This is a genomic window from Halorussus caseinilyticus, assembly GCF_029338395.1.
Lineage (GTDB): Archaea > Halobacteriota > Halobacteria > Halobacteriales > Haladaptataceae > Halorussus > Halorussus caseinilyticus.
In genome coordinates this window covers 1,057,484-1,171,304 of record NZ_CP119809.1, presented here as the reverse complement: position 1 = coordinate 1,171,304, position 113,821 = coordinate 1,057,484, and the positions used below count along the sequence as shown (strand labels likewise).

Here is a 113,821-nt window from a genome sequence, read left to right as displayed (position 1 = left end):
GCAAGTGTCCCGGAGGGTCTGGCGAACTTGGTCGGCCGAGAGCGTGGCGTCGGCACCCAACACGAGCGACCCGACGCTGGCGGCGCAGGGCGCGGCGAAACTCGTCCCGGTACTCGTGCCGTATCCGCCACCGGAGGTCGTGCTGTAGACGTTCACGCCGGGTGCGAGGAAGTCGAGTTCCGGGCCGTACGCCGACCCGTCTTCGGTGTCGTTGCGGTCCGAGCGACCCACCGCGATGGTGTCAGGGTGGGAACACACTTCGTCGGAGGCCACCGGGAAGTTCCCGTTGCTGACCGCCCAGAAGATGGGCGTCCCCTGCCCGCTTCGACCGTCGTTCTGCGCGAACTCGATGGCGGTTTCGAGGACCGACTGGAGTTGCCAGTTGGCCCCGTTCGGGCCGAGGCTACACGAAATTACGTCCGCGCCGTCGGCGCTGGTCAGACCGGCCGCGACCCCCTTCGACTCCGTGGTCGGGTCGGCCGCGAACGCGACGGCCCGCGCCAAGGTGGTTTGGCTCCCGACTTGGTCGGGAAGCGCCGCGACCGGCATGAACTCGGCGACGTGGGCACCGCCACAGCCACCTTGCCCGTTGTCGGCCCGTGCGAGCGCCATCCCCGCGCAGAAGGTGCCGTGACTGCTGTCGGGGTAGTTCGACGTGCCGACGACGAGTTCGGCCCCGGACGAGGTGTTCTCGAAGTAGGCCGCGCCGCCGCCCACCGCCGGATTCAAATCGGGGTGGTTCAAGTCGAAGCCGTTGTCGATGACCGAGACTCGGACGCCGCTCCCGCGCTCGTGGTCCCACGCCGGTTCCGCTTCAACGTCAGCGCCAGCAGTCCCGCCGCCGGACCCGTCGTTGTGCCACTGCCACTGCTGGGAGTAGTTGGGGTCCGAGGGCTGGTATCGCTGGGGGACGTGTTCGATGAGTTCCGGTTCGGCGAACACGAAGTCGTCGTTCTCCTGCAAGTCCACGGACACGTCGAACTGGTTGCGGTCTGCGGGGGCGCGGACCTCGTAGAGGTTCGGCCCGAACCCGAGGCGACGAACTATCGTCAGACCCTCCTCTTCCAATGCGGCCTCGGCCTCGTCCTGACTCAGGTCCGACTGCAACTGGACCGTCAGTCGGTCGGTGCCGACGACCACTCGGTCGTCCGAGCGTCGATACACTTTCCCGACCGACGTGGCTCCCTCGGGTACTTCGTCTTCCTCGACCGACCGAGACATCGACTCGGAAGGCCGGACGAAGAGCCATCCGGCGCTGGCGAACGCGTCCCGCTCGTCGTCGGAAATCGGCACGTCCGGGTCTTCGGCCCGAGACGCGTCGGTCGCCAGTTCGCCGAAGTCCGCGGCGGCCGACTCGGGTTCCTCCGGGGGCGACTCCAACTGGACGCCTAGAACGTCTTCGAGTTCTTCGGCCGTGCGCTTCTCACCTCTGACGTAGTACTCCCGTTCCATAGTTACAACCGCGACGGTCTCGTGAATAGGGATTCCTACCGTTCACACTAATTATGCGTTCGATTCCAGACGATAGGTCCGAGTTACTATGTTTTTAACGAAGAAACGGATTAATTCGAGTCACCTATCGGTAGTCCGGCCGCGGTCACACCCGCGGCGAGGGAATCCGGACCGCCGATGGAGCGCCGCCGTCGCCGTAATTTCCGTTACCGCCGGGCGCGTCTCGGGTAAGGGAGAATATCGTCGCCGCGACTGCGAACGGCGAGCGACCGCGACGAGTCGCGGTCGCTCGCCACCACGCCCAGAGTCGTACCGAGGCGCTTTTGCCGCCGCCACGCGAACCCCCACCTGTGCTATCGGTCGAGTTACACGCCCACTCGTCGCTCTCGTACGACGGCCGCGACTCGGTTGACCTGCTCTTGGAGCAGGCGGCGGCGGTCGGTCTCGACGCGCTGGCAATCACCGACCACGACGAAATCGACGCGAGTCTCGCGGCCGCAGAGCAGGCAAGCGAGTACGGACTGGTCGGCGTCCCCGGCATGGAGATTAGTTCCGCGGCGGGTCACGTCCTCGGACTCGGCATCACCGAGCGTGTCCCCGCCGGACTCTCGTTCGGCGAGACCCTCGACCGGATTCACGAACTGGGCGGCGTGGCGGTCGTTCCCCACCCCTACCAGAAGTCCCGAAGCGGCGTGATGGCGAACATCGGCGAGGACGAACTCGCGGAGGCCGACGCCATCGAGGTGTACAACTCCAGACTGCTGACCGGCCGGGGCAACCGGAAGGCCAAGCGGTTCGCCGAGCGCCGGGGGCTTCCGCAGACCGCGGGGAGCGACGCCCACATCAGCGAGATGGTCGGACAGGCAGTCACCCGAATCGGGGCCGACGAACCGAGTACGGAGGCGATTCTCGACGCCATCGTCGCCGGGCGGACGAGTGTAGAAGGCAAGCGCACACCGTGGCACGTCAGTTTCCGACAGGCCGCGGGCGGTGCCAAGCGCCGAGTGAAAAACCGCCTCGGCGAGTTGCTCGAATGACGGCCGAAGATTCGATGCGGGGCACGTCGCCCGAGACCGTCGCGCGCGCGGTCCGGGAACGAGAGTCGCTCTCCGGAACCGCTGGCTTCGCCGGGCGACTGCCGGACGGCCGACTCGTCCGGGACGTGCTGGGCCGCCAGCCGATTTTCGTGGAGGCGAGCGTCCGGAAAGGAAGCGACCGAGGCGCGAGCGACTGGTCCTTCTCGCCCGCCGACCTCGCCGACCCCGAACCCCTCCCGGCGGGCCACGTGCTAGACCTCGGGTCGGGCGACCCCGGCGGAAGGTCCCCCGAGCGCGTCTTCTCGCTCCCCGACCCGACGCCCGCGGGCGGCGACCGTGAAGCGGTCGCCGCCCTCCAGCGTTCGCTCGAAGAATCGCTGAGCGCGGTCGATTCGGCGGGGCTGGCAGTCGCGTTCTCGGGCGGGGTGGACTCCGCGGTGGTCGCCAGCGCCTTCGACGCGCCGCTCTACGTCGTCGGCTTTCCCGGGAGCCACGACGTGGCGGCGGCCCGGCTCGCGGCCGAACTGATGGACCGGGAGGCGGACCTCCGAGTCGTGGAACTCGACGTATCGGACGTAGAGCGCGCGGTGCCGGAGGTGGCCCGCGCGACCGGACGGACGAACGCGATGGACGTGCAAATCGCGCTTCCGCTATACCTTGCCGGAGAGCAAGCGTCGGCCGACGGCTTCGACCGTCTCGCGGTCGGACAGGGCGCGGACGAACTGTTCGGTGGCTACGCCAAGGTCGCGCGCGCGCCCGAGGACCCCCGCGTCGAGGCCGAGACGGTCCGCGGTGCGGCACGCGAAGTCGTGGCGACTTTTCCCGACCAACTGGAGCGAGACCTGCTAGCGTTGCGCGAGGCGGGCGTCGAACCAGTCGCGCCGCTTTTGGACGACCGGGTGGTCCGGACTGCGCTCGGACTGCCGGGCGACCTGCTGGTCGATTCCCGCGGCGAGCGCAAGAAGGCGCTCAGACTCGCGGCCCGCGAGTTCGTCCCCGACCGGGTGGCGTTCCGCGAGAAGAAGGCGGTCCAGTACGGGAGTCTGGTCGCCCGCGAGTTGGACCGACTCGCCCGCCAAGAGGGGTTCAAGCGCCGGATGGACGACCACGTCTCGAAGTACGTCGCCTCGCGGGTCGATTAGAACGTCTCGGCGAGTCGGGCGAGTTCCTCGCCCGCGTCTTCGTCCACCGAGAAGCCGAGTCGCTGGCGCTCGTTGTCGATGACGAGGGTGACTGTCGCGCGGTCGGTCTCGTTGCCCATCGCGCTCCCCGCGACGAGTAACACGACCGAGAGGACGACCAGTCCCGCGCCGTTGCCGAAGTCGCGGGACGCGACCAGCAGGCCGACGAGCAGACAGAGACCCCCGCACGCGACGAACGCGACCGACAGGTCGAGTTCGCCGCCCGCGGCGTCCACCTTCACGGCCCGGACGTGATTGTAGCCGATAGAGGTGATGGCGTCCTCGGTCTCGAAGAGGACGCGCCGGTCGGTCGCGGCGAACGCGGTCGGCGTCTCGGGGTCGATACCCCACTGGTTCGCCCAGTGGACCCCCGAGGCGGTCCACGAGAGGCGGACCTCCTCGTCGGGTTCGAGTTCGGCTTCGAACCTCGTCGCGGAGTCGTCCGGCGCGTTCTCGACGCCGACCTCGCCGACGCTCATGTAAGCGAGTCATTCAGAACCGAGGTTAATTAACCTTCTCAAGCAGTAAAATAGTTAGCTTATTTGAAAATCTGGGTCTGGCCTACGCTGACCGGGACTCGACTCTCTCGATGGCCTCCAAGCCGATTTCGACCACTTCGGTCGACAACTCGTCGTCCGTCCGGAGGTCTTCGGGGGTGAACCACTCCCACTCGTCGGCGTCGGCCTCGTCGTGGCCCTCGGGAGCGATGTCGCGGTCCGACGCTTCGGCGAAGTACACGTGGTCTACGTGCTGGTGGCCGACCTCGCCGTCGGGGTACACGTCGATGTCGAACAGCATGACGTGTTCGGCGGGCGCGAGTTCCCGGCCCGCATCGACGGGGACGCTCGTCTCGGGTTCCAGCAGGTCCACGTCGAGACCTGTCTCCTCGCGGACTTCGCGGCGGGCGGCCTCCCGCGGGAGTTCGTCGCGGTCCAAGTGGCCGCCGGGCGAGAGCCACATGTCGAGTCGGTCGTGGTGGTGCAGTGCGACTGCGCCGTCGTTGACGACGTAGACGGTCGCGGTGAAGTGTCGAGTCGTCTCCATGCCCGGACGGACGAAGACGCGGGGTTTGCGCGTTACGGTCCCGTGCGGAGGTCGGCCGTCCCGTGCGGAGGTCGGCCGGTCGCTCCCGGTTGTTTGGTCGGCGAGCTATCGCCCCGGTGTCGGAAGACTGCCCCATCCCCGAGTTATAAAGCCCTACTTCGTCTTCGGTGAGGTATGGACCGCGTAGCGATTATCGGGGCGTCGATGACCCAGTTCGGCGAGCGCGACGCGTGGCTCCGGGACCTGCTCGCGCAGGCCGGGCGCGAGTGCCTCGCCGACGCCGAAGTCGCCCCCGACGACGTAGACCACCTGTACGTCTCGAACATGGCCAGCGGGGAGTTCGAGGGCCAGACCGGTGCGCCCAACGCCCTCGCACACGACCTCGGGGCGATGCCCGCCTACACACAGCGCGTAGACCAGACCTCCGCCTCCGGCGGCGCGGGCATCTACGCCGCGTGGCAGTCGGTCGCCTCGGGCGCGAGCGACATGACGCTCCTCGTGGGTGGCGAGAAGATGACCCACAAGACGACGGCCGAAGCGACCGACGTAATCGCCTCGCTCACGCATCCCGTGGAGTACAAGCACGGCGTGACGCTCCCGAGTTTCGCCGGACTGACGGCGCGTCGCTACCTCCACGAGTACGACGCGCCCCGCGAGAGTCTGGCGAAGGTCGCGGTGAAGAACCACAGAAACGGATTGGACAACCCCCACGCCCAGTTCCGCAAGGAGGTCGATTTGGAGACCGTGATGGAGTCGCCAATCGTGGCCGACCCCCTGCGCCTCTACGACTTCTGCCCGATTACCGACGGGAGCGCTGGCCTGCTGTTCTGCCCCGAGTCGGTGGCCAAGGAATACGTCCCCGAAGACGAGTACACCGTCGTCTCGGGCGTCGGCGGCGCGACCGACACCCACGTCGTCCACGAACGCGACGACCCGACCGTGATGGGCGGCGCAGTCGAGAGTTCCGAGACGGCCTACGAGATGGCCGGACTCGGGCCGGAGGACGTGGACGTGGCGGAACTCCACGACATGTTCACCATCCTCGAATTCCTCCAGAGCGAGGCCGTCGGCTTCTTCGAACAGGGCGAAGGCTGGAAGGCCGTCGAGGAGGGGGTCACCGACCGCGACGGCGAGTTGCCGGTCAACACCTCGGGCGGTCTCAAATCGAAGGGCCACCCGCTCGGCGCGAGCGGCGTCGCACAGGTCTACGAACTCCACCGCCAACTGCTCGGCGAGGCGGGCGACCGGCAGGTCGATTGCGAGGTCGGTCTGGCCTGCAACGTCGGCGGATTCGGCAACTGCGTGACCACCACGATTCTGGAGGAACCCCAATGACGCTGAACGCCTACCGATGCCCGAACGGGCACGCGACCTATCCGGGCCACGAACTCTGTCCCGAGTGCGGCGAGGAACAGACCGAGGCAATCGACCTGAGCGACCGGACCGCGGAGGTGGTGACGTGGACGACGAACACCGCGACCCCGCCGGGCGTCCGGCAACCCAACTCGCTGGCCATCGTGGAGTTCGAAGTCGAGGGCGAGTCGGTCCGAGCGATTGGCCAACTGGCAGAGGACGCGGAGGTCGAAATCGGCGACGAGGTGCGCCCGGTGTACGCCGAGGAACTGCGCGACCCCGACGCCGGAATCCGTGAGAAGGCGAGTCAGGAGTGGGACGGGTATCGGTTCGAGTCGGTCTGAGCGAACCGCGACGAACCGCCTCCCGACGCTGATTCTACCGGAGTGAGAATCGGCGAACGAGCATTTATCTCCCGCTGTCGAATCCGTACGTATGAGCGACACGTCTCTCCCACGCTGGCAGGTAGCCTCAACCGTAGCGATGCTCGGTCTCTCGGTCCTCGCAACGCTCGTCGGTCTCCTCCGTCCGGGTCACTACCGGGACGCGGCGGTGACGCTCCCGCAGGTGTACGGCCAAGACGTGGTGACGCTCGGGGTCGGCGTCCCACTGCTGGCGGTGGGTCTCTGGTACGCGGCGCGCGGGTCGCTCCGGGGGTACGTGGTCTGGCTCGGAGGGTTGGCGTACATGCTCTACACGTGGGCCTCCTACGCGCTGATGCTCTACTTCAACGAATTGTTCCTCGTCTACGTGGCGCTGTTCGGCCTGTCGCTGTTCACGTTCGTCGGCGGCGTCCTGCGCGCGGACCCCGGCGCGGTGCGCGACCGGTTGGACGGTCGGCTTCCGGTCCGGGCGACGAGCGGCTATCTCGCGGCAATCGCGCTGTTCTTCGCGGCGGGGTGGCTGGCAGAAATCGTGCCCGCCACGCTCCGGGGGACCGCCCCCGAGGGCGTCCGACTCGCGGACGTTCCGGCGAACGTGATTCACGTTCTCGACCTCTCGGTCCTGCTCCCGGCCGCACTCCTGACGGCGGCGTGGCTCTGGCGACGGCGCGACTGGGGGTACGTCCTCGCGGGCGTCCTGCTGGTCAAGTTCACGACGCTCGGACTCGCCGTCCTCGCCATGGCCGGGTGGATGCGCCGGACGGGACAGGGCGGCGAACTCGGCGAAATCGCGCTCTTCGGCGTCGTCTCGGCGGTCAGTCTCGCGCTCGGCGCGACCTACCTCCGGGCGATGCGTCCGCCGTCGCAGACGGCGGACGCGGGCGACGGGGAGGGTGCTTCACCGGAGTAGCGCGGCGGGTCGGACCGACGCCGACGGGGACGCTTATCCCCTCCGGCGAAGTACGTGAGGAAAATGACGCCACCTTCGGAGGGCGACACCCGGACCTTCCAGCGCACCTTCACGCCCGAGGACGTTCGGCAGTTCGGCGAAGTCTCCGGCGACGAGCAACCCCGCCACCTCGAACCCGACGACGAGGGCCGCCTGCTGGTCCACGGCCTGCTCACGGCCACGATGCCGACCAAAATCGGCGGCGACTTGGAGGTCCTCGGTCGCTCGATGGCGTTCGACTTCCGCAAGCCCGTCTACACCGGCGAGACGCTGACCTGCGAGATGACCATCGAGGAAGTCACGGAGCGGGCGGACCGCTACGACCTCTCGGCGGCCGTCACCTGCGAGAACGAGGACGGCGAGACGGTGATGACCGGCACCGTCGAGGGACTGGTGTGGAAGCAGGTCTGACGAATATTTTCCTTCATCAAAGAACGGATTTCCTATTCTTGAGAAAGGTAAGTAGTTCTAAGAGCCGTTCAGACGTTTATCGTCGCGCTTTCGTCGTCGTCGCGCCGAGCGCGACGACGACGCCCGACAGCGTGTGCGGCGGCCAACACCTTATCAACCGATAGATTAACATTGAATCCGTGGCCGATTCAGGGTATGTTTCCGCCGGGCCACTACGGGATGGCGCTCGCGCTCTACGCGGTGGTCGGGTACGCCCTGCTCTCGCGGGGGTACGTCCGTGACGCGCTCTCGGGCGGCGGAATCGTCCTCTCGTACACCCTCTTCCCGGACGTGGACGGCCAGTTCGAGTTTCTGGTCCACCGCGGCGTGACTCACACCCTCTGGTTCGCGCTCGCGGTCGGAGTCTTCTGCGTGCTGGTCGTGGCGTCGGCACTCCCGAATCGACCCCGCCGCGAGGCGGTTCGCGGCGCGCTCTGGTCGTTCTTCCTCGGCAGTTTCGCGGTGGTCGCCCACCTCCTCGCGGACGTACTGAACCCGTGGGGCGTGATGCCGATTTACCCCGTCTCGCCCGCGCTCTACTCGCTGGACCTCGTTCGCGCGACCAACGACGCCGCCAACTACGCCATGTTCGCGGGCGGCGTCGCCGTGGCGACGGCGGCGTGGTTCGCTGGCCGACGCGCCGACCGTCGGTCGTCGCTCGCCCGCCGACTCTACCGCCGACTCCGCGGCCGTGAGTCGGTGGCCGAGTAGCTATTCGGCGTCCGCGTCGTCCTCGCTCGATTCAGCGCCGCCGTCAGCGTCACCGTCGCCATCGTCCGACTCAGCGTCCGCTCGGGCGTCCTCGTCCGCTTCGTCTTCCGCATCCGCTTTGCCCACCTCCGGACCGCGCTCGTCGCGCCCTTCGAGTTCGTCCTTGATGGACCGAAGTTCGGCCTCCACGTCGACCTCCGCGCGCTCTTCGGCCGATTCGTCGTCAGCACTCTCGCCGTCCGCGTCGCTCTCGTCGGTCAGTTCGATTGTCGTCCCGCCGTCGAGTCCGGCGTCGGGGGAGTCGGACGAAGACCGCTCGCGGTCGATGTCCCGCTTGCGCTCGCGGGTCTCGTCCGCCTCACGGCGCTCGCTCTCCACCCGGTCGCGTATCTCGCGGTTGATGCGCCGGGCGTCGTCGAGGATGCTCCGGGCCTCGTCCTCGCGGGGCAGGTCGCCCTCCCGAATCGTCGTCTCCACGTCTTCGAGCGCCGACTCCAGTCGGTCGAGGGTGAGTCTGCTCGCGTCGGCGGCCCGCGACTGGAGTCGGTCGCGCTCCTCGCTCACGACGCTCCGCTCGGGGTCGAGCAGTCGGATGACCTGCTGGAGCGCCTTCAGCGCCCGGACGTTGGCCTCCAGCATGGCGATAGCGGTCGGGATGGCGTACTCGCCGGTAAACGACAGCACCTCGCGCGGGGTCGGCGGACGCGGCAGACCCAGCGGTCCCTCGGGCGGTCGGCCGAGTTCGTCGCGGAGTTCGCGCACTCGGGTTTCGAGTTCCTCGACTCGCTCGTCCAGTTTTTCGGGATTGCGCCGGCCGTCTTCGCCGTCTCGGTCGTCGCGGTCGTCTCTCATGGCCGAGGGTACGTGTCGCGCCGTAAAGAGTTTGGCCGCTTCTCGGGAGGGCGTGGAGTTCGTGGAAGTTAGAGTCGGGGGAGGAGAGGTCGGTGTTCGAGGGTCGGACGAAGGGGAACGAGAGATGGAGACAAAAAGTCGCTAGCTTCAGGCTTGAGCCAACGAAGACCGCCCGCACCGCAACCGCACCGCCACCGCGGGCCACGCCCTCCCCAACCGACTCCTTCGCTCCCTCCGGTCGCTCAGTCGTCCACCGTCGGAAACGAGTTCCGACGAGCCTTCGGTCGCTACGCTCCCGAAGACCTCGCGCGGATGGGCGCGGCCACGGAGGGTCGCGCGCGCGTCGAGACCTCTATAAATAGAGCTCCCTCGAACCCCAGACCCCGCGCCTCAGAACGTCTCGCGGAGGAACACCTCTCGCTCGGGGAACATCGCGACGAGGGCGTCTCGCGTCCCCGAATCCCGGACTTCGATGTCGGCGAACGTCTCGGCGTCCGCGACCGAGTGATAGCCGACGTAGACCTGCGAGAGCGCGCCGACCCCGGCGGTCGCGTCCGGGCGGTCCTCGTCCGCGGGTTCGCAGGTCGCCCGACCGTCCGCGACGGCGACCCGGAAGGTCCCGTCGTTCCACGCCGCGAGGGGGTCGGCGACCGAAATCGAAAACTCGGCGTCGAGGTCGGTCGGGTACTCCAACGCCTCGAACGCGGCCGGAACGTCCACGAGTCGGACCATCGGCCCGGCGCTAATCTCGCAGTCGATGGCCTCTGGGTCGGCGGCGGCGTCGAGTAGGGTCGTCTCCGGCGGTCCGTAGATGCTCACCTGCTCGACCTGCGAGTCGTGGTTTGCGAGCAGTCGCAGGCAGTTCAGGCGCGCCTCGCGGTCCGCCGCGGCGAGTTCCTCGACGTGGAGGCGCTTGCCCTCGTTCGCGTCGAGGACGCGGTAGACGACGTAGCCCCGGATGTCGCCGTCGCGCTCCCACCCGTAGACGTAGGCGTCCCCGCGCCAGTCGCTGAAGACGCGCTTTCGCCACCACTCTTCGGTTCGCTGGACGGTGAGTTCGTACCCCTCGTCCGCGGCCGTGAGAACCGGGGCGAGGCGGTCGTACTCGTCTCGGTCCACCGGTCGGAACTCGCCGCCAGCGAGCGGGGAGTCTCTGGCGAACGACAGCGCCTCGGGCGCGCACTCGTACCGGCCGCACTTGTTCGCTATCCCCCACCCTTGTCGCTCGTAGAAGGGATGCTCGAACGCCCACAGCGCCGTCAGGAAGTCGCCGCGCTCGCGGTACTCCGCCAGCGACTCCGCGAGCAACCGGGCGACGTTGCCCTGCCGACGGTGTTCGGGCGGGGACGCCACCGCCGACAGGCCGGGCATCTCGAACTCCCGCCCCCGGAGCGAGGTCCGGAACCAGTTGTGACTGCAGACGCAGAGCATCCGGTCGCCGTCGAACAGCGCGCGCGGTTCGTCCGGTTGGTCGTCGGGGTCCCAGTCGTAGTCGTCCTGCGGCCCCTCTTCGAGGCTGAAGGCGTACTCGACGTACTCCTGAAACTGCTCCTTCCGATCGTCCGGGAGCGCGCGATAGTTCATGTCGGAGAGGCGTCCGAGGCGACCAAATAGGTTGCTCCGGTGTGGTACTGTGTGCCAATACTCGCGCTACTGGACCGCGCGCCGGTACTGAATCGGCCACTCTACCTCGTCCTCAACGCCCAGTTTCTCGGCGGCGTGGAGCGCGAAGTAGGGGTCTCGGAGATGTTCCCGGCCGACGATGGCGAGGTCCGCCCGGTCGTTGCGAATCAAGGCGTCGGCTTGTTCGGCCTCGGAGATGCCCCCGACAGCGCCGACGAGCGCATCCGTGGACTCGCCCACTCGCTCGGCGTAGCGCACCTGATAGTTCGGTCCCATCTGTGGAATCTGCTGGTCGGGGTGGAGTCCGCCCGCGCTCACGTCCACGAGGTCCGCGCCCGCCTCGGCGAGAAGCGGCGCGAGTCTGGCGGTGTCCTCGACGGTCCACGACTCGCGGTCGGGAAGCCAGTCGGTCGCCGAGACCCGGACGAACACCGGCTTGTCGTCGGGCCAGACTTCGCGGACTTCTTCGACGATTTCGCGGACGAGGCGGGTCCGGCCCTCGAAGTCGCCGCCGTACTCGTCGTCGCGGCGGTTCGTGACGGGCGAGAGGAACTCGTGGAGCAGGTAGCCGTGGGCGGCGTGGACCTCCGCGATTTCGAAGCCAGCGTCGAGGGCGCGCTCTGCGGCGGCCACGAAGTCGTCTCGGAGTCCTTCGATGTCGTCGAGGTCCATCCGCGCGGTCCGTGGCGGTTCGCCTTCCTCGAAGGGGTAGGGGACCGCGCTCGGCGCGAGGGTCTCCCATCCGCCCTCGTCGGGTTGGAGCGGTTCGCTACCGTCCCACGGCCGGGTCTTGCTGGCCTTTCGGCCCGCGTGGGCCAACTGGATTGCCGGAGTCGCGCCGCGTTCGGAGACGAACGCGGCGACCGGCGCGAGGGCGTCTGCGTGGTCGTCGCTCCAGATGCCGAGGTCGTGTGGCGAGATGCGACCCCGCGGTTCCACCGCGGTCGCTTCGGTCATCACGATGCCAGCGCCGCCGGTGGCGCGACTCCCGAGGTGAACCTCGTGCCAGTCGGTGGCGAAACCGTCGCGGTCGCACGAGTACTGACACATCGGCGACACCATCACGCGGTTTCGGACCGTGGTCCCGCGAATCGACAGCGGACTGAACAGGTGGTCACTCATCGGGTCCCCCTCGGCGCTCCGCGCCCGAAAGGTCTCGGCTCACCCACGTTTCTTGCCGAAGAGTCTGGACTGGCGTTTCAACTGTCCGAAACACTTATTGTAGACATAGCCGTTATTGGTGAATCAATGTGTGGGGAGGAACGAAGGGGGAGTCCGGAAGCGACAGCCCGATTTCGACATCGGCTTGCGAGTCTCAAACGAAGCGGGTGCAACATCTTACTCGTCGGTACCGACGCCTTGGACGCGGCCTGCGAGCGGCTTTTGGGGGAGTCGAGCGCAGGCCCTCGGTACCGGTTGTTCGTGACGACGGACGCGACACCGGCGGTAGCACACTCGAAGCTCACGTCCGCCCAGTCGGGACCGTACCGCGACGAGGCCGCAGTCGTGGACTGGCAGGCCGACGTTCGGGGCGGGTGTGCGACCGGCGTCCGCGGCGAGACGCCGACCGACGGTTCGGGCCGTTCCGGGGAGGACGGGCCGAGCGTCCGCGATTCGACGGGTCCGTCGTTCCGGTCCGTGACGGTCGATAGCGACGCTCTCGGGGACCTCGGGACGAGCATCGAGGAGACCATCGAACAACTCGGTTCGGGCGTCGGGAGTCTCTCGCCCGCAGAGCTTCGGCTCTGCTTCGAGTCGATTACGCCGATAGTCGCCGACTACGACGACCGGGACGTACGCCGGTTCCTGCTCGGCGTGACCGAGACCGTCGAACGATTCGACGGCATGGCTCACTACCACCTTCCGGCCGAATACGACTCGGAGACGGTCGATTCCATCGAAGCCCTGTTCGACGCAGTGGTCGAAGTCCAGTACGGAAGCGGCGGGATAGAGCAACGCTGGCACCTCGCGGACCCCGACATCACGACGGACTGGCTTGCGCTGTAGGTCGGTCGCGACCGTAGTACCACGAGTATCGTTCGAGAATCTGCTTCCAGACGCGCGCGTCCGAACCGGGTGACTCCCGGTTTATATCCCGAATCCGTCGTAAGTCGCGCTCTCCCAGTCGTTCGAAGTGGGGCTTCCCGAGGAGTTCCTCGATTCCTCTGGAGTCTTCGGTACCCTTGATGCGCTGTTTCCGGCGCTCGCGGTCCTCGGCGACGAGTTCGCCGGGACTGAGACTGTGATAGTACGACTCCACGGTCGGGTACCATCCGCCGCTTATCGCTCGGTCGGTGCAAGCCAGCAGAATCGTACGAACGCGGCCGGGACCGGGTTTCCCCTCCGAGCGTTCGGCCCGTTCGACGGCGCTCTCGACTAGCGCGTCGTGGGCCGAGAACACCGCGTGGAGTTCGTCAACTCGGTCGCTGAGTCGCTCTGCCGTCTGAACACGGAAGAGTTGCTCGGCGTTCTCGTCGTGTTTCAGGTACTTGCCCTTCGAGTCATCCTCGTACGCACGGGCCGCGACGTAACTCTCGTTGAGTCCGACGAGCGTCTTCAGATACCTCCGCTTGGCTTCGTCGGTAGCGAACGGCAGTCGGACGACTTTCTGTCCCGCCACAGATAACGCTTCCAGAAATCGTTCCCCGTTGTATCTGAGGTGGTCGTGTCGCCCGTCGTTCACTTCGACGAGGTACTTCGACCCCGTAAAGAATGCTTTCGACACCATCGACGCTACTTTGTTGGGAGCGACCCCCCGATATTAAATTTCTCGTACATTATCAGAAACGAGAATCGAATACGGTCGTCAAGCTCTCGGACGGACGCGCCGAGCGTTTCCGGACCGTCACCCCCACAACGTCAGCGAGTCGTGGCCGAGAAAGCCGTCGATGGCGTGGGCGCGCGATTCGAGGTCGACCAGTTGGTTCCGCAGGAGGGTGCCGGTGGCGTGGTCGCCGAGACTCTCGGCGAGTTCGATGTGGCTACTGACGCTCTCGATGAGGTCGCCGTAGGCTTCGAGGTCGTTTTCGAGCGAAGTCCGCACGTCGTACACGTCCTCGCCCTCGAACGGGACGGGACTGTGGCGCTCGAACGCCGCCGGACCGCTCACGGGGACGCCGCCGATTGCGCCGATTCGACGCGCTAGCGCGTCGGCGTGGCGTTGGGCGTCGGCGGCCGCCTCGCCGAGGAACCGCCGGAGTTCGCCCGACTGCGCCCCCGCGACGTTCCAGTGGTGCTTCCGAAGTTGGTGATAGAGGACGTAGGTCGCCGAGAGGTCGGCGTTCAGCGCCTCGACCACCTGCTCGGCTTTCTCGGCGTCGAAGCGCACGGCGTTGCCCTCGACGGTGCCCGCCTGCTGGAGTACCTGCCGCTGTTGGCTCACGTTGTGTTCCCCCTGACCGGGTACCACCGGCGGCCGCTTAAGGTTGTTCGCAGGTCGGGGCGGGGCGACGATTCGCGTGAGAGAGTCGCGTTTTATTTTAATCTTTTCCGGCGCGCGCGGGCGCGGCGCTCGTGCGCCGCGCCCACCGCGCGAGGTCTTCCGGAGCGAAGCGACGGAAGGCTCGTCGGAACTCGCTTCCGACGGTGGATGAGCATCGGAGCGACCGGAGGGAGCGAGACGCGCAATCGGTTGGGGAGGGCGTGGCCCGCGGTGGCGGTGCGGTCGCGGTGTTGTGCGGTTTGATTGGCTCAAGCCTGAAGCTAGCGTCTCACCACCTCACCGTCGTCTCACCTCTTCACCGTCGCCCTCTCCCGCTCGAAAAGCGACGACCTCACACAACCATACATACTCCTAGCAAATACAGAAGATTCTCAAACAAATAAATTTCATTTCCTGTCCTCGAACACCGGGACGAACTCCCGGCACTCAGCCAGTACCGCGGGGTCCAAGTCGGCCACCAAATCGCGCTCGGCGCGGTTCAACCCGGCCTGCACGCTCCCGTCCGGTCGGACGACACGCGAGCGCCCGGCGTACTCCGTAGGGTCGCCGACCGTCTTCTCGCCCGTGCGACCGGCACCGACGACCCAGCGAACCCCGTCGAGGGCGCGGGCGCGCAGGAGGAGTTTCCAGTTCTGGCTGTGGGCCGCGGGCCACGCGCCGACGACGAAGAGGGCATCCACCTCCGGCCGGGCGAACGCCGCGCTCTCGCCGACGAAGTTGAGGTCGTAGCACGTCAGGAGACCCGTCGTGCCCGCGGGCGTCTCGACGGTGACGCGTTCACGGCCGGGGAGGAGGACTTCGCGCTCGCCCGCCCAAAGGTGGCGCTTGCGGTAGACCGTGGTCCCGCCGTCAGGGTGAAGGTACGCGACGGCGTTGTAGTAGGCCGGTTCCGGCGGTGCGGCGCGGGAGGTCGGTTCGGAGGGCGCGGCACTGGGGGACGGTTCGGCCGTCGAAACGACGCTGGCGTCCGGGATAGCGTCGTCGTCGCCCACTACCTCGACGAATCCGACGAGGAGGGCGCAGTCGGTTGTGACCGCGAGGTCGCTCAGACGGGCGAGTTCGTCCGCGTCGCGCGACCGGGCGGCGGCGTAGGCGCGTTCGTCCGCGACGAACCCCGTCAGGGCGTACTCGGGGAACAGCGCCACGTCCACGTCCGGGGGAAGGTCGCTCACGCGCTCGCAAATCGACTCTACGTTCGCCGCTACGTCGAGGTCGGCCACCGACATCTGGCAGGCCGCGACGGTCGGCGCGTCGGCGGGAGGTCCGGCGTCGGTCACGTCCGTCAGGTCGAAGCCCCGAGCGAAAAGCGATTCGGTACCGAAATCGGCATTAATCCAATCGTGAGTAAATATTTTACCCACGGAGCGCAAAGAGGGGTGTATGTCCCAACAACCACTCCAGCGTCGGGAGCGCCTGTACATCGATGGCGAATGGCTCGACGCCGACGACGTACTCGAAGTCACCGACCTCGCGGACGGCGGGTCGTTCGCACAGGTAGCCGCCGCGAGTCCCGAACAGGCCGACGACGCGCTCGCCGCCGCGCAACGCGCCCAGTCCGCGATGCGCGAGACCACCATCCCTCAGCGCGCCGAGTGGATGGACGAGATTGCCGACGGCCTGCTCGAACGCAAGGAGGAACTCGCGGAGGTCATCGTCCGCGAGGCGGGCAAGCCCATCTCGTCGGCCCGCGGCGAAGTCGAGTCCGCCGCCGAGCGGTTCCGGCGCGCCAAAGAGGAGATTCGCTCGCTGAAAGGCGAGTTCCGCGAGGGGACCACCGCCGGACACGAAGGCTGGGACGCCATCGTCAAGCACGAACCGATGGGGACCGTGCTGGCTATCACGCCGTACAACTACCCGGTCTCGACCACCGCGCTGTCGGTCGCGCCCGCGATGGCCTCGGGCAACTGCGTCATCCTCAAGCCCGCGAGCGACACGCCGGTCAGCGCCGCGATTCTGGCCGACGTAGTGTCGGAACTCGACCTTCCCGACGGCGCGTTCAACTTCGTTTCGGGCCGCGGGAGCGTCATCGGCGACGTGCTCTCGGGGGACGACCGCATCAACGTCGTGTCGATGACCGGCTCCAGCGGAGCGGGCAAGCACGTCGCCAAGGAGAGCGGCATGGTCAACCTCCACATGGAACTCGGCGGGAACGCGCCCGCCGTCGTCTTCCCCGACGCCGACCTGTCGGACGTGGCGGGCCAGTGCGCCAAGGGGTCGTTCAAGTACGCGGGCCAGCGATGCTCGGCGGTCAGCAGGGTGCTGGCCCACGAGGAAGCTCACGACGAAATCGTGGACCTGCTGGAGGCCGAAGTCGATAGCTGGCAACCCGGCGACCTCTTCGAGGAGGACACCACGATGGGACCGCTCATCAACGAGGGGCAGGCCGAGTGGGTCGAGGAACTGGTCGAAGACGCCGTGGAGAAGGGCGCTGACCTCGTGCGCGGCGGCGAACGCGACGGCGCTCACTTCGAACCCACCCTGCTGGCGAACGTTCCCCACGACGCCCGCATCGTCCACGAAGAGCAGTTCGGACCGGTCGCCGTCGTGACGACCTTCGAGGACGAGGAGGAGGCCGTCGAGATTGCGAACCACGGGGACCTCGCGCTCGACGCCGCGGTGTTCACCAGCGACTACGACCGCGCGATGCAGATGGCCGACGAACTCGACGCTGGCGCGGTCCGCATCAACGGTGCCCCGAGTCACGGTCTGGGCGACGTTCCCTTCGGCGGAAACAAGGCCTCCGGCATCGGTCGGCAGGGTCTCCACACCACCATCGAGGAGATGGTCCGCAAGAAGAGCATCATCCTCTGAACGTCACCACTCGGCGTTTCGACTCTCGACAAACCCCTGAGAACGCGACCTTTTCCAACCACCCGGATGCGCCGCGCCTGCGCTCGCGCACGCGGTTCTGCGCGAGCGCAGGCGAACGCGGGGAGGTTCGGGGCGCGGTGCTGGTGCGGTGGCGGTGTTGTGCGGTGGCGGTGCGGTCTGATTGGCTCAAGCGATAGCTAGCTACGTTCTCTCGTCTACGTTCTCTCGTCTACGTTCTCTCGTCTACGTTCTCTCGTCTACGTTCTCTCGTCTACGTTCTCTCGTCTCTCAGAACTTCCAGCACCAGTCGCTCGAACTCCACAGCGGTAGCTACCTCCTCCGATTCGTCACTCGTCGTCGGATTTCAACCCGAGCGTCCGTCTGATTCGCTCCGCCAGCGACTCCCGGAGTTCTCGGAAGGTCGCGGGGCCGTCGGCCTCCGACCGGGGTTCGGTCGCGGAGCGTGCTTCCGCCTCCGAGCGAGTTTCGGCCGCGGAGAAGGCGGCGTCGTTCACGTCGTCCGCACCGGTCGCGTCGCTCGAATCGGGAACCACCTCGGCCACCGCGTCCGGATACGGAAATCGGTGTGCGCTCCACGACGAGGGGAACGCGTGTCGGCCGGTCAGGTCGAGTTGTCGGTCCGCGACTATCTCGGCGTCGAGTCGGGAGTAGACCGCGCCGTCCTCGTGGAACAGGCCGTTGACGCGTCCCTTCTGCCGCGGTTCGCGGAGGTACGCCGGGCGGAGCATCAGACTCCAGAAGAAGTCGCCGTCGATGGTTCCCTCCTCGCGGAGTCGCCGCATCGTCGGCGCGAGACTGGCGAGGTTCGGCGCGAATCGCGAAGGCGGTTCTTCGAGGGTGCGTTGCCACTCGGTACACCAGAGGGGTTTGCGGGCGGGTCCGTCGCGTTCCGCCACCTCCTCGGCGATTTCGTCGGCGAGCGCGCGCTGTTCGGTCGCGTACCGGCGAGCGTCGTCCGGCGTCCGCGGGAGGTTCATGTGAAACTGGTAGGCGTCGAGTCCGGCGAGACCGTCGAGGCGGGTGCTGTCGTCGTAGAACCGAGCGAAGCGCACGTCCTTGGTGCCCATCGTGAGCGTGGCGTCCGGGGCTTCGGACCGGACCGCTCGGAGCGCGTCGATTACGAAGTCCCGGCGTGGTCGGACCTTGCCGGGTTCGTTCATGATTTCGGTAGCGAGCAAGCGGTCGTCCTCGGCGTACTCCCGTGCCCACCGCCGGGCGAAGTGGGCGGGCGACCGGTCGTACCCCTTCCAGTTTCGGGGTTGGAGGACTTCGGGACGCGACGGCGAGTGGACGCCGAAGGCGTTCTCGGGGTCGGTCGCGTGGAGGTTGGCCTCGGTGGGCGGAGACTTCGGCGGGGCCTCGAACAGGACAACGAGCGGGCGGATGTCGCGGGCGTGACAGGCCGACAGGAAATGCTCGACGTGCGCGAAGAACGTCGGGCCGTCCTCGCGCCAGTACTCGTAGGACGCGAAGACGCGGACGCTGTTCAGGCCGAGTTCGGCGGCGTATCCGAGGTCCCGCTCTACGACGGAGTTCTCGTAGTCGGCCCACGTCTGATAGGCGTTCCAGTCCTTCTGCGGGATGTACACCGCGCCGCGGGCGTTTCGGAGGGGGTCGCCGTCGCGGGAAGGGTTTCCGTCGTCGCCGTCGCGGGAAGGGTTTCCGTCGTCGCGGGCGTCTCGGGCGTTGCGGCCGTCTCGGTTGTCAAGACCGTCTCGGTCATCGAGAGGGACTCCACGGGATACATCGTCGTCGTCCACGGACGGGTGGAGCAAACGCCGAGGTAAAAATATTCGGGTACATTTTGAAGAATCTTCTCGACACGGCCAGTCATGGTACGGCGAACCACCATTTCCGCTGTTTCGTCTGTTTGGGTTAGTTTATAAACACACCCACCCCATCGTTCCGCTGAATCGTTCGCGGACGGTGGGGTGGGCGGTTTCTCTCGTGAGCTATCGACGTTCTTTCCACATCTAGATAGACGAAAAAGACTACTCTGACTAGTTTGCGGCTACTGTTTCGAGGACTAGAACAAGAAAGTTTCCTTTTCTAGAGGCCTCCGGAGGGCTACCCCCTCCTCCCCATTTCTCACGATATTCAGCGGAACGATGGGGTGGGGGTGTTTCTTAAATAATCGGTTCAGATGAATCAGAGGAATCAGCGGAACGGGTGGTTTCGACACCTTCATGAACCCGACCCAACTCGTTCACAGATAACATGGGTTCTTTCGACTTCGTTCGAGAATACTCCCCGTACACCAACCGCGAGGCGTTACTGGACGACTACACGCCCGATACGTTGGTCGGGCGCGACGACGAGTTGGACGAGTACCACGGCGCGCTTCAACCTGCAATCTACGGCGAGCAACCGGACAACATCTTCCTCTACGGGAAAGCGGGAGTCGGTAAGACCGCGGCCACGCGCTTCCTGCTGAACAAACTCGAAGACAACGCCGAGGAGTACGACGACTTGGACGTGCGCACCGAAATCATCAACTGCGACGGTCTCAACTCGTCGTACCGAGTCGCCAGCAACCTCGTCAACACGATGCGCGCGCCCTCGAACCACATCAGCGAGACGGGGTACTCGCGCTCGCAGGTCTACGACCTGATGTGGGAGGAACTCGACGACTACGGCGGCATCATCCTCATCGTGCTGGACGAAATCGACCACCTCAAGGACGACTCCATCCTCTATCAACTCTCCCGCGCCCGCGAGAACGAGAACCTGACCGAGGCCCGCATCGGTCTCATCGGCATCAGCAACGACCTCACCTTCCGTGACTCCCTCTCGCCGAAAGTCCGCTCGTCGCTCTGTGAGCGCGCCATCTCCTTCTCGACCTACGACGCCAACGAACTCCGCGCGGTCCTCGAACAGCGCAAGGAAGTCGCATTCAAAGACGACGTGCTGACCGACGACGTGGTGCCGCTCTGCGCCGCGTTCGGTGCCCAAGAGTCCGGGGACGCCCGAAAAGCCCTCGACCTCCTCCTGAAGGCCGGGGACCTCGCCCGCGAGGAGAACGACGAGGAAGTCGCCGAACAGCACGTCCGCCGAGGGCGGGAACTGCTCGAACGCGAACAGGTCGCCCGCGGTATCGCGGACCTCAACGACCACGAGCGACTGGTCGTCTACGCCCTCGCCACGCTGGAGGCCGAGGGCGACACGCCCGCCCGCTCGCGGGAAATCTACACCCGCTACAAGTCGCTGGCCGACGCCGCCGGGAAGAACTCGCTCACGGCACGATGGCTCCGCGAGCATCTGGACGACCTCGCCATGCTCGGCATCCTCAACGTCACCGAAATCAACGAGGGGTCGGCGGGCGGCAAGTACCGGGAGTACGACCTCCAGCAGGACCTCGCGGTCGTACTCGACGCCCTTGAAGAGACGTTCGCGTCGATGGGCGTCCACGCGAGCGTGAAGGGCTACCTGTAGAACCACCTTTTTTCTTCGTCGGGTGGTCTCGGGCGCGCGGCGCATCGCGCCGAGCGCCCTTCGGCCACCACTCCTCGAAAAATCTGCGCCGTCAGAGCGAACTCTGACGAGCCTTCGTTCGCTTCGCTCCCGAAGAGACCAAAAAAGCCCGCTCGCTCGGTCGCTCCGGCGTCGGCGCTCCGCGCCGACGCCTCGCGCTCCCTCGCTCGCGGTCGGACGCGCTAGCCCGGACCGCAACCGCCACCGCAACCGTCACAGCACCGCAACCGTCACAGCACCGCAACCGTCACAGCACCGCAACCGTCACAGCACCGCAACCGTCACAGCACCGCAACCGTCACAGCACCGCCACTGTGCCACTCCCACCGCGCTCCGACACTTACTCGGTCCTCGAACGACCACCGGGAGAAACACGCATGGCCGAACTCGGCGAACACTACCGACCGACGGACGACGCCCGCGACGCCGACGGCGAACGTCTCGTTCCCGGCGTCTACCGCGTCGTCGGCTCTGGCGACGACGTAGCCCTGCTCCGGGTAGCCGACGCGAGGGGTCGGCGCGCCCACACCGGCGAACTCCGGCACGTCGCTCCCGCCACGCTCTCGGAGGCGTTCGAGCGCGCGGCCGACCCCGGCGAAGCTTCGCCGCTCGCGGCCGTCCGAAACGCTCTCTCCGGTCTCTACTGGAGCGTCCGGCAGTCGTTCTAATCTCGACCGTGTGCGCTAAGCAAGGTATAGATATACTATAGGGTTATATAGGAATACTAGACATATAATAATATGCTTGAAGTGAAGGAATACAATTCCCTCTCGGGAGCGAAGGTTTCGGTTCTCGCTCCCTCGCGGTCGCTCCTTCGCTACGCCGTTCGGCCTCGGACCGAGGCGTTGAGCGGGTTCGGTAACGTCCGTACGACCGGCAACTGGCCTTCGTTCTCGACCGTCTCCACGACTTCGCCGTCGAGGAGTACTCTGACTGTCGTCGCGTTCTCGTTCAGATTGCCCGACGCGCGTACGTGCGTCCCGACGGCGCAGTTTGCCGAGTCGATGGAGACGTTTTCGGCCGTCTCGTCGTCCGACCGATTGCTCGTGCGTAGTCGGACCTCGTACACGCCGTCTCCGACCGCTTTCGACGCGACCGTCACCGTCCGTCCCCGGTCGTGTGCGACCGTCACGTTGAGTTTGACCGCGGGCACGCCCTCGTTTGGCACGAGTTCCACCCGCCCGCCGTCGCGCTTGACGGCGTCGTCGAGACACGTCGGTCCGCTGGAACCGATTACGAGTCCCACTTCGGAGTCGGACTCCGTAGTCGAATCCGCACCTGACGGTCCCGCGCCCTGATTCAGTATCGCGGCCCCCGCGACGATAGCGAAGATAAGCGTTACTCCGACTGCGGCATCTCGCTTCTCGACCATTAATCTCTAAGTTATCCTTGACAATTTTACCACTTTTGTTCGGATAGCGGAACGTTCCGGAAATAGTGTGGTTCGCTTCGATTTCGTTTCTCTACCGAGGGAGTAGCAGTTAGATGTAGTCCCCGCAGTGTCCAACGTCGGCGACGATAGTGTTGCCGTCGTATCGGGTGTTCCCGTTGGCGAACTTAAACTTCACCGACGAGTGTTGCTCGATTTTGTGGTAACAGTTTCCGACCGTGAAGCTGATTGCGCCTTCTTCGTACGCCAGCGACGGCGAACTCGTGCTGGTGAAGGTGTCCTGGAGAACCGCGGAGTCGGTGGTCTTCGTGTATTGGTATCCCGGCGGGATGCTAATCGAGAGGCTGGAGAGACTCTCCACGAACGCCGTCACCTCTACCTTGATGGTAATCTCCTCAACTTCTAGCGGGTCGTCCACCCAGTAGGCGTCACCCCACCAGACCGGAGCGCAACTTCCGCTGACCGACGCGTCGCCGTTGTCGGCCTGTGCCCAGAACTCCGAGTCGATTTGATAGTCGTAGTCGGGGTTGTTGAACCACGTCCCCGTCGTGGTCGCGCTTCCGGAGTCGCTGTGAGTCGCGGTAGAGACATCGCCGTCGGTCAACTGGTCGAAGACCAACTCTTCGCGCTTGTCCATCAGGAAGTCGTAGTCCGACTTCGATTTGGCACCGACTATCATATGACTCGTCGGTGATTTTTCGAGAATCCGCCCGTGTTCGTCGGCGTAAATTACCCGTGCCCCGGCGCGAGGGTTCGACTGGTTCTGCATACGTTCGTCGTCGGCGGCCACTACAGAAGACCCGAGAGCCATGCTCGTAGTAGCGACACCCATCGACTTGAGGAATTTTCTTCGTTCCATCTCTGCAACTAAGACGTAGAAGTAGTAGTATTTAATATTTTTTGCTGTTATGCAATAATTGGATAATAATAGAAATCCACTAGGTAGTTTCTTAAATATTTTATAACGTAAGAGCGTTTCAAACCCGCTTTTTGTATCACTACTGTCGAGTGCGACGACCTAGCCGACGAGATGCCACTCGTCGGCTACCCTCGGCTTCGGCTACCCGCGGCTATTTCCTGCTCGGCGTGCTACTCTGTGCATACTCCGCCGCGGACGGAAACCGGGAGAAATCGGGGGAAACAGCGTGGCACTCGACTATCAGCGCGTCATCGACTGGCTGGACGACCGCATCGTGAACCGGCCGGGCCGAATCGTCGCCGTCTTCCTCGTCGTGACGGCCGTCTTCGCCGTCGGCGCGACACAGGTGTCCACCGAATCGGGCACCGAAAGCTTCGCCGAGGACGTGCCCGAACAGGACGCCCTCGACGCGGTGAACAGCGAGTTCGAACCCCCGTTCGGGCCGGGGACGACTTCGACCCAACTCATCCACACCGGCGAAAACGTCCTCTCGAAACAGGGCCTGACGCGGATGCTGACACTCCAGTACCGCCTCGAACGCCGCGAGGACCTCCGAATCGTCGGGACGACCGGTCCCGCGGGCATCGTCGCGCGCACGCTCGACCCCGACGCGGCCACCGCCGAGGAACAACTCCGGGCGGTCGAACGCGCCTCACCGAACCGAATCGACATCGCGGTCCGGGCCGCCGCCCGCGACAACCCCGCGTTCCGGAACCTCCTGAGCAAGGACTTCAACCCCGAGTCGGCCCGCGCCACGTCGTCCGTCACCGTGGTCGAACACGCGATTCCCGAACTCGCGCCCGACGAGCAAGCCGCCGGGTCGAACCCGCTGACGCCCATCCAGCGCGAGATGCAGTCGGTCTCCGCCTCGGTCGGCGGCGACATCCGGGTGTTCGGGTCCGGAATCATCGACGCCGAGTTCGGGACCGTCATCGGCGACACCCTGCTCATCGTCGTGCCCGCCGCCGCGGTCCTCATCGTCCTCTTCCTCGTCGTGGCCTACCGGGACCTCGCGGACCTCCTGCTCGGCGTCGTCGCGCTCGTGATGGCAATCGTCTGGACGTTCGGCTTCATGGGGCTGGTCGGCATCCCGTTCAACCAGATTCTCATCGCGGTCCCGCCGCTCCTGCTCGCGGTCGGCATCGACTTCGGCATCCACGCGGTCAACCGCTACCGCGAGGAGCGCGTCCAAGGCTACGGGGTCGCCGACTCGATGCGGACCGCGACCGACCAACTGCTCGTCGCGTTCTTCATCGTCACGACCACCTCGGTCATCGGGTTCGCCTCGAACCTCACCAGCCAGTTGCTCCCCATCCGGGACTTCGGCGTCGTCGCCAGCGTCGGCATCGTCTTCACCGCGCTCATCTTCGGCGTGTTCCTCCCGGCCGCGAAGGTCCTGCTGGACTACGCCCGCCAGCGCTATCCCGTCCCGACGTTCAGTCAGACGCCGCTCGGGTCCGAGGACTCCTCGCTCGGGCGCGTCCTGACCGGCGGCGTCGGCATCGCCCGCCGCGCGCCGCTCGTCTTCCTCCTGCTCACCGCCGCGTTCACCGCCGGAGCGACGGGCTACGCGACCGGCGTGGACACCTCCTTCAGCCAAGAGCAGTTCCTCCCGCCCGAGGAGACGCCCGACTACCTCCGCGCGCTCCCGGAACCGTTCCGGCCCAACGAGTACACCGTCACGCGGGACATCAACTTCCTCGAAGACAACTTCGAGACCGGCGAGGACGAACAGGTCATAATCTACGTCGAAGGGCCGATGGAGCGGGACATCGCGCTCGAATCCATCCACCGGGCGGGCGCAGACCCGCCGGACACCTTCGTCGTGGAGGACCGGCGCGCGAGCGAGCAGAGCATCGTCACCGTCGTCCGGTCGCTCGCGGCGACCGACCCCGAGTTCGCCCGACTCGTCGCCCGCAACGACCGGGACGCCAACGGCGTCCCGGACCGAAATCTCGACGTAATCTACGACGCGCTCTTCGACTCGGAGTACGCCGCGCTCGCGGGTCAGTACCTCACCGACGAGCGCCGGAGCGCCCGCGTGGTCTATTCGGTCGAGGCCGACGCGGACTCGGCGGAAGTCACCGCAGACGCCCGGACTGTCGCCGACCGCTACCGCTACGAGGCCACCGCCACGGGCAACATCGTCGTATTTCAGGCCATCTCGGACCTCATCTTCGAGTCGGCCATCGTCAGCCTCGCCGTCGCGCTCGCGGGCACCGCCGTCTTCCTCGTCCTCGTCTACGGCGTCCTCACCGGCCGACCCTCGCTCGGACTCGCCAATCTCGTCCCCATCGTCGTCACCGTCGCGACAGTCGCGGCCACGATGCGGTTGGTCGGCATCTCGCTCAACGCCTTCACCGCGACGGTGCTGGCCATCACCATCGGTCTCGGCATCGACTACTCCGTCCACGTCGTCCACCGGTTCACCGACGAGGTAGAAGAACAGGACGACCCCATCGTCGCACTCGAACGCACAGTCACCGGGACCGGCGGTGCGCTGACCGGGAGCGTACTCACCACCGTCTTCGGCATCGGCGTTCTCGTGCTGGCGGTGTTCCCGGCCATCGGACAGTTCGGCCTGCTCACTGCGCTGAGCGTCGTCTACTCCTATCTCGCGTCGATTCTGATACTCCCGTCGGTGCTGGTCGTCTGGGAGCGATTCTCCGGCGCGGGGTCGCGCGCCGACGCGTCCGACGCACCCGCCGCTTCCGGGGAAGCGGAGTGACCGAAAAAACTTCGTCCGGAAAATCCGGGCTCCGGAACGTTACGCCGGAACGGTCGGAACTGCCGGGGCGACCATCGACGAGTTGTTCGCAGTCGCATCCGGCAGGTCGCCGGGTTCGACTTCCTCGCCGTTGAGGACGAACGTCGCGTTACCGAGGTCCCCTTCGGCGGAGATGTCGGTGATTCGCCCGACGAACTCGTAGGCGTCGCTCTCGTCGCCGTCACCGACTTGGCCGGTGACGGTTCCGTCCTGCACCTCGTCGGTCCCCTCGGTTTGGTCGCTGACCGCTTCGACATCCCCTGCGAACGAGAGGGTGTAGTTCAGCGGCGTCCCTTCGCTCTGGATTTCGAGGGTGTTTCCGGCCTGCGCTTGCTCGGTCTGATTACCCGCGGCGGCAGTCGTCTCCTCGCCTACGTCGGTCTCGTTTTGTCCCGCCGCGGTGGTCTCATTTCCCTCTTCGGTCGTCGTAGTCTCGTTTTCTCCTGTTTCGGTCGTTTCGGGTTGTTCGGTGGTCGTCGTCTCGTCCTGTTGCTCGCCGTCCTGCTGGCCCGCACCCTCCTCGACGACCTCGAACTGCACGATGTCGGTGTTGTCGCCGTCGTCCACTTCGAGGGTGTAGGTGCCGGGTTCGATGCCTTCGGTACTCAGGTTGACCGACCAGATGCCGTTACGACTCCACTCGTCGGTCGCGGCCGAGTCGAAGTCGGCGGCGCTCGGGCCGTCGATGACTTCCACCGTGATGGTGTTGTCGTCGGGTCGCCGGTTGGTCACGCCGCGCACGACCATCGTCTCGCCGACTTCCACGGGTCGGGTCTCCGTCTGGAGACCGGGCGTCACCGGCTGGTCGGCCTGTCCCTGCGGCAGGATGGCAGTGACCGAGGTCGCCGCGTCCGCGTAGCGGAACGTCTGTTGGAGTATCAGGTCGTCGCTACCTGCTTCGTCGATGGTCTCGTCGGTGATGCGCTCGTTGACCTGTTCCTGCGTGAGACCTGCGCCGAAGCTCGTAATCCACGTCTCGAGCGAGGCTAGGTCCGCGTCATCCACGCCGGGGAGAACCCCGTCGCCGACGACGGTGTCACGGCCGAGACCGATGACCATGCCTCTGATTTGGCCCTCGTTGAGTTCCCGGCCTTCTCTGGTGATGAGTTCGATGTCGTCCTCCTCGAACACGTCGTTGTCGTCCACGCTGACCGTCTCGGTGACGGTCCGTCCGCGCGAGTCAATCATCACGACGAGAACCTCGTCGAGACCGGGCGCGACGCCCGTGACCTCGACGGTACCGTCCTCGACCGCGATTTGGCTGTTGTAGGTGCGGAAGACCCACGTCGAGTCCTCGGTGGTGTCAGTCTGCTGTCCGTCTTCCTGCGTCGTGTTGTTCTGGTTCTGCATCGCCATCGGCGACCCTCCGAGCGGCGCTATCATCGAGGAGTTACCGCCGCCGAGCGTCGGTTCGGTGACTATTATCGATGTCTGCTCGCTGGTCGCACTGCTGAACTCCGAGGTGGTGAGCGTGTCGGCGATTGTCCCGTTCTGAGTCACGTCCACCGCTTCCACGACGCCGATGCGGTAGCGGCCGGGGATGCTCAGGATGTCGTTCGCCTGCGAGAGGGTCACGTCGCGCTCTTCCCACTCGCCGTCGGCGTCGACGCTGATGAGGTCCTGCTGGGTGAACTCGCCGTCCTCGTTGACGTCCACGAGTTCCCAGTCACCTTGGTCGCGCACGTAGAGTGCCACGTCGTCCACGCCCTGCGCGGCCGTCCCGCGCACGTCCTCTTCCTGTCCGGCGATGTAGGTCCCCGCCGGACTGTCGATGCTGAGTTCACCCTCGGAAACGTCGAGAGACAGGTCGTCCTCGGTGCTACCCACGTTCTCGGCGATGTCCGAGAGGTTCTGGTCGGCCTCGTAAAGGTTCACGTCCACGCTCGTGTCGTCGAGGTACGTGGTGTCGATTTGCCCGACGCCGATGCCGGTGTCGTCATCGACTTCGATTTGCGCCCACGCGAGGTCCGCTTGGCCGTCCCCGTTGGTGTCGAGGCTCCCGCGGTCAACGGTGTCTTCAACGTCGCGGAAGACGCGCTCGTCAACCTGATTGTTCCGGAAGTCGGTGTCCTCGATGGCGACGTAGTGGGTCGCGCCCGCGGTCGAACCCCGGACCGTGTACCGGATGTTCTGGCCGCGAGTCGCTTCGTCGTTCTCGAGGTCGAGGACGACGTTCTCGTCACCCGTCACCGAGACGACGGTCGAACGGGTCGCCGACCCGGTGTCGAGGTTGTCCCAGCCTTCCACCGTGATGGTGTAGTCGCCAGCGTCCTGGTCGCTCAGGTCGATGGCCCAGTAAGCGGCTTCGAGGCTCTGAGTCTGGTTGAGTTCGGACTCGTTGAACTGACCTAGACCCTGCAGGTACTCGATGCCGGTTTCGGTGCCGCGCTGACCGGGGTTATCGACTTTCTCGGGGTTCTGCGCGTACGGGCCGGTGAGCTGTTCACGCTGGGACTGAGAGAGGTCCTCGACCCGCGTGAGTACGTCGCCCGTAATCTCGTTGCCGTTCTCGTCGGTGACTTCGAGCGAGAGGTCCTCGGCGTTCTGGAAGTTCCACTCGGCGCTGATGAGCAGAGTTTCGTCCTCCTGAACGGTCGAGCCTTCAACGTCGACCCCGCGCTCGTTGAACACTTCGAGGTCGGTCACTCGCGGCCGTTGGACGGTCACGCCGATGTTCGCGGCCCGGCCGTCGATGGCGTACTGACCGAGTTCTTGGTCCTCGGGGACGGGCGATTCGAGCGGGATGCCCTCCGCGTTACCCGAGACACCGATGAGGTTCGACGGGTCGATGTCTTGCCCGTTTGCCCCAACGAAGTCGATGTCGTCCTCACCTTGGAAGACGACCGGCTTTCCTTCGGAAACGACGACGTCGTTCGGTCCGCCGACGCCCGGACTGAACGTCGGTTGGTCTCCGCCGCGTCGTACGTCTGCACCCAGTACCGCCCCCGACATCGCTACCGTCGAAAGCACCAGCAGTGCTGTGAGTACGAGTGCGCTCGCTTTCTTTCTCGATGGTATTTTCTTTATCATTTTTGTCATATCTGTCTGATACGGGATTTGTTCGGTCCCCTATCAGTGTTCTACAACCGGTTCCCCCCATCCTGTCGTCGTCGTTCGTCAAATCGTCCTCTCGGCGTCCTGATTGCTCGCGGGTTTCACCTCGGGAAACTGCGACGCCGGATTAGTTGATAAAAAGCGCAGACCGTTTTCGGGTGGGGTGCTTAAGTATTTCTTAATACCGGGAGTCCACGACCGACTGAAGTTACGACAACCGATGTTACTCACATAGGACGAGAACATCGACCGACAGTACCGAGGATAGGCCGAGGGTAGTATCGGGATTCGGTCACTCTGCGCGGACAACGGTCTCGGCGCTTCACCGCGGTGTGTCAGCGAGAGACCGAGTAGAACGCCGTATTACGTCTCTCTTCGCTGGTGATGAACGCGGCGAAGCTGTCGCCATCGAAACTATACGCTCGGAATCATGTTAGGGAAACCCAACTGATATGTACTGATTCGGAAGTGGTCGCGCTTCGATGGAGTCCGGCAGTCGCTCACTCCCGCTTATATACGATTATCCGTCGATTGTCTCCCGTTCTCCCGACCGACCGGGAGTCAGTCGGTGACTAACGGCGGTAACTGCACCCCACTGCGCCGTCTATCGCTCGTTACGCTGGCCGTCGGACGCGACTACGTTCGTCTCCAACCACCTCCGACTCCCACCTCAGCAGTTTCGTTAGCGCCTCTCGGACGGATTTCGAAACGAACCGTCTCGGCGTCGTCGCCGTCCTCGGCCTCGACGCGGTACGTGCCGGGTTCGGCGTCGTCGGGCACCTCGATGGCGACCGACCACGCGCCGTCGGTGCCCCACGTCTGGGTCGCCGCGAGGTCGAACGCCGCGGCGCTCGGTCCCCCGACAACCTCGACGAAGACGGTGCTGTCGTCCGGCCGCCGGTTGGTGAGTCCGGCAACGACCATCGTGTCGCCGACGCGAATCGGTTCGGGCGCGGTCCGATTCGCCCGCGACCGGGCGGTCCGATTCGCCTGCGACTGGGGGACGACTCGCTCGATAGTGGTCCGACCGTCTGTGTAGACGAACTCCTCGGCCAGCAGAAGGTCGTCGCTCCCCGAATCCTCGATTGTCTGGTCGTAGTAGAGTTCGACCAGTTGCTGTTGGGTCCGCGTGACGCGCCCGTCGGCGGCACCCCGACCTGCCGCGTCAAGGAACTCCTCTTCGAAATCCGCGAGGTCGGCGCGAGCGACCCCCGAAACCTCGCCGTCGCCGACGACCCCATCACGGCCGGGCGACAGCACCGTCGCCACGACGCGACCCTCGGCGAGCGGCGTCCCGTCGTCGGTGACGAGTTCGAGGTCCTCCTCCTCGAACACGTCGCTGTCGTTGACCGAGAGGAGTTCCGTGACGACTCGCCCTCGCCGGTCGAACAGCACGACCAACACGCTGTCGGTGCCGGTGGCGGTCCCTCGGACGGGCACTACGCCGTCCTCGGTGGCGACCTGTCCCGCGATGTCCTTGAAAACGGTCGCGTCGAACGCTGGTCCCGACTCGGTGGTGGTCTGCTGGCGGGGCGCAGGGAGGTGTGGGGCCGACGAGACCCGAACGGGCGGGTCCGTTTCGGACCCGCCCGCCGGGTCGCCGACGGGGTACGTGAGTGCCGTCGCCGACAGCGAAACCGCTACGAGAAGCGCGAGTCCGACCGCGAGTACCGACCGCGCTCGGCGTCGGTTCGAGTCCCCCATCCCGTCCCCGCTATCGACGCGGGCCGACAAGAAAGTTCGCGGGGGCGGTTAGGGCAGTGTTCGGAGTCGCCGACGTTCACTCGAAGGCGAAGGTTCGTGACCGATTTTGGCGGTGCGTGACGGAAACGTGCAGGTCTCTTCGGGGTGCGTACTCCCGGACTCGTATATAAGTGGTGTGCTAAATACATATAAACTTTAAGTATCTTGCAGAAGAGAACCTTTACTATGGGGGGTAAAGCGAATACAGACTCGGTTAGTAGAGCGAAAATAAGCCTCGATATACCCGCTCAAGACGCGAATATCTTCAAGAGTCGGGCAGTCCACGAGGTACTCTCGTTTTTATCCCGTTACCACACCGGCACGTTTTCCATTACGGAACTCGCCGACGCCGTGGACTACTCCCAATCGACCGTCTCGAAGGCCGTCGTACACAATTCCTAGAGCAACCAAATTAATTCTTAAACAAAGAAAAAAGAGTCTTAGAGATAGCTATAATTATCTCCCGTCGCGTCCGGGTCGGCGGCGAGTCCCTCGCCGCCGACCCTCGACTCAGGGGAGGAGTCGGGCGATGGCGTCGTGTTTCCACCAGACGAGGACGGTGACGGCCACCAGCAACGCGCCGAGGGCGACCAGCACGGGCGACACCGCGCCGGTCGGAAGCGGCAGACCCCGGCGCTGGCGCTCGCTCACCTCGACCGGGACCCGGTAGGTGTCCGAGAGAACGGTGTCGCCCCGTTCGTTCTCGTAGGTGAAATCGACCGAGACCGGGTAGACCTTCGGAATCGCGCCGCCCGCGGCGGCGACCCGAAACTCCATCGTCGCGGACTCGCCCGCGTCGAGTCGCGCGACGAACGCCTCGTCGTTGTCGCTCGACAGGGGGTCGCTGGCGAACAGTTTGGCCTCCACGTCCCGGAGCGTCTGGTTCGCAGTGTTCGTGACCCGGAACTCGACTACCTCCGACGACCCGGAGGGGACCGTCGCGTTGACCGCTTCGACCCGGAATTCGTCTCGCTCCTCGGCCACCTCGACGCGGGCATCCATCGTGTCGCTCAGTCGCAGGTCGTCGTTCTGGTTGCGGTAGCGCACGCGGAACGACACCTGCCGGGGACCCGGTTCGGCGTCGCCGTTCACGTCCACGGTGAACTCGAAGGGGGCCGACTCGCCGGGCGCGAGGCGACCCAGCGCGTACTCGGTTTCGCGGGCGTCGAGGTTCGGGTTGTTCGTCTGCATCACCACCACCGCGTTCGAGACGGGACGCTCGCCCGTGTTGACTACCTGCCCCGTCACGTCGCCGGTCTCGCCGACCCGGAGCGTGCTATCGACGTTCTCGACCCCGAACGTCTGTTCGTCGCCGACTTCGACCTGCGCGTCCAACCCGTCGCTGACCTGCAAGTCGCCGTTCCGGTTGCGATAGCGCACGAGAAGCGACACCTGCCGAGGGCCGGGGTCGGAGGTGTTGGGCACGTCCACGGTGAACTCGAACCGGGCCGCTTCGCCCGGTTCGAGGTCCCCGACCGCCACCTCCCGTTCCCGCGGGACGAGGTTCGGGGTCCCGCCGAAGACGACCACGGCGTTCGAGACCGGAACGTCGGCCGTGTTGACGACCGACCCCGACACCGTGCCCGAGTCGCCCACCTGCAAGTCGGCGGCCACGTTCCGGACGGCGAACGTTCGCTCGCCCGCCACCGACACCGCCACGTCGAACGAGTCGGAGTACAGAATCTCGTTCTCAGGGTTGCGGTACCGGACCCGGAACGACACCGGTCGGACGCCCGGATTCGACTCGTTGGGCACGGCCACCTCGAAGTCGAAGGTGGCCGACTCGCCGGACGCGAGGTCCCCGAGCGCGTACTCGCGCTCCAAGGGTCGGAGACCCGACCCCTCCGTCTGGAGGACGACCACGGCGTCCGAGACGTTGGTCTCCGCGGTGTTGGTCACGACGCCGGAAACCGTCCCGCGGTCCCCGGCTATCAGACCGGTGGCGGTCGCACCCACCTCGAAGGTCTGTTCGCTGGCGACGGCGACTTGGATGTCTATCGGTTCGCTGGTTCGCTGGTCGCCGTCGGCGTTCCGGTACTGGACCCGGACGGTGGTCCGGCGAGGTCCGGGTTCGGTCCCGTTCGCGGTGTCCACCCGGAACGAGAAGTTGGCCGACTCGCCGGACGCGAGGTCCCCGACCACGTACTCGGTCTCGCGGGCCTGCAAGTTCTGATTCTCACCGGTCGTCACGACGACTGCCTCCGTGACGTTGCTCGTGCCGGTGTTGACCAGTCGCCCGCTGACGACTCCGGTGTCGCCGACCCTGAGAGTGCTGTGAACGTCTCTGACCGCGAACGTCTGTTCGCCGCCGACCGACACGCCGAACGTCAGGGGCTTCGAACGCTCTTGGACGCCGTTGGCGTTCGTGTACGAGACGAACGCGTCGGCGAGGTACGTCCCCGGCGCAGTGTTGCGGTCCGCGCCGACCGTGACGGTGAACGTCTTGGTCTCGCCGGGCGCGACACTCCGGAAGAAGACGCTGGTCCGCTGTTGGGGGTTGTCCGGTCCGCCGAAGAAGATTGAGGTGTTGGCGACCGACAACTGGACGCGCGCGTCGGTCGCGGGCGACGTTCCGGAGTTGGTGACGTTGATTCGGTAGGTCGCGGTGTCACCGGCAGGGACGCGCGTGAGGTTCTGCGTCCGGATGTCGAACTGCGGGCGGTCCTCGACGACGACGGTGAAGTAGGCGGTCTGGGTTCGCTGACTGTCGCCGTACTCGGGGGCCTGATTCGGGCCGTAGCGCACGAAGTTGGTGTAGTCGTAGGTGACTTCGACCGGAATCTCGTAAGTCCCCGGAGCGACCGACTCCGAGATTTCGACGTTGAACGCGAACGGCCCGGAGGCACCCTCGGGGACCGACCCGGCGAATATCTCGCTGGTCTCGACCTGCAACCCCTCCGCGAGTGCCGGGGGCAGGCGGTCGTCTTGAATTTCGAGTCTGACGTTCCGGGCGGTCGTGACCCGCTCTTCGAGTTCCGAGGGACCGCCGCGGTCGATGTCGCCGTTGTTCGAGACGAACACCTCGAATATCGCCCGCTCGCCCGGCCCGAATCGGTTTTCGGTCGCCGAGAGTTCCAGATTGGGTCGGCCGACGACCGTTCCTTCGTCTTGGGCGAGCGCAGGGACCGCGGGAGTCGCGCCCGCCGCGACGACCGTCGCCACGACGAACGCGAGTGCGGTGAGTCTCATGGCTCAGAGTGCGTCCCCGAGCCAAATAACGCCCGCCGCGGTCACAACCGATTGAAATCCGGAAATCGCTCGTTGGCGCTTATCCGGCGGTCGTTTCTCCGCCGCTCCCGCCCCGCCGCGAGAAGAGAAACAGCGCGAACAGAATCGGCGAGACGAACGCGAGCGCGAGTCCGGCGACGAGGACGAGCGCCCCGAACGGGACGCCGAGACCGCCGCCGCCCTCGACTTCGCCGGTGACTTCGAGGTCCGCGACCATCGTCGTCGGGTGAATCGTACAGATGTACTGGGTCATCTGCGGGGTCGCGGTGAACGTCACCGAGGCGGTCGCGCCCTGACTGGAGACGAGTTCGCTCTGGGCGATGGCGTTGCTGTCGGCGTCCTGTATCGTGATGTTGTGGGGCGCGCCGTCGATGTTCTCGAACCAGAATTCGTACTCGTTGCCTGCCCGCAACTCGATGGTCGGGTTCGACTGCCCCGAGATGGCCGACGGTTCCCGGCCCCGCCACGCCGCCACTTCGCCGCCGAAGCGGTAGGTCTGGGTCTGGGCCGCCGCCTCATCCGCACCGACTGCGGCGACCGTTCCCGCCGCGGCGGTCGCACCCGCCGACCGGACGAACCCCCGGCGCGTCATACCTCCGGCCGCGCTTCCGTCGGTGTTTTTACCGTCGCCGGTCGCTCGTTCGCTCCCTCTCGCCGGTCGTGCCCCGCTCCCGTCGGGCGTCGAATCCCCGCTCTCGGCGGTTGTCGCGTCCCCCATCATCTCTTTTCCCCCTCTGACTTGGCCGTGAGTCCGTAAGAAACCACGGGCCACGCCGACCGCGAGTTTCGAGCGTCCCGACCAGACCACCGGCGACGATGGTTGGCAGACACGCATGTGACGCTCGGCCGACCAACCGCCGGAAGCGCGACGACCCACCGACCGCCGGTCTGGGTGGACTGAAACGGGCCGCCCGCTATCCGACAACGACTAACTGCTCGGCGGGCGTGATGCCGGTATGGACGCCACTACTGGGTTCGTCACCCAACTCGGGATGAACCACGAGACGGCCTTCGACGCCGCCGCGGAGTGCGACTTCGACTACGTGGAACTGCTGATGGACGGCGACTACGAGCGTCGGGAGTTCGACCCCGCGGCCGTCCGCGAAGCGGCCGCCGACCGGGACCTCGACCTGATGGTTCACCTCCCGTTCGCGCTCGACGTGGGGTCTACCTACGAACACGTCCGCGAGGGCGCGATTCGGGAACTCGTCGCGGCGGTGGAGACGGCGACCGAGATGGGGGCCGAGAAAGGGGTCGCCCACGCCGACTCGAAGGCGTGGCGACCGGCGTGGGACGACCGGGACCTCCGCGAGACTGTCCTCGAATCGGTCCGCGAGGTGCAAGCGAGGACGCCCGACGGCTTCGAGGTGTGCTTCGAGAACATCCCGCGCGGCGTCTTCTCGACGCGGAACTTCCCCGACCTGTTCGAGACCACCGACGCCGCGATGACCCTCGACACGGGCCACGCCCGCGTGGACGGTCTCAACTCCGTGGAGATGTCGAGCTTCGTCGGCAAGCACGCCGACCGAATCTCGCACTTCCACCTCAACGACACCCGCAAGCCACAGGACGAACACCTGCCGTTCGGGTCGGGGACGCTCGACTTCCGGCGAATTCTGGGCGCGCTACCCGACGACTGGTCGGGGACGCTCTCGCTGGAGGTGTTCACACTGGATTACGGCTACATCGGCGTGAGCAAGGAGTATCTGGACGACGTGCTGGCGAACGTGGACTGAGGTCCTGCGTGAGCCGCTCAGAACTGCACAGCACCGCCGACCGCAACCCCACCGCCACCGCGCCCCCGTTCCTCCCCGCGCGCGTCTGCGCTCGCGGGGGACCGCGAGCGCGAGCGCAGACGCGGCGCATCCCGTGGTCGGTGTCGCCGGGCGCGTTTCCGGTGGTGGGTGAAAACTCGCGCGCCGTGGTCGGCGGCGGTTCACTCCGCCACGTCCGCGACTTCAGCTCCCGACAGTTCCCGAAGTTTCTCCGGCGCGATGGGGAAGACCGCCTCCGGAGTGCCCGCGGCGGCCCACACCGTCTCGAACTCGGTCAGCGTCCGGTCCAGATACACCGGCACGTCGGCGTCGTGGCAGAAGGGCGGCACTCCGCCGATGGACCACCCGAGCGCGGCCTTGATTTCGCCCGCGTCGGCCATCTCCACGTCCTCCTCGGCGAGTTCGAGTAGCCCCGCGAGTTTCGCTTCGCTGACGCGGTTCGCACCGCTGGTCACGACCACGACGAGGCGGTCGTCGGCCCGCATAGCGATACTGCTCGCAATCTGTGCCACGTCGCAACCGACGGCTTCGGCGGCGTCCGCGGCGGTCTTCGTCCCCTCGGGGAACTCCTCGACGGCGACCTCGAAACCGTACTCGCGGCGCGCGCGGTCGGCGAACTCCTCGGCTCGCTCGTGCATGCCCGTGGGTTGTGTCGCCATGGCTCAAATAGGTCGGGGGTCGGAACCGAGGCTTGTTCGGAGACGTTCGAGCTATCCGCCGATTCCGGTGTCGTCCGTTCTGGGGTCAGATTCGACGCCCGCAACCGCGGCGTACACGCCGCCGAGGAGCGCGCCGTAGACGAGGTGCGCCACGCCGAAGACGACCGGAAACACGAACTCGCCGACGACGGCCGGAATCGGCAGGAGCGGCACCGGTAACTCGGTCGCACCGACCGCGCGCAAGCCGACTGGGAACAGGAACCCGCCCGCGAACACGCCGAGCGCCGCGCCGTAACCGACGCCGAGACCGACGAGTTCGGCCGGGAGCGACGTGTAATCGCTCAAGAGCGGCCGGGAGACCACCGCGACGACCCCGAGCGCGAAGACCACGCTGTGGAACAGGTGCGCGACCCACCCCGCGAGGAGCGTCGGTTGTCCGTACAGTGCGCCGACGAGCGCCATCGTGCCCGCGCCGAACTGGACGACGAGACCCATACTGACCCCGGCCACGAGTCCCGCGACGCCGCCGCCCCACGTTCTGACCCACGTCGGTCGCTGTGACGGCGATTCCGTCGTTCGTGCTGTCATCGTCCCCACCGACTCCGGTATCGACGTGTTACCTGTTAGCTACTCACAAACTTCTCGGAGTTCCGTCGAATCGACTCGCCGGGAAAATCGACCGGTCGAGTCCGTCTCACTCGGCGCTCTCGTCCCGAAGACTGGCCACGGTCTCGAAGATGTCGTCCATCCACGCGTCCAAGTCGTAGGCGGTCACGAGTTGGCGCATCTGGCGCATCCGCCTGCGGCGCTCGTCGGGCGAGTCAGTGATGGTGCGGTAGATAGTGTCGGCAAACTTCTCGGTCGCGTAGGGGTTGATAGTGTAGGCGTAGTCGCCCAGCGTCTCGTCCACCCCGGCGAAGTCCGAGAGAACTAGCGCGCCCGCGTCGTCCAACTGCGCCGCGACGTACTCCTCGGCGACGAGGTTCATTCCGTCCCGGACGGAACTGACCAGTGCGAGGTCCGCGTACCGATAGAGACCGTACAGCGCCCGCACCGAGAGTCTCTCCGTGATGGAGACCACGGGTCGCCAATCGTCGGTTCCGAAGCGGTCGTTGACGCGCTCGACGGTCTCGGAAACTTCTCGCTGGAGTTCCTGATACGCCGGAATCTCGCTCCGACTCTCGCTGGCCTTCTGGACGTAGACGAACTCCCCGCGGTACTCGGGATGCTCGTCGAGGAAGTACTCGATGGCCCGAACGCGCTCGGGAATTCCCTTCGTGTAGTCGAGGCGGTCCACACCGACCGCGACGACGGCGTCGTCGGCGATGCCCTGCTCCTCACAGAAGTCCCGCCAGAACCGGTCGGCCTCGTCGCTCCCGGCGAGTCGCGCGATGCGCTCGGCGTCCACGCCCATCGGAAACGGTTTGACGAGCGTCGGCGACCCGTCGTGGTAGACCACGCCCGAGTCCCAGTCCACCACCGCGTCGCCGAAGCAGGCTTGGACGCCTTCGAGGAACTGCGCGCAGAACCGCCCGACGTGGAAGCCCAGCAGGTCGTTCGCCAGCAGGCCCTCCAGCAACTGCTCGCTCTGGGGACAGACCCGGAAGTCGTCCCACGTCGGCCACGGGATGTGCCAGAAGTGCGCCAGCATCGCGTCGTCGCCGAGTTCTTGGCGAACCATCTTCGGCGCGAGTCCGAAGTGGTAATCCTGAAACCAAATCAGCGACCCCGGTTCGACCTCGTTGACGGCGGCCTCGGCGAACCGCCGGTTGACCTCGCGGTAGCGCTCCCAAAAGCGCGGTTCGTAGGTAATCTTCCCCCGGTCGCTGTGGCAGAGCGGCCACAGGACCTGATTGCTGTAGCCGTAGTAGTACTCGTCTATCTCGTCGTCGTCGAGCCAGATGCGCTTGAGTGTGTAGGCTGGGTCCTCGGGAGGCACCCGAACCCTGTCCTCGTCGTCCACGACTTCGCGGTCGGCCTCGCCGTCGCCCCACGCGACCCACGTTCCGGCCGCGCGTTGCATCACCGGGTCGAGTCCGGCGGTCAGGCCGCCGACCGGTCGGTCGACCACGATTTCGTCGCCGTCGTAGGAGTGGCTGTACGGTTCCCGGTTCGAGACGACGACCAGTCCCTCGGTCGGGGCCGAGCCGTGGTCCGTCGGTTCCTCCCCCGTCATGGCGAGCGTGTACGGCCGTTTCGGTCAGGCTTCGAGGTCGATAGAACTGGAGTCGAGAGATGCATCGTTTTCTGGTAACGTCGTACAGCATCATCTGGTTTTGGGTGCCGGGACTCGAAGTTCGCCCGCTTTCGTCGAGAACTTCCTTACTTCCGGAACTTCCGGGCCGCCCCGCTCCCGAAGCGTTCTGACCCTCACTGGCGGAACTGCCGGACCTCCTCGCGGGTCGGCAACGCCGTCATCGCGCCCGGCGCAGTCGTCGTGACCGCCGCCACCGCGTTGGCGAACCCGAGGAGGTCCGAGAGCGAGCGGTCGGTCGGGTCCGTGGTCGCTCCACCCTCGCGGTCCGTGCCGGTAGCGAAGGCGGCCAGCGCCCCGGCAGTAAAGGCGTCTCCTGCACCGGTCGTGTCCGCAACCGACTCGACTTCGTAGCCGCCGTGGGAGGCCGCGCCCGACCCCCACGGAGCCGCGTCGGTCGAGCGCGCGAACGCACCCGACCCGCCGAGCGTGAGCAGGACGGTGTGCGGCCCGGACTCGACGACTGACGCGGCGAGGTTCTCGGGCGACTCGCTCTCGTCTTCCGCGTCCTCGCTCCCGAACCCGGCGGCGGCGAGGTCTTCCGGCGTGGCCTTCACCACGTCGGCGTAGGCCAGCATCTCGTGGACTGCTGTGGCGAACTCCTCGTCGGAATCCCACAGCTCCGGGCGTGCGTTGGGGTCGAAGACCACGGTGCAGTCGCGCTCGCTAGCGCGTTCGGCGAGGTCCAGCGTGGCCGTCCGGCCGGGGTCGGCCGCGAGCATCACGCCGCCGACGTAGACCCACGACACCGAATCGAGGATTTCGTCGGGGACCCCGCCGGGTTCGACGCGCGTGTCGGCGGTCCCGTCGCGGTAGAAGGTAAAGGCGCGGTCGGCGTCCGCGTCGTGACTGACGAACGCCAGCGCGGTCTTGGCCGCGGGGTCGCGCTCGACGAACCGGTCGGGGACACCGAACGACGCGAGCGTCTCCGCGAGATGGTCGCCGAAGGGGTCCTCGCCCACGCGAGTCCAGAACCACGGTACGGCGTCGAGACGCGCCAGCGCGACCGCGACGTTGGCGGGCGCGCCGCCCGCGCGCCGCGAGAAGTTCTCGACGCCCGAAAGCGGGCCGGGGCCGTCGGGCAAGAAGTCTATCAGGGCTTCGCCAGCGACGAGGATGTCGGGGTTGGTGTCGGTCATCGGCCGTATCGTCGGCAGGACGCCGGAAAAGGGTTTACCGACGGGACAGAGACGGGCGAAAAAGCCGACGCGCGAGACGCCGCGGAGACGAGACGCGGGACTGCAACGGACCACGGAACCGAGAACCGCGACAGACCACGAGACCCCGCTCGGCCACATCGACCACGGGACGTGCCCGACGCCACCCACCACCGGAAACGCGCCCGGCGACACCGACCACGGGATGCGCCGCGTCTGCGCTCGCGCTCGCGGTCCCCCGCGAGCGCAGACGCACGCGGGGAGGAACGGGGGCGCGGTGGCGGTGGGGTTGCGGTCGGCGGTGGCGGTCGGCGGTGCTGTGCAGTTCTGAGCGGCTCACGCAGGAGCTAGCGTCCCCCGACTTTCTCCGTGGTCTCGACTCTTCCCTCGACTTTCTCCGTCTCCGAGTCACCGCCGACGGCACGCACTACGCTCGTCCCGCTATTCGAATCCTTGATTTCCCGCGCGTCCGAACCGCCGGACATGAGCTTCCTCGAAACCGCTCTCACGACCGTCGTAGACGCCGCACTCGGAATCTGGCTCGGGAGCATCGTCTTCTTCTCGTTCGTCGGCGCGCCGACGACGTTCGACGTGTTGGGCGACGACGCGGGGCGGGTCGTCAACGCCATCTTCCCGAAGTACTACTCGTTCGGCGCGGCGCTCGGGGTCGTCGCGGTCGCCGCCGCGCTGGTCGTCGGCGTCGGTCCCTACGGCGGGGGTCTCCTCGCCGCGCTCGCGCTAGTCGGGGTCGCTCTCGACCTCTACGCCCGGCAGGTCCTCATCCCGAAGATGGAGGCGGCGGGCGACGATGCCTTCGCGCAGTACCACAAGCAGTCGGTCGCGCTCAACGGCGTGACGATGCTCGCCGTCGCCGTCGGACTGGTCGTCTCCAACGTTTGAGAAATTCAAATATATTCCAAAGGAAGAAATACGATGCCAAAAGGAACCTATACATTGCTAGTGGAACTCGAAGGCGGCGCGACTGTCGAGTTCGGCGCGGCGGGCGAGCGTGACCTGTCGGCCGGGTGGTACGCCTACACCGGGAGCGCGTTCGGAACCGGCGGGTTCGCGCGCGTCGAGCGTCACCGCGAACTCGCCGCCGGGGAGCGAGACGCCCGCCACTGGCACGTCGATTACCTGCTGGGCCACCCCGAGAGTCGAGTCGCGGCGGTGGTGAAGACGGGGGGCGCGGACGTGGAGTGCGAAGTCAGTCGGAACGTCGGGCGAGCGGCCGAGTCCGTCGCCGGTCTCGGCGCGTCGGACTGCGACTGCGACTCCCACCTGCAGTTCGCTCCGGCGCGCGAGGCGCTGGAACGCGACGTTCGGCGGGCACACGAGTCGGCGAGCGAGTGAGTTCCGGTCTCGAATCTCGGTGACGAACGCTTCGAAAGCCCCGCCCGCTCGCGGTTCCGCGAGCGGGCGGGGCTTCGTCCATCTAGACTGTCGGTCGGGCGCGTCCCGTCGGTCGGGCAGGTGCATCTCGGTGGTCTGTCGCACCGAGCGCACCCCGTCAGGCCGACCCCGCCGTCGCGTCCGGCGTAGAACTAACTGGCTTCGGCCCTCAGGTCCGGGTATGGCACTCCAACGGAACGTCGGCGGGACCGACCGCATCGCTCGCGCAGTCGTCGGAATCGCGCTGGTCGCAGTCGCAGTCGGCGCGTTTCTCACCGCGCGCCGGGGTATCGGCGTCGCCGCGGCGCTGGCGGGCGCGGGACTGCTGTTCAACGCCGTCACGCGGTTCTGCGGCGTGAACGCACTGCTCGGTATCGACACCTGTTCGCGGGAGTGAGCGCGCAGAAAGGGAGCGAAGAGAACCGACCGGTCAGTACACCGCGTCCCGAATCTCGTCGTCCAAGTCCTCGAAGGTGTCGAGGTGGGTCCGGCGTTCGGTCCGGAGTTTCGCCAGTTTCTCGTCCAGATTCTCGACGTTCTCGGCCACGTCGAACGCCGAGATGTCCATGCCGGGCACCTCGCTCGGCACCGTCAGACCGGTCGCGGCGTCGTCGCGCCAACTGACCGTCCCGCGGGCGATTTCGCGCAGAATCGTCACCGACTCCTCGACGCCGATGTCCTTCTGGTCGGCCCCGAGGTGGCCCGTGTTGATGACGAAGCAGTCCACGTCGAGGTCGGCCACGAGGTTCCGGAAGCGGTTGCCCTCCTCGCCTTTCGACCCGACGATGAACGGGTTGGTACCGACCACGCGGATGGACTCCCCGGCCTTCGAGAGGTCGCCCGCGCTGGTCTGGATGGACTCGCCGAGCATGAACGCGACGGCGGCCTCCTCGGGCGAGAGTTTCGCCACCGGCGGCATCACCGGGTTTCGGGTGATGAAGAACACTTGGTCCACGCTGTCGAGGTCGATGTCCTCGCCCGCCGACGAGAGTTGCTCGCGTTCGATGACCGCCCGGCCGTTCGAGGTGTGTCGGTCGCTGTCGAAGTCCACGGTGCCGTCGTCGGACACGTCCACGTTTTCGAGGACGGCCGACTCGTCGGTCACGGCGGCGTGCATCGCGGGTTGCTCGTCGGCGTCGAGTCCGATGGTCTTGACGTAGAGACCGTTGCCCTCGCTCCCGGCAATCGTCCCGTCGGGGAGCAGGGCGCACACGTCGTCCTGAAGCATCGTCGCCTCTTCGCCCGACTCCTCGTCCAACCAGAGACCGTGCGCGGTCAGGGTGGACTTGCCGGTGGCCGACAGGCCGAGGAACGCCTGTCCGACCTCTTGAAGGTCGCCGGAGTCGTCGGCCAGTCGGACCCGTTTGCTCCCGGCGTGGAGACCGAGACCGCCCTGCTTTTTGGCGTAGTACATGAACAACCGGAGGAACGACTTTTTGGCCTCGCCGGTGTAGTCGCTCCCGAGGACGGCCGTGACGCCCTCGTCGGGTAGGATGCGGATGGCCGTCTCTTCGAAGTCGGGCACCTGCACCGTCACGAAGTCCGGGTCCGGTCGGGAGTCGCCTTCGTCCTCCACCGGCTCGAAGAGTTTCGCCCACGCCAGCGCGATGCGACCGTACTCCTTGGGGACGTAGAGGCGACAGACGTACGAGTGGTCGTCGTAGCGTCCCATCCGGCGGTCCACGCACACCATCTCTCGCTCGCGGGCCGCCTCGAACGCCTCTTCGACGCGGGCGTAGTCGCTCGCGCCGAACTCCGAATCGACCGCGTTCTTCGTCTTGTCGGCGTTGCGCGACCGCTCGTCGCTGACGTACGACGGCGAACCGAACTCCGTGGTGGTTTCGAGATGCTCGGAGAACTCGCGCAGTCGGTCCAGCGACGGGTCGTATATTACGTCGTCCGCTTCGGCCGGGTCTGGAAGCGCTGTCTCCAGCGATTGAACTGACTTCCCGGATTCTGACATCGAGTGAAGAAAGAGTACCCGGACGTATAATTATGCACCATTTACGCGAGTCTCGCGGCTCCTTCTCCGGATTTTTGATTTCACATCCGAGTAAATAATCGGGGTTTTGCGGCGGTTGGCCGCGGTTGTGTTCGGGTAGGGTCAAGTTGTTACAACTGGCGGACCGAGCGTCGTTTTCGGACTATCGGCGACGACGGCGAGGACTCGCCGACGCGCCCGATTCCCACCGTCCTGAAACGGGACATCACTTTTAAGCGCGAATCCGGCGAACCTCCGAGCGTGGACGAGAACACAGGAGGGTTGTCGGGACTGTTCGCGCCAGAGCGAGTCGCCGTAATCGGCGCGACCGAGAGCGACGGGTCAATCGGTCGCGCGATTACGGAGAACCTGCGGGCGGACTTCGCGGGCGAGACGGTTCCGGTGAACCCCAACTACGACGACGTGCTGGGGCTGAAGTGCTACCCCGACATCGCGGACGTGCCGGGCGAACTGAACCTCGCGGTAGTCGTCGTGCCGCCGAAAATCGCGGTCGAGGCGGTCCGACAGTGCGGCGAGTCCGGCGTCGAGAACGTCGTGGTCATCACCGCCGGGTTCGGCGAGACCGGGAGCGAGGGCGCGAGTCGGGAGCGCGAACTGACCGAGGTGGCCGAGGAGTACGACCTCAACGTGGTCGGGCCGAACAGCCTCGGCGTGATGAGTACGCCCACCGGCCTCAACGCCACGTTCGGCCCCGAGAACGCACTTTCCGGGTCCATCTCCTTCATGAGTCAGTCGGGGGCGTTCATCACTGCGGTCCTCGACTGGGCCAACGACGAGGGCATCGGCTTCAAGGACGTGGTGTCGCTGGGGAACAAGGCCGTCCTCGACGAGACCGACTTCGTGGAGGCGTGGGGCGACGACCCCGACACCGACGTAATCTTGGGGTATCTCGAAGGCGTCGAACACGGCGGCGAGTTCATCGACGCCGCCCGCGACGTGACCGACGACACCCCCATCGTGATGGTCAAGTCGGGCCGGACCGAGGCCGGTGCGCAGGCGGTCTCCTCGCACACCGGCACCCTCGCCGGGAGCGAACAGGCCTACGAGGCCGGACTCGAACAGGCGGGCGTCCTGCGCGTCGAGAACGTCCAAGAGCTGTTCGACTTCGCCCAGATTCTGTCGGGCCAACCGATTCCCGAGTCCGACGACGTTGCCATCGTGACCAACGCGGGCGGTCCGGGCGTGATGACCACCGACGCGGTGGGCGACTCGAACCTCTCGCTGGCGTCGTTCTCCGAGGAGACCCTCTCGGAACTCTCGGAGGCGATGCCCGACGAGGCAAACATCTACAACCCCATCGACGCCATCGGGGACGCCGACATCGACCGGTTCGAGAAAGCTCTCGACATCGCGCTGGCCGACGAGAACGTCGGGTGTGCTGTGGTCCTCTCCGCTCCCACGGCGGTCCTCGACTACGACCAACTCGCCGAAGTCGTCACCGAGTTGCAGGCCGAACACGGAAAGCCGACCGCCGCGGTGTTGATGGGCGGCGAGCGAACCGAGTCGGCCAAGGAGGTCCTGCGCGAGGCGGGCATCCCTAATTATTTTGACCCCGCGCGCGCGGTGCGGAGCCTCGACGCCCTCTCGCGCTATCGGACGATTAGCCAGCGCGAGTACGAGGACCCCGAGACGTTCGACGTGGACCGCGAGCGCGCCCGGGAGATTCTGGAGCGCGCGACCGACCGCGGCGACAACCGACTCGGGGTCGAGGCGATGGGTCTGTTAGACGCCTACGGCATTCCGACGCCCGAGGGTACCATCGCCGAGAAACCCGAGGAAGCCGTCGCCGCGGCCCAAGACATCGAGGGCGAAGTCGTGATGAAAATCGTCTCGCCCGACATCCTCCACAAGTCCGACATCGGCGGCGTGAAGGTCGGCGTCCCGAACGAGGAGGTGTACGACGCCTACGAGGACCTCGTGACTCGCGCCCGCAACTACCAACCCGACGCCGACATCCTCGGGGTCCAAGTCCAAGAGATGGTGGACCTCGATTCCGGAACCGAGACCATCATCGGGATGAACCGGGACCCGCAGTTCGGTCCCCTTCTGCTGTTCGGACTCGGCGGCATCTTCGTGGAAGTGCTGGAGGACACCGAGACGCGGGTCGCGCCCGTGAGCGCACGCGAGGCGACCGAGATGGTCGAGGGGATTCGGTCCGCGCCGCTCCTGCGAGGGGCGCGCGGCCGGGACCCCGCGGACAGAGAGGCCATCGTAGAGAGCCTCCAGCGACTCTCGCAACTCGTGACCGACTTCCCCGCAATCTTGGAACTCGACGTGAACCCCCTCGTGGCCGGACCAGACGGGGTACAGGCCGTGGACGTGCGACTGACCGTAGACACCGACGAACTGGAACGACAATGAAAACGATACTCGTAACCGCGACCGAAGAGAGTACAGGCAAGACCGCAGTCGCGCTCGCGCTGGCAAAGTTGGCCGCCGAGCGCGGCCTGTCGGTCGGCTACATGAAACCGAAGGGCACCCGACTCCAGAGCAACGTCGGCAAGACGCTGGACGAGGACCCGATGCTCGCGCGGGAACTGCTCGACTTGGACGCAGAGATGCACAACCTCGAACCGGTGGTCTACTCGCCGACGTTCGTCGAGCAGGCGATTCGGGGCCGCGAGGACCCCGACGAACTCCGCGAGCAGGTCCGCGAGAGCTTCGACAGTCTCGCGGAAGGAAAGGACCTCATGGTCGTCGAGGGCGGCGGGAAACTCACCACCGGCGGCATCGTGGGTCTGACCGACCCCGACGTGGCCGAACTCCTCGACGCCGAGGTCCTGCTCCTCTCGAAGTACGAGCAGAGCGGCGACGTGGACGACCTGCTGGCCGCCGCCGACGACGTGCGGGCAGGCGGTGAGGACCGACTCCTCGGCGTGCTGTTCAACGCGGTCCAAGAGGGCAACTTCGACGGACTGGAGACCGAGGTGGTCCCGTTCCTCGAAAACCGCGGCGTCCCGGTACTCGGGGTCGTCCCGCGCGAACAGGAGTTGGCGGGCGTGACCGTCGCGGACCTCGCCGAGGAACTCTCGGCCGAACAGTTGAACAGCGCGCCCGGTGACGCCTTCGTGGAGCGGTTCCTCGTCGGCGCGATGTCGGGCGACTCGGCGCTTCGGCACCTCCGCCGGACGAAGGACGCGGCGCTCATCACCGGCGGCGACCGGCCGGACCTCCAGCGAGTCGCGCTGGAAGCGCCGGGCGTCAAGTGCCTGATTCTGACCGGCGGGTTCCGGCCGCCGGGGGCCGTCGTCGGTAAAGCCGAGGAGAAAGGCGTCCCCGTCCTGTTGGTCCAGTCGGACACGCTGACGACGATAGAGCGCGCCGAAGACGTGGTTCGGAGCGGTCGGACCCGAGACGCCGAGACGGTCGAGACGATGCGGGACCTGCTTCACGACCACGCCGACGTGGAGGCAATCATCGGCGACTCGGCGTCCGCTCCCGGCGACGGGACCGAATCCGAGGGCGACGAAGCGTAGCCATTTTACCTGTCTCTATCCCGTAAAATATGGATAAAATATAAGTCAGTAGTATGGTAATTGTTGCTCAGAGGCAGTCGCTCCGTGAGCAGTAATATCAGCGAGACTCCCACCGAAACCGACCTCGAAGAAGACGAGAGCAGTGAAGATGCGCTCCCGAGGTACGGGCCGTGGGTCTCGTTCTACGGGTTCTTTCACCGGCTCGTCGGCCGCCGGTTCGTCCTGTTCGGCGGGTCGGCCGCGGTCGGACTGCTCGTCTTGGTTCGGCAGTTCTACGCGTTCGTCTTCGAACCCAGCGAGTGGGCCGGACTCCCGCCGTGGAGCGTCCTGAGCGGCGTCTTCCTGTTCGGATTCGGCGTCGGCTACTACGCCGTCCGGGACGACACGGCGTGTAACGAGTGCGACACCCCGTTCTCGAAGGAGCGAGTCTCGAAGCGACCGATTCGGCGCGACTCCGAGAAGTCGAGTCGGGTGTACATCCGCGAGACCCTCGAATGCCAGTCGTGTGGCAACCACACGACGGAAGTCTACCAGCAACCGGAGAAGAACCCGCCGCGATTCTGAGGTCTCAGTCGCCGAGCGTCACCATCCCCTTCACGGTTTCCGGGTCCATCGCGCGCCGGAAGGCGTCGTCCACCTCGTCGAGGGGAGCTTCGAAGTCCACGATGCCCGCCGCGTCCACCGCGCCGTCCGCGAGCAGTTCGATTGCGGTCGGGTAGGTGTTACGGTAGCGAAACGACCCGCGAACGTCGAGTTCGTCGTCCACGATGTCGAGTACGTCGAGTGGGACTTCGGCCTCGTCCGCGAGTCCGACGAAGACCACGGTGCCGCCGCGCCGAACCGCGTCGAGCGACCCCGTGATGGCCGACTCCGCGCCCGAGGCTTCGAGTACCACGTCAGCGCCCGCGCCGTCGGTCAGGTCGGCGACTGCGCTCCCGAGGTTCTCCTCGCGGGGGTCGATGGTCGCGTCCGCGCCCCGGTCGGCGGCCCGGCGGAGTTTGGTGTCCACCACGTCCGAGACGTAGATTTCGGTCGCTCCCGCGGCGCGCGCGGCCTCCATCGCCAGCAGGCCGATTGGTCCCGCTCCGGTGATTAGCACGGAGTCGCCGACGCCGACCTCACCGCGACGCGCGACGTGGATGCCGACGCTGAGGGGTTCACAGAGCGCGCCCTCGCGGGTCGAGACCGACTCGGAGAGGCGGTAGGCGAAGTCGGCGGGCCACGCGACGTACTCGGCGAACGCGCCGTCGTCGGGCGGAGTCGCCATGAAGGTCACGTCCGGGCAGAGGTTGTACTCGCCGCGCTTGCAGTGGTCGCACCGGCGACAGGGGACGCCGGGTTCGAGCGCCACCCTGTCGCCGGGTTCGAGGTCGGCCACCGCCTCGCCGACTTCGACCACCTCGCCCGCGCTCTCGTGACCCAGAATCAGGGGGTCTTCGACCACGTAGTCGCCGATTCGACCGTGTTCGTAGTAGTGAACGTCGGACCCGCAGATGCCGACTTCGCCGACGGCGACCAGCACCTCGTCGGGCGCGGGGTCGGGCCGGGGCCGGTCCTCGACTGCGAGTCGGCCGGGTTCGCTCAGGACTGCCGTGCGCATATCGGGGTGTTCGTCGCGGAGGCGTAAAGCGATTCGTGCGCGAGATAAACGAGTCCGTGCGCGAGAGACGACTGTTCGGGTTCCTGCGCCACGGAACTCACCGACCCGGCGCGCGCTGGCGCGGCCCGCAAGTGGCCGCGCCAACGTCGTGCGAGGGATGACTGAGCGACCGGAGGGAGCGAAGGAATCGGTTGGGGAGGCGTGTGGTCCGCGGTCGCGGTGCGGTGCGGTTGCGGTATGATTGGTTCAAGCCTGAAGCTAGCTCTCTCGCGAACTCACGCCCCCGACGACGATACTCTCACACCAGAACGACAACCGGTACCAAACCACCCGATTCTTTATCGGCGTCGTCGGAGTACCCTCACCCATGCCCGGCGCAGTGTTCCTCCGGGGCGACGACGTGACACTCCGGACCATCGAAGAGGACGACCTCGACTTCCTCCGAGACGCCATCAACGACCCCGACGTGCGCGAGGGTCTGACGACCGCGTACCCCATCAACGCCGAACAGGAGCGCGAGTACTTCGAGGAACGCATCTCGGCCGAGGACGACGTGCATCTCGCCATCTACGCCGACGGGGAGATAACCGGCACCGTCGGTCTCCACGACGTGGACCAGCGGTCGGGCCACTGCGAAGTCGGTATCTGGCTCGCTACCGAGTACCACGGTCGGGGCTACGGTACCGAAGCGTCCCGACTCGTGACCGACTACGCCTTCCGCGAACTCCGGATGCACCGGGTTCAGGCCCGCGTTCTGGCCACCAACGAGGCGTCGGCGCGCATCTGGGAGAAGTTGGGCTTCGAAGAGGAGGGCATCCACCGCGACGAGGCGTTTACCGGCGGCGAGTACGTCGATATGCGGTACTTCGGCGTGCTGGAGAGCGAGTGGGAGGGGTAGGCGACCGCCAGCGCGGGCGACTTCGCGCGTCGAACACGGGCCGAGTCCGTCGAACACGGGCCGAGTCCGTCGCCCGCAACTGCGGGCGACGGATTCGGCATGGAGACACCTACTGACGCCCCAGAAAAACGTAAAACAGTCCAAGGAAAATTTCTAGATTGCTTAAAGTATGAAAATTATTGCTTAGAGGCTAGCGAAGCGTTCCCAGTCGTCGCCGGAAATGCCCGCCGCCTCGCGTGCGGGTGCGACCGCCTCGCGTGCGAGCGCGACGGTGACTCGCCCGCCGTCAGCGGTCGATGAACACCGTTCGGAATCAACGCCGGGTTATTTACTCCGGGAGCGAAAATTCCGGGCCGAATGTCACTCGAACGCATACTGTCGCTGGCGACCACACTCGTCCTCGCGGGGACGCTTCCGGTCGCGGTCATCGCGGCCCGCGGGTTTCGGGACGCGCCGTTCGGTTCGGTCCTGCGTCCGGTACCCGTAGTCTTGCTCGCGTACGTCGCACTCAACGCGAACGTCGTCATCGGCGTCTCCGTGCCGCCGGTCTACGACATCGTGGCGTCGGCGGTGGCGACTATCGGTGCGCTCGTCTCGGCCGCGCACGTTCTCGTCTTGCTGACCGAGCGGAGGAAAGTATGACTCCGATGAGCGACCTCCTCTCGTTCGTCTTCATCGCACAGACGACGATGCTGGTCATCACGAGTGCGCTACTGGTCTACCCGGTCGTCGCGTACGCCCGCAACGTCGCGCACACGCGGGGCCTGCTCTTGCTCGCCGGTGCGTTCCTCACGCTGACGGTTTCCTACGTCGCGTCCGTCCCGTTCGGCATGACGCTGGTCTCGTCGGCGCTGGACCTCGCGGCCGCGCTTCTGGCCGCGGCGGGCGTCTGGCAGTTCGCCCGGCCGTTCGTCCGACTCGACGGTGGCGACGTGGAGACGACTGGAGTCGCCGACACCGCCGGAGGGTTCGAGAGTGCCGGGGACGACTGACGGCCGCGGCTTCTCCCTCACGCCCGGCGAACAGGCGCTGGTGTCGGTGCCGTCGATGGGGTCGCCCCTGTCGGTTCTGCCAGACGACGCGTTCGAGAACCTGCTAGTGCTGTCGGCGACCGCCTCGCCGGAGAAGGTCGAGTCGCTGGTCGAACGTCGCGGCGGCGACCCCGAGAAGGTCGGGGTCGTCCCCGTCACGGGGTCGCCGACCGAGTACGACGGTCCGCTCTGGACGACCGACCCGGTGGACCCCAGCGACCTGACGGGCATCAGCATCCGCCTCTCGAAGGCGATGCAGTACGTCATGCCCGGCGGGTGGGTCGTCGTGGACAACGTGAACGTCCTGTTGATGTACGGTCGCGAGGAGAAGGTCTTTCGACTCTTCGACTCGGTGGTGTCGAACGCCCGCGAGAAAGACGCCTGCGGCGCGTACTGCACGGTTCGGGATGCAGTCACCGACGAGACGTACTCCCGGCTCCGGGGCTTTTGCGACCGGGAGATTTCGGTCGAATAGTTCGGACCGCGCGCTCGCTGATTTTCCGGAATCTGTATGCGAAAGAACTGATGATAAAATTAATAGCTCGTGGTTTGCTATAGGTGGGCATAGATGAAACGTCGAACGTTCCTGACGAGCAGTGCGGTCTCCCTCTCGGCAGTCGCCGGATGCCTCGGCGGAGGCGGAAGCGACCTCGCCGTGACGCCGACCGACGGCGACGTGGACGGCTATCCGCCGGAGTTCGGCGAAGTTCCGGAGAAGCGCACCGTCGATACCTCGTCGTTCGGCACGGTCACGGAGAACGGCGTGAAAGTCCCCCTCGCGCCCATCGACGTGGTTCACTACTGGTACAAGCGCGGCGAGGCTCGCATCGCCGACGCTCGCGGCGAGCGCTCGTACAAGGCCTCGCACGTCTACGGCGCGGTCCTGAGTCAGGCCGCCCCGGACCGACGCTCGTCGGCCGACCCCGTGATGGACTGGCCGAAGGACGACCGCATCGTCTGTTACTGCGGGTGTCCTCACCACCTCTCGTCAATCCGCGCGTCCCAACTCATCAACGAGGGCTACCAGAACGTCTACGTCATCGACGAGGGCTTCTGGGAGTGGCACAAGCGGGGCTACCCGATGCGGGGCAACGACGTGAGCAACAAGCCGAAAAATTGGGTCGTCAGCGGGGAGACCGACGCCGCCCTCGCCGGACGGAACGCGTGGGCGCGCCACCGGCCGTCCGAACAGGTCGAATCGACCGACATCACCGACGACGGAAGCTACGAACTTCACCTCAAGTTCCACGAGGTGGGTCCCGACTCGACCATCGAAGTCGAGACGCCGAGTTACACCGTCGAAGGCAAACTGAAGGACTTGGCGACCGGCACCGTTCAGGGCTGACGGGCCTGTTCACGACCGGGCGTCGGGAAACTCGTTTCGGTCGAAGGGGTCTTCGAGTTCGCCCATCATCGCTTCGAACGTGTCGGTGGACGTGACCATCCCGACGACTTCGCCGTCACGGACGACCAGCGCGAGTTCTTGGCCTTCCGCCTGAAATCGGTCGATGGCCTCGCTCACCGGGAGGTCGGCATCGACCGTCACGGGGTCGGCCGCTACCCCTTCCCACGTCAGCGACCCGTCGGCGAGTTCGTCCTCGCGGCCGACCAGCGGCGGCGTGTAGACGATGCCGAGGAAGTCGTCCAGCGTCTCGCCCACCAGCGGAAACCTGACGTGCGGGCGCTCCTGCATCTTCCGGAGGTTCGCCTCGAAGTCGTCTTCGGTCGAGAGCGCGACGATTTCTTCGCGCGGGACCATGATGTCGTGGACCGCAATCGTCCCGATGTCGAGGGCCGCCAGCACCTCCTCTTCGCGTTCCTCTTCGAGTCCGACCCGACTGAGGATGTCGCCCATCTCGCGCCGGGCGTCGCCGCGACTCGACACCTCGCGCGCGCCGCCCTCCTCGGTTTCGGCCTCGGTCCACGAACGGGTGATTTCGACGCCGAACAGCGAGAGCAACCACTTGGCGGTCTTGTCCGCGAGGACGATGACCGGCGACATGACTTTGGTCCAGTAGTAGAGCGGGGCGGACCCGTATTTGGCGACGAACTTGGTTCGCTCGATGCCGAGATAGGTGGGTGCCTGCTCGCCGACCACGACGTGCAGGAGGTTGATGATTGCGAGCGCGACGATAGCGGCCAGCGCGTGGGAACCCACGCCGGTCAGTTCGACGACGGGCGTCAGCAGGCGCGCGAGGGCGGGTTCGGCCACGACGCCCAGTCCCACGCTACAAATCGTTATCCCGAGTTGACACCCCGAGAGGTAGATTTCGAGTCTGTCGGTCATCTCCCACGCGCGTTCGAGACCGAGCGACCCCTCGAACTCGCCTTCGGTGAACTGCCGGACGCGAGTCATGGCGAACTCGATAGTCACGAAGTAGGCGTTCCCGAACAGGAGACCGAGTCCGCCGACGACCCGAGCGAGCGTCGTGAGTTCCACCATCGAATAAGCATGGCGATGAAATCCGGAAAAGCCTGTCGCCGACGGCTCGGGTCGCGCGACCATTTTATTCGTGTAGTTTCTATTAGCATATAAGGTAATATTTATATAAACATTCGGTAATGCAAGCCAATACCAAAGATGTTATAAGGTAACAACCATTGTAAAACTCTTATGGCCGGTTACAACCGACGGTCGTTCCTCAAGCTCAGTGGCACAGCACTCGGCGGCATCGCGGTCGGCAGTACGGTGACGGCGGCGGCGTCCAGCGAGCGATTCCTCGTGGACAGCAAGCAGACCTCGAAGTCCGACGCGGAGGCGGCGGGTCTCGACGTGGCTCACGACCTGCCCGAAATCGACATGCTGGTCGTGGAAGGTGCCGAGTCCGACGTGCAGTCGCTCGGTGCCGACTTCGCCGCGGACAGTCGATACTCACTCGACCTGCCTCTCGAAACGGAGGCACCCATCACGTCCAACGAGTCGTCAGACGAGCCGTTCTACCCGATTCAGTGGGACAAGCAGTCCCAGAACATCCCCGAGGCGCACGAAATCACCCGCGGTGAGGGTACCCGCGTGGCGGTCATCGACACGGGCGTCGCGGCGGGCCACCCCGACCTCCAGCACGCGGTGAACACCGACCTCTCGCGGGACTTCACTGGCGACGGCTACGGCGCTGGCGCTCCCTACGGCGGGTACCACGGTACGCACGTCGCGGGCATCGTCGCGGCCGACGACCAGAACGACTTCGGTACCGTCGGCTCTGCGCCCGGCACGGAAGTCGTGGACTGCCGCGTCTTCTCGCCGAGCGAACTCGCGTCGTTCGCCGACATCGTGGCCGCGATGGTCTACAGCGCACGCGTCGACTGTGACGCCGCGAACCTCAGCCTCGGTGCCTACCCGGTCACGCGGAAGGCTCAGGGCGAGTTCTACGGCAAGGTCCTCAACCGGACGACGAGTTACGTCCGCAGACAGGGCACGGTTCTCGTCATCGCGGCGGGCAACGACGCCGCGGACCTCCAGCACGACGGCAACGTCGTCAGTCTCCCGAACGAGGCGTCCAACGTGGTTTCGGTCTCCGCGACCGGACCCGTCGGCTTCAACCACGGCGGCGACGGTCTGGAGTCCCCGACCGGCACACCCGCGAAGTACACCAACTACGGCACGAACGCCATCGACGTGGCCGCTCCCGGTGGCAACTACGACGCCAACTTCCCGGCCGGCTGGTACTACGACATGGTGTTCAACACGCTCGCCGAACCCCAGTTCGACGCCGACGGGAACTACCTCGGCGCGAACTACACCTACTCGTGGCTCGCGGGCACCTCGATGGCCGCGCCGCAGGTCGCAGGCGCAGTCGCACTCGTCCGGAGTCAGAACCCCGGTCTCAACGCGAACGAGGTCCGCCAGAAGCTCAAAAACACCGCGAACGTGCCCGAAGGCTTCGACAAGAAGTACTACGGCGCGGGCGTGCTGAACCCCTACGCGGCACTGGAGTAAGCGTCACTCGACGTTCGATTTCTTTTTTGCCGAACGGCGTAGCGACTGCGCTCGCGTGAGTTAGGAGTCTCGCTCGGCGTCGTCCGCCGGTCGGACGACGACATTCCCCGTCCCAACGACGGTCACCTCGTACCCGCTGTAGGTGAACGAGATTCGAAGTCCGTTCTCCGCGGAGGCCACCGTCGAACCGAACAGTTCGTCCAGCGCGTTCGGGTCGATAGCGCGATACAGTGGCGGCGTCAGTTCGGTCGGAGCGACCCCCTCGGCGTCCGCCACCGCGTCTACGACTGCAGTGCTGACGCTCCGGTCGTCGCTGAGAGCGGTCCGCGAAGTTGGCATACACTGTTTGTGACGACGCGACCGGCTAAAAAGTGTCGCAGGCCAATGATTCGGCCGAACGGCGGCGCTTCGCGGTTCGGTTTCCCGCCGAGCGACTGATTTCCGGATTCCGTCCGCGGAATCAACTCAGGCGTCGTCGGTGAACTGTTCGCCGAAGTGCGCGAACGGGCGGGACAACTCCCGGGTGAGGAACTCGGTCCGCACGACATCGACGCCGCAGTCGGTCAGTCGGTCGATTCGTCGCTCGGTCTCGTTTTGGGAGGTACTCACCAGTTCCACGAGGAGGTTTTCCTCGTCGGTTTGTAGTCGGTGACGACGCCCGCAGTTTCGAGGTCCCGTATCCGGGTCGCCACGGTGCTGGCGGCCACCCCGACTTTCTCTCCGATTTCCTCGGTGGCCGTACTCCGGGCGTCTCGCTGAAGCAAGTAGAGGATACCCGTGTCGGTCCGGTCGAGACTGTCGTCGTTCATGGAGACGACTTCGATACGGCGTCGGTTCTGATAGTCTTCCCGGCGAATCCGTCACGGCAGGTGTTCCGACCCCCGGAACGGGACATGATAACCCATTCCTAAGACTGATTTTCATTGCTTTGAGAAATATTTCTATTCCCCTCCCCCATCGCCACCGCCGTCGGCGAGACGGCGACTTCCGACCGAATATCCGCCGCTCGTGGCCGTAATACGGCCGCGAGCGGCGGATACGGGTCTCACGGCGCTGGTCCGGGCGGCGTTTGTCACGCGCCCAGACGCGACTCGCCGGTCCCCGGAAAACTGTCGCTGTGCCAATCTCTCTGCGTCGTGAACCCGTTGCCGTCCCGCGATTACCCGACGAAATTCGGATGTGTTCGAATCCACGGGGTTTATGCGCGTGCTGTTAGTACCTTTCTAACAACACCGTCGAACACATGTTCAGAGAACTAGTCCCGCGGAGGGTCGTCCCGTGAACGGAAGCGACCTCTTCGCGGCCGTCACGGAGTACAGTCGTCCAATCATCGCGGTACTGCTCGTCCTGACTGTGTTGGTCGGGGCGGGCGCGCCGATGGTCGAACAGTCGTCGTCGCTCGACCAGTTCCAGAGCGACAGCACCGCCGACCGGAAGTTGGACTACATCGAGACCAACTTCGCGACCGGCCAGCAGAACACCACGACGGTCCAACTCATCGTCAGGGACGGTAACGTCCTCTCGAAGGACGCGCTCGTCGAGACGCTGAAGCTCCAACAGGACCTGCGGAACAACCGGACCATAAACGGCACGCTGGCGAACGACACGCCGACCGGCGGCGTCGCCAACATCGTCGCTTCCGCGGCGCTCCGACAGGAGCAAGCGAGCGGACTCCGGAAGTCGGCGGCCGAACTCCAACAGCGCCGCCAGTCGCTCAACGAGTCGCGCGCCGAACTCCGACAGCGCGGCCAGACCCTGAACGCGACGGCGGCGACCCTCCGCGAGTCACTGAACCGGACGCGCGGGCTTCAGACCGAGTATGAACGACTTAACGCCTCCCACCGCCGCGGCGAGGTCAACGACTCGACCTACCGCCAGCGGTCGGCGGGCATCGAGACCCGACTCCGGGAGGTCCGGACCTCCACGACGGCGAACCTGACGGCCAACCAGTCGGCGACGTTCGAACGGGCGTTCGGTCAGGTTCGGGCGCTACAGCTTCAACTCGACCGACTCAACGCCTCGCTCCAACAGGGCGAAATCAACCAATCGACGTACCGCGAGCGCGCCACCGAGATTCGCTCGCAGTTCCAGCAGGCGTACAGACTCGGCACCCGCGGCGTGTTGGCCGACCAGTACCAACAACTCCAACAGCGCACGGCGGAACTCCGCGAGCGCGGCCAGCAACTCAAGCAGGACGCCGCGAAACTCCAGCAACAGCGCCAGCAGTTGCAGAACGCTTCCCGACCGACCCTCGACGAGCAAATCGAGCAACTCGAGTCGATGAACCGGTCGGAAGTCGAATCGACCGTCGAGTCGGTGCTGAGCGAGGGCGGCGACGGCCCGTCGAGTCAGGCGTTCGCGTTCATGCCGACCTCCTACGAACCCGGTAGCACCGAGGCCAACGCGACGATGCTCGTCGTGTTCCAGCAACAGCGGGGCCAGACCGTGCAGGGCATGGCAAGTACGTCCATCGTGGAGTCCCAGACTGCCATCCAGCAGGTCTCCAAACAGTCGATGGACCGAGAAGTCCTCGTCTTCGGGTCGGGCATCATCAGCGAGGAGACCGACCAGTCGATGGCCGACAGCATCTCCATCGTCGGCCCGATGGCGCTCATCTTCGTCGTCTTGACGCTGGTCATCGCCTACCGCGACCTGCTGGACATCCTGCTCGGAGTGTTCGGTATCGTCGCGGTCCTCGTCTGGACGTTCGGCTTCATGGGTTGGGCGGGCATCACCTTCAACCAAATCTTCATCTCGGTGCCGGTCCTGCTCATCGGTCTCTCCATCGACTACGCGATTCACGTCTTCATGCGCCACCGCGAGGAGCGTGAGGAACACGACGGGGAGAGCGTCCGCGAGGGGATGTCGGTCGCACTGGCGGGCGTCGGAGTCGCTCTCGTCTGGGTGACTGCGACGACGGTCATCGGTTTCCTCTCGAACCTCGTCAGTCCCCTGCCGCCGATTCAGGACTTCGGTATCGTGAGTTCGGTGGGCATCGTGGCCGCGCTAATCGTCTTCGGCGGCCTGATTCCCGCCCTCAAGGTCGAAATCGACACCTTCCTCGAATCGAAGGGCTTCGACCGCCAGAAGCGAGCGTTCGGTACCGGCGGCGGTGCGCTCGGGTCGATGCTTTCGGTGGGTTCGACCGCCGCCCGGAAAGCCCCGTTCGTCGTCATCGCCCTGACGCTCGTGCTGTCGGCCGGTGGCGCGTACGGCGCGACGCAGGTAGACACTAGCTTCGAGCAGACCGACTTCCTCGCCGAGGACCCGGCGGGGTGGATGAAAGACCTGCCCGAACCGTTCGCGCCCGGCGACTACTCCGCGAAAGCGAACCTCGAATACGTCAACCAGAACTTCTTGCGACAGGACTCGCAGGCCCAGATTCTGGTCGAGGGCGACGTAGCTACCGCGGGAACCCTCGAAAAGCTCCAGCAGGCCAACGACGCCGCGCGGGAGAAACGCGACGTGGTGGTCGTCCTCTCGAATGGCGAACCCCAGATTCGGAGTCCCATCTCCGTGATGGAACAGGTCGCCGCGCAGAACGAGTCGTTCAACGCGACGCTCGCCGCGGCCGACACCGACGGCGACGGCGTGCCCGACCGGAACGTCGAGCAAGTGTACGACGAACTGTTCGCAGTCGCCCCGCAGGACGCGAAAGGCGTCATCCACCGCGAGGACGGCGAGTACCGAGCGGTCCGGATGGTCGTCTCGGTCAAGGGTGGGGCCTCGTCCTCGACGGTCACCGAGGAGATGCGCGCCGTGGCCGACGACGTAGACGGCGACGGCCTGACCGCCACCGCGACCGGTCAACCAATCGTCTTCGAAATCGTCCAGAACCAACTGCTGGACACGGTCATCCAGAGCCTCGTCATCACGCTCGGCGCGACGTTCGCGTTCCTGATGCTGGCCTACCGACTCGCCCACGGGAGCGCCACGCTCGGAGCCATCACCCTGCTCCCGGTGGCGTTCAGCGTCTCGTGGATTCTCGGAACGATGTACCTGCTGGGGATGCCGTTCAACGTCCTGACGGGGATGATTACCAGCCTCACGGTGGGTCTCGGGGTGGCCTACAGTATCCACCTCAGCGAGCGCTACACGATGGAACTCGGGCGGCGCGACACCATCTGGCAGGCCATGAACGAGAGCGTCACCGGCACCGGCGGCGCGCTTCTCGGGAGCGCCGCGACCACCGTCGGCGGGTTCGGCGTCCTCGGGTTCGCCATCCTGCCCGCGCTCCAGCAGTTCGGCATCATCACGGGTCTGACAATCATCTACGCGTTCCTCGCCAGCGTCCTCGTCCTGCCGAGTCTGCTGGTGCTGTGGACGCGCTACCTCGGACCCGGCGAGGCCAGCGCCGCCGACCCGAGCGCCGCAGTCGCAAACGGAGGCGAGGTGAGCGAGGACTGATGGACGAAGACGACGCTATCGAGGCCCTCGAACACCTCGGTCTCTCGAACTACGAGGCGAAGGTGTTCACCGCGCTCCAGCGGTTGGGTACCGGCACCGCCCGCGACGTGCATCGGGCGACCGACGTGCCCCGGTCGCAGGTGTACGGCGCGGCCGAGTCGCTTCAGGACCGTGGTCTCGTAGAGGTCCAGCAGTCCAAGCCCATCCAGTACCGGCCCGTCAGCCTCGAAGCCGCCCGGTCGCACCTCCGCGGCGAGTTCGAGCGCACCCAAGAGCGCGCCTTCGACTATCTCGAAGACGCTCGCCAACAGCGCGGCGAGGGCGACGAGCGCCGCGAGGACATCTGGACGGTCCACGGCCGGACCAGCATCGACGGCCGGGCCGAGCAACTGCTGAAAGAGGCCGAGCGACGAATAGTCTTCGCGGTGGGCCGGGACGCTCGCGGCCTGACGAACGAACTCGCCGAACTACTGCGGAAGAAGGCCGAGTCGGGTGTCGAGGTAATCGTAGTCGGTGATACGACCCTCGAAGAACACTTCGCCGACACCGGCATCGAAATCGCCGACCCCCCGACCGACCCTCCGAAGGGCGACGACCCGGTGGGCCGGGTCCTCGTGGTAGACGGCGAGACGGTCCTGCTGAGCGTCCGCGACGGCGGTGACGACCCCGAACTGGACGACGAGACCGCACTCTGGTCGTCCCGGACGGGCATCGCGGCGGTCCTCGTCCAACTCATCGACGGCGGACTCGGCGACTCGGTGTCGGTCTGAGGTCCGACGACCCGACCTGTAACCCGATTTTCTCGAAACCCCGACAGTTTTCTCGGTCGGCCTCGTATCTCGGCCCATGCCGTGGTACGCCGTGGAGGACCTCGATGACGCGTTGGACGCTACCAAATCCTTACTGACGCCGTTCGACGCCCGCCAGTGGCTCAAACTCGCGCTCGTGGTCTTCTTCCTCGGGAACGCGAGTAGCGGGTCGTCGTGGACGGCCGGGAGTTCGACCGACGCGCCCCCGGACGCGCCGCCCGGCCCGGCCGGTCCGACCGGCGTCGAGGTGGACCTCCCGTTCGCGTTCGGGGAGGTTCTGCCCGTCGTCCTCGGAATCGTCGCCGTCGCGTTGGTCGTCGGACTGGTGTACAGTCTGGTCGGGTCGGTGATGGAGTTCGTCTTCGTGGAGTCGCTCCGTCGCCAGCGCGTCCGGATTCGGCCCTACGCCGACCAACACTTCGGGCAGGCCCTCCGCCTGTTCGCGTTCCGGGTCGCGCTTGGTCTGTTGGTGGTCGTCCCCGTCCTCGGGATACTCGCGTCGGTGGTCTCGTTCGCGGGCGGGCAACCGGGGTTCTCGGTCGGCCTGCTCGCGGTGTTCGTACCACTGCTGATTTTCCTCGGCATCGCCGTCGCCGTGGTAGACGGCTTCACGACCAACTTCGTCGTGCCGGTGATGATTCTCAAGAACGTCGGCATTCTCGACGGGTGGCGGCGGTTCTGGCCCGCGCTGACCGGCCAGTGGGAGCAGTACGGCGTCTACGTTCTCGTCCGGTTCGGTCTCGCGCTGGCGGTCGGCCTGTTGGCGTCGGTGGTCGGGGGCATCGTCGGCGCGCTACTCGCGGCCCCCCTCGCGGTGGTCGGCGTGCTGGCGGTGCCCGCGTTCGGCGGTCCGGCGGCGCTTCTCTCGAACCCGGTCGCCGTCGCCGTCGCCGTCGCGCTCCTACTCGGGTATCTGGCTCTCCTGACGGCGGCGCTCTCGCTGGTGTTCGTGCCGGTGCAGACGTACCTCCGGTATCACGCGCTCCTCGTCCTCGGCGACACCGAGTCGGACTTCGACCTGATTCCCGAACTCCGTCGGGACGTGCGCGAGACCGGTTGACATCCTCCCCGGCCTAAAGGGCGAGGATTCCCGAGCGTTGGGATATTACGGTTCGCAACCAACCTGTTCCCTCGGGTGGAACGACCCGGAGGTTTGGTTGAACAGGTAGGCTACTGGCCGTGCCAAACGACCGTTACTCATATCCTCGGTGGGAAGATTCTGAGTTATCTTTCTGCGAATATTCACTGCACCGTTCACGTCTGCGTTCATCGTCGTTTCGCACGACGAACAGACGTACAAGCCACATTCCACGCGGTTGGCATCACGCTTCCGACCACAACACGAACACGTCTTTGACGTGTCTCGCTCGCTTGTGCGGTCTACGAGGATGCCGTGTTCTTCGGCCTTGTATTCAAGCAACGTGGTGAACCGTTCGAACTCCCAGCCGTGGAGTTTCTTGTTCCCACTCCGACCCCAATTCCGCGAGTCACCGTTCTCGTCTTCACGAATCTCGCTCAAGTCACCGATAGCGATGCGACCAACCTCGTGGTCGATGCACCGGCCAACGACATGCTTGGCGAGTGTGTGGAGGAAGTGGTCTTTCCGACGCGAGAGTTTCTTCCGAGAGCGAAGCGCACGGCGCGATGGGCCGTTCTCACCCTCGGTGTCGTACTCGTCGCGGGTGAAATAGTGCTTGTCCTGTTTCAACACGTTCCCCGGATACAACTCGGCGTCCCCGTCGTCGTAGGCGATGGCGAGGTAATTCTTGATGCCGAGGTCGATGCCCGCCGTGTTGTCGCCGGGCGCGTCCTCAACGGGGATTTCGACCTTGCAGACAAGGTGAAGTTCCCAATGGTCGCCGTTCCACACGGCTCGCACCTGCTGGATGTTCTCCACCTGTACGTCCGGTCGCGTCTCGTACTCACAGAGGATGAAGTCTGAACGGTGATTCTTCAGGTTAAACCCCTTGCTCAGACGGAGTTTGTTGTGTTTGGAATCGTGCTTGATGCCTTTCTGTTTCCACGTCACGGTGGAGCGTGGATGGTTGTCGCCGTGTTTGCGGTAGCCGGGTGGGTTGGCGTCGTCTCCGCGTTGGCGTGCTTTGTACCAACTGGTGAACGACTCAGCAAGCTCTTCGAGAACTCGCTGACTTGACTGAGAATGGAGGTCACTGTATCGTTCGTGTTCCTTGAGTTCGGATTTGAGTTCGCCATCGTCGGGGATTTCCCCGTCTTCGTCCCACCGGCCTTGCGTGTAGTATCGGGCGACGTTCCACAGTTTCGACGCAGAGAACCCACAGTCATCGAGGTCGTCACTCACTTGGGAGTGGTTGACGATTTTCGCTCGATAGGTGCGGGTTGTCTCCAACATCTGACTGTATTCATAACTAGTTATGAGATATTATATATTAAAAGTGACGACCGGAGCGTGGAATATCCGGCGATGCTATCGAGCGTGAGTAGTGGAGGAGTTGTCGGCTGTATCCCCGCCCTGAAGGGCGGGATTTTAGCCTTGCGATTTCCATAAGGAGAGACGCCGGGTCCTCAGAGCTTCGACCGGAGTTGCAGGGAGACGGTCCCGTCGTCGAGGAGTTCCCCGCCGCGCCGGACGTGGACGACCGGCGCGTCGTCCATCCGGAGCCACTCATCGTCGTCCTCGCCCGAGAGCGTGACCGACCGCGAGGAGCGTCCGAGACTCTCGGACGCGCCGGAGAACGTGAGCGGGTCGGCGGTCTTCTCGGCCGCGACGACGGGGATGGATTCGAGGTGCGGGTCCACCTCCCGCAGGAGGTCCCGGTACTCGCAGACGAGTTCGACGGCCGTCTCGACGGCGGACGCGGACGGGAACGACGCCCCGCGGACCGGGACCGGGCGCTTGCCCGAACGCGGGCAGACGACGGCGAACTCGCCTTCGGGGTGGGTCAGGTCGTCGATTCGTCGGTGCAGGGCTTCGAGGCGGTCGGGCATGACGGTCGAATGCGAGAGGGCACACCAACCGCTAAGAGGTTTCGGAATCGCCATCGGCCGAAAAGCTGACACTCAGACTCGCGCACAGAGGTGTCGGCGGACCGCGCGCTGGGAGTCGTCGAGCAGGTCGGCCACCCGCGCTACGTCGGCCAGCATCGGATGGTCGTCCTCGAAGTCGGCGTAGAGGTGGTCGAGCAGTTCTCGCTCGCGGATTCCGGTCAGGCCGTCGCGCCGGGTGCCGCGGATGGTCGCCTGTCGCTGGCGGGCGAGTCGGTCACAGGTCTCGCGGAAGTCCGCCAGTCGGTCGTGGCGCTCGCGGAGTTCCTCGAAGCCGAGCTGAAGCAGTGGCGTCTCGTCGGCCTCCGAGAGCCAGTCGATGATGCGGTCGAGTTCGTCGCCGACTTCTCGGAGTCGGTCGCGCTCGGTCCCGACGGCGTCGGCGAGCAGTGCGCACTCCTCGCTTCGGGTCTCGGCGCGCGAGACCAACTGGTCGGCGAGACCGGGGGTGAACCCGCCCGCCGCGGGCGAGAGCGCGGCGGCGAGTTCGGGCGAGAGTTCGTCGGCCATCGCCTCGGGCGGCGAGTCGGCGTCGGCGTAGGGAAACACCGTCTCGCAGAACGCCTCGCGGACGGTCGCGGCGTCACCGGACGGCCCGGACGAGGACGCGCCGACCGCCAGCGTATCGCCGACGGGCCGACCCGCGGGCGAGTGCGCGGACGCGCGGACCTGCTTGCCCGCGTTCGCCTGTCCGCTCGCGCCTGTCCGCCCGCCGACGTTCGCCGAGCGCGTCTGTCGGACGCGCTCGGCGAACGTCTCGAAGGCCTCGACTTTCCCCTCGATTCGCTCGCGCTCGGCGTCGGCACGTTCGACGGCGGCGGTCGTCCGGAGTTCGGCGGTCGTCCGGAGTTCGGCGGTCATAGCTTCGAGTCGAGTTGGCGCTCGATGGCGTCGTCGGGGAGCGGTTCGCCGTCTTGCCGGACGTGGACCAGCGGCGCGTTGTCCATCCGGAGCCACTCGCGTTCGCCGTCGCCCGAGACCACGACGGACCGCGAGGTCCGGGGCAGGCCGTTCTCTCGCTGGCCCGCGGTACGCTCGCGGGTCGAGACGAACGTCAGCGGGCCGCCGGAGCGCTCGTAGACCGCGAGGCGGTGGTGAGGGAGGTCGGGGTCGGACTCGCGGAGGGTCGCGCGGTACTCACGCGCGAGGTCCGCGGCTTCGTCGGCGGCCGCTTCGGTGGGGAAGCGCCGACCGGTCAGCGGCGCGGGGCAGTCGTCCGTTTCGGCGCACGCGACGTAGAAATCGCCGTCTTCGCTGGCTAAGTCACCGATTTTCTGGCGGATGGCGTCGAGGGAATCGACCATGATTTAGGCTGGCCTAATCTATGTTAGGTCGGCCTAAAATGGCTTTCGGATGGGTGGCGCGCCCGTCGCCGAAGGAGAGACACAGACATAATTCTAAGAGAATTATAGGAATTTCCGAAAGCAACTAAAATATTGCCGAAGAGACGGATTAGATGGGTTTCAGAACTGCGTGTACTCCTCTACGAGTTCGACCAACTCGTCTTTCTCGACGCGCCCCCGGACGCGCTCTTGGCGTTCGCCGTCGGCGAAAAGGTCGAACGTCGGCGTCCCCCCGATACCCTGCTCTAAGGCCAACTTCTGGTGATGCACGACGTTTACCTTCGCCACCGCCGCGAACGTCTCGCGCGCGACCGACTCCACGATGGGGTGGAGTCGCTGGCCCGCGCCGCCGTCGGCGTAGTAGTGGACCAAGACGACTTCGTGGGCCGCCACGGACTGTTCGAAGTTCTTCGAGCCATCGACGTAGACTGGCGAGGAGGGCGCGCCGAGGCCGTTCTCCTGCATGAGCGCACGCTTCTTGCGCTCCCGTACCTCTGCGAGGTCCTCGTCGTTCATGTTAGATGGGGGTAGCGAATCGGACAACTTAATTTTACGCCTCTTTTCTCACTTCTGATAATTCTGCTCGGAGTCGGCTACCGACCGTCGTAGACGCCGGATTGTCGGGACGACTGCTTCGGAAGCGTCCGCCCCGTCGGTTGACACGCCGAGCGCGTCCCGTCGGTTGGTCGGTCGTCGCGCTACCGGCGGACGGTTCATCGTCGCGCTACTGGCGGTTGTCTCGCCGGGCGCGGCCCGGTCGGGCCGCGCCCGGCAAGCTCGGGGATTTCGGAGGTTCTACCCCGCTACGTCGTCCGTCTCGGCGTCGGTCAGTTCCTCCAGCAGAAACCGGGCCTGTTCCTTGTCCAGCGGGTCGTTCGCGTTCCCGCAGTGGGGCGACTGGACGCACGCCGGACACCCGCCCGCCGAGTCGCAGTCGCAGGACCCAATCATCTCGGCGGTGTTGGCCATCAGGTCTTCGACCGTCTCGTAGCCCTCGCGGACCAGTCCGACGCCGCCGGGGTAGCCGTCGTAGACGAAGATGGTACTCCGGCCGGTGTGGGGGTGCATCGGCGTCGAGAGACCGCCGATGTCGCCCCGGTCGCAGAGCAGTTCGAGCGGGAACAGCGAAATCATCCCGTGTTCGGCGGCGTGGATGCCGCCGTTGAAGTCGCCCGCGGCGCGCATCGCGTCCTCCACGTCTCGGGGCACCGTGAAGTACAGCGCCTTCGTCCGCAGGGAGACCTCAGGCAGGTCCAGCGACTCCCGACCCAGCGTCTCGCCGGTCGGGTCCCGGCGCTCGAAGCCGGTTATCCGCTTGCGCATCGTCACGTCGGCGAACCGGACCGGCACGTCCTCGCGGGTCGAGAGGTGTTTCTCCCGCAGGTCCTCCTCGACGGTAATCTCCTTCTCGTGGAGGACCTTGGTGTGGTAGTCGGCCCACGTCGGCGAGAGTTCCGCGACTTGCTTCCCCAAGTCGAGGTCCACCACTTCGTAGGACTGGCCCTGATGATGGTAGATAGCGCCCGGATGAGCGTCGTTCAGCGCGTCCTCGAACGGGAGGCTGGCAATCGTGTCGCCGTTGCGCCGGTCGAGCAACTCCACTTCCCGGTCGTCGATTGACCGGAGGTTCATCTCGTGCTGTGGGCTTTCCTCGCCGTCGTAGGTCCAGCGTACGCCCTCGTCGGTCGTCCGGCGCTCCAGTAGTCCCCCTGCTTCGAGGTCGGCCACGAGGTCCGGGAATCCCTCGCCGAAGTAGTCGCCGTCCTCGGGCGAGAGCCACGTCTCGCGGGCGGCCGACAGTACGTGGTCGGGCAGGAGTTGGTCGTTGTCGGGGTTGACGACCGCACGCTCGGGGTCGCCCGCGAAGAAGTCCTCGGGGTTCGCCACGAGGTACTGGTCCAACTGGTCTTCGCCCGCGACGAGGGCGACGAGACTCGGGTCGTCGCCGCGACCCGCGCGCCCGGCCTGCTGGAACGCCGCTATCCGCGTGCCGGGGTAGCCGTCGAGCAGAACCGCGTCCAGACCGCCGATGTCCACGCCGAGTTCGAGCGCGTTGGTACTCCAGACGCCCCTGACTTCCCCGTCGTTCAGTCCCTCCTCTATCTCCTTGCGACGGTCGTTCTTGAGCGCGGCCTGATACGCCGTCACGTCGGGCGCGAGGTCGCCTCGTCCGCGTTCTCGGAGTTCCTTCGCGCTCTCCATCGCCCACTGCTCGGCGGCCTGCCGCGCGCGGGTGAACGTCAGCGTCTGGTGGCCCTTCGACACGAGGTCGGCGAACAGGCGCTTGGTCTCGGCGTGGTTCGACTTCCGGCGGCCAGTGGACCCTGCCTCCGGGTTTTCGTACTCCGGCGGGTTCCAGAGAAGCCAGTGGGTCGGTCCGGTGTCGCTCACGTCCTCGTCCACCAGTCGGAACGAGTCCGCGGGCGTCCCCGTGACGTTCGCGGCGTGTTCGACCGGATTCCCGATGGTCGCCGAACAGCAGACGAACTGGGGGTCGGCGTCGAATCGGTCGCAGAGTCGGCGAAGTCGCCGGAGAACCAGCGCGACGTGGCTCCCGAACACGCCGCGGTACTCGTGAACCTCGTCCAGCACGACCGTCTCTAACCCTCTGAAGAACCAGTCCCAGAGCCGGTGGGCGTGAGGCAGGAGCGCGTAGTGGAGCATGTCGGGGTTCGAGAGGACGACGGTCGGTCGCCGGTCCCTGACCGCGCGCTTCTCACTCCTGCTGAGTCGGCCGGTGTACTGTTCGACCGAGACGCGACTGCCGAACCCGAGGTCACGCGCGAGGTCCGAGAGCGTCTCGTCTTGGTCGTTGATGAGCGCGTTCTGCGGAGCGAGATAGAGCGTGCGCCCGCCGTGGTCCATCGCGCGCTCGAACGCGGGCACCGTGTACGCGAGACTCTTTCCGCTGGCGGTCGGCGTGGCGACGACGACGTTCTCGCCCTTGCGGACCGCTTCGATGGCGTCGGCCTGATGGCGATAGAGGTTCTCGATGCCTCGCTGAGCGAGCGCACTCTCCAGTCGCGGTTCGAGGTCTACCTCGCAGAAGTCGCCGTCGCGTCCGGGGAGGGTCCGATGGGTCTCGACCTGTGCGTCGTAGTAGGGCCGACCCCGAAGCCAGTCGATAGTCTCGTCCACGAGTCGGCGATAGGGTCGGGGTACCTAACCGCTTTCGCCGCGGAGCGGAAGTGAAAGAGAGAGAAAGCAACCGCTGGCGCGAATAGTTCGGGTGGCGCAAATGGCGAACAGACGGCACGGACGGCCCGGATTGGATACCCGGTCGGCTCGCGGGGAGAAGTGCCGTGCTATCGCTGACCTCCCCGCGGCGATTTTCAGGTCACGGGACGAGTTGGTTCCGCCTTCGTATTTGAAATCTCGCACACGGCGGTCGAACCCTTCCCGGTGATGTCATAAAACTTATTCCGATAATCGTTGAACGTTGGTCCCGATGACAAAACGCCGGAACCGACGTGCCCTCCTCCGGACCGTCGCACTCACGGGTCTCACCGGTTGCGTCGGCAATCTCCGCGACGGTGACGACGAACCGCCCGAGACGACTCCCCGGCGTCCCCGCGAGACGACTGCCGAAGACGGACCTCGGCCTACGAGAGAGTCCCCGACCGCCGACGTTCCGGTGGTCGATTTCGTGCCCGTCGGAGTTCAGTCGTCGTTTTTCTACCTCACGACTCCGGATTCGATGGATGTGGAAGCGGTCGAGGGGACCCAGTTCGCGTTCGTGGAGGTCCGCCCGCGTACCGACTCGCCGCCGCCGAGCGATTTCTCGCTGGTCGTCGATGACCGACACTTCTGGGGAACGCTCGCGCCCGGCGAGATGGGCGGTCCCCACCGTCTCCACGAGTTAGGACCGGGGTACCGCGCCGACAAGAACCGGTCCGGATGGGTCGCCTTCGAGGTACCCGACCCACTCGACGCCGAAACCGTCGAGTTGACCTATCGCGGGCGAGACCGGCCAGTTGACGAGGAAGTCGTCGCGGACCTCCGGTCACCGCCCGCCGACTTCGAACTCGTCTCGTTCGACGTGCCCGAACAGGTCGCCCACGACGAGTCGTTCGACGCGTCGCTGGTGGTCGAGAACGTCGGCGAGGGCGACGGCATCTTTCGGGCGAGTCTGAATCAGGCCGGACCGACGTACAGTCCCAACCGGGCGAAGATGCGGGTTCCTGCGGGCGCGCGCCGCGAACGAACGTGGACTTTCGGCGAGTACGTCACGTCGGGCACCGAGCGAGTGCGGTTGCACCTCCGGTCTGCCGTCGCCGACCGTGAGACGACCGTCGAGGTACTCGGGAAGGCGACGATGCCCCGATGACTCTCGCGGGGAACGTCGGACCCGCGCGTTCCTCGCCCCTCGGTTTTCCCAATCACGAACCGGTGTTTCTAATCTGGGAAGAATAGTTAAGGGTTTGAAAGTCGTCACGGTTCGTGGGGGAGACAGAATGTCAGACGAGAAGAAGCACGGTTCCGGGAGCGTCGAGACGGGAGATACGAGTCAGCGAGTCGGCATGGAGTCGATTCGGGAGCGCGGACTCGACCCCGAGGAACTCCGCGAGAAACTGATAGACGCCGTCGGCGCGGAGTTCACGACGTACTACTACTACACCAACCTGCGGATGCACATGGCGGGCCACGAGGACTACAAGGAGATTACCGAGGACGCGCGACTGGAGGACCGCGCCCACTTCGAACTCGTGATGCCCCGAATCTACGAACTCGGCGGGTCGCTCCCGAACGACATTCGGGACTTCGCCGACCGGGCGTCGTGTCCGGACGCCAAGTTGCCGAACCCGCAGTCCGGCGAGGAACCCGACCCGCAGGACCTCAGCACCGAGGAGATGCTCGAAATCCTGTTGGAGGCCGAGCGATGCGCCATCCGGACGTGGAGCGAGGTGTGCGACATGACCGAGGGCGCGGACCCGCGGACCTACGACATGGCCCAGCGCATCCTTCAGGAGGAAGTCGAACACGAAGCGTGGTTCATCGAACTCCTGAGCATGGAGCGAGACGGCGAAATCAACCCGGCGGGCCACTTCATCCGGGGCGAACCGGGTGACGCGCCCTACTCGACCAACCGGCGCATCAACGACTCGGCGTAGCCGTCACGTTCATCCCGATTTGCCCGCTAGCAGACGCCGTGAGTAGCTACACCGTCGCTATCGAGGTGCCGGACGACTGCGACGTAGCGCAGGCCGGAGAGACCGTCGAAATCGAGGTTCCCGACACCGAATACGTCCTCTCGGCCGCCCGGAGCGCGGGAGTCTGGCTACCGGCGGACTGTCAACAGGGGTGGTGTACCACCTGCGCCGCGGAGTTGCTGGAGGGCGAGGTAGACCAGTCCGACGCCCGGCGCTACTACGAGGAAGACGAGGACGCCGACATGATTCTGCCCTGCACGGCCAAACCGCGGTCGGACCTCCGGATTCGGGCCTGCCAGTACGAAGAAATGCTGGACCACCGCGCGGACCACGACAAGCCGCCGGGCCGGTCGAAGCGATAGTTAGGAATTCTCCGAACACGTTAAACAAAGAATTACATTTCTCTCGCAAATATTTATGAATCCTTCGCGGATGCAGTCGGGCAACCGACTTTTATCGCCAGCGGCCCAACTGACGCCCATGAGCGACTACCACGCAGTCCTCGTGTACGACGGCGACTGTCCGTTCTGCTCGGCGGCGGCGTCGGCGCTCCGCCGGGTCGAAGGCGTCGGCGCAATCGCGTGGGAGGACGACCCCGCCCAGTCGTTCCTCGAAGCCCAGTTCGGCGAGACGCCCTTCGCGCTGGCGTTCGCCGACGGTCGGGAAGGTCGGGTCTACGTCGGCCGCGAGGCGGCCCGCGAACTCTGTGACCGGGCCGGGATACCCGTCCTCGTCGGTGACATCGTGGGCGACAACTACGAGTCGCTGGCCGACGCGATTCGGACCGTGACCGGCGTCGATGGGAGACCGGACCCCTACCACGGCGCGTATCCGATGTCCGAGGCGGCGAAATCGGCGTTCGGGGAGTTGGGGAGGAACGCGTGGCACACCGCCAAAATACGTCGGTAAGTCGGCCGTCTCCGGGACGGAGCGTCACCCAGTCGGTCGAGTTCGGTAGTTCGGCAACGTCAGTAGGGTCGCTGGCTACTGGTTCTACAGCGACGGAATCGCTAGCTACTGCTCGAACCAATCACGACCGCACGGCACCGCCCCGTACCGCGAGAACCTCACGCCTCCCCACCCTCGCGACCGCCTCGGGCGGCCGCTCCCTCGCGCGCCGGACCGAAAAGCCAAGCCAGCGCGTGCTGGACCGAAAAGTCGAGTCCGAGCGAATGGAACGCTACCGGTCCCGCGTAACAGTCTCTCCCGGTTTCGTCCTCGCGCCCGCAGAGAGCGTGACGCCCGCGTTCAGACTCGTGTTGATGCCGGTCTTGGCGTCGTCGCCGACGACGACGCCGAACTTCCGGCGGCCGGTCGAAACCCGTTCGCCTTTCACGGTGAGTTTCACGGGCTCGTCGTCGTGGCGGAGGTTGGCGACGTTCGTTCCCGCGCCGAAGTTCACGTCTCGGCCGAGAACGCTGTCGCCGACGTAACTCAGGTGCGCGACGTGGGTCCCGCGGCCGACGACGCTGTTTTTGACTTCGACGCCGTGGCCGACTTTAGCGTCCTCGCCGAGAAGGGTCGCGCCACGGACGTACGCGTTCGGGCCGACGCTCGCGCCCGCCCGGACGAGCGCGGGACCCTCGATAACGACTCCGGCGTCGATAGTTGCACCCTCTTCGACCACGACCGGCCCTCGCAAGTCGGCCGTTTCGTGGACTTCTCCCCGAACGTCGCGGTCCAACTCGGCGAGTTTCCACTCGTTGGCTTCCAGCAGTTCCCACGGTCGGCCCACGTCCATCCACCGGTCGAGTTCGACCGCCGACACGTCGTACTCCGCGACGGTCCGAGCGAGAACGTCGGTAATCTCGTGTTCGCCGCGTTCGCTCTCGGGCACGTCCAACCACTCGCGGGCCGCCTCGGGGAAGACGTAGGCCCCGGCGTTGGCGAGGTCGGTGGGCGGGTCGGCGGGTTTCTCCACGATGTCGGTGACGACGCCCCCCTCCGCCGAGAGGACGCCGTAGTTCGAGGGGTCCTCGACTCGGACCGCGCCGACTGCCGGACGGGACTCGAACAGGTCGGCGATGGCGTCGGGGTCGTAGAGGTTGTCGCCGTTGAAGACCGCGAACGGGCCGTCCAACTGGTCGCGGGCCGCCCGAACCGCGTCGGCGGTTCCGGCCCGTTCGTCCTGTTCGGCGTAGCGCACTGGAACCCCGGCGTACTCCTCGCCGAAGTACTCGCGCACCGCGTCCGCCTCGTAGCCCACCACGAAAATCAGTTCCTCCGTGCCCGCTCTCACGGCGGCGTCGACAGTGTGCGCGACGAGGGGTCGGTCCGCCACCGGCAACGTCGGTTTGGGGCGTGACGCCGACAGCGGCCGAATCCGGGTTCCCTCCCCGGCCGCGAGAATCACTGCTTGCATGGCCGTCGATTCGGCGGCGTCGGGTTTCAGTCCCTCGGAGTCGCTCGGCGAGCCACCCCTATTTGAACCCCGTGATTGGTACTGGCGCGGCCTTTTACGTCCGGAGTATCTCCTTTCTCCTAAAACAATCGGCTATCGCGTCGTCAGTTGCAGTGTTTCCGACGGCGCGCCCCGTAGGAAATAATTTAATATCCGTCGCACCGTCAACACGTACTACCTGCAAATAGTCTCGTGATATCTTCAGAACTGAGGAAACAATCCCGAAGAATGATAGAGAACTAATGAACATCGACACATCCGACAGGAGACAGTTGAAGCAGTCCTCGAACGTACTCCTGCTGGCACCGCTGACGCCGACCGGCAACAGAGCGTGCCTCGAACTGCTCGCTTCCACGACACCACCGCACGAGACGAACGTCGCCGCAGTGACGTACACGCCACCACCCGAGACGTGGATAGCCGACTGGAAGGCCCATGTCGAGGACTTCCCGGCGGAACTCGCGTTCATCCACGCCAACACCGTAGAGAAGTCCGGCGAAGACGCCAGCACCGAACTCCCGTCGGACGTGTCCGTCGCTCGGGTAGACCCGAACCAACCGATGGACATCATCGCACCGCTGAGCGAGCAGTTGACTCGGTGGAAGGGCAACGGGAACCAGACGGTCGTCTCGGTCCAGACGCTGACCGTCCTGCTTGAGTACGTGAACTTCGACACCGCGTTCCGATACCTCCACATCCTCACCCACCGGGTGCAGGCCGCCGACGCCATCGGCTTCTACCACATGGACCCGGACATCCACGACGAGGAGACGGTCAACACGCTGAAGACCCTCTTCGACGCGGTTGTCGAAGTCTCGGACGACGGCGAGGAGTGGTCGGTCGCCGAAACCTACGGCGACCGAAGCGTGACCAGCGACCACGTTCAGTCTCACGACACGGATGTCTCGGTTCCGGAGTCCGAGAGCGGCCTGTTCACCTCGATTCGGGACTCGCTGTCGGGCGTGTTCTCTGGCGAGAGCGGTTCCGACTCGCCGAGCGCGGCAGGTCGGTCCGACTCGCCGAGGGCAAGCGAAGACGGGGAATCGTCCCCGTCGGCGGTGCAGTCGGGCGCGAACTCGGGCGTAGACGACCTGCCCGAGGAGGCGATGCTGACCGACGAGGACAGAATCCGGGAACTGCTCACGCAGTACGGCGGCCGGATGAAGCAGGCCGACGTGACCGAGGAGACCGACTGGTCGAAATCTACCGTCAGTCGGAAACTCTCGAAGATGGAGGAGAAAGGACTCGTCACTCGGGTACAGGTCGGCCGAGGGAACCTCGTGTTCCTGAGCGGATACGAACCCGAGACGGCCAAATCGCCGTTCGAGCAGGAGACCGACTGACAGATGCCCCGAGTAGTCAGTCACCGGTCGTGTGCGGTTGCGACGACTCACGACAGGAACCGCCGAGACAGTGCCGTTTTAACTTCGAGGCAATATGAGTGAATCACTACAGACCGCAAGCGAAACCGGAACTATGCCCAACGACGCCACAGTACTTATCGTAGACGACGAGAAGCCGATTACCGACGCCTATGCCCAGTGGTTGGACGACGACTATCACGTCCGAACGGCGTACAGCGGGTCCGAAGCCCTCGAAAAACTGGACGACGAAGTGGACGTGGTTCTGCTCGACCGGCGGATGCCGGACCTCTCGGGCGAGGACGTACTGAACCGGATTCACGAGGAGGGTCTCACCTGTCGGGTCGCACTCGTCTCGGCGGTCGAACCCGACTTCGACATCCTCGACCTCGGGTTCGACGCGTATCTGGAAAAACCGGTCTCGGAGGCCGAGGAGTTGCTCGAAACCGTCGAGACGCTCCTCCGGCGCTCGACCTACGACGCCCAGATGCAACGGTTCCTCTCGCTGGCGAACAAGAAGGCCGCACTGGAGACCAAGAAGAGTCCCGCGGAACTCGACGCGAACGACGAGTACGAGAAACTCGTCTCGGAACTCGCCGAACTCCGCGCCCAACTCTCGAACACCGCGACCGACCTCGACGACGAGGACCTGCGCGCGGAGTTCCACGACACCGACCGCGGCGAGTAGGATTTCGACCGCGGGCGACGAAGCGATTGGGCTACTACTCTCGGACTCTCTTTAAGTACTTCTGGCGACAACGGATAGATACGACGGGGAGACGCCAGCGTTCTACCGGCCTCAGTTTTCGATAGCGGCGACTCCGGGCCGAGTCCAGTCGCCCCGGCGGGGTTCCGAGGCACATGTTTAAACTACCCCCGCCGACTACACGACAGTAATGACCGAGGGGTGGACCGACCAGACGCCGTCGTGGGAATCCGGGCCAGTGCCCGACGACCGAGACGCCGAGAGACCGCTTAGCCAGCGTCCCGGCGACGGTTCGGTCGGCCGGGCGGACCTCCAGCGAGACCAGACGGTCCGCCAGTGGGGACCGGTGACGCCGAGCGCGACCCAAATCGGCCGGGCCGAGTCGCCCGACGCCGACCTTCCCGACAGCGTTCGCCGACTCCACGAGGAACGCCACTCCGCGATGGCCGGGCACAGTTCCCGGATGCACCGCCTCGACAAACTCCGCATCGCCCACGCCCTGTGCAACGACCTGTCGCTGACGCCGTGGCAACGCGACCGGGTGGTCGGCATCGTGTCGGACTTGGACCTGACGGCGTTCGGGAGTCAGCGCGCGATTCCGAAGGTGGCGCTGGTGGTCATCCGCCACGTCGTGGACCGCGAGCGCGAACACTATCTGGGACTTCACGACCAAGAGTGGATTCGGGACCTGTCGCCCGCCGAACTCGACGACCTCTACGACCAGTTCCGGTCGATTACCGACGAAGAACGATTCTCAGAACTCGTCGCCAAGCACGGTCTGAACGTCACGAATCTGAACCGCCTCCGGCGCGTCCTGAAAGACCAACTCCGCGAGCAGGACCTCGAAGAGGCGGTGTACGGCCGCAACCCCTATCGGGACCCCAACCTGCCGAGTCTCGACGCTCGTCGGAGCGAGGAAGGCGGTGCCGAGGAGACTGGTCAGTGGGCCGAAAGAGACGAACCGCAGAAGTGAACCGGCGAACTTCCCTCGTATCTACCCGTTGTCGCCAGAAGTACTTAAATCAGCGCGCGTCTCGCACTCCCGCAGTCCGTCCTAAAGACTAGCGAGTGTCGGGACAACTCCGTCAGAACGAGACCGCACGTCGCTCGTATCTACTCCTTGTCGCGGGAAGAACTTAAACGAACGTCCGGGCCGCCGACTCGTTCCGTCCGGAGACGACCGACGCACCGGCGGCTAGCGAGCGTGAGTCCGGTAGAACGCGACCGTCTTCCCGTCGTATCTATCCGTTGTCGCCAGAACTACTTAAAGGAAATCGGCGGGTCGCTCCGTTCGGAGCGACCCGCGAGCCATCGCGGAAGGCAATGGTAGAGAACTGTAAAACAATGAAAAATCTTTCTTAGATAATTGTTTATATTTTTAAGAATACTGTAGAGCGTTCCGAAACGCACGACGGCCGTCCCCGAGACCGCCTGATTTCTACTCGCCAACCATAAAATCAAGTTCCCCCGGTGAACACTCCCGAGTGTCCCGATGATAGAAGTCGAAAATCTGCGCAAGGAGTACGGCGGGTTCACCGCCGTCGAGGGGAGTAGCTTCTCGGTCCCCGAGGGCGAAGTGTTCGGCGTCATCGGCCCGAACGGTGCGGGCAAGACCACGACCCTGAAGATGCTCTCCGGACTCGTGGAACCCACCTCCGGGTCGGCCCGAGTCGCCGGGTACGACGCCCAAGACCCCGAGATGCGGACCCGCCTCGGCTTCCTCCCCGAGGAGTCGCCCCTCTACGAGGACATGACCGCCGTCTCCTACCTCCGGTTCTTCGCCGACCTCTACGACGTGCCCTCCGACGCCGCTCGCGAGCGCATCCACGACACCTTGGACCGCCTCGAACTCGACCACCGCGACCGGAAGATAGGCGACATGTCCAAGGGGATGACCCGGAAAGTCGCCATCGCGCGCTCGCTGGTCAACGACCCCGACGTGCTGGTCTACGACGAACCCGCGAGCGGACTCGACCCCCTCACGACCAACTACATCATCGAGTTCACCCGCGAACTCGCCGAGTCGGGCAAGACCGTCGTCTTCAGTGCCCACAACCTCTTCCACGTCGAGAGCATCTGCGACCGCGTGGCCGTGATGAACGACGGCCGCATCGTCGCCCGCGGGAGCGTCGAGAACATCCGCGAGGAACACGGCCGGACCGAGTACCGCGTCTACACCACCGTCGAAGTCGAGGGCGCGGTCCGGGAGAACGGCCACTTCTGCCGGGTCGTCGAGAGCATGGACGCCGTAGAGGAGACCCGCGAACTCGCCGAGAGCGCGGGCGGCGAAGTCGAGGACATCCAGACCCACACCCCGAGCCTCGAAGACATCTTTCTGGACCTCGCCGAGGAGTCCCCGGACGTGGAGGGACGACCGTGAACCCCCGGAAGGTCCTCCGCATCGCGCGCTGGGAGGTGTCGAAGAACGCGGGCCAACTCGACCGCCGGACCGCCGCAATCGGTCTCGTCGTCCTGCTGGCGGTCGGCGCGCTCACCCCGATGGTCGCCAGCGAGGGCGTCACTCTAGACGACGGCATCTACCGCGTCGGCGTCTCGCAGGATAGCCCCTACTACGACCCCGTGAAAGCGGACCCGACGTTCGTCGCGGTCGAACCGAACGCCCAGCACTTCCCGGAGCGAATCGACGTTCTCGTCCAGCGCGGCCAACCGATAGTCGCGGCCGACACTCCCAAAGGAAAGGCCGCCCTCGCGGAGTTCCGCAAGACCGTCAAGCGGTACAACGACGGCCTGATGAGCCAAGAGTCCGACCAAGCCGCCGCTTTCCCGGTCGAGGTGTCGGTCCGCTACGAGGAGCAGACCGGTCTCCGGGCGGGCGCGAGCGGCGCTGATTCGGTCGCCACGCGGACGACCCGCGCGGGCGAGAAGCGTCTCGGCGGCGGAGACGGAACCGAGAGCGACGGGTCCGAGTCCGGCGACTCGGCCACCGCCTCGCCCGGCGCGGGCGAGACCGGCGACCCGGTGCAGGCCCCCTCGGTCGGAAGCGGCGGGTCGCTGTTCGGCGGAAACGCCCGCGGTGGCACCCCGGCGGACATCGCGCCGCCGTTCCCCTTCGAGTCGCTGGTTCTGGCGTTCGCGTTCGTCCTGCCGATGAACTTCGTGATTCAGGCCTACGCTTCCACGATTCTGGACGAGCGAGTCAACGAACGCGGCGAACTCCTGCTGGTCTCGCCGGTCTCGCGCGGCGACATCATCGCGGGCAAGACCCTGCCGTACTTCCTCGGGATGGTCGCCATCGCCTCGGCGACTGCGGTCGGAATCGCCGTCCTGACGCCCGCCGCGGAGGGAATCGCCGCAATCGCCGCGACCGCGGCAAAGTCCGTCTCGGCGGTGGTCCCAATCGCTCTGCTGTTCCTCGCGGCGTCGTTCGTCGGCGGGATGTTCGCCCGGTCGTTCAAGGAACTCACCTTCGTCACGGTGACGCTCTCGGTGTTCCTGACCTCCTACGCCTTCGTCCCGGCCATCTTCACCAACGTCCACCCAGTAGCGGCCATCTCGCCGCTGACCCTCGTGGTGAAGGCCCTCCGGGGCACCGCGTTCTCGCTCGGCGACTACGCCTTCTCGACCGGACCGCTCTACCTCTCGGCGGGCGTCCTGTTCGCGCTCGGCGCGGGCGTCTACCGCGAGGAAGACATGTTCACCCAGCGTCCGGTCCCGCTGAAGTTCCTCGACGCGCTCGACAGCCAGATTTCCGGGCGGCGCTCGATTGCGAAGGTCAGCGCGCTCTCGATTCCGTTCGTCTTCGTCGGCGAACTGCTCGCGGTGGCCTTGCTGTTCGCGCTCCCGGTGTCGCTGTCGATGCCGGTCCTGCTGGTCGCCATCGCCCTCGTGGAGGAAGTCGCAAAGAGCGTCCACGTCTACGCCGGGTTCGCCCACTCGCGGTTCGAGCGGACCTTCCGGTCGGCCGCGGTTCTCGGGTTCCTGTCGGGTCTGGGCTTCTTCCTCGGCGAGAAGGCGACCGCAGTCGCCCAACTGGTCGGCCTGCCCAACCTCGAACTCGGACAGGCCGCGTTCGGCACCGTGACGGGTCTGGGCGTCGAAACCTCGCCGCTCGCGCTTCTCGGCCTGCTGTTCGCGCCCCTCGCGCTTCACACCGTCACCGCGACGATTACGGCCGCGGGCGCGACCCGGGACCGCAACTGGTACGCCGGGACGCTGGTCGCGGCGACCCTGCTTCACGCCGTCTACAACCTAACGGTGGTGAGTTTCCTTGGGTAAGCGCCTGACGGTCGCCAAGCGCGAGTTGGCCTCGCTCCGGAGCGAGAAGACCATCGTGCTGGCAATCCTCATCCAGTTGTTCGTCGCGGCGTTCTCGTCGTTCCTCGCGGTCGGACTCGTCTCGCTGTACGACCCCGGGTCGGTCTCGAACCAGTTCGTCGTGGAGTTCGGCGTCACGGGCGAGGCGGGCGAGGACATCGTGCCCGTCGTCGAGGACGAACGCGGGTGGCGGGCCGTCGAGTACGGCACCGAGGAGGCCGCGATGCGGGACTTCCGCCGAGGCGAGATTCACGCCGTACTTATGGTAGAACGTGCGCCCGACGGTCGGGCGCGCGTGCGAGCGGTCGCGCCCGACGGCAACGTCCGGACGACGCTGGTCGTGACCCAGATTAAGGGCGTGCTGGAGGCGTTCGAGCGAAACGAGCGACAGCGACTCGACTCCAGACTCGACCGCCGACCCGTCGAACTTCCGCCCGAGTCGTCGTCGAGTCCCTACTTCGGGTTCACCTACACCGTGCTGGTTCCCCTCCTCACGTTCCTGCCGGTGTTCGTCAGCGGGTCCATCGCGGTGGACGCCATCGCCGAGGAGTACGACCGCGGGACGCTGGAACTGCTCCGGGTGACGCCGCTGACCGCCACCGACATCGTGGACGGGAAGATGCTGGCGATGGGCGTCCTCGCGCCCGTGCAGGCGGGCGCGTGGCTGGCGCTTCTGTCGCTCAACGGGACCGCGATTTCGAACCCCCTCGAAATCCTCCTGCTCGTGACCGGCTTTTCGGTCGGCGTGGTCACGATGGGCGCGACGGCGGCGCTGGCGTTCCGCGAGCGAAAGCAGGCCCAGTTCCTCTTCTCGATGGGCGTGCTGGTGGTGTTCAGCGCGACCTACCTCCTGCCGGAGTCGCCCGCCAACGCGGTGGCGAAGTTGGCCATCGGGAGTCCGACGACCACGACTCACCTCTCGGTCGCGGCGTATCTGGTCGTCTCGCTCGCCGCGTTCGTCGGTCTCCGGCGACTCGTCGGGCGTCGGGGACTCGGCGAGTAGACGGCGAACCCGAGTCGGGTTCGCCGTCTCACTGGCCGCCACCTTTAGCCTCTCTACTCCCGTCACTCCGGTCACGTGGATTCCGAGTCGTCCGCCAGATGGGAGTACCGAGTGGTCAAGCCACCCCGAGAGACCTCGCAGAAGGAGGCCCGCGACCCCACGCCGACCTTAGCGGAGTTCGCCGCCGACGGGTGGGAACTCGACGAGACCATCGACTACGTGGGCGGCGGGACCAAGTTCCTCGTCTTCCGGCGACCCGTCGCCGAGACCGACACCCGGCGAGATGGCTCCGAGGCCGACGATGAGTGAGACCCCCGAGTCCGACGAGATTCGGTCGGCGAACACGCTCCGCGAGCGCATCGGCCTGAATCGCTTCTACAACTGGTTCCTGCTCGGCGGCAATCGGTTCGGCGCGACGGGTCTGTTGGCCCTCGGCGTCTTCGCCGGGTTCGTCGCCGCCAGCACGGTCTCGGTCCCGTCGTTACAGGTCGCCATCCGGTCGTCCGACACCGTCGAGACCATGTTCTCGACCATGATAGGAGCCGTCATCACCGGGACGACGCTGGTCGTCACCATCAGCCAACTCGTCATCTCCCAAGAGAACGGACCGCTGGGCGACCAGCGCCAGCGGATGAGCGACGCGATGGACTTCCGGACCTACGCGACCGAACTCTTCGAGTCGGCACCGGAGGCCGACCCCGCCCAGTTCCTCGGCCAACTTCTGGACGTGAACAAGCGCCGGGCGGACGCGCTCGAAGAACGCCTCGCGGACAACGACGACGAGGAACTCCGCCGACAGGTCGGCGAACTGCTCGACAGTCTGCGGAACAACGCCGACACGACCCTCGACAAACTCGGCGACGCCCAGTTCGGCACGTTCGGGGTGTTGGGCGCGGCGCTCGACTACAACTACGCGTGGAAGATTTACCAGATAGAGCGCCTGACCGACCAGTTCGAGGACAGTCTGGACGACGGGGACCGCGAAGCGTTCCACGACTTGGAGACGGCCCTGACCATGTTCGGCCCGGCGCGCGAACACATCAAGACGCTGTACTTCCAGTGGGAACTCATCGACCTCTCGCGGTACATCCTCTACGCGGCGGTCCCGGCGCTGGTCGTGGCCGGGTCGATGCTGGCGTTCGTCGGCGCGGCGACCTTTCCGGGGGCGACGCTCGGCGTGCCGAACGTGACGTGGGTCGTCGGCGCGGCGTTCACCGTCACGCTGGTCCCGTTCCTCCTGTTTCTGACCTACATCCTGCGCATCGTGGTCGTGGCCAAGCACGCGCTGGCAATCGGGCCGTTCGTCCTCCGGCAGTCCTACAGCGACGACTCGTGAACCGGATTCGGGTTGTACGGCGTTGCTAACGTCGGCTACTTGGGTCTCCGCCGCGTAGCGAGCGACATGACTAATCGCCGGAAGGCCAAGACGCCGCCGGGTCCCGACGGACTGCCGGTCGTCGGAAGCCTCCACGAGTTCGCCCGCGACCAGTTCGAGTTCGAGCGCCGGATGCACCGCGAGTACGGCGACGTGGTTCGCTGGAAGATTCCCAACGGGTGGATATACCACCTCGCGGACCCCGACCACATCGAACACGTCCTCGTCCGGAACAACCAGAACTACGTGAAGGGCGAAGCGTTTCAGGAGGCGCTCGGGCCGGTCACGGGCAACGGCATCCTGAACAGCGAAGGCGAGTTCTGGCGGCGACAGCGCCACCTCGTGGAACCCGCGTTCCACCCCGAGCGCATCTCGACGTACGCCGAGATGATGGTGGATGTGACCGAAGGCCAGACCGCCCGGTGGCGCGACGACGAGGTGCGAGACGTTCACTCGGAGATGACCGCGCTGACGCTCGAAATCGTCGGCCGGTCCCTGTTCGGTCTGGACCTGAGCGACGAGTCCGAGCGCGTCGGCGACGCGCTGGAGGTCGTGATGGACGCCTCGGAGTTCTCGCTGGCCGACCTGCTCCCGAAGGAGGTTCCGACGCCCGGCCGCCGCCGGTTGGAGAACGCGGTCGAGACGCTCGACCGCGTGGTCGCCCGCATCATCCGCGAGCGAAAGCGCAACCCGACCGACGACGACGTGGTATCGATGCTCCTGTCGGCCCGCGACGAGGAGGGCGAGGGGATGAGCGACCGGCAGGTCCGCGACGAGGTGATGACGCTCCTGCTGGCGGGCCACGAGACCACCGCGCTGGCGCTCACGTTCACCTTCTTCGTGTTGGCCCAGAATCCCGGCGTCGAGGAGAAACTACTCGCGGAACTCGACGACGTGCTGGGCGGCGACCGGCCGACGATGGCGGACCTGAACGACCTCACGTACCTCGAACAGGTCGTCCAAGAGTCGATGCGCCTCTACCCGCCGGTGCCGGGCATCGTCCGCGAACCGGTCGAGGACGACTACGTGGGCGACTACCGGATTCCGGCGGGCGTGACGGTCAGCATGAGTCAGTACCACGTCCACCGCGACCCGCGGTGGTACGACGACCCGATGGCGTTCCGACCGGAGCGGTGGACCGACGGCTTCCGCGAGTCCATCCCGCGACTGGCCTACTTCCCGTTCGCGGCGGGACCGCGCCGGTGCATCGGCGACCGCTTCGCCATGCTGGAGGCCCGCCTCGTGCTGGCGACGATTCTACAGGAGTTCCACCTCGAACTCGTCTCCTCACCCGCGTTGGACCTCCAACCGAGCATCACCGCGCGGCCGCAGAACCCGGTCCAGATGAAGATTCACGAGCGCGAGGGCACCCAGTGGGACGTGTCCGAGACCGAGGTAGAGATTTCGTAGAGAATTATTTTTGTTTGTTTCAGAATTATGTAGACGCGGATTACGTCTGTGATTGTTGCTCTGCGAAGTCGGCGACGGTCACGACCGCACGGTCGGGTCAACTGCGGCCGCACGACACCGCCGACCGCGCGACACCGCCGACCGCGCGACACCGCCGACTGCACTGCCGACCGAACGACACCGCCGACCCCGGACCGCGAACAGCAGACGACCCGGAGTCGCGGGCGTCAGGCCTGAGCCAATCAAAACTGCACAGCACCGCCTCCGCACCGCCTCCGCACCACATCCGCACCGCGCCCCGAACCTCCCCGCGTGCGTCTGCGCTCGCGCGGACCGCGAGCGCGAGCGCAGACGCGGCGCGTCCCGTGGTCTGTCCCAATTCGCGGTTCCGCGGATTGTCTCAATCCACGAAACGCCACATCCCGAAGCCAGCGATAGCGCCCGGCGGACCGGACCACGAGTTTCGGCCGGTGGCACGAGTCATCGGTTCGAGCAGTCGGTCGCTGTCGGCCGTCCTCCGAATCTGGCGCTCTTCGTCTCTCACGTCGTCGGTCGCTGTCTCACCGGCTTTTCGCGCTCGGCGTCACCGACGACTTCCCACCTGACCGCCCGAGCGCGGTCCAAACTTTAAGCGACCCCCGACCGACGCTAGCGTATGACACACAACTGCTCGTTCCTCTCGGACCTCGCGCTCGACGGCGAAGTCTCGTTCGGCGAGTCGGCCCGCGAGAGCCACGCGGCCGACTTCGGGGCCGAGGAGCGCGGACTGGGCGTCACCCCCGACGCCGTGGTCTGGCCCGAATCGACCGCCGACGTGTCGGCCGTCCTCGCGGCGGCCGACGAGCGCCGGGTCCCGGTCACGCCGTTCGCCGCGGGGACGAGTCTGGAGGGCAACGCCGTCCCCGCCCGCCGCGGCGTCAGCCTCGACTGTTCGCGAATGGACGCCGTGTTGGACGTGCGCGCCGATGACTTCCAAATCGACGTTGAACCCGGCGTCTACGGCTCTGCGGTGGACGAAGCAGTCGCCGACGAAGGCCTGTTCTTCCCGCCGCTCCCCTCCTCGGGCGACATCTCGACCGTCGGCGGGATGATAGCGAACGACGCCTCGGGGATGAAGACCGTCAAGTACGGCGAAGTCGCCGACTGGGTGCTGGAGTTGGAAGTCGTCCTCGCCGACGGGTCGGTCGTCGCCGCCGGGAGCAGGGCCGCGAAAACCTCCAGCGGCTACAACCTCAAAGACCTCTTCGTCGGGAGCGAGGGCACCCTCGGGGTCGTCACGCGCGCGACCCTCGAACTCGCGGGCCGACCCGAGCAGGTTCGCGGCGCTCGCGCGCTCTTCCCGTCGCTCGACGCCGCGGCCGAGGCCGTCTTCGACGCCGCGCGCTCGGGCGTGGACGTGGCGACCATCGAACTCGTGGACGAGGACTCCGCGCGGATGGCAAACGCCTACACCGGCACCGACCTGCCCGACGCGCCCACCGTCTTCCTCGAATTCCACGCCGACCACGGCGTAGCGCGCGAAATCGACTTCTGCCGCGAGGTGTTCGCCGACCACGACTGCCAGCGGTTCGAGACTGCGGCGGACGACGCGGAGATGTCCGACCTCTGGGAGGCCCGCGAGGACCTCGCGTACGCCATCCAACTCTGGGACCCCGACCTGACCGCACTCCATCCCGGCGACGTGACGGTGCCAATCAGCGCCTACCCCGAGATGGTGCGGTTCGTCAAATCCGCCGCCGACGACCGCGACCTGCTGGTCCCCTGTTTCGGGCACGCGGGCGACGGCAACCTCCACTACTCCGTGCTGGTCGAGGAGGACGACCCCGGACGAGTCGAGGCCGCCCACGAACTCTACGAAGCCACCGTCGAGAAGGCAATCGACCTCGGCGGCACCGCGACGGGCGAACACGGCATCGGTCTCGGCAAGCGCGACTTCCTCGAAGTCGAACACGGTCCCGAAACCGTCGAAGCCATGCGCCGCCTCAAGCGGGCGTTCGACCCCCGCGACACCCTGAATCCGGGGAAGGTGTTCCCCGAGACCGAAGACGGCGGCCGAGTCCGCGCGGACGACGACGCACCACCTCACGACTGACTCCCGACGCGCCCTATCGACTTCTCGCGGCCCACCACAGCACCGCGTCCAACGACACCGCCCCGGCCACGCCCGCCGTCCCGAGGCCGGTGGGGTTTTACGGCCGCGGTCCGTCCCGATAGAGGTGAATTCCGACGAAGTTCGAGAGCGGTGGGCCGAGCGGTCGGGGGAGTACTCGCCGAGTTACTACGCGTACTACGGCCCGGACGAGACGAGCGAGATGATTCTGGACCTGCTCGACTCGTTCGTGGGGTCGGACGCGTCCGTCGTGGAACTGGGGTGCAGTTCGGGCCGCCACCTCGCGCACCTCCACGAACACGGTTACCACCGGGTTCACGGCGTCGAAATCAACGACGAAGCCTTCGAGGTGATGGACGACGCGTACCCCGACCTCGCCGCCGCCGGGACGTTCTACAACGACGCCATCGAGACGGTCGCGGCGGAGTTCGAGGACCGCCGGTTCGACGCGGTGTTCTCGGTCGAGACGCTCCAGCACATCCATCCCGACGACGAGGCGGTCTTCGGCGAACTGGCCCGGATTACCGACGACCTGCTCGTCACCGTCGAGAACGAGGACCGTGACGGCGAGCCGGTCTCCGAGAACGAAGACGACACCGAACGCGAGGCGCGCCGCGGCGTCAACTACGTCAACGAGGAGTTCCCGCTCTACTATCGAAACTGGAACCGCATCTTCACCGACCGCGGACTTACCGAGGTCGCACACCGAGCGACCAAGCGCGACACCCTCCGGGCGTTCCGCCGCCCCGACGGTTCCTGACTCCGCTCGCACCGCTCGCGCTCGCGTGGTCGTCCGCGCGTGGCCGCGATTCAGCGCGCGCAGGACTGTGCGCGCTGAATACGGCAGTCGCGGCGATTCTTCGCTCGGCGCGCCGATGCCGAACCTTTAGGCCCGCCCGCTCTTACCTCCCGGTATGACGGTTCGACACGACGGACTTCTCGTAGAGTGGCTCGGCTACGCCGGTCTGCGCCTCGAATCGCCCGACGGCACCGTAGTCTACGTGGACCCCGGCCGGTACGGGACGCTCACGGGCGAGTGGCGGCCCGACTCGCCGAGCGTCGGCCACCCCGAGGCGCGCGACTACCGCCCGGAGGACGGCGACCTCGTGTTGGTCACGCACGACCACCACTACGACTCCGAGGGCATCCGGCGCGTGGCGGGAGACGACGCCGCCGTGGTCGTCTACGAGGCGGTCTACCCGCCGAAAATCGACCGCGACGTGGAAGACGTAGACGACCTGCCCTACGAAGTCGTCCGCGTCGGCGACGCGGACGACCGACTGCTCGGCGACGTTATCGTCCGGTCGATTCCGGGGTACAACGACCCCGACGGTCCCCACACCGATTCGAGCGGCGAACCCTTCCACCCCGAGGGCTTCGGCGTCGGCTACCACCTCACGCTTCCCGGCGAGGGCGGCGACGACGTGACGGTGTTCTGGCCGGGCGACTCGGACGCTCTGCCGGGCCACGCGGAACTCGACGTGTCGCTTTTCTGCCCGCCCATCGGCGGGTCGTTCACCATGGACCGACGCGAGGCGGCCGAACTCGCCGAGGAGATGGACCCCGACCTCGTGCTTCCGATTCACTACAACACCTTCGAGGCCCTCGAAACCGACTCGGGCGCGTTCGCCGCGGACGTGGCCGGGCGCGGCGTTCCGGTCGTGCTGGACGAACGGAGCGACGGGTAATCCTCCGGACCGGACGGTGGCCGGGTCCGGGAGCCATCGTCGGTTGACGCCCGAACTACCCCCGGCTTTTTCTTTCGGCTGGCCGACGAGTACGTATGGACTGGAACGCCCTGATAGCCCCTCTCGCTCGCTACACCCTGCTCGCCGCAGTCGTGACCGTCGGCACGGCGTATCTGGTCTTCCGGTCGGGACTGCCGCTGTTGGTCCTCGCGGGGACCGGAGTCATCTTGGTCGTCCTCGGCGCTGGCGAGGCCGGGGCCGCGCCCGCCTCCGGGTTCGGACAGGCCGAGGAGATGGACATGGCCGGTCTCACGGAGGGCATGGAGATGCTTCCGGGGTCGAGTTCGGACTACTCGCTCCGGGCGAAACTGCTGTTCTACGGTCTCGGTCTCGTCGTCTGGAACGTCGTCGGACTCGCGGTGTTGCTTCGATAGGAAGGCGCGATACCGCCCTCGAACGTCCCTGTCCGCTCGCGGTCGCGCCCGGAGACGACCCGCCCACGAGTCGTCGGCGCTCCGCGCCGACGACGCCAGCACGCACCGACGTGGACGGGAGAGACAGCTACCTCGTTCTGAGAGACGGCTATAGAATGCTAAAGAAAAGTAAAACAAGTCTAAAAGACAGATAAAAGTGTCCGGGTGCGACCGACCGACGCCGCGGTCCCGAGCGGTACGCATATGTCGGTACTGCATCAACTTCGAAGCATGAAGACGGTCCCCGACGACTGGCCCTACGCCGACGAACCCGCGGTCTGCGCGGCCTGCGGGAGCGACGACGACCGGTACGTCACGGTCGATACGCTCGGACTCGTCTGGGGCGCGGCGACCCGCGGCGGACTCGCCCCGACCGAAGTCGGCGACTACGGCGGCACCCTCGAATTTCGGTGCTGTCACGACTGCTGGACCGACGAGGGCGTCGAGGTGTTGGACGACGCTCGGACCCTCGTCGCCCGCGAGGGTCGGGGCGAACCCGGCCGGTCGTTCGCTCTGGACGACGAGAAAGTCGCCGCCGCGGCGAAACTCGACGCCGAGCGAGTCGCGGTCGACGACCTTCGACCGCTGGAGTTCCGGAGCGACCCGGAACGCGAACACGTCCGCTCGCAGGACGAGACGGTAGAGACGATACTCGAAGCGTGGTTCGAGCGGTGAGTCGGGCGCTCGGCCGGACCCCCGCGTCTGGACGGCCGCGAACGCGTCACGACGGGGCGTCTCGCCGACGGACGGTGGACGATGGCTGACGGTCGGTCTCCGACCGGAGACGGACCGGCGCGGAGACGGCCAGTGGCGGACCTCACTCGGCGTCTATCATCACTTCGGTCGCTTTGACGACAGCGTTCACTTCGTCGCCCTCCTCGATGCCGAGGCGTTCGACCGAGTTGCTGGTGATGATTGCGGTCACTTCCTGCCCGCCGTCGGTCGCTACGACGATTTCGGCCATCAATCCCTCCGTATCGAGCGATTCGACGGTTCCCGCGAGTCGGTTGCGCGCGCTGAGTGGCATCGACCGGAGTACGCCGCGCCCCGTAATACGTCCTTTGGCGGGCCGAGACCCGACGGCGCTCGCGGTTCGGTTCCACTACCGATATTCGGAAATCCAACACAATCTACTTGTTGCATCCCGAGAACGTTCGAACGTGAGTTCTCCCACTACTCCGAACTTCTGCTCGCAGTGCGGCGAGTCGCTGTCGTCGGGCGACTCGTTCTGCTCGCAGTGCGGGGCCAGCGTGGGCGAGGAAACGACCGCCTCGACCGAAGCGTTTTCGACCGGTACGACCGGTCCGGCGCGTCACGCCGACCTCCGTCGCCGCGTCGAGGGCTTCGCGGTCGATGGCTGGGACGTGAAACGCGACCACGGCGACCGAGTGGTCATGATAAACCGCGGAATCGGGTCCATCGGGATGCACGCGCTACTGCTCGTGTTCACCAGCGGCGTCGGCAACCTGCTCTACGGGTGGTACAGCTATTCGGTCGGCGCTGAACGGGTCGAACTCCACGCCGACGGCACCGAGCGCCGCCCGTCGAAGGGACACTCGTCCGGGTGGAACTGGCGGTCCGCCGTCGCCGTCGCCGCCGGTCTCACGCTCGGAGTCTCCACGGCGCTCGCCGCGGTGTTGCTCCTGTGGGTTACGTCGTCGCTCGTTCCGACCCTCCTCGCGGTCACGTTCCTGCTCACGACAGTCGCGTCCGTGCTGTTCAGCGCCCAGTTCGTCCCCGGCGTCGAGTCGCCGACCACGTTCGGCCGCCGACGCCGGACCGACGAGGAAGTCGTTACGGAACCCACCACGCCCTGTTCGGCCTGCGCGCGACCGGTCGGGACGGGAGTCAAGCGGACCTTCACCGAGAAGCGCTACGTCGCCGGGATTCCGGTCGAGACGCTCGAAACGGGCGAAAACAGCTACTGCCGAGCGTGCGCGAACGGCGACCCGTTCGTCGGGAACGTCGCCGACGACCGAGAGAAAGAGCGCGAACGCGAGTTCGCCTGACTACAGCACGCCCATCGCGTCCAACCGCTCGGGCAGGTACGTCTCCGTCACGAAATCGAGACCGTGAGACGCAAGCGACTGCTGTTCGGACTTCTTCTCGATGTCTAACTGAATCTCTATCTGCTCTTCCCAGTAGTCGGTCTGGAAGCGCGGGTCCTCCAACTCGCTTTCGAGGGCGTTCACGTCCGAGTCGCTGAGCGGGTCGGTCGGCAGGTCGTACTCCACGATGTCCTCGGGTTGGATGCCGATGAACTGGGCTTCGGGCGTGGCCAGATACTCGCTGAGGTGGGCCGACTTGATGGACCCGTAGGCCACCGACCCGAAGATGCGGTACGACCACGGGTCGCCGTCCGTGAAGACGGTCACGGGCAGGCCGAGTTCGTCGTGGAGGCGCTTGGTGATGCGCCGGGTCGCGCGCGCCGGTTGCCCCTTGAGGTGGACGATGATGGTGTTGTACTCGTCGTCGAAACCGTTCTCGACCAGTCGGTCGCGCATGCCGCCGGTCTCGACGCACAGCACGAAGTCGGCGTCGTTGTCGAGGAACTCGATGGTGTCGGGGTTGTTCGGAATCTGATAGCCCCCTTCGCCCACGTCCTCCTGACAGTGAATGTCGCGCTCGCCTCTCCGGGTCTGTTCGCGGAGGTGGAGCGGACCCATGATGGTCGCGCCCGACTCCTCGGGGCGCATGTGGAAGTCCTCGCGCGTGACCTCCGAGACGATTTCCAAGTCCTCTACCAACTGGTTGGACTCGTCCTGCGAGGAGAACTGGGCTTCCTTTACGTCCCAACTCTCGCTGAGGTAGTAGAGTTCACGCAGGGTCGAAGACCGGTCTTCCTCCAACTGCTCGGAGAGGAAGTCGATAGTGTATATAGCCTTAAGGAGTTTACGGGCGCCCCGGACGCTGTTGGCGCTCCGGGTACTCTCGCGGTCCCCGTACACCCACACGTCCTCTTCCTCGTCGAAGACGATGTTGCTCTTGGTCCGGGTCGGGACCGACATCTCGGGGATTTCGCCCTGCTCGAACTGGTCGTAGAACTGTGCCGCGAGGTCGATGAGTTGCTCTCGGGCTTTGGCTTCGTTGTCTGCGCTCATGTGTTTTTAGTGAGTTTGGGGTCTTCGATTCCTTCGACGCTAACGTCGAACTCTGCCTCTCCATCGACTTCGTACTCCAGCACGACTTCCTCGCCGCTCTCGACTGTCGGGGACCACTTGACGAACCACTCGCCGTCCATGTCCACGACCGTCGCACCGTCCGAGAGGTTCCGGGGTTGTGCGCTCACGATGTCGGTAATCTCTGGGGAAGCGTTCGCGCTGGTGTTGTTCTCCACGACGAGTCTGACGTTGCCGTCCTCGACTTCGCGCTCTACCAGCACGTTGTTCATGATTCGGGCCAGCGCGTCCTCGTAGGCGGGTTCGCCTTTCTCGGTCACGTCGGCCAACTTCTCGGCCATCTTCGGGAGGATGGAGGCGATGACGTTCTGCTTTTTCTTGCGCTTTTGCAGGGACTTGCGCTTGTTGAGGTACGACTTCAACTCGCGGGCGGCTTCCCGAATCGCCAACTCGATTTCGTCCTCGATTTCGGGGACGTTGGCGAGCGCGTCCTTGCTCTCGCTGGTGAACGGGACGTTCGTGGACGCGACGTGAATCATGATGACCGCCGGGCCGGTCGGGATGCCCGACCCGCCGGGTTGACTGAGGTTGTAGTTTCGCCACCCGATGGACTTCACCACGTCGGTCGTCGCGCAGGCCCCGCGCTGGTAGACCAGCGGAACCCGGTTGGCGAACCGCAGAACCTCGGCCTTCCCGTCTTCCTCCAGTTCGCCGCCGTAGGCGATGCCCGCCTCCACGATGAAGGGGTCGCCGCCGTGAACGTCGGCGTCTCGGGTCGAGGCCGCGTAGAAGTCGGCGTCGAACTCCTTGCGGAGTCCGGCCTCCACGAGTTCGTCGGTGATGGGCGACAGGCAGTTGGTCGGCGGCGAGATGATGTCGGTCTCTTTCATCGCCTCCATCAGGTCGCTGGAGGCGTCCCGGTCGTCCACGAACTCCCGGACCTTCGGCACCTCGTCGGGCACCGTGACCATCGTGTTCCAGACCTCCATCACGACGTTCTCTCGGGCCGTCTCGCCGATGGTCGCGTCGTCGTACTCCTCGGTCTGGTCGGCGGCCTTGTCCACGTACCCCCGGAGTTCGTCGTGAGTCGCCCGGTCTCGCTCGCGGCCCTTCTCGAAGCGCTTGGCGAGTCGCTCGGCGAGTCCGTGGACCGTCTCGTCGTCCTTCCGGGTGCTGGTCGCCGCGTCCACGAGTTGGTAGAGGTCGCTCGTCCGGTCGTCGGTGAGTTCGGCCCACGCCGCCTCGACGACGTTCGCTTGGACCGTGTCGCCGAACGTCTCGCTGAACGTCTCGCCGTCGCCGACCTCCTCGGCGGTCTCGGCCACGATTTCGACCAGTTCGCCGTGGGCGACTCGGCTCCGGCCGACGACCGCTTCGGCCACCTCGTCGCCGAACGCCATCTTCGCGTCCTTACTCTTGTTCGAGACTGCGTTTGCGACCGTGCGGGCGAAGTCGGACTTCTCGTGAGTCTGGGGCGGTTGCCACGCCGCCTCCCGGCCGAAGTGGCGGTCGCGGAAGTTGTCGAGGATGGAGTTGGCGGTCTTCTTTCCGACGCGGGTGAACTCCGACTGGACGAACCCCGAGACGCTGTGGGAGTCGGTACTCGCCAGCATCTTCAGGACGGTGCCGAGTTCGACCCCGTGGGGGTGCGGGCGAATCTCCTCGGTTTCGGCCGGGAGCTCGGCACCCTCGGCCCGTTGGAACTGCTGTGGTTCGTCCATGCCCGGTTCGCGGTACTCGATTCTGGCGTGGGGGTTGACGACCGCGGTGTGCTTGATATACCGCTGGAGTTGCTGGCGGGCGCGCATGTTGGCCTCCATCTCCAGTTCGATGCGCGTGCCGCGGGTGTGGTTGACGTGCTTCCCAGCGGGCGGGGAGCCGGACTCGTCTTTGATTTCGGGTTCGTTCTCGTCGGTGTCGATGATGAGTTCGAAGTACTGCTCGCCGCCCTCCTCGGTCTTGCTCGTAATCTTGGCGGGCTTGCCGGAGGTCTGCTGAGAGTAGAGTACGGCCGCCGAGATGCCGATTCCCTGCTGGCCGCGGGACTGCTCGCGGGCGTGGAACCGGGACCCGTAGAGGAGTTTCCCGAACACCTTGGGAAGTTGCTCTTTCGTGATGCCCGGCCCGTTGTCCTCGACGACGAGGGTGTAGTAGTCGCCCGCGTCGTCGATTTCGACGTAGATGTCGGGGAGGATGTCGGCCTCTTCCGTCGCGTCCAGCGCGTTGTCCACCGCCTCCTTTACTGCCGTCACCAGCGCTCGGGCACCGCTGTCGAACCCGAGCATGTGTTTGTTCTTCTCGAAGAACTCGGCGATGGAAATCTGCCGTTGGCTCTCGGCCAACTCTTCGGCAATCCCCTCCTCCTCGCCGAGTGTCGACTGGATAGATGGCATTCTGTGGTACGTCGTAACCGCGTGGATGTTAAAGGCTTCTCGGTGGCAAAGTGGAAGTAAAAACAGTGAATAAATCAGAGAGGGCTATACGAAACTGTCTCGTTCGACTTCGATGACGCCGTGTCTCCGTCCGGAACGACGCGAGGTTTGAAGGCCGAAACCGTCGTCTCCCGAACGAATGGCACTTTTCGCGTTCCTCCGCCGACGGGAGTGGCCGACCGTGTTGGGCTACGCGCTGTTCGTCACCCTGCTGGCGGCCGGGTACTACTACAACGTCACGTTCGTCCAGTTGGGCCTGCTGGACCTCGGGACGCGACTCGTCGGCATGTCGGAGGCGCAGGTATCGGCGTGGATGGCGGCGCTCGCGCTGTTGACGCTGGCCGTCGCCGTCCTGACCGGGATGACGATGGACCGACGAGGGTGGAGCAAGAACCTACTGGTCAAGTTCCGCCTGCTGTTCGGCGTGGTCGCGCTCCAGTTTCTGCTGACGCTGGTCGCGCCCGCCGTCCGGACCGTCCCGGCGTTCGGCGCGTGGATTCTGCTCGGGTCGGTCGCGCTCGGCGTCGGGATTCCGGTGACGTTCGGGATGACCATCGATTTCGTAGCGGTGGCCGACCGGGGGTACGTCGCGGCGGCGATTACGGCGCTGGCGTACTTCGCGGCCAACGTCTACCCGCTGGAGTGGCGCGTCGAGGCGTTCAGCGCCGTGATGGTCGCGGCGATGCTTCCGGGGCTAGTTGCGCTCGGCGTGGTGGCCTCCGGGCGCGTCGGCCCGGCGAATCGCCTCGTCGCGCGACTCGCCGACCAGCACGAGCGACGGGCGTTCGGCGTCGGACGGTTCTGTCGCCCCGCGCGAGTCCCGACCCGGAGTTTCGCGTTCTGGGGACCGGTGGTACTGATGTTCGGCGTGTTCTTCGTGGACAGTCTCGGCTTTCTGCGCATCGTGGAGACGCCGACGTTCGTCCAGAGCGCGTGGCAGTCGCCGGACTTCGGCGACCACCTCTTTCTCGGCGCGGTACACGTCCTCGGCGCGCTCGTGGGGGGCGTCCTCTACACCAACTTCGACCGCAACTGGCTGTTTCTGTGGGTGTTCGGCCTGTTCTCGCTGACCCACCTGTTCTACACGACCGACGTGCGGATGGCGGCGTGGTTGCCGGGTCTCGCTCGCGGAGCGTCGTCGCCACTCAACTCGGCGGTCTACGCGGTGGCGGTGAGCTTCTACACGACGCTCAACTTCGCGCTCTGGCCCGACCTCTCGACGCCCGAGACGGTCGGCACCCACACCGCAATCGGCGTCGGACTCGCGGGGTGGCTGGCGACGTTCCTCAGCACCGCGGTCGCGCTCTACTTCGAGACGGCCGAGGTGACGCTTCTCTCGCACCTCAACGTCGTGAACGCGCTGGCGCTGGCGCTGTTCACGGCGCTGGTGGCGAGTCTCTACCTGCGCCGACTGCTCGCGGCGGCGCGGAGTGGAGGGGGTGGACGCTGATGGCCGACCCGGTGGAGGTCCTGCCGTTGCTCGTGGTCGCGGTGTTGCTGATGACCGCCAGCGGCCAACAGGTCGAGCAGATGGAAGTCGTCTTCGACGGCGACCGGGAGGTAGCGTCCGTCTCGGACGCGCTGGTCGTGGGCGGCGGGACGGTCACGGTACCCGCCGATGAGTCGGTCTCCGGCACCGTCTACGTCGTGGGCGGCGACTTCCGAGTCGCTGGCGAAGTCGATGGCGACGTGACCCAACTCGCGGGGAACGTCTCGGTCGGCGACGGCGGCGCGATTTCGGGCGAACTCCGGACGATTGCGGGAGACGCGGCGGTTGCGGACGGCGCGACGGTCGGCGCGCGCTCTACGGTCGAGTTCGTCCAGCGGGAACGCTCGACCGCCGAGGCGGTCGGTTTTCTGGCGTTGCAGGCGCTCGTCCTCGCGCTTGCGGGCGGTGCGCTCGCGCGCCGTCGCCCGGCGCTCCTCGAAAACGTCGCCGACTCGGTGGTCCACCACTCGGTCGTCAGCGGCGTCGTGGGCGCGTTCACCGGCGCGACGGCCCTCGCGCTGTTCGTGTTTATGGCGTTCACGCTGATTCTGATTCCGGTCAGCTTCTTCGGTCTCGCCGTCGGCCTGTTCACGCTGGCGTACGCCTACGTCGTCTACGGCTATCTGGTCGGCAGGGCGCTCCCCATCGACAGGCCGGACCTCGCGTCGGCCGTCGGGTCCGCAGTTGTCGTCGTCGCGGCGGACCTGCTCGGCCGGGTTCCGCTGGTCGGCACCGCGGTGCAGGGCCTACTGGTCGTGACGGGTCTCGGCGCGGTTCTCGTGACCTACTACGGCTTCCGGGAGTTCGAACCGGCGCTCGCGGACCTCGAAGAGTAGCGAGTGGAAGGATGTATATCTGTTTCCTTTAACAATATTTTTATTTTCTTTAGCACTCTATAGTTATTCTTAGGACACCAGAGGAATGCTAAGACACAACGAACCACCGTCGGCGCGCGCTGGCGTCGTCGGCGCTCCGCGCCGACTGCTCGGGGGACGCGGGGTGTCCCCCGGCGCGAGTTCATCTCGCGCCGACCGTGCGAGGGACGAGGCTTGCGAGACGCTTCGCGTCTCGCTGATTTGCGAACGTCGTTCGCAAACATCGAGCGACCAGCCGGGAGCGAGACGCGCAGGAGGTTGGGGAGGACGAGGCGCGGTGCCGTGCGGTGGCGGTGCGGTCGCGGTATGATTGGCTCAGCCTGTCGCTAGCTCCTTTCGTCTCTTCCCGTCTCTTCTCGACTCCTCCCTATCTCGACGCCGACGACGTAGGACGACGACGTAGGACGACGGCAACGCGACTTCAGGCTTGAGCCAATCATACCGCAACCGCAACCCCACCGCCCTCCACCGCAACCGCAACCCCACCGCCCCGCACCGCCCCGCACCGCCCCGTACCGTAACCGCACCGCACCCACCCCATTTTTCCCCGTCGTCGCCGAACAGACCCGCATGAGCAGACTCGTGAGCGCCGTCCTGAGTTGGGTCAGTTCCTTCGCCGTCGCGTTCCTCGTCGGGTCAGTAGTCCGCGACCGGCGGACGGGTCTCCGGGCGGGTCTCGCGGCCGGAACCGTCGCCGCCGTCGCCAGTTGGGTCGTCTACGGTGTCGTGGAGAGCGTCGAGGGCCAAGTCACCGGCGAGGCCGCGAGCGAGACCGACATCGGCGGCGGGAGCGCTGGCGAAACCGCCGTCGGCGAGTAGCGCGATGGTCTCGCTCCACATGGGGTGGCGACATCTCCTGTTCGCCAACTGGCCGGTCGCGCCCGAAGTCGTCGAACCGCGGATTCCCGACGCGCTGGCGGCCGACACCTACGACGGGCAGGCGTGGCTCTCGGTCGTTCCCTACGTCAACGTGGACGTGCGCCCGGCGTGGGTTCCCTCCGGACTCGGCGTCCGACTGCCGGAACTCAACCTGCGGACGTACGTCCGGCCCGCCGAATCGAGCGTCCCTGTCGGGATGCCCGCCGCCGACCCCGACCGCGCGCCCGGCGTCTACTTCTTCAGCCTCGACGCCGACGGACTCCCGGGCGTCGGACTGGCGAGCGTCCTCGGGGCGCGCCTGCTCCACGGCCTACCGTACTACCTCGCGGACATCGACTGCGCCGCGACCGACGGGACGGTCCGGTTCGAGAGTCGCCGCCGACACCCCGGCGCGCGGGCGGCCCGCTTCCGGGCGACCTACGGCCCGACCGGCCAGCAGTTCCGGGCCGAACGCGGGTCGCTGTCCGAGTTCCTGACCGAGCGCTACCGCTTCTACGCCGAGGACCAGCGGGGAGCGATTCGATACGCCGACATCCGTCACCCGCAGTGGCGACTCTTCGGCGCGAGCGCCGACATCGCCGAGAACACGCTGTTCCGCGCGAACGGGTTCGACCGGCCCGACGGCGACCCTATCTGTTACTACAGTCCGGGACTCGACGTGATGGCGTCCCCGAGTCGCCGACGCTAATCGGGTCGCGACCCGATTAGCGTCGGCGACCGGACCGCGACGGGCCTGACTCGTCTCGTGGCGACGGGCGTAAACCACCTATGGCTCCCGGTCGTAACACGGACGACTCGATGAGCGGGGGACCGAGAGGGGAAGACGAGACCAGCGCCGGAGCGCGAGCGACCGACGAGTCGGCCAGCGACCGAGCGACCGCCCTCGAAATCGACGGCGTGACCGTCGATTTCGAGGGCGTCAGGGCCTTGGCGGACGTGGACCTCCGGGTCGCCGAAGGCGAGTTCGTCACGGTCATCGGTCCCTCGGGATGCGGCAAGACCACCCTGCTCCGGACCGTCGGCGGGTTGCAGGACCCGACCGCTGGCACCGTCCGGGTCGGCGACCGCCCGCCCGAGCGCGCCCGACAGGACGCCGAGTTCGGGTTCGTCTTCCAGCGCCACGCCCTCCTGCCGTGGAAGTCGGCGCTCGACAACGTGGTCTTCCTCCGGGAGATGGCCGGGAAGTCGCCCCACCGCGAGGCGGCCCGCGACCTGCTCGAAACGGTCGGTCTGTCGGGGTTCGCGGACACCCGGCCCGCCGAACTCTCGGGCGGGATGCGCCAGCGAGTCGCCATCGCGCGGGCGCTCCACCTCGGCGCGAGCGTCCTCCTGATGGACGAACCCTTCGGCGAACTCGACGAACTCACCCGCGAGCGGATGGGCGTCGAGGTCCGGCGCGTCTGGCGCGACCAGCGAAAGACGGTCCTGTTCGTCACTCACAGCGTCCCCGAGGCCGTCTTCCTCGCCGACAGGTGCGTCGTGATGAGCGACCACCCCGGCGAAATCGCGGGCGTCTTCGACGTGGACCTGCCCCGTCCGCGCGACGAGTCGGTGTACGGCACGGCGGCGTTTCAGCAACAGGTCGCGCGCGTCCGGACCGCGCTCCACGAGGGAGACGACCGACGATGAGGAGGCCCGACCGACCGTGACCGCCGACCGAATCCCGGCCACCCGACTCTCGCTTCCCGCGGGCGCGCTGGCCGTCGGCGTCCTCGCGTGGTGGGCGGTGGTCGCCCTCCTCGGGATTCCGGCCTATCTGCTCCCGACGCCCGCCGCCGTCGCCGCCCGACTCGCCGACCGGCCGGGTCTCTACCTCCGGAACGCGGCGACGACGCTCCGGACGATTCTCGCCGGGGGACTCGCTGGCGTCCTCACCGGGTTCGGCGCGGCGGCAGTGGTCGTCCACTCGACGTTCCTCCGGCGGGCGCTCGCGCCCTACCTCGTCACCGCGCGCGTCCTGCCGAAAATCGCCGTCGCGCCGCTCCTGCTGGTCTACCTCGGTACGGGCGCGGGCACCGCGCTGGCGTTCGTCTCGCTCGTGGCCTTCTTCCCGACGTTCGTGAGTTCGACCGCGGGACTCCGCGAGACGCCCGACGAGTACCTCGACCTGTTGCGGTCGGTCGAAGCGGGTCCGGTCCGGACCTTCCTGTTCGTCCGGGTTCCGTCCGCGCTCCCCTCGGTTTTCGCGGGCCTGAAGCAGTCGGCGGCGCTCGCGGTGGTCGGCGCGGTGGTCGCCGAGTGGGTGCTGACCGACGAGGGACTGGGCTATCTGGTCCTCGTCGGCGCGGAGAACGTCCAGACCGACGCGGTGCTGGCGGCCGTCGCGGTCCTGTTCGCGGAGGGACTGGCGGTGTACGGCGCAGTCGCGGCCGTGGAGAATCGGGTGTCGTGGTAGCTCTCGACGCGAAATTTAAATACGATGGTATTTCGTCCAGAGTGGTTTTCCGTCGCCGCGCCGTACTCCCTTCCATGGAAGGGCTACGGTGGGTACAACTGACCGAGCAAGAACGCGACGAGTTCCTCGGAACCGGCGGCACCGGCACCCTCTCGTTCGCGACCGACGAGACCGAACCGCCGTTCTCGTTGCCGGTGTCGTACGGCTACGACGCCGACGCGGGGAGCTTCTACTTCAGACTCGCGTTCCCGGAGAACAGCGGCAAGCGAAGCGTCGTGGACCACCCCGTCACCTTCGTCACGCACGACCGGACCGACCGCGGGTGGCGGAGCGTGGTCGCCACGGGCGAACTCGAAGACGTGACCGACAGGGACTACGATTCGGCCGCGGTACAGGGGATGTGGGCCGTGGACATCCCGAAAGTGGACGTGTTCGAGGACCCGCCCGAGGAGGTGTCGTTCCGGCAGTTCCGACTCGTGCCCGAGCGACTGACCGGCCGGAAGGAAGTCGAGTCCGGCGGCTGAGAGACAGAAAGCTCGGCCATCTAAATTATTCTAGAGAGTGTCTGTACAGGTCGTTTGTAGCCGTACGCTGATAGAATGAGTCGGGTGTAGCAGGAATTTAGCGACCGAGAATTCTTATGGGCCTTCTTCTCCAAAACTTTAATAGTATTTCAACACAACAGTTCACATGCAGTACACGAAATCAGCATACCCTGCTTGATTGGTGTCAGGAGGGTATACTGATAGGCGGTTGCAAGGACCAGAAGACTAGCCCTCACATTTGGGTAGCTGCAGGTATTGCTACCTCGCTAGAGGTGTTTAGTCTTTCTGGTATGGGTTCCCCAACCATGAAAGACAAACAACGAGATATGAATCGTGGCCGAATAGTGTCGAAGGCTGTGGAGATAATCAAAGCAGTCATTGAGAGAAGAAACTGAGATAGAATCAACAGCGTAGTACGAAACGAATATTTCACTTGCCTCGTGAAGTGATACTGACCCAAGTGCGTCTTTGATTCCAGATGAAGCAAGGTGCGGTTGAAGTGGGCCGTCTTCCCCGAGAGATGCTTGGGTCTCGTTCCAGATGAACCTCAGTTGGATTCCCTTTTTTGTGAACTCTACCCCCAATCGACCCGTCGCTCGACGAGCGCGGGCACCAGATAGAACCCGACGCCCACCACCGCCAGCACGCCGAGGGCGGCCACCATCCGGGCGGTCTGAAGTCGCGTCGAGGCCCGGAACACCCGGTAGCCGATACCGGCCTTCAGCGTCAGGAACTCCGCGACGACCGCGCCGACGACGCCCGCGGCGGCGGCGATTTTCAGGCCAGCGAACGCCTGCGGTGCCGCCGCGGGGAGTCGCACCCGGAGGTACCGGGCCGGGGCCGACGCGCCGACCGACCGCGCGAGGGCGACGTACTCGTCGGGAGTCGCGGCCAACCCCTGAGCGGTCGCTATCGTCACCGGGAAGACGGCCAGCGTCGCCGCGAGCAGAGCGCGGGCGGGCACGCCGTCGCCGAACCACCGGAAGAGAAGCGGCGCGACGGCGATTACCGGGACGACTCGGAGCGCGACGACGTAGGGTCGGACCGCGGCGCGGGTCGTCTCCGAGGCCGACATCGCCACCGCCAGCGCCGCGCCGACGAGCGAACCCGCCGCGACGCCGAGACCCGCCGTGAGCGCCGTGACTCCCGCGGCCCCCGCGAGCGCGGGCCAGTTGGCGGCGAGCGCCGCGGCCACGTCCGCCGGACTCGGGAAGATGACTGCCGGAACCGAGGTGGTCCGAGCGGCCGCCGACCACGCGAGGACACCGAGAACAGCCACGAGAAGCGGCGGTCCGGCCCGCGCGACGAGCGCAGACGCGCGGCGCTCGGCCGAGCGCCGCGCGTCCGCGTCCGGACGTGACGCACCCGCCTCCGCATTCGGGAGCGACGCACGCTCGCCCGCACCTGAGCGCGGCCCGCCCGCGCCCGACGCGGGCGGGCCGGACTCCGGCGGACCGGAATTCGTCATCAGTTTCGACCGCCGGAAGTGGTCCCGGTTGTGGTTTCCTCGGCGGTCGTTCCCCCGGAAGTCGTCGCTTCGGGCGGCGAGACCTGCGCGGCGTACTCCCCGACGTATCGGTAGTCCGCGTCGAGGTACTCGTTAGTCCACACCGACGCGGGGTCGGTCTCGCCGCCGAGCAAGTCTGCCTCGCGGAGGGCCTGATACGTCGTCTCCCACGGACGCGGGTTGCTCCACCCCCATCCGTGCCGACGAACCGCCTGCGAGAGGACGTACTGGCTGGCCATCTCGACCCACTTGGCGCGCTGGGTGCCTGCGGTCTCCGAGAGGGCCGGGTTCGCCTCGACGAGTAGTCGGATGGCCTTCTCGGGGTTGTCGGTCGCCCACGCCGCGCCGCGGGCGGTCGCGTTCAGGAACCCCCGGACGTTCTCGGGGTTCCGGTCGGCGAAGTCCGCGTTCGCGCCGACGACGTGACCGTAGGAGGGAATCGTCTCGGCGACCGGAATCGAAGAGACGCCGCCTGCCTTCCGGCGGGCGACCACCGCGTCGGCGAACACCCCGCCCGCGGCGTCGATTTCGCCGCCGAGCAACTGCTGAACCGTGTCGAACCCCGTGTCCACGAGGGTCACGTCCGAGAGGACGCCCTTCTCCTCCAGCAGGAGTTTCGTGAGAATCTTGACCATGCCGGGACCCGTGCCGACCGTCTTGCCCGCGAGTTGGTCCGCGCCGGTGAGTCGCCCGCCGAAGGTCCCGTCGGTGGTGAACACCACGACCGGACTCCGTTGCATCACGACCCCGACCGACCGCGGCGAGAGACCGCGGGTGTTGACGTTGAGCATCTGGTCGGCGCTCGTGACTGCGAACTCGGTGTTGCCGAGTCCGACCTGCTTGGCCGCGAAGTCCGACCCCTGCCCGGACTCGATTCGGGCGAGGGTCAGGCCCTGTTCGTCGTAGTAGCCCCGCGCTCTCGCGGCGTAGTACGGGACGTGAAGTCCGTTCGGTTTCCAGTTCAACAGCAGGCCGACGCCGCCGGACTGGGCCGCGGTCCCCGCGACTCCGCCGGACAGTCCGACCGCGCTCGCACCCGCCGCTCGAAGAAATCGGCGTCGTGTCTCCCCCATCGTTTTTCCACCGGACGCACGGGCGTCACCGGCATAGGCGTTCGGGTGAGTTCGCAGGAATTAGTCTCCGAACCCGCCGGGGACCACCTTCGACCGACGGTCACCGAACGTACACTTCGAATCGGGGCATACAAGCCTTCTCGCTCGTCTTCCGAGCGAAATTTCCGATTTTGGCCCGAACGCATTTACCGAGTGTCGTGGAACTGCCACGAGCATGATACCGCTACAGCAGTTCGACTGGCCGACCTCCATCGGGGAACTGTTGGCCCAGTACGGCGACCTGCTCTGGAACGTGGCCGCGTTCGTCGTCGCCTTCGCGGTGGTCTACTTCGTCGGCAAGTATCTGTTGGTGAAACTCGTCGGGCGGTCGCTGTCGGCCCGCGGGTTCGACCGAACGGTCGTCCAGTTGGCGACGACCACCGCGGGTGCGCTGGCGTTCTTCGTCGCCGTCGCCGTCGCGTTCACCGTCGCGGGGTTCGGAAGCTTTCTGGCGGCGTTCGCCACGCTCAGCGGTGCCTTGGCGCTGGCGCTCGGGTTCGCGGCCCAAGACATCGTGGCGAACTTCGTCGCCGGGGTGTTCATCCTGAAGGACAAACCGTTCGAGGTGGACGACTGGATAGAGTGGAACGACATGACGGGCGTGGTCCGGGAGATAGACCTCCGAGTGACGAAAGTCGAGACGTTCAGCAACGAGGTCATCACGGTTCCGAACTCCGAACTCGCCAACAACGCGGTCAAGAACGCGATGGCCAACGACCGCCTCCGCCTCCAGTTCGTCTTCGGCATCGGCTACGACGACGACATAGACGAGGCGGCCGACATCATCCGCGAGAACGCTCGGTCAATCCCAGAAGTGCTGGACGACCCCGAACCTTCGGTCCGGACTGCCGAACTCGCCGACTCCTACGTCGGACTCGAATCCCGAATCTGGATAGCCGACCCCGGCCGCGGGAAGTTCAAGGAAGTCCTCTCGGACCACGTACAGGGCGTCAAAGAGCGCTTCGACGCCGAAGGCGTCGATATGCCCTACCCCTACCGGGAACTGACCGGCGGCATCTCCATCGAGGAGGTCGGAAACCTCGACCAAGTGAGCGTGACCGGGGACTAACGGTCACGGTTTCGCCCGTTCTACCGGACGCCTGACACTGATTTCGTGCGCGCGCGTGCGAGGGATTTATCAGGAAGGACCTGCTACCCTGAATCAGGTTTTATGAGTCAGGAAAGTGAATACGGGGCCGGGCAGATTCAGGTTCTCGAAGGCCTACAGGCGGTTCGAAAACGCCCGGCGATGTATATCGGTTCTACCGACGCACGCGGGTTACATCACCTCGTGTTCGAGGTCGTTGACAATTCTATCGACGAGGCGCTGGCCGGTTACTGTGACGAGATTGATGTAAACGTCCACGACGACGGGTCCGTCGCCATCACCGACGACGGCCGGGGCATCCCCGTGGACACTCACGAGGAGTACGACAAACCCGCCGTCGAGGTCATTCTGACCGTCCTCCACGCTGGCGGCAAGTTCGACAACAAGTCCTATCAGGTCTCCGGCGGTCTCCACGGCGTTGGCGTCTCGGTGGTCAACGCCCTCTCCGAACGCCTCGAAGTCGAGGTCAAGCGCGACGGCGCGCTCTGGCACCAAGAGTTCGAACGCGGCGAACCCGCCTCCTCGTTGGAGCAGGTCCGGAAACTCGGCCCCGACGAGGAGACGGGCACCGAGATTCGGTTCTGGCCCGACGGCGACATCTTCGAGACGACCGATTTCACCTACTCGACGCTGGAGAGTCGCCTGCGGGAACTCGCCTTCCTCAACTCCGGGGTCGCCATCTCGCTGGCCGACCTGCGCGAGGAGGACGGTCAGTCCGACACCTTCGAGTACGAGGGCGGCATCCGGGAGTTCGTCGAGTACCTCAACGAGACGAAGACGCCGCTCCATCAGGAGGTCATCTACTTCGAGGACGAGGACCAGAACATCCAAGTCGAGGTGGCGATGCAGGCCACCGACGAACTGCAGGGGTCGATTCACGCCTTCGCCAACAACATCAACACCCGCGAGGGCGGGACCCACCTCACCGGGTTCAAGACGGCCCTGACGCGGTTCGTCAACGACTACGCCAACGCCAACAACCTCTTGGGCGACTTGGACGAAAATCTCAAGGGCGAGGACGTGCGCGAGGGCCTGACGGCCGTCATCTCGGTGAAGCACCCCGACCCGCAGTTCGAAGGCCAGACAAAGACCAAACTCGGCAACAGCGAGGTCCGAGGTATCGTGGAGTCGGCGGTCCACGACGGACTGGCGACCTACTTCGAGGAGAACCCGACGACCGCCGAGGCCATCGTCTCGAAGGCGGTCGAGGCGGCGAAAGCCCGGAAAGCCGCCCAGAAGGCCGAGGAACTCACCCGGCGGAAGAACGCGTTGGCCTCGACTGCGCTCCCCGGCAAGTTGGCCGACTGCCAGTCGCGCGACCCCAGCGACTCCGAGTTGTTCGTGGTCGAGGGCGACTCAGCTGGCGGAAGTGCAAAACAGGGCCGAAACCGCGAGAATCAGGCCATCCTCCCCATCAAGGGGAAGATTCTCAACGTCGAGAAACACCGCCTCGACCGGATTCTGGAGAACGACGAGATTCGGTCGCTCATCACCGCTATCGGCACCGGCATCGGCGAGGAGTTCGACATCGAGGAGGCGCGCTACCAGAAGATTATCGTCATGACCGACGCGGACGTGGACGGCGCGCACATCCGGACGCTACTGCTCACGCTACTCTACCGCCACATGAAGCCGCTCATCGAGGCGGGCTACGTCTACGCCGCTCAGCCACCGCTCTACCGGGTTCGCTACCGTGGCGAGACCTACGACGCCATGACCGAAGAGGAGCGCGAGCGAATCGTCGAAGAGGAGTGCGACGGCAACCCCACGCAGGTCCAGCGGTTCAAGGGTCTCGGCGAGATGAACCCGAACCAGCTCTGGGAGACCACGATGGACCCCGAGAACCGGATTCTGAAGCGCATCACCGTCGAGGACGCCGCGGCCGCGGACAAGATGTTCTCGGTCCTGATGGGCGATGCGGTCGAACCCCGCAAGGAGTTCATCAAGGAACACGCGACAGAAGCCGAGTGGGTCGACATCTAACCGTCGGCAGTCGAAACTACCACCGACACAACATATGAGTTCAGACGTACCCGAACCTACCAACGTGGACGCTGCACGTATCGAAACCGCTCGCATCGAAGACGAGATGGAGCAGAGCTACATCGACTACGCGATGTCCGTCATCGCGGGTCGAGCCTTACCCGACGTTCGAGACGGACTCAAGCCCGTCCACCGGCGCATCCTCTACGCGATGCACGAGGAGGGGGTCACCAGCGGGTCGGGCCACCGGAAGTCCTCGTCCATCGTCGGCGAGACGATGGGTAACTTCCATCCCCACGGCGACAAGGCAATCTACGACTCGCTGGTCCGGATGGCACAGGACTTCTCGATGCGCTACCCCCTCGTGGACGGACAGGGCAACTTCGGGTCGGTAGACGGCGACCCGCCCGCCGCGATGCGGTACACCGAGGCCCGGATGGCCCCCATCGCCGAGGAGTTGCTGGCCGACATCGACATGGACACGGTGGACTTCTCGGCCAACTACGACGACCGGTTGCAGGAACCCGACGTGCTTCCCGCGGCGTTCCCGAACCTGCTGGTCAACGGGTCGTCGGGCATCGCGGTCGGCATGTCCACCAACATCCCGCCGCACAACCTCGGCGAGATTATCGACGCGACGGTCGAACTCATCGACAACCCCGACGCGACCGTAGAAGACCTGATGGACCACGTGAAGGGACCGGACTTCCCGACCGGCGCGAACATCGTCGGTCACAACGCGGTCCACGCCGCGTACAAGACCGGCCGTGGGCGAATCCGGGTTCGGGCCGAGTACGAAGTCGAAGAGCGCGAGACGGGGAGCGACCGCATCGTCATCACGGAACTCCCCTACCAGACCAACAAGGCCCGGATGGTCGAGAAAATCGCCGACGCGGTAAACGACGGGTCCATCGAGGGCATCCGGGACCTACGCGACGAGTCCGACCGCGACGGCATCCGCATCGTGGTCGAGTTGAAGCAGAACGCGATGGTCGAAGTCGTCAAGAACCAACTGCTCGAAAGCTTCCTCGAAAAGACGTTCGGCGTCATCAACCTTGCGCTGGTGGACGGCCAACCGAAGGTCCTCTCGCTCAAAGAGACCCTGCGACACTACGTAGACCACCGCAAAGAGGTCGTCCGGCGGCGGAGTCGGTACGAACTCGAAGCGGCCGAGGACCGCGCACACATCCTCGAAGGCCGTCTCACGGCGCTCGAAAACGCCGACGACGTGGTGGACATCATCCGGGATGCCGAGGACCGCGACGACGCGAAGGCCGACTTGCAGGCGGCCTACGACTTCTCGGGCGACCAAGTGGACCACATCGTCCGGATGCAGTTGGGGAGTCTCACCTCGATGGAGGCCGCCGAAATCGAAGACGAGTACGAGGAGGTCGAGGCCCGCATCGAGCGCCTCAACGAGATTTTGGGCGACGAGTCCGAACTGCTCGCGGTCATCAAAGAGGAACTGCTGGAGATAAAAGACGAGTACGACGACGAGCGCCGGACCTCGTTCATCGAGGACACCGACGAAGTGACCCGCGAGGACCTCATCGCCGAGGAGGACGTGGTGGTCGTCGTCACCGAACAGGACTACGTGAAGCGGATGCCCGTCTCCCGGTTCGACGCCCAGAACCGCGGGGGGAAGGGCATCATCGGCGGCGACATCAAGGAGGGCGACCGGGTGTCGAAGGTGTTCAGGGCCAACACCCACGACTACCTGCTCTGTTTCACGAATCAGGGACAGGTCTATCGCCTGAAGACCTACGAGATACCCGAGATGTCCCGGACCGCCCGCGGCAAGTCGGCGGTCAACCTGCTGGAGTTGGACGACGGCGAGGAGATTACCGCCGTGGTCAACACCGACGACTTCGAGGACGGGGAGTGTCTGAGCATGGTCACGCGCGACGGCTACGTCAAGCGGACCGCCGCCTCGGAGTTCGACAACATCCTCTCGACCGGCATCATCGCCGCGAAACTGGAGGACGGCGACGAACTCGTGGACGTGAAAGTCACCGACGGGACGACGGACTTGCTGGTCGCCACGCGGGGCGGACGCGCGATTCGCTTCGACGAGAGCGAGGCCCGCGAGATGGGTCGCAACGCCCGCGGCGTCCGCGGCGTCGAGTTGCGCGGCGACGAGGTTGCGGGGATGGTGGCCGCCGAACCGGGCACCGACCGCGACCTGCTGACGGTCACGCGCAACGGTTACGGCAAGCGCACGCCCCTCTCGGAGTACCGCAAGCAGTCGCGTAACGGCTACGGTCTGGTGGACATCAAGACCGGCGACCGGAACGGCCCGGTCACGTCGGTCAAGGCCGTCGGTCGGGACGACGACCTCGTTATCATGAGCGAGGGCGGCCAAATCATGCGCATCCGGGCGGCCGACATCTCCGAAGTCGGCCGGAACACGATGGGCGTGAAGGTGATGGAAGTCGAGGAAGAAGACAGCGTGGCGAGCGTGGACGTGATTCCGGACGCGAGCGAGGTTCCGGACGAGAGCAACGAGTAGGGTTACTCTCCGTCCGCTATTTCTGCGACTTCGTGCAGGTCTCGGACTTCGTAGTCGGGTTCGACCGACAGCGACACGTCCGCGCAGTGGTCCCGGCGGACGAACGCCGAGTCGAGACCAGCGCGGTGGGCCGCCACCACGTCGCTCTCGCTGTCGCCGACGTAGAGAGCGTCGTCGGCCCCGAGGTCCGCCATCGCGCGTTCGAGGAAGTGGGGGTCGGGCTTCTTCTTTTCGAGGCTCTCGACGCCCATCTCCCGGCCGTAGTAGGTGTCGAACCAGTCGGTGAACCCGCAGAAGTCAACGACGAACTCGATGGTCGCGTGCTGGTTGGAACTCACGACCCCGAAGTCGTGGGCGAGGTCCGCGACGGCCGCAACGTCGTCGTAGCGACTCCGGTCGCCGTCGCGGAACTCCGCGAGTTGGGCCTCGGAAGCGTGGCGGTCCCGCGCGGACCAGAACTCGTCGGGGTCCACGCCGTAGACGCCGCACACCTCCCGGAGCGATTCGGGCGTGACGCCGCGCAGGACCTCCGCGAGGTGGTCGTCGTCGGGCGACTCGACGCCCACCTCGCGGAACGCTCGTTCCGCGGCCCCGCGGAGGGCGTCGTCGGACGGCGGTTCGACCAACACGCCGTCGTTGTCGAACAGAATCGCGTCGTAGTCGGTCACGGGTCGTGGTGGCTCACGGAGCGGTCTTGGGCGTGTCGGTTCGGGCGGCGCTCCGGGGTCCGCGGCGAGAGGGTCGGCGCTCGCGCGCGAGCGCCGACCCGCGAAGGAATCGTAGAACGGGCTTAAGAACAGAGAAAGAACAGTATTAAAAATAATATCACGTCTAAAGCATACGTAGAGATTGCCGAGCGCCGACTGCGAGCTCTCGACTCCACCGACCACCGGCGAGCGCCCGCCCATCCTCCGCGACCAGCATACGGCGCGAAGCGCCGTTTCGCCGCGAGCGAAGCGAGCGGGATTTTTGGTCCAGATTTTTCGAGGCGCGGTGCCCGGACGTGCGCCGACGGCGCACGTCCGGCACCCGACGAGAAAAAAGGTGGTCGTCGAAAGGTGGTCTCTAGAGGATACGTTTCCCGAGTCCGCTCGCGGCCAGTTCGGTCGCCAACTCCGCCGTCTCGTTGTGTTCGTCCAGAATCGCGTTGACCTCGACGACCTCCAGCGAGCGGAGAACGTCCTCGGCCTCGTCGCGCTCGGCGACTTTTTCGAGGGCGGTGTGGGCCTCCCGGTAGTTGACGCCGCCGCGGACCGGCGTGCCGACGCCCGGCGCTTCCTTCGGGTCGAGCCAGTCCATGTCGAGGCTGACGTGGATGCCGTCGGTGCCGTCGGTCGCAACGTCGAGGGCGTCCTCCACGACCGGCGTGACGCCTCGCTCGTCGATGTCCGACATGGTGTAGGCGGTCACGTCGCTCTCGCGGATGGCCTCGCGTTCGTCGTCGTCCAGACTCCGGAGACCGACGATGGCGACGTTCTCCTCGCTGAGATTCGGGGCGTTGGCCCACCCGGTGTCCGCGAAGTCGCCGATGCCGAGGACCGCGGCTAAGGGCATCCCGTGGACGTTGCCCGACGGCGAAGTCGCGGGCGTGTTGAAGTCGCCGTGGGCGTCGAACCAGACCACGCCGAGGTCGGCGTCGCGGGCCGCGCCCGTGACGGTTCCGATGGCGATGGAGTGGTCGCCGCCGAGGACCAGCGGGAACTGCCCCGAGTCGAGGGCGTCGGCCACCTCGTCGGCGAGGTTCGTGCAGACCTCCGAGGTTTCGCGCAGGAACTTGGCCGTCCCCTCGCTGGGTTGTTCGGTCTCTGGGTCGCGCTCCTCGGCCCGCGGGACCGGCAGGTCGCCCGCGTCGGTTACGTCCATGCCGAGGGCGTCTAGTTCGTCGGCGAGTCCGGCGTAGCGGATGGTAGACGACCCCATGTCCACGCCGCGTCGGTCCGCGCCGAGGTCCATCGGGACGCCGATGATTCGCACCTGTCGGTTCATGCTCGGAACATCGAAGGCCCGCGATAAAGAAGACGTGATTTCTGTTCGGCGTGAATATTGTGTGCCGAGGGCTATCGAGAGAAATCGCGGTCTCGAAAGCTTCGCGTGGGTCGCCCGTTCGGTCGCGCCGCGAGCGAAGACAACCTATCCACCGCCGCCACCGTTTCCACCGAAGCTCCCTTTCTCCGCCTCTAGTTCTTTTCGAGTTCGGTCGTCGTCCGAGTCCGGCATCGGTTTCTGTGTCCTCCGTTCGGACCGCCGAACCGCTAGCGCCCAGCCGAGACCGTACACTACGACGGCGCATCCGATTCCGGGCACTGTGCCGAACAGATACGTCCCGACGAGAACGGAAATGATACCCAGCACTGGGCCACCGAGGAGAGCGTACCCGAGGTTCCCGGTTACGAGTCGTCGTATCCTCATATCGAAATCCCGTGGACCGTAGCCCGAATACGTGTCTCCGTTCTACTCGCAACTGGACAAGCCAAAATATTCGAATCGCGGGATGGGGGTCGTGGGCACGAGGCGGCCGAACGATTCGCTACTCGTAGTACGAGCAGACCTGCTTCAGCCCCTCGTCGAAGCTAATCTGGGGTTCCCAGCCGGTGGCTTCGTTCATCTTCGAGGGGTCGGCCATCGTGTCGTGGACGTACACCTTCTCGGGGATGGGGTTCTCGACGTACTCGGGTTCGATGTCGGTGTCGAGTTCGTCGTTGAGGCGCTCGACCAGCGTGTTGAGGCTGTAGGATTCGCCCGTGCCGAGGTTGTAGATTCCGGTGAGTTCGTGGTCCGCGGCGAGTTCGAGACCGCGAACGATGTCCGAGACGTGGGTGAAGTCTCGCGTCTGGGTCCCGTCGCCGTAGATGACCGGGGTCTCGCCGTTTGCGAGTTCGTCGGCGAACTGGGCGATGAGGTTGGCGTACTCGTCTTTGTGTTCCTCCGCGCCGCCGAAGCCCTCGTAGACGCTGAAAAAGCGCATCCCGGCCATGTTCATGTCGTAGTGGTACGCGAAGTACTCGCCGTATCGCTCGCGGGCGAGTTTCGAGGCCTCGTAGCCGGTCCGGGCTTTCACGTCCATGTCCTCGGGCGAGGGTTCGGTCCGGTCGCCGTAAATCGAGGAGGTCGAGGCGTAGACCACGGTGTCACACCCGTCTTCGCGGACCTGCTCGACCGCGTTGACGAACCCTTCGACGTTGACGCGCGCGCCCTTGGTGGGGTCTTCCTCGTGCATGGGATAGGACGACAGCGCCGCGAGGTGGAACAGCACGTCCACGCCGTCGGTCGGAAGGTCGTCGTCCAAGACGCTCGCGTCGTGGAACTCGACCGAATCGTCCAGATTCTCGGGCGTGCCGAGGTAGAGGTCGTCTACCGCGATTACGTCGTTGTCCTCGGCGAGGTAGTTCGCCAGATTCGAACCGATGAAGCCTGCGCCACCGGTCACGAGGACGCGTTTGTCCTGCATAGTTGGACCCATCCCCGCCACCGTCAAATCCCTGTCGTTCCATCGCCCGGATTCGGGACCGTTAACTGTGGCCGACTCGAACCGTCGCGTCAGTCCGCGCTTCCGACCGGTTCGTCGCATTTAAGGCAATCTATTGCCAAAGATTCGGCAATGTCGTCAATCGAACTGACCGCGAGTCAGAAGAAAATTCTCCGCGCACTCGTAGACCTCCACCGGGAGACCGAAGACGCAGTCAAAGGCGAGGACATCGCCGAGGAGGTAGACCGCAACCCCGGAACGATTCGGAATCAGATGCAGAGCCTGAAGGCCCTCCAGTTGGTCGAAGGCGTCCCCGGTCCGAAAGGGGGGTACAAACCGACCGCGAACGCCTTCGACGCTCTCGGCGTCCAAGACATGGACCAAGAGGCCGAAGTACCGTTGTTCCACGAGGGAGAGGAAGTCGAGGACGCGAACGTCGAGGAAATCGACCTCGCAAGCGTCCACCATCCGGAACTCTGCCGCGCGGAGATTCACGTCCGCGGGTCAGTCCGTGAGTTCCACGAGAACGACGAAGTTCGCGTCGGTCCCACGCCGCTTTCGAAACTCGTCGTCGAGGGGACGGTGGACGGGAAAGACGACACCAACAACATTCTCATTCTGAAAATCGTCTCGATGGAAGCACCCGCGGAAGAACCAGAACACTAACTCGCGGGCGACCCAATCGACGCCGCCCTGAAATCGACGTTCTTTCGCCCGCCCGGATTTATTTCAGTCGTTCTTCACGTCCTCGCGTTTTTCGTGCTAGATACTCTCAACCAATCGTTCGAGGCTTCCAAAGCCTTTGTATCCAAGGACTCCGGAGGTTCCGATATGACTGATAAGGTCGTCGTACTCGGCGCGGGTTACGCCGGTGCAGGCGCGGTTCAGCGATTGGAAGACGAACTGGAACACTCGGACGCAGAGCTGACGTGGATTTCGGAGAACAACTACCACCTCGTCCTTCACGAGTCCCACCGTATCATCCGCGACCCGAGCGTCGAGGACGACATCACGATTCCGGTTGGCGACATCGCTTCGCCGAGTACGCAGTTCCTACAGGCACGAGTCGAGGAAGTCGATACCGACGACCAGACGGTCGAACTCGACGATGGCGATTCGGTCGAGTACGACTACCTGCTGGTCGCACTCGGGAGCCAAACCGCCTACTACGGCATCCCCGGCATGGAGGAGAACGCCCTGACTCTGAAGGGTCTGGACGACGCCCGCGAGATTCACCAGCAGGTCAAGCAGGCCGCCTCCGAAGCCTCGCGCAACGACCCCGCGAAGGTCGTCATCGGCGGCGCTGGTCTGTCGGGCATCCAGAGCGCGGGCGAAGTCGCGGAGTTCCGCGACTCGCGGCGCGCGCCCATCGACATCTACCTCGTGGAGGCCCTCGAAGAGATTATGCCCGGACAGGACTCGGAACTGCAGGGGACGGTCCGGCGACACCTCGAAGAGGCCGACGTGGAGATTCTGACCGACGACCCCATCACCGAGGCCGACGAGGACGCCATCCACTTCGACGAGGGCGACCCCCTCGACTACGACGTGTTCGTCTGGACCGGCGGCATCACCGGTCAGGACGCGCTGGACGACTGTAACCTCGACAACGAACACAACCGCGTCACCTGCGAGTCGGACTTCCAGACGAGCGACGAGAACGTCTTCGCGGTCGGCGACTCGGCCGTCATCGACCAAGGCGACAACCCCGCGCCGCCGACCGCACAGGCCGCGTGGCAGGCCGCCGAGGTCGTCGGCGAGAACATCGCCCGCGCCATCAACGACCAACCGCTCGAGACGTGGACGCACGAGGACAAGGGAACGGTCATCTCCATCGGCGACACCGCCGTCGCCCACAACGTGAAGGCCGGTGGCATGTCGTTCCCCGTCCGGACGTTCAACTCCTACCCCGCGCAGTTCCTCAAGAAGGCCATCGCCGCGCGCTGGATTGCGGACGTGAGTTCGCTCCCCAAGGCGCTGAAGGCGTGGGACTCGCTGTAACACCGCAACAAATCCGCGTTCGCTTTTCTACTCGCGCTCTTCCAATATCCTGTCGATAATCCGTCCGGTAGAGAGCAGTTCGCCCTCGTACTCGGGACCGCGGGCGCTCGCGCGCCGGACCTCGCAGTCGATGCCCCGCCGGGCGAGTTCGTCTTCGATTGCGGCCTCGTCGTGGTGCTGGTCGTGGCCGAGGGCGATGATGTCCGGGGCCATCTCCTCGATTGGCGCGAAGATGTCTTCGGGATGGCCCACGCGGGCGTCGTCCACCGCGTCGAGGGCGGCGACCACATCCCGGCGCTGGCGGTTCGGCAGAATCGGCGGTTCCTTGTGCGTGACGTTCTCCCTCCGGGCGACGATGACCGTGAGTCGGTCGCCCATCGCCTTCGCGTCTCGGAGGTAGTGGACGTGTCCGGGGTGGAGGATGTCGAACGTTCCCTGTGCGATGACGTGTGTCATTCTGTGTCCTCGAAGTCGTAGTCTAACTCGGCGTCGATGTCGGCCTGCGTGAAGTCGAAGAACGATTCGCCCTCGGGGAGCGACACGTCGAGAACGTCTAACTCCCGATGCTCCCCGTCTCGGTCGAACGCCCGCCAGTCCCCTTGGTCGTACGGATAGCCGATGATGATGTGGACTTTCCCCCTACCGAAGGTGGCGAGGTCTTCCTTGCTCGGTTTAAGAACCCCGTTCGGGTGGGAGTGGACCGACCCCACCGAGTTGAAGTCGTTGGGTATTTGACTGGTCTTGACAGTCGCGCTCACGCTGTTGGACTCGGTGCCGGGGATGACCAGTACGTCGGTGATGACGGTCCCGTCGCGTTCGAGTCCGAGAGAGCGGGCGTCCTCGCCGCGGAGAAAGCCCATGTACTCGTGAGGATGAGCGTCCTCGGACGCCGCGAGCGCGAACTGGAGGGCGTCTTCGGCGATGCCGAGGATTTCGCTCGACCGGAACAACCGCATGGTCGAAACTCCGGGCGGGCGCATTCTAAAGGTTGCGAAGGGTCCGGGCGGAGACGGCAATGGAGTTGGAGCGAGACAACCCGAGGGCGACAGTTCCGACGACGAAGCGGCCGCGCGAATCGAGGATTCGCGCGGCCGCCAGAGAGACACGCTCTCTCGAACGATTCTTCGGCGACAAAGACTCGGCATCGCATGAGTTAAAAGCGGGCGAACCGAAACCACGGGCAAGAATGACATCTACTGATGGCTCCGGCGAGGTCGTAGTCTACGACCTCGACCCGGACTGTACCCTCGACGACGTAGAAGAGGGCAACTACTACCACGCCACGGTCAACGGCGTGGTCGATTACGGGGTGTTCGTTGACGTTTCCGACACTGTCTCCGGTCTCGCTCACGAGTCGAACTACGACGGGAGCTACGAGGTCGGCGACGACCTCGTGGTCGAACTGACCGAGATTCGGGAGAACGGCGACCTGAGTTTCGTTCCGACCGAACTCGGCGACTACGAGACGGTCGAAGTCGGCCACGACTACGACATCTCCGACGCGGGCGAACTCTCCGAGGCGGTCGGCGATACCGTCCACCTCGAAGGCGAAGTCGTCCAAATCAAGCAGACCGGCGGCCCGACCATCTTCCACGTCAGCGACGAGACTGGCGTCATCCCCTGCGCGGCCTTCGAGGAGGCGGGCGTCCGCGCCTACCCCGGTGTCGAAATCGACGACGTGGTTCGCGTCACCGGACAGGTCGAAGAGCGAGACAACGCCCTACAGGTCGAAGCCGACTCGCTCGACGTGTTGACCGACGACGACGCCGAGGAGGTCCGCGAGCGTCTCGCGGCGGCCTTCGAGGAACGCGCCGAACCCCACGAAGTCGAACCGCTCGTGGAGTGGCCCGCGCTGGAGCAGATGGTACCCGACCTGAAAGAGGTCGCCCAACAGCTCCGCCGGACCGTCCTCGAAAGTCGGCCGATTCGGGTGCGCCACCACGCCGACGGCGACGGGATGTGCGCCTCGATTCCGGTCCAGTACGCGCTGGAGCGGTTCATCGAAGAGACGCACCAAGACCCCGAGGCCAAGCGCCACCTGTTCAAGCGCCTCCCCTCGAAGGCCCCCTTCTACGAGATGGAGGACGTGACCCGTGACCTCAACTTCGCGCTGGAGGACCAAGCGCGCCACGGCCAGAAGTTGCCGCTCCTGTTGATGCTCGACAACGGGAGTACCGCCGAGGACGTGCCCGCCTACAAGAACCTCGCGCACTACGACATACCCATCGTGGTCGTGGACCACCACCACCCCGACCCCGAGGCGGTCGAACCCTACGTGGACGCTCACGTCAACCCGTACCTCTACGACGAGGACTACCGCATCACGACCGGGATGATGTGCGTCGAACTCGCACGAATGATTTGGCCCGACATCACCGAGGAACTCCGCCACGTTCCCGCCGTCGCGGGTCTGTGCGACCGGTCGAAGGCCGACACCATGACCGACTACGTGGACCTCGCCGAGTCGGAAGGCTACGAGGAGTCACTCCTCCGGGACATCGGCGAAGCTCTCGACTACGAGGCTCACTGGCTGAAGTACGACGCGGGGCGCAACCTCATCAACGACGTGTTGAACGTCGGAACCGACGACGAGTCGCGCCACCGCGAACTCGTGGAGTTCCTCGCCGACACCGCCGAGTCCGAGGTCGAGGACCAACTCGACGCCGCGATGCCCCACGTCGAACACGAGCGACTCGACAGCGACGCCAACCTCTACCGCATCGACGTGGAGAACCACGCCCACCGGTTCACCTACCCCGCGCCGGGCAAGACCACGGGCGAAATCCACGACCGGAAGGTCCAAC

Annotated in this window: 103 protein-coding genes and 2 pseudogenes (2 of these 105 cut by a window edge); 60 read left to right on the top strand and 45 right to left on the bottom strand. The window is 65.7% G+C overall.

The annotated features are described in order from the left end of the window. Positions 1–1,452, bottom strand: the 5' portion of a protein-coding gene (locus P2T60_RS05945) for a S8 family serine peptidase (protein ID WP_276281638.1). It extends 681 nt beyond the left edge of the window; only the first 1,452 of its 2,133 coding nucleotides appear in the window; its start codon is at positions 1,450–1,452; its stop codon lies beyond the left edge, outside the window. Between the two features lie 350 nt (positions 1,453–1,802). On the opposite strand from P2T60_RS05945, the gene P2T60_RS05940 reads away from it, so the two are divergent. Next, complete coding sequence (locus P2T60_RS05940) at positions 1,803–2,489, top strand: PHP domain-containing protein (protein ID WP_276281637.1); 687 nt, start codon at positions 1,803–1,805, stop codon at positions 2,487–2,489. Between the two features lie 14 nt (positions 2,490–2,503). Then, complete coding sequence (locus P2T60_RS05935) at positions 2,504–3,631, top strand: asparagine synthase C-terminal domain-containing protein (protein ID WP_276282177.1); 1,128 nt, start codon at positions 2,504–2,506, stop codon at positions 3,629–3,631. Here P2T60_RS05935 and P2T60_RS05930 read toward each other — a convergent pair. Both P2T60_RS05930 and P2T60_RS05925 read right to left on the bottom strand, forming a co-directional pair. Beyond that, a complete protein-coding gene (locus P2T60_RS05930) occupies positions 3,628–4,149 on the bottom strand; it encodes a hypothetical protein (RefSeq protein ID WP_276281636.1) in 522 nt (173 codons plus the stop codon). The genes P2T60_RS05935 and P2T60_RS05930 overlap by 4 nt on opposite strands. An 82-nt stretch (positions 4,150–4,231) precedes the next feature. Continuing rightward, positions 4,232–4,714, bottom strand: coding sequence for an NUDIX hydrolase (locus tag P2T60_RS05925; RefSeq protein ID WP_276281635.1), 483 nt, complete (start codon positions 4,712–4,714; stop codon positions 4,232–4,234). Between the two features lie 174 nt (positions 4,715–4,888). Here P2T60_RS05925 and P2T60_RS05920 point away from each other — a divergent pair, with 174 nt between their 5' ends. From P2T60_RS05920 to P2T60_RS05900, 5 genes are all read left to right on the top strand, one after another. Beyond that, complete coding sequence (locus tag P2T60_RS05920) at positions 4,889–6,049, top strand: thiolase family protein (protein ID WP_276281634.1); 1,161 nt, start codon at positions 4,889–4,891, stop codon at positions 6,047–6,049. Further along, positions 6,046–6,411 carry a Zn-ribbon domain-containing OB-fold protein gene (locus tag P2T60_RS05915; RefSeq protein ID WP_276281633.1) on the top strand — a complete coding sequence of 122 codons (366 nt, stop codon included), beginning with the start codon at positions 6,046–6,048 and terminating at the stop codon, positions 6,409–6,411. The genes P2T60_RS05920 and P2T60_RS05915 overlap by 4 nt, the downstream gene beginning before the upstream one ends. Before the next feature lie 91 nt (positions 6,412–6,502). Continuing rightward, complete coding sequence (locus tag P2T60_RS05910; protein ID WP_276281632.1) at positions 6,503–7,360, top strand: hypothetical protein; 858 nt, start codon at positions 6,503–6,505, stop codon at positions 7,358–7,360. Positions 7,361–7,423: 63 nt separating this feature from the next. Continuing rightward, the gene (locus tag P2T60_RS05905) at positions 7,424–7,810 is read left to right on the top strand and encodes a MaoC/PaaZ C-terminal domain-containing protein (protein WP_276281631.1); all 387 of its coding nucleotides are present in this window, start codon (positions 7,424–7,426) and stop codon (positions 7,808–7,810) included. A 195-nt stretch (positions 7,811–8,005) separates the two neighbouring features. After that, a complete protein-coding gene (locus P2T60_RS05900) occupies positions 8,006–8,560 on the top strand; it encodes a metal-dependent hydrolase (protein ID WP_276281630.1) in 555 nt (184 codons plus the stop codon). Here P2T60_RS05900 and P2T60_RS05895 read toward each other — a convergent pair whose 3' ends face one another. The 3 genes from P2T60_RS05895 to P2T60_RS05885 form a co-directional block, all read right to left on the bottom strand. After that, entirely contained in the window at positions 8,561–9,412 is an 852-nt protein-coding gene (locus P2T60_RS05895) for a DUF7547 family protein (protein WP_276281629.1), read from the bottom strand. It abuts the gene before it with no gap. Between the two features lie 390 nt (positions 9,413–9,802). After that, positions 9,803–10,996 (bottom strand): GNAT family N-acetyltransferase, encoded by a 1,194-nt coding sequence (locus tag P2T60_RS05890; RefSeq protein ID WP_276281628.1) that lies wholly within the window; start codon positions 10,994–10,996, stop codon positions 9,803–9,805. 66 nt (positions 10,997–11,062) lie between these two features. Beyond that, a complete protein-coding gene (locus P2T60_RS05885; RefSeq protein WP_276281627.1) occupies positions 11,063–12,157 on the bottom strand; it encodes an NADH:flavin oxidoreductase/NADH oxidase in 1,095 nt (364 codons plus the stop codon). Between the two features lie 126 nt (positions 12,158–12,283). Between P2T60_RS05885 and P2T60_RS05880 the strand changes: the two genes are divergently transcribed. Next, the gene (locus P2T60_RS05880) at positions 12,284–13,042 is read left to right on the top strand and encodes a DUF7504 family protein (protein WP_276281626.1); all 759 of its coding nucleotides are present in this window, start codon (positions 12,284–12,286) and stop codon (positions 13,040–13,042) included. Here P2T60_RS05880 and P2T60_RS05875 read toward each other — a convergent pair. From P2T60_RS05875 to P2T60_RS05865, 3 genes are all read right to left on the bottom strand, one after another. Then, on the bottom strand, positions 13,017–13,763 hold the full coding sequence (locus tag P2T60_RS05875; protein WP_276281625.1) for a hypothetical protein: 747 nt from the start codon (positions 13,761–13,763) through the stop codon (positions 13,017–13,019). The two genes, P2T60_RS05880 and P2T60_RS05875, sit on opposite strands and share 26 nt — an antisense overlap. A 117-nt stretch (positions 13,764–13,880) precedes the next feature. Continuing rightward, positions 13,881–14,417: a DNA starvation/stationary phase protection protein DpsA gene (gene dpsA / locus P2T60_RS05870; RefSeq protein WP_276281624.1), complete on the bottom strand. Its 537-nt coding sequence runs from the start codon at positions 14,415–14,417 to the stop codon at positions 13,881–13,883. 446 nt (positions 14,418–14,863) lie between these two features. Beyond that, complete coding sequence (locus P2T60_RS05865) at positions 14,864–15,754, bottom strand: carbon-nitrogen hydrolase family protein (protein WP_276281623.1); 891 nt, start codon at positions 15,752–15,754, stop codon at positions 14,864–14,866. Between the two features lie 103 nt (positions 15,755–15,857). Between P2T60_RS05865 and P2T60_RS05860 the strand changes: the two genes are divergently transcribed. After that, positions 15,858–17,288: an aldehyde dehydrogenase family protein gene (locus P2T60_RS05860; RefSeq protein ID WP_276281622.1), complete on the top strand. Its 1,431-nt coding sequence runs from the start codon at positions 15,858–15,860 to the stop codon at positions 17,286–17,288. A gap of 347 nt (positions 17,289–17,635) precedes the next feature. Here P2T60_RS05860 and P2T60_RS05855 read toward each other — a convergent pair whose 3' ends face one another. After that, the gene (locus P2T60_RS05855) at positions 17,636–19,069 is read right to left on the bottom strand and encodes a glycoside hydrolase 5 family protein (RefSeq protein WP_276281621.1); all 1,434 of its coding nucleotides are present in this window, start codon (positions 19,067–19,069) and stop codon (positions 17,636–17,638) included. A 457-nt stretch (positions 19,070–19,526) separates the two neighbouring features. Here P2T60_RS05855 and P2T60_RS05850 point away from each other — a divergent pair, with 457 nt between their 5' ends. Further along, the gene (locus P2T60_RS05850; protein ID WP_276281620.1) at positions 19,527–20,741 is read left to right on the top strand and encodes a Cdc6/Cdc18 family protein; all 1,215 of its coding nucleotides are present in this window, start codon (positions 19,527–19,529) and stop codon (positions 20,739–20,741) included. Between the two features lie 416 nt (positions 20,742–21,157). Next, complete coding sequence (locus P2T60_RS05845; protein WP_276281619.1) at positions 21,158–21,448, top strand: hypothetical protein; 291 nt, start codon at positions 21,158–21,160, stop codon at positions 21,446–21,448. 149 nt (positions 21,449–21,597) lie between these two features. Here the strand turns inward: P2T60_RS05845 and P2T60_RS05840 are convergent, their stop codons facing one another. Next, positions 21,598–22,152 carry a hypothetical protein gene (locus P2T60_RS05840; protein ID WP_276281618.1) on the bottom strand — a complete coding sequence of 185 codons (555 nt, stop codon included), beginning with the start codon at positions 22,150–22,152 and terminating at the stop codon, positions 21,598–21,600. Between the two features lie 109 nt (positions 22,153–22,261). Continuing rightward, complete coding sequence (locus tag P2T60_RS05835; RefSeq protein WP_276281617.1) at positions 22,262–23,029, bottom strand: hypothetical protein; 768 nt, start codon at positions 23,027–23,029, stop codon at positions 22,262–22,264. Between the two features lie 286 nt (positions 23,030–23,315). Between P2T60_RS05835 and P2T60_RS05830 the strand changes: the two genes are divergently transcribed. Next, positions 23,316–25,817, top strand: coding sequence for an efflux RND transporter permease subunit (locus P2T60_RS05830; RefSeq protein ID WP_276281616.1), 2,502 nt, complete (start codon positions 23,316–23,318; stop codon positions 25,815–25,817). Between the two features lie 39 nt (positions 25,818–25,856). Here P2T60_RS05830 and P2T60_RS05825 read toward each other — a convergent pair whose 3' ends face one another. The 4 genes from P2T60_RS05825 to P2T60_RS05810 all read right to left on the bottom strand — a co-directional run bounded on the left by P2T60_RS05825 (position 25,857) and on the right by P2T60_RS05810 (position 34,599). Continuing rightward, positions 25,857–28,886: a hypothetical protein gene (locus P2T60_RS05825; RefSeq protein WP_276281615.1), complete on the bottom strand. Its 3,030-nt coding sequence runs from the start codon at positions 28,884–28,886 to the stop codon at positions 25,857–25,859. Between the two features lie 660 nt (positions 28,887–29,546). After that, a complete protein-coding gene (locus P2T60_RS05820) occupies positions 29,547–30,614 on the bottom strand; it encodes a hypothetical protein (protein ID WP_276281614.1) in 1,068 nt (355 codons plus the stop codon). Positions 30,615–31,163: 549 nt separating this feature from the next. Then, positions 31,164–33,842 (bottom strand): COG1361 S-layer family protein, encoded by a 2,679-nt coding sequence (locus P2T60_RS05815; protein WP_276281613.1) that lies wholly within the window; start codon positions 33,840–33,842, stop codon positions 31,164–31,166. Positions 33,843–33,921: 79 nt separating this feature from the next. Then, a complete protein-coding gene (locus tag P2T60_RS05810; RefSeq protein ID WP_276281612.1) occupies positions 33,922–34,599 on the bottom strand; it encodes a cupredoxin domain-containing protein in 678 nt (225 codons plus the stop codon). A gap of 238 nt (positions 34,600–34,837) precedes the next feature. On the opposite strand from P2T60_RS05810, the gene P2T60_RS05805 reads away from it, so the two are divergent. Next, positions 34,838–35,617 (top strand): sugar phosphate isomerase/epimerase family protein, encoded by a 780-nt coding sequence (locus tag P2T60_RS05805; protein ID WP_276281611.1) that lies wholly within the window; start codon positions 34,838–34,840, stop codon positions 35,615–35,617. 200 nt (positions 35,618–35,817) lie between these two features. Here the strand turns inward: P2T60_RS05805 and P2T60_RS05800 are convergent, their stop codons facing one another. The 4 genes from P2T60_RS05800 to P2T60_RS05785 form a co-directional block, all read right to left on the bottom strand. Next, positions 35,818–36,294 carry a YbaK/EbsC family protein gene (locus P2T60_RS05800; RefSeq protein ID WP_276281610.1) on the bottom strand — a complete coding sequence of 159 codons (477 nt, stop codon included), beginning with the start codon at positions 36,292–36,294 and terminating at the stop codon, positions 35,818–35,820. A gap of 72 nt (positions 36,295–36,366) precedes the next feature. Then, positions 36,367–36,903 carry a hypothetical protein gene (locus tag P2T60_RS05795; RefSeq protein ID WP_276281609.1) on the bottom strand — a complete coding sequence of 179 codons (537 nt, stop codon included), beginning with the start codon at positions 36,901–36,903 and terminating at the stop codon, positions 36,367–36,369. A gap of 106 nt (positions 36,904–37,009) precedes the next feature. Continuing rightward, a complete protein-coding gene (locus P2T60_RS05790) occupies positions 37,010–38,491 on the bottom strand; it encodes an alpha,alpha-trehalose-phosphate synthase (UDP-forming) (protein WP_276281608.1) in 1,482 nt (493 codons plus the stop codon). Positions 38,492–38,685: 194 nt separating this feature from the next. Then, positions 38,686–39,708: a carbohydrate kinase family protein gene (locus tag P2T60_RS05785; protein WP_276281607.1), complete on the bottom strand. Its 1,023-nt coding sequence runs from the start codon at positions 39,706–39,708 to the stop codon at positions 38,686–38,688. Positions 39,709–40,209: 501 nt separating this feature from the next. Between P2T60_RS05785 and P2T60_RS05780 the strand changes: the two genes are divergently transcribed. The 3 genes from P2T60_RS05780 to P2T60_RS05770 all read left to right on the top strand — a co-directional run bounded on the left by P2T60_RS05780 (position 40,210) and on the right by P2T60_RS05770 (position 41,515). Next, the gene (locus tag P2T60_RS05780) at positions 40,210–40,626 is read left to right on the top strand and encodes a DUF4149 domain-containing protein (RefSeq protein ID WP_276281606.1); all 417 of its coding nucleotides are present in this window, start codon (positions 40,210–40,212) and stop codon (positions 40,624–40,626) included. A gap of 33 nt (positions 40,627–40,659) precedes the next feature. After that, positions 40,660–41,079 (top strand): GIY-YIG nuclease family protein, encoded by a 420-nt coding sequence (locus P2T60_RS05775; RefSeq protein WP_276281604.1) that lies wholly within the window; start codon positions 40,660–40,662, stop codon positions 41,077–41,079. A 220-nt stretch (positions 41,080–41,299) separates the two neighbouring features. After that, positions 41,300–41,515 (top strand): YgaP family membrane protein, encoded by a 216-nt coding sequence (locus P2T60_RS05770; RefSeq protein WP_276281603.1) that lies wholly within the window; start codon positions 41,300–41,302, stop codon positions 41,513–41,515. A 33-nt stretch (positions 41,516–41,548) separates the two neighbouring features. Here the strand turns inward: P2T60_RS05770 and P2T60_RS05765 are convergent, their stop codons facing one another. Continuing rightward, positions 41,549–43,081 (bottom strand): phosphoenolpyruvate carboxykinase (ATP), encoded by a 1,533-nt coding sequence (locus tag P2T60_RS05765; protein WP_276281602.1) that lies wholly within the window; start codon positions 43,079–43,081, stop codon positions 41,549–41,551. Positions 43,082–43,360: 279 nt separating this feature from the next. Here P2T60_RS05765 and acs point away from each other — a divergent pair, with 279 nt between their 5' ends. The 3 genes from acs (at position 43,361) to P2T60_RS05750 (ending at position 47,160) form a co-directional block, all read left to right on the top strand. Further along, positions 43,361–45,481, top strand: coding sequence for an acetate--CoA ligase alpha subunit (gene acs / locus P2T60_RS05760; protein ID WP_276281601.1), 2,121 nt, complete (start codon positions 43,361–43,363; stop codon positions 45,479–45,481). Next, positions 45,478–46,596 carry a phosphotransacetylase family protein gene (locus P2T60_RS05755; RefSeq protein ID WP_276281600.1) on the top strand — a complete coding sequence of 373 codons (1,119 nt, stop codon included), beginning with the start codon at positions 45,478–45,480 and terminating at the stop codon, positions 46,594–46,596. The genes acs and P2T60_RS05755 overlap by 4 nt, the downstream gene beginning before the upstream one ends. Before the next feature lie 84 nt (positions 46,597–46,680). After that, positions 46,681–47,160, top strand: a complete 480-nt coding sequence (locus tag P2T60_RS05750) for a hypothetical protein (RefSeq protein WP_276281599.1) — start codon at positions 46,681–46,683, stop codon at positions 47,158–47,160. A 4-nt stretch (positions 47,161–47,164) separates the two neighbouring features. Here P2T60_RS05750 and P2T60_RS05745 read toward each other — a convergent pair whose 3' ends face one another. Further along, positions 47,165–48,196 carry an NAD(P)-dependent alcohol dehydrogenase gene (locus tag P2T60_RS05745; protein ID WP_276281598.1) on the bottom strand — a complete coding sequence of 344 codons (1,032 nt, stop codon included), beginning with the start codon at positions 48,194–48,196 and terminating at the stop codon, positions 47,165–47,167. Between the two features lie 367 nt (positions 48,197–48,563). Here P2T60_RS05745 and P2T60_RS05740 point away from each other — a divergent pair, with 367 nt between their 5' ends. The 5 genes from P2T60_RS05740 to P2T60_RS05720 all read left to right on the top strand — a co-directional run bounded on the left by P2T60_RS05740 (position 48,564) and on the right by P2T60_RS05720 (position 51,470). Then, the gene (locus P2T60_RS05740; RefSeq protein ID WP_276281597.1) at positions 48,564–49,094 is read left to right on the top strand and encodes a GNAT family N-acetyltransferase; all 531 of its coding nucleotides are present in this window, start codon (positions 48,564–48,566) and stop codon (positions 49,092–49,094) included. 357 nt (positions 49,095–49,451) lie between these two features. After that, on the top strand, positions 49,452–49,736 hold the full coding sequence (locus P2T60_RS05735) for a hypothetical protein (RefSeq protein WP_276281596.1): 285 nt from the start codon (positions 49,452–49,454) through the stop codon (positions 49,734–49,736). Next, the gene (locus P2T60_RS05730; RefSeq protein WP_276281595.1) at positions 49,733–50,086 is read left to right on the top strand and encodes a hypothetical protein; all 354 of its coding nucleotides are present in this window, start codon (positions 49,733–49,735) and stop codon (positions 50,084–50,086) included. The genes P2T60_RS05735 and P2T60_RS05730 overlap by 4 nt, the downstream gene beginning before the upstream one ends. Further along, entirely contained in the window at positions 50,070–50,600 is a 531-nt protein-coding gene (locus P2T60_RS05725; RefSeq protein WP_276281594.1) for a DUF7504 family protein, read from the top strand. The genes P2T60_RS05730 and P2T60_RS05725 overlap by 17 nt, the downstream gene beginning before the upstream one ends. Before the next feature lie 93 nt (positions 50,601–50,693). Continuing rightward, complete coding sequence (locus tag P2T60_RS05720; RefSeq protein ID WP_276281593.1) at positions 50,694–51,470, top strand: rhodanese-like domain-containing protein; 777 nt, start codon at positions 50,694–50,696, stop codon at positions 51,468–51,470. 9 nt (positions 51,471–51,479) lie between these two features. Here P2T60_RS05720 and P2T60_RS05715 read toward each other — a convergent pair whose 3' ends face one another. After that, positions 51,480–52,568, bottom strand: coding sequence for a CNNM domain-containing protein (locus P2T60_RS05715; RefSeq protein WP_276281592.1), 1,089 nt, complete (start codon positions 52,566–52,568; stop codon positions 51,480–51,482). 171 nt (positions 52,569–52,739) lie between these two features. On the opposite strand from P2T60_RS05715, the gene P2T60_RS05710 reads away from it, so the two are divergent. Then, a complete protein-coding gene (locus P2T60_RS05710; protein ID WP_276281591.1) occupies positions 52,740–54,062 on the top strand; it encodes a S8 family peptidase in 1,323 nt (440 codons plus the stop codon). A gap of 60 nt (positions 54,063–54,122) precedes the next feature. On the opposite strand, the gene P2T60_RS05705 is transcribed toward P2T60_RS05710, so the two are convergent. The 3 genes from P2T60_RS05705 to P2T60_RS05695 form a co-directional block, all read right to left on the bottom strand. After that, positions 54,123–54,401 carry a DdfA family disk-determining factor gene (locus tag P2T60_RS05705; protein WP_276281590.1) on the bottom strand — a complete coding sequence of 93 codons (279 nt, stop codon included), beginning with the start codon at positions 54,399–54,401 and terminating at the stop codon, positions 54,123–54,125. A 126-nt stretch (positions 54,402–54,527) separates the two neighbouring features. Continuing rightward, positions 54,528–54,671, bottom strand: a complete 144-nt coding sequence (locus P2T60_RS05700) for a hypothetical protein (RefSeq protein WP_276281589.1) — start codon at positions 54,669–54,671, stop codon at positions 54,528–54,530. Then, positions 54,668–54,871 (bottom strand): Lrp/AsnC family transcriptional regulator, encoded by a 204-nt coding sequence (locus P2T60_RS05695; RefSeq protein ID WP_276281588.1) that lies wholly within the window; start codon positions 54,869–54,871, stop codon positions 54,668–54,670. Before P2T60_RS05695 ends, P2T60_RS05700 begins: the two co-directional genes overlap by 4 nt. 469 nt (positions 54,872–55,340) lie before the next feature. Here P2T60_RS05695 and P2T60_RS05690 point away from each other — a divergent pair, with 469 nt between their 5' ends. From P2T60_RS05690 to P2T60_RS05680, 3 genes are all read left to right on the top strand, one after another. Then, positions 55,341–58,469, top strand: coding sequence for an MMPL family transporter (locus P2T60_RS05690; protein ID WP_276281587.1), 3,129 nt, complete (start codon positions 55,341–55,343; stop codon positions 58,467–58,469). Next, positions 58,469–59,239, top strand: a complete 771-nt coding sequence (locus P2T60_RS05685; protein WP_276281586.1) for a TrmB family transcriptional regulator — start codon at positions 58,469–58,471, stop codon at positions 59,237–59,239. Before P2T60_RS05690 ends, P2T60_RS05685 begins: the two co-directional genes overlap by 1 nt. Before the next feature lie 76 nt (positions 59,240–59,315). Beyond that, complete coding sequence (locus P2T60_RS05680) at positions 59,316–60,338, top strand: DUF7544 domain-containing protein (protein ID WP_276281585.1); 1,023 nt, start codon at positions 59,316–59,318, stop codon at positions 60,336–60,338. Positions 60,339–60,383: 45 nt separating this feature from the next. Here the strand turns inward: P2T60_RS05680 and P2T60_RS05675 are convergent, their stop codons facing one another. From P2T60_RS05675 to P2T60_RS05650, 6 genes are all read right to left on the bottom strand, one after another. Continuing rightward, entirely contained in the window at positions 60,384–61,649 is a 1,266-nt protein-coding gene (locus tag P2T60_RS05675; protein WP_276281584.1) for an RNA-guided endonuclease InsQ/TnpB family protein, read from the bottom strand. Positions 61,650–61,822: 173 nt separating this feature from the next. After that, a complete protein-coding gene (locus tag P2T60_RS05670; protein ID WP_276281583.1) occupies positions 61,823–62,245 on the bottom strand; it encodes a DUF7552 domain-containing protein in 423 nt (140 codons plus the stop codon). Positions 62,246–62,317: 72 nt separating this feature from the next. Then, positions 62,318–63,163: a DUF7260 family protein gene (locus P2T60_RS05665; RefSeq protein WP_276281582.1), complete on the bottom strand. Its 846-nt coding sequence runs from the start codon at positions 63,161–63,163 to the stop codon at positions 62,318–62,320. Further along, positions 63,160–63,606: a DUF7552 domain-containing protein gene (locus P2T60_RS05660; protein WP_276281581.1), complete on the bottom strand. Its 447-nt coding sequence runs from the start codon at positions 63,604–63,606 to the stop codon at positions 63,160–63,162. Before P2T60_RS05660 ends, P2T60_RS05665 begins: the two co-directional genes overlap by 4 nt. 159 nt (positions 63,607–63,765) lie before the next feature. After that, positions 63,766–64,161 (bottom strand): thioredoxin family protein, encoded by a 396-nt coding sequence (locus tag P2T60_RS05655; RefSeq protein ID WP_276281580.1) that lies wholly within the window; start codon positions 64,159–64,161, stop codon positions 63,766–63,768. 279 nt (positions 64,162–64,440) lie between these two features. Next, entirely contained in the window at positions 64,441–66,783 is a 2,343-nt protein-coding gene (locus P2T60_RS05650; protein ID WP_276281579.1) for a DEAD/DEAH box helicase, read from the bottom strand. A gap of 310 nt (positions 66,784–67,093) precedes the next feature. Between P2T60_RS05650 and P2T60_RS05645 the strand changes: the two genes are divergently transcribed. The 4 genes from P2T60_RS05645 to P2T60_RS05630 all read left to right on the top strand — a co-directional run bounded on the left by P2T60_RS05645 (position 67,094) and on the right by P2T60_RS05630 (position 69,704). Continuing rightward, positions 67,094–67,972, top strand: a complete 879-nt coding sequence (locus P2T60_RS05645) for a hypothetical protein (protein ID WP_276281578.1) — start codon at positions 67,094–67,096, stop codon at positions 67,970–67,972. Between the two features lie 127 nt (positions 67,973–68,099). Beyond that, the gene (gene dps, locus P2T60_RS05640) at positions 68,100–68,756 is read left to right on the top strand and encodes a DNA protection during starvation protein (protein ID WP_276281577.1); all 657 of its coding nucleotides are present in this window, start codon (positions 68,100–68,102) and stop codon (positions 68,754–68,756) included. A gap of 38 nt (positions 68,757–68,794) precedes the next feature. Continuing rightward, positions 68,795–69,157, top strand: a complete 363-nt coding sequence (locus tag P2T60_RS05635) for a 2Fe-2S iron-sulfur cluster-binding protein (RefSeq protein ID WP_276281576.1) — start codon at positions 68,795–68,797, stop codon at positions 69,155–69,157. Between the two features lie 118 nt (positions 69,158–69,275). Next, the gene (locus P2T60_RS05630; protein WP_276281575.1) at positions 69,276–69,704 is read left to right on the top strand and encodes a thiol-disulfide oxidoreductase DCC family protein; all 429 of its coding nucleotides are present in this window, start codon (positions 69,276–69,278) and stop codon (positions 69,702–69,704) included. Positions 69,705–69,975: 271 nt separating this feature from the next. Here P2T60_RS05630 and glmU read toward each other — a convergent pair whose 3' ends face one another. Then, complete coding sequence (gene glmU, locus P2T60_RS05625; RefSeq protein WP_276281574.1) at positions 69,976–71,157, bottom strand: bifunctional sugar-1-phosphate nucleotidylyltransferase/acetyltransferase; 1,182 nt, start codon at positions 71,155–71,157, stop codon at positions 69,976–69,978. A gap of 281 nt (positions 71,158–71,438) precedes the next feature. On the opposite strand from glmU, the gene P2T60_RS05620 reads away from it, so the two are divergent. The 9 genes and pseudogenes from P2T60_RS05620 (at position 71,439) to P2T60_RS05580 (ending at position 81,326) form a co-directional block, all read left to right on the top strand. Continuing rightward, positions 71,439–72,539 (top strand): helix-turn-helix transcriptional regulator, encoded by a 1,101-nt coding sequence (locus P2T60_RS05620; RefSeq protein WP_276281573.1) that lies wholly within the window; start codon positions 71,439–71,441, stop codon positions 72,537–72,539. Positions 72,540–72,633: 94 nt separating this feature from the next. Beyond that, positions 72,634–73,245, top strand: coding sequence for a response regulator transcription factor (locus P2T60_RS05615; protein WP_276281572.1), 612 nt, complete (start codon positions 72,634–72,636; stop codon positions 73,243–73,245). Positions 73,246–73,453: 208 nt separating this feature from the next. Then, complete coding sequence (locus P2T60_RS05610) at positions 73,454–74,236, top strand: DNA-directed RNA polymerase subunit epsilon (RefSeq protein WP_276281571.1); 783 nt, start codon at positions 73,454–73,456, stop codon at positions 74,234–74,236. A 597-nt stretch (positions 74,237–74,833) separates the two neighbouring features. Continuing rightward, positions 74,834–75,643 (top strand): annotated as a pseudogene (locus tag P2T60_RS05605) (ABC transporter ATP-binding protein); the annotation flags it as partial. Next, a complete protein-coding gene (locus tag P2T60_RS05600; RefSeq protein ID WP_276281569.1) occupies positions 75,640–77,499 on the top strand; it encodes an ABC transporter permease subunit in 1,860 nt (619 codons plus the stop codon). The pseudogene P2T60_RS05605 and the gene P2T60_RS05600, both read left to right, overlap by 4 nt. Further along, the gene (locus P2T60_RS05595) at positions 77,492–78,541 is read left to right on the top strand and encodes an ABC transporter permease (protein WP_276281568.1); all 1,050 of its coding nucleotides are present in this window, start codon (positions 77,492–77,494) and stop codon (positions 78,539–78,541) included. The genes P2T60_RS05600 and P2T60_RS05595 overlap by 8 nt, the downstream gene beginning before the upstream one ends. Before the next feature lie 75 nt (positions 78,542–78,616). After that, a complete protein-coding gene (locus tag P2T60_RS05590) occupies positions 78,617–78,850 on the top strand; it encodes a hypothetical protein (RefSeq protein ID WP_276281567.1) in 234 nt (77 codons plus the stop codon). Further along, positions 78,843–79,877 carry a DUF7972 family membrane protein gene (locus P2T60_RS05585; RefSeq protein WP_276281566.1) on the top strand — a complete coding sequence of 345 codons (1,035 nt, stop codon included), beginning with the start codon at positions 78,843–78,845 and terminating at the stop codon, positions 79,875–79,877. Before P2T60_RS05590 ends, P2T60_RS05585 begins: the two co-directional genes overlap by 8 nt. A gap of 66 nt (positions 79,878–79,943) precedes the next feature. Next, the gene (locus P2T60_RS05580) at positions 79,944–81,326 is read left to right on the top strand and encodes a cytochrome P450 (RefSeq protein ID WP_276281565.1); all 1,383 of its coding nucleotides are present in this window, start codon (positions 79,944–79,946) and stop codon (positions 81,324–81,326) included. 400 nt (positions 81,327–81,726) lie between these two features. On the opposite strand, the gene P2T60_RS05575 is transcribed toward P2T60_RS05580, so the two are convergent. After that, positions 81,727–81,870, bottom strand: a complete 144-nt coding sequence (locus P2T60_RS05575; RefSeq protein ID WP_276281564.1) for a hypothetical protein — start codon at positions 81,868–81,870, stop codon at positions 81,727–81,729. 111 nt (positions 81,871–81,981) lie between these two features. Between P2T60_RS05575 and P2T60_RS05570 the strand changes: the two genes are divergently transcribed. From P2T60_RS05570 to P2T60_RS05550, 5 genes are all read left to right on the top strand, one after another. Beyond that, positions 81,982–83,418, top strand: coding sequence for an FAD-binding oxidoreductase (locus tag P2T60_RS05570; protein WP_276281563.1), 1,437 nt, complete (start codon positions 81,982–81,984; stop codon positions 83,416–83,418). 124 nt (positions 83,419–83,542) lie between these two features. Beyond that, positions 83,543–84,196 carry a class I SAM-dependent methyltransferase gene (locus tag P2T60_RS05565; RefSeq protein WP_276281562.1) on the top strand — a complete coding sequence of 218 codons (654 nt, stop codon included), beginning with the start codon at positions 83,543–83,545 and terminating at the stop codon, positions 84,194–84,196. 154 nt (positions 84,197–84,350) lie between these two features. Then, the gene (locus tag P2T60_RS05560; protein ID WP_276281561.1) at positions 84,351–85,124 is read left to right on the top strand and encodes an MBL fold metallo-hydrolase; all 774 of its coding nucleotides are present in this window, start codon (positions 84,351–84,353) and stop codon (positions 85,122–85,124) included. Positions 85,125–85,219: 95 nt separating this feature from the next. Next, on the top strand, positions 85,220–85,558 hold the full coding sequence (locus P2T60_RS05555) for a DUF8070 family membrane protein (RefSeq protein ID WP_276281560.1): 339 nt from the start codon (positions 85,220–85,222) through the stop codon (positions 85,556–85,558). 270 nt (positions 85,559–85,828) lie between these two features. Further along, the gene (locus P2T60_RS05550) at positions 85,829–86,272 is read left to right on the top strand and encodes a hypothetical protein (RefSeq protein ID WP_276281559.1); all 444 of its coding nucleotides are present in this window, start codon (positions 85,829–85,831) and stop codon (positions 86,270–86,272) included. A gap of 142 nt (positions 86,273–86,414) precedes the next feature. On the opposite strand, the pseudogene P2T60_RS05545 reads toward P2T60_RS05550, so the two are convergent. Continuing rightward, positions 86,415–86,657: pseudogene (locus P2T60_RS05545) on the bottom strand (TOBE domain-containing protein); the annotation flags it as partial. A 100-nt stretch (positions 86,658–86,757) separates the two neighbouring features. On the opposite strand from P2T60_RS05545, the gene P2T60_RS05540 reads away from it, so the two are divergent. Next, on the top strand, positions 86,758–87,606 hold the full coding sequence (locus P2T60_RS05540; RefSeq protein WP_276281557.1) for a zinc ribbon domain-containing protein: 849 nt from the start codon (positions 86,758–86,760) through the stop codon (positions 87,604–87,606). Here P2T60_RS05540 and P2T60_RS05535 read toward each other — a convergent pair whose 3' ends face one another. Together P2T60_RS05535 and P2T60_RS05530 are read right to left on the bottom strand one after the other, a co-directional pair. Then, positions 87,607–88,698, bottom strand: a complete 1,092-nt coding sequence (locus P2T60_RS05535) for a DNA topoisomerase IV subunit A (protein ID WP_276281556.1) — start codon at positions 88,696–88,698, stop codon at positions 87,607–87,609. Then, positions 88,695–91,109: a DNA topoisomerase VI subunit B gene (locus P2T60_RS05530; protein ID WP_276281555.1), complete on the bottom strand. Its 2,415-nt coding sequence runs from the start codon at positions 91,107–91,109 to the stop codon at positions 88,695–88,697. The genes P2T60_RS05535 and P2T60_RS05530 overlap by 4 nt, the downstream gene beginning before the upstream one ends. A gap of 178 nt (positions 91,110–91,287) precedes the next feature. Between P2T60_RS05530 and P2T60_RS05525 the strand changes: the two genes are divergently transcribed. The 7 genes from P2T60_RS05525 (at position 91,288) to P2T60_RS05495 (ending at position 97,310) form a co-directional block, all read left to right on the top strand. Continuing rightward, a complete protein-coding gene (locus P2T60_RS05525) occupies positions 91,288–92,598 on the top strand; it encodes an MFS transporter (protein ID WP_276281554.1) in 1,311 nt (436 codons plus the stop codon). Further along, positions 92,598–93,473, top strand: a complete 876-nt coding sequence (locus tag P2T60_RS05520) for a bactofilin family protein (protein ID WP_276281553.1) — start codon at positions 92,598–92,600, stop codon at positions 93,471–93,473. Before P2T60_RS05525 ends, P2T60_RS05520 begins: the two co-directional genes overlap by 1 nt. 609 nt (positions 93,474–94,082) lie before the next feature. Continuing rightward, positions 94,083–94,331 (top strand): hypothetical protein, encoded by a 249-nt coding sequence (locus P2T60_RS05515; protein ID WP_276281552.1) that lies wholly within the window; start codon positions 94,083–94,085, stop codon positions 94,329–94,331. A gap of 4 nt (positions 94,332–94,335) precedes the next feature. Beyond that, a complete protein-coding gene (locus P2T60_RS05510; protein ID WP_276281551.1) occupies positions 94,336–95,079 on the top strand; it encodes a YqjF family protein in 744 nt (247 codons plus the stop codon). A 110-nt stretch (positions 95,080–95,189) separates the two neighbouring features. Beyond that, positions 95,190–96,020: an ABC transporter ATP-binding protein gene (locus P2T60_RS05505; protein WP_276281550.1), complete on the top strand. Its 831-nt coding sequence runs from the start codon at positions 95,190–95,192 to the stop codon at positions 96,018–96,020. 16 nt (positions 96,021–96,036) lie between these two features. After that, positions 96,037–96,786: an ABC transporter permease gene (locus tag P2T60_RS05500; protein WP_276281549.1), complete on the top strand. Its 750-nt coding sequence runs from the start codon at positions 96,037–96,039 to the stop codon at positions 96,784–96,786. 74 nt (positions 96,787–96,860) lie between these two features. Continuing rightward, on the top strand, positions 96,861–97,310 hold the full coding sequence (locus tag P2T60_RS05495) for a pyridoxamine 5'-phosphate oxidase family protein (protein ID WP_276281548.1): 450 nt from the start codon (positions 96,861–96,863) through the stop codon (positions 97,308–97,310). 595 nt (positions 97,311–97,905) lie between these two features. Here P2T60_RS05495 and P2T60_RS05490 read toward each other — a convergent pair. Together P2T60_RS05490 and P2T60_RS05485 are read right to left on the bottom strand one after the other, a co-directional pair. Continuing rightward, positions 97,906–98,799 carry an ABC transporter permease gene (locus P2T60_RS05490; RefSeq protein WP_276281547.1) on the bottom strand — a complete coding sequence of 298 codons (894 nt, stop codon included), beginning with the start codon at positions 98,797–98,799 and terminating at the stop codon, positions 97,906–97,908. After that, a complete protein-coding gene (locus P2T60_RS05485; protein WP_276281546.1) occupies positions 98,799–99,911 on the bottom strand; it encodes an ABC transporter substrate-binding protein in 1,113 nt (370 codons plus the stop codon). Before P2T60_RS05485 ends, P2T60_RS05490 begins: the two co-directional genes overlap by 1 nt. Positions 99,912–100,125: 214 nt before the next feature. Here P2T60_RS05485 and P2T60_RS05480 point away from each other — a divergent pair, with 214 nt between their 5' ends. From P2T60_RS05480 to gyrA, 3 genes are all read left to right on the top strand, one after another. Then, positions 100,126–101,019, top strand: coding sequence for a mechanosensitive ion channel family protein (locus tag P2T60_RS05480; RefSeq protein ID WP_276281545.1), 894 nt, complete (start codon positions 100,126–100,128; stop codon positions 101,017–101,019). Positions 101,020–101,121: 102 nt separating this feature from the next. Continuing rightward, a complete protein-coding gene (gene gyrB / locus P2T60_RS05475; protein ID WP_276281544.1) occupies positions 101,122–103,041 on the top strand; it encodes a DNA topoisomerase (ATP-hydrolyzing) subunit B in 1,920 nt (639 codons plus the stop codon). Positions 103,042–103,075: 34 nt separating this feature from the next. Continuing rightward, positions 103,076–105,550 carry a DNA gyrase subunit A gene (gyrA, locus tag P2T60_RS05470; RefSeq protein WP_276281543.1) on the top strand — a complete coding sequence of 825 codons (2,475 nt, stop codon included), beginning with the start codon at positions 103,076–103,078 and terminating at the stop codon, positions 105,548–105,550. A gap of 2 nt (positions 105,551–105,552) precedes the next feature. Here the strand turns inward: gyrA and P2T60_RS05465 are convergent, their stop codons facing one another. The 4 genes from P2T60_RS05465 to P2T60_RS05450 all read right to left on the bottom strand — a co-directional run bounded on the left by P2T60_RS05465 (position 105,553) and on the right by P2T60_RS05450 (position 108,998). Beyond that, positions 105,553–106,218, bottom strand: a complete 666-nt coding sequence (locus P2T60_RS05465; protein ID WP_276281542.1) for an HAD family hydrolase — start codon at positions 106,216–106,218, stop codon at positions 105,553–105,555. Between the two features lie 397 nt (positions 106,219–106,615). Then, the gene (rocF, locus tag P2T60_RS05460; protein ID WP_276281541.1) at positions 106,616–107,536 is read right to left on the bottom strand and encodes an arginase; all 921 of its coding nucleotides are present in this window, start codon (positions 107,534–107,536) and stop codon (positions 106,616–106,618) included. Between the two features lie 144 nt (positions 107,537–107,680). Continuing rightward, entirely contained in the window at positions 107,681–107,959 is a 279-nt protein-coding gene (locus P2T60_RS05455) for a hypothetical protein (RefSeq protein WP_276281540.1), read from the bottom strand. A 118-nt stretch (positions 107,960–108,077) separates the two neighbouring features. Further along, complete coding sequence (locus tag P2T60_RS05450) at positions 108,078–108,998, bottom strand: NAD-dependent epimerase/dehydratase family protein (RefSeq protein WP_276281539.1); 921 nt, start codon at positions 108,996–108,998, stop codon at positions 108,078–108,080. Positions 108,999–109,148: 150 nt separating this feature from the next. Between P2T60_RS05450 and P2T60_RS05445 the strand changes: the two genes are divergently transcribed. Both P2T60_RS05445 and P2T60_RS05440 read left to right on the top strand, forming a co-directional pair. Then, the gene (locus P2T60_RS05445) at positions 109,149–109,682 is read left to right on the top strand and encodes an Rrf2 family transcriptional regulator (protein WP_276281538.1); all 534 of its coding nucleotides are present in this window, start codon (positions 109,149–109,151) and stop codon (positions 109,680–109,682) included. A gap of 165 nt (positions 109,683–109,847) precedes the next feature. After that, positions 109,848–111,017 (top strand): NAD(P)/FAD-dependent oxidoreductase, encoded by a 1,170-nt coding sequence (locus P2T60_RS05440; protein ID WP_276281537.1) that lies wholly within the window; start codon positions 109,848–109,850, stop codon positions 111,015–111,017. 27 nt (positions 111,018–111,044) lie between these two features. On the opposite strand, the gene P2T60_RS05435 is transcribed toward P2T60_RS05440, so the two are convergent. Both P2T60_RS05435 and P2T60_RS05430 read right to left on the bottom strand, forming a co-directional pair. Beyond that, on the bottom strand, positions 111,045–111,473 hold the full coding sequence (locus P2T60_RS05435) for an FAD synthase family protein (protein WP_276281536.1): 429 nt from the start codon (positions 111,471–111,473) through the stop codon (positions 111,045–111,047). Beyond that, entirely contained in the window at positions 111,470–111,973 is a 504-nt protein-coding gene (locus P2T60_RS05430; protein WP_276281535.1) for a Mov34/MPN/PAD-1 family protein, read from the bottom strand. The genes P2T60_RS05435 and P2T60_RS05430 overlap by 4 nt, the downstream gene beginning before the upstream one ends. Positions 111,974–112,203: 230 nt before the next feature. Here P2T60_RS05430 and P2T60_RS05425 point away from each other — a divergent pair, with 230 nt between their 5' ends. Then, on the top strand, positions 112,204–113,821 hold the 5' portion of the coding sequence (locus tag P2T60_RS05425) for a Hef-associated nuclease (RefSeq protein ID WP_276281534.1). The gene runs 281 nt beyond the window's last position; 1,618 of the gene's 1,899 nt are visible here — the first part of the coding sequence; it begins with the start codon at positions 112,204–112,206; the stop codon falls past the right edge of the window.

Bases quoted from the DNA above. Each gene is read 5' to 3' on its own strand.
- P2T60_RS05935 (WP_276282177.1), top strand. From the start codon at position 2,504: ATGCGGGGCACGTCGCCCGAGACCGTCGCGCGCGCGGTCCGGGAACGA.
- P2T60_RS05930 (WP_276281636.1), bottom strand. From the start codon at position 4,149: ATGAGCGTCGGCGAGGTCGGCGTCGAGAACGCGCCGGACGACTCCGCG.
- P2T60_RS05925 (WP_276281635.1), bottom strand. From the start codon at position 4,714: ATGGAGACGACTCGACACTTCACCGCGACCGTCTACGTCGTCAACGAC.
- P2T60_RS05920 (WP_276281634.1), top strand. From the start codon at position 4,889: ATGGACCGCGTAGCGATTATCGGGGCGTCGATGACCCAGTTCGGCGAG.
- P2T60_RS05915 (WP_276281633.1), top strand. From the start codon at position 6,046: ATGACGCTGAACGCCTACCGATGCCCGAACGGGCACGCGACCTATCCG.
- P2T60_RS05910 (WP_276281632.1), top strand. From the start codon at position 6,503: ATGAGCGACACGTCTCTCCCACGCTGGCAGGTAGCCTCAACCGTAGCG.
- P2T60_RS05905 (WP_276281631.1), top strand. From the start codon at position 7,424: ATGACGCCACCTTCGGAGGGCGACACCCGGACCTTCCAGCGCACCTTC.
- P2T60_RS05900 (WP_276281630.1), top strand. From the start codon at position 8,006: ATGTTTCCGCCGGGCCACTACGGGATGGCGCTCGCGCTCTACGCGGTG.
- P2T60_RS05895 (WP_276281629.1), bottom strand. From the start codon at position 9,412: ATGAGAGACGACCGCGACGACCGAGACGGCGAAGACGGCCGGCGCAAT.
- P2T60_RS05890 (WP_276281628.1), bottom strand. From the start codon at position 10,996: ATGAACTATCGCGCGCTCCCGGACGATCGGAAGGAGCAGTTTCAGGAG.
- P2T60_RS05885 (WP_276281627.1), bottom strand. From the start codon at position 12,157: ATGAGTGACCACCTGTTCAGTCCGCTGTCGATTCGCGGGACCACGGTC.
- P2T60_RS05880 (WP_276281626.1), top strand. From the start codon at position 12,284: ATGTGTGGGGAGGAACGAAGGGGGAGTCCGGAAGCGACAGCCCGATTT.
- P2T60_RS05875 (WP_276281625.1), bottom strand. From the start codon at position 13,763: ATGGTGTCGAAAGCATTCTTTACGGGGTCGAAGTACCTCGTCGAAGTG.
- P2T60_RS05860 (WP_276281622.1), top strand. From the start codon at position 15,858: ATGTCCCAACAACCACTCCAGCGTCGGGAGCGCCTGTACATCGATGGC.
- P2T60_RS05850 (WP_276281620.1), top strand. From the start codon at position 19,527: ATGGGTTCTTTCGACTTCGTTCGAGAATACTCCCCGTACACCAACCGC.
- P2T60_RS05845 (WP_276281619.1), top strand. From the start codon at position 21,158: ATGGCCGAACTCGGCGAACACTACCGACCGACGGACGACGCCCGCGAC.
- P2T60_RS05840 (WP_276281618.1), bottom strand. From the start codon at position 22,152: ATGGTCGAGAAGCGAGATGCCGCAGTCGGAGTAACGCTTATCTTCGCT.
- P2T60_RS05835 (WP_276281617.1), bottom strand. From the start codon at position 23,029: ATGGAACGAAGAAAATTCCTCAAGTCGATGGGTGTCGCTACTACGAGC.
- P2T60_RS05825 (WP_276281615.1), bottom strand. From the start codon at position 28,886: ATGATAAAGAAAATACCATCGAGAAAGAAAGCGAGCGCACTCGTACTC.
- P2T60_RS05820 (WP_276281614.1), bottom strand. From the start codon at position 30,614: ATGGGGGACTCGAACCGACGCCGAGCGCGGTCGGTACTCGCGGTCGGA.
- P2T60_RS05815 (WP_276281613.1), bottom strand. From the start codon at position 33,842: ATGAGACTCACCGCACTCGCGTTCGTCGTGGCGACGGTCGTCGCGGCG.
- P2T60_RS05810 (WP_276281612.1), bottom strand. From the start codon at position 34,599: ATGGGGGACGCGACAACCGCCGAGAGCGGGGATTCGACGCCCGACGGG.
- P2T60_RS05805 (WP_276281611.1), top strand. From the start codon at position 34,838: ATGGACGCCACTACTGGGTTCGTCACCCAACTCGGGATGAACCACGAG.
- P2T60_RS05800 (WP_276281610.1), bottom strand. From the start codon at position 36,294: ATGCACGAGCGAGCCGAGGAGTTCGCCGACCGCGCGCGCCGCGAGTAC.
- P2T60_RS05795 (WP_276281609.1), bottom strand. From the start codon at position 36,903: ATGACAGCACGAACGACGGAATCGCCGTCACAGCGACCGACGTGGGTC.
- P2T60_RS05790 (WP_276281608.1), bottom strand. From the start codon at position 38,491: ATGACGGGGGAGGAACCGACGGACCACGGCTCGGCCCCGACCGAGGGA.
- P2T60_RS05785 (WP_276281607.1), bottom strand. From the start codon at position 39,708: ATGACCGACACCAACCCCGACATCCTCGTCGCTGGCGAAGCCCTGATA.
- P2T60_RS05780 (WP_276281606.1), top strand. From the start codon at position 40,210: ATGAGCTTCCTCGAAACCGCTCTCACGACCGTCGTAGACGCCGCACTC.
- P2T60_RS05775 (WP_276281604.1), top strand. From the start codon at position 40,660: ATGCCAAAAGGAACCTATACATTGCTAGTGGAACTCGAAGGCGGCGCG.
- P2T60_RS05770 (WP_276281603.1), top strand. From the start codon at position 41,300: ATGGCACTCCAACGGAACGTCGGCGGGACCGACCGCATCGCTCGCGCA.
- P2T60_RS05765 (WP_276281602.1), bottom strand. From the start codon at position 43,081: ATGTCAGAATCCGGGAAGTCAGTTCAATCGCTGGAGACAGCGCTTCCA.
- P2T60_RS05755 (WP_276281600.1), top strand. From the start codon at position 45,478: ATGAAAACGATACTCGTAACCGCGACCGAAGAGAGTACAGGCAAGACC.
- P2T60_RS05745 (WP_276281598.1), bottom strand. From the start codon at position 48,196: ATGCGCACGGCAGTCCTGAGCGAACCCGGCCGACTCGCAGTCGAGGAC.
- P2T60_RS05740 (WP_276281597.1), top strand. From the start codon at position 48,564: ATGCCCGGCGCAGTGTTCCTCCGGGGCGACGACGTGACACTCCGGACC.
- P2T60_RS05735 (WP_276281596.1), top strand. From the start codon at position 49,452: ATGTCACTCGAACGCATACTGTCGCTGGCGACCACACTCGTCCTCGCG.
- P2T60_RS05730 (WP_276281595.1), top strand. From the start codon at position 49,733: ATGACTCCGATGAGCGACCTCCTCTCGTTCGTCTTCATCGCACAGACG.
- P2T60_RS05720 (WP_276281593.1), top strand. From the start codon at position 50,694: ATGAAACGTCGAACGTTCCTGACGAGCAGTGCGGTCTCCCTCTCGGCA.
- P2T60_RS05715 (WP_276281592.1), bottom strand. From the start codon at position 52,568: ATGGTGGAACTCACGACGCTCGCTCGGGTCGTCGGCGGACTCGGTCTC.
- P2T60_RS05710 (WP_276281591.1), top strand. From the start codon at position 52,740: ATGGCCGGTTACAACCGACGGTCGTTCCTCAAGCTCAGTGGCACAGCA.
- P2T60_RS05705 (WP_276281590.1), bottom strand. From the start codon at position 54,401: ATGCCAACTTCGCGGACCGCTCTCAGCGACGACCGGAGCGTCAGCACT.
- P2T60_RS05695 (WP_276281588.1), bottom strand. From the start codon at position 54,871: ATGAACGACGACAGTCTCGACCGGACCGACACGGGTATCCTCTACTTG.
- P2T60_RS05685 (WP_276281586.1), top strand. From the start codon at position 58,469: ATGGACGAAGACGACGCTATCGAGGCCCTCGAACACCTCGGTCTCTCG.
- P2T60_RS05680 (WP_276281585.1), top strand. From the start codon at position 59,316: ATGCCGTGGTACGCCGTGGAGGACCTCGATGACGCGTTGGACGCTACC.
- P2T60_RS05675 (WP_276281584.1), bottom strand. From the start codon at position 61,649: ATGTTGGAGACAACCCGCACCTATCGAGCGAAAATCGTCAACCACTCC.
- P2T60_RS05670 (WP_276281583.1), bottom strand. From the start codon at position 62,245: ATGCCCGACCGCCTCGAAGCCCTGCACCGACGAATCGACGACCTGACC.
- P2T60_RS05665 (WP_276281582.1), bottom strand. From the start codon at position 63,163: ATGACCGCCGAACTCCGGACGACCGCCGAACTCCGGACGACCGCCGCC.
- P2T60_RS05660 (WP_276281581.1), bottom strand. From the start codon at position 63,606: ATGGTCGATTCCCTCGACGCCATCCGCCAGAAAATCGGTGACTTAGCC.
- P2T60_RS05655 (WP_276281580.1), bottom strand. From the start codon at position 64,161: ATGAACGACGAGGACCTCGCAGAGGTACGGGAGCGCAAGAAGCGTGCG.
- P2T60_RS05645 (WP_276281578.1), top strand. From the start codon at position 67,094: ATGACAAAACGCCGGAACCGACGTGCCCTCCTCCGGACCGTCGCACTC.
- dps (WP_276281577.1), top strand. From the start codon at position 68,100: ATGTCAGACGAGAAGAAGCACGGTTCCGGGAGCGTCGAGACGGGAGAT.
- P2T60_RS05630 (WP_276281575.1), top strand. From the start codon at position 69,276: ATGAGCGACTACCACGCAGTCCTCGTGTACGACGGCGACTGTCCGTTC.
- glmU (WP_276281574.1), bottom strand. From the start codon at position 71,157: ATGCAAGCAGTGATTCTCGCGGCCGGGGAGGGAACCCGGATTCGGCCG.
- P2T60_RS05620 (WP_276281573.1), top strand. From the start codon at position 71,439: ATGAACATCGACACATCCGACAGGAGACAGTTGAAGCAGTCCTCGAAC.
- P2T60_RS05615 (WP_276281572.1), top strand. From the start codon at position 72,634: ATGAGTGAATCACTACAGACCGCAAGCGAAACCGGAACTATGCCCAAC.
- P2T60_RS05610 (WP_276281571.1), top strand. From the start codon at position 73,454: ATGACCGAGGGGTGGACCGACCAGACGCCGTCGTGGGAATCCGGGCCA.
- P2T60_RS05585 (WP_276281566.1), top strand. From the start codon at position 78,843: ATGAGTGAGACCCCCGAGTCCGACGAGATTCGGTCGGCGAACACGCTC.
- P2T60_RS05580 (WP_276281565.1), top strand. From the start codon at position 79,944: ATGACTAATCGCCGGAAGGCCAAGACGCCGCCGGGTCCCGACGGACTG.
- P2T60_RS05570 (WP_276281563.1), top strand. From the start codon at position 81,982: ATGACACACAACTGCTCGTTCCTCTCGGACCTCGCGCTCGACGGCGAA.
- P2T60_RS05560 (WP_276281561.1), top strand. From the start codon at position 84,351: ATGACGGTTCGACACGACGGACTTCTCGTAGAGTGGCTCGGCTACGCC.
- P2T60_RS05555 (WP_276281560.1), top strand. From the start codon at position 85,220: ATGGACTGGAACGCCCTGATAGCCCCTCTCGCTCGCTACACCCTGCTC.
- P2T60_RS05550 (WP_276281559.1), top strand. From the start codon at position 85,829: ATGAAGACGGTCCCCGACGACTGGCCCTACGCCGACGAACCCGCGGTC.
- P2T60_RS05535 (WP_276281556.1), bottom strand. From the start codon at position 88,698: ATGAGCGCAGACAACGAAGCCAAAGCCCGAGAGCAACTCATCGACCTC.
- P2T60_RS05530 (WP_276281555.1), bottom strand. From the start codon at position 91,109: ATGCCATCTATCCAGTCGACACTCGGCGAGGAGGAGGGGATTGCCGAA.
- P2T60_RS05525 (WP_276281554.1), top strand. From the start codon at position 91,288: ATGGCACTTTTCGCGTTCCTCCGCCGACGGGAGTGGCCGACCGTGTTG.
- P2T60_RS05520 (WP_276281553.1), top strand. From the start codon at position 92,598: ATGGCCGACCCGGTGGAGGTCCTGCCGTTGCTCGTGGTCGCGGTGTTG.
- P2T60_RS05515 (WP_276281552.1), top strand. From the start codon at position 94,083: ATGAGCAGACTCGTGAGCGCCGTCCTGAGTTGGGTCAGTTCCTTCGCC.
- P2T60_RS05510 (WP_276281551.1), top strand. From the start codon at position 94,336: ATGGTCTCGCTCCACATGGGGTGGCGACATCTCCTGTTCGCCAACTGG.
- P2T60_RS05505 (WP_276281550.1), top strand. From the start codon at position 95,190: ATGAGCGGGGGACCGAGAGGGGAAGACGAGACCAGCGCCGGAGCGCGA.
- P2T60_RS05495 (WP_276281548.1), top strand. From the start codon at position 96,861: ATGGAAGGGCTACGGTGGGTACAACTGACCGAGCAAGAACGCGACGAG.
- P2T60_RS05490 (WP_276281547.1), bottom strand. From the start codon at position 98,799: ATGACGAATTCCGGTCCGCCGGAGTCCGGCCCGCCCGCGTCGGGCGCG.
- P2T60_RS05485 (WP_276281546.1), bottom strand. From the start codon at position 99,911: ATGGGGGAGACACGACGCCGATTTCTTCGAGCGGCGGGTGCGAGCGCG.
- P2T60_RS05480 (WP_276281545.1), top strand. From the start codon at position 100,126: ATGATACCGCTACAGCAGTTCGACTGGCCGACCTCCATCGGGGAACTG.
- gyrB (WP_276281544.1), top strand. From the start codon at position 101,122: ATGAGTCAGGAAAGTGAATACGGGGCCGGGCAGATTCAGGTTCTCGAA.
- gyrA (WP_276281543.1), top strand. From the start codon at position 103,076: ATGAGTTCAGACGTACCCGAACCTACCAACGTGGACGCTGCACGTATC.
- rocF (WP_276281541.1), bottom strand. From the start codon at position 107,536: ATGAACCGACAGGTGCGAATCATCGGCGTCCCGATGGACCTCGGCGCG.
- P2T60_RS05455 (WP_276281540.1), bottom strand. From the start codon at position 107,959: ATGAGGATACGACGACTCGTAACCGGGAACCTCGGGTACGCTCTCCTC.
- P2T60_RS05450 (WP_276281539.1), bottom strand. From the start codon at position 108,998: ATGCAGGACAAACGCGTCCTCGTGACCGGTGGCGCAGGCTTCATCGGT.
- P2T60_RS05445 (WP_276281538.1), top strand. From the start codon at position 109,149: ATGTCGTCAATCGAACTGACCGCGAGTCAGAAGAAAATTCTCCGCGCA.
- P2T60_RS05440 (WP_276281537.1), top strand. From the start codon at position 109,848: ATGACTGATAAGGTCGTCGTACTCGGCGCGGGTTACGCCGGTGCAGGC.
- P2T60_RS05435 (WP_276281536.1), bottom strand. From the start codon at position 111,473: ATGACACACGTCATCGCACAGGGAACGTTCGACATCCTCCACCCCGGA.
- P2T60_RS05430 (WP_276281535.1), bottom strand. From the start codon at position 111,973: ATGCGGTTGTTCCGGTCGAGCGAAATCCTCGGCATCGCCGAAGACGCC.